Source organism: uncultured Flavobacterium sp. (assembly GCF_963974175.1).
Classification (GTDB): domain Bacteria; phylum Bacteroidota; class Bacteroidia; order Flavobacteriales; family Flavobacteriaceae; genus Flavobacterium.
The window spans coordinates 115,344-230,686 of record NZ_CAXBBR010000001.1 but is presented as its reverse complement, the minus strand read 5'-3'; the positions used below and the strand labels follow the sequence as shown (position 1 = coordinate 230,686).

Annotated in this window: 103 protein-coding genes and 4 tRNA genes (2 of these 107 cut by a window edge); 67 read left to right on the top strand and 40 right to left on the bottom strand. The window is 34.6% G+C overall.

What is annotated here, in order from left to right:
- Positions 1-456 carry the 3' portion of a Rieske (2Fe-2S) protein gene (locus AAC069_RS00990; protein WP_339918668.1) on the top strand. Its footprint begins 57 nt before the window's first position, so only the last 456 of its 513 coding nucleotides appear in the window; its start codon lies beyond the left edge, outside the window; its stop codon occupies positions 454-456.
- Between the two features lie 29 nt (positions 457-485).
- A complete protein-coding gene (locus tag AAC069_RS00985) occupies positions 486-734 on the top strand; it encodes a DUF6755 family protein (protein WP_339918667.1) in 249 nt (82 codons plus the stop codon).
- A gap of 224 nt (positions 735-958) precedes the next feature.
- Here AAC069_RS00985 and AAC069_RS00980 read toward each other — a convergent pair whose 3' ends face one another.
- From AAC069_RS00980 to lysS, 6 genes are all read right to left on the bottom strand, one after another.
- Entirely contained in the window at positions 959-1,390 is a 432-nt protein-coding gene (locus tag AAC069_RS00980; RefSeq protein WP_339918666.1) for a response regulator, read from the bottom strand.
- Positions 1,391-1,392: 2 nt separating this feature from the next.
- Positions 1,393-2,733, bottom strand: coding sequence for an ATP-binding protein (locus AAC069_RS00975; protein WP_339918665.1), 1,341 nt, complete (start codon positions 2,731-2,733; stop codon positions 1,393-1,395).
- A 578-nt stretch (positions 2,734-3,311) separates the two neighbouring features.
- Complete coding sequence (locus tag AAC069_RS00970; protein ID WP_339918664.1) at positions 3,312-3,968, bottom strand: hypothetical protein; 657 nt, start codon at positions 3,966-3,968, stop codon at positions 3,312-3,314.
- Positions 3,952-4,437 carry a sigma-70 family RNA polymerase sigma factor gene (locus AAC069_RS00965; RefSeq protein ID WP_339918663.1) on the bottom strand — a complete coding sequence of 162 codons (486 nt, stop codon included), beginning with the start codon at positions 4,435-4,437 and terminating at the stop codon, positions 3,952-3,954. Before AAC069_RS00965 ends, AAC069_RS00970 begins: the two co-directional genes overlap by 17 nt.
- A 297-nt stretch (positions 4,438-4,734) precedes the next feature.
- Positions 4,735-5,256 (bottom strand): hypothetical protein, encoded by a 522-nt coding sequence (locus AAC069_RS00960; RefSeq protein WP_339918662.1) that lies wholly within the window; start codon positions 5,254-5,256, stop codon positions 4,735-4,737.
- A 211-nt stretch (positions 5,257-5,467) separates the two neighbouring features.
- Complete coding sequence (gene lysS, locus AAC069_RS00955; protein ID WP_339918661.1) at positions 5,468-7,171, bottom strand: lysine--tRNA ligase; 1,704 nt, start codon at positions 7,169-7,171, stop codon at positions 5,468-5,470.
- Positions 7,172-7,529: 358 nt separating this feature from the next.
- Between lysS and AAC069_RS00950 the strand changes: the two genes are divergently transcribed.
- The 9 genes from AAC069_RS00950 (at position 7,530) to lipB (ending at position 14,202) form a co-directional block, all read left to right on the top strand.
- A complete protein-coding gene (locus tag AAC069_RS00950) occupies positions 7,530-8,078 on the top strand; it encodes an RNA polymerase sigma factor (RefSeq protein ID WP_339918660.1) in 549 nt (182 codons plus the stop codon).
- A gap of 20 nt (positions 8,079-8,098) precedes the next feature.
- Positions 8,099-8,365, top strand: coding sequence for a hypothetical protein (locus AAC069_RS00945; RefSeq protein ID WP_339918659.1), 267 nt, complete (start codon positions 8,099-8,101; stop codon positions 8,363-8,365).
- Between the two features lie 11 nt (positions 8,366-8,376).
- Positions 8,377-8,844: a hypothetical protein gene (locus AAC069_RS00940; RefSeq protein ID WP_339918658.1), complete on the top strand. Its 468-nt coding sequence runs from the start codon at positions 8,377-8,379 to the stop codon at positions 8,842-8,844.
- Between the two features lie 72 nt (positions 8,845-8,916).
- Positions 8,917-9,678 carry a YHYH protein gene (locus AAC069_RS00935; RefSeq protein ID WP_339918657.1) on the top strand — a complete coding sequence of 254 codons (762 nt, stop codon included), beginning with the start codon at positions 8,917-8,919 and terminating at the stop codon, positions 9,676-9,678.
- A gap of 136 nt (positions 9,679-9,814) precedes the next feature.
- On the top strand, positions 9,815-10,426 hold the full coding sequence (locus AAC069_RS00930; RefSeq protein ID WP_339918656.1) for a toxin-antitoxin system YwqK family antitoxin: 612 nt from the start codon (positions 9,815-9,817) through the stop codon (positions 10,424-10,426).
- The gene (locus AAC069_RS00925; RefSeq protein WP_339918655.1) at positions 10,407-11,066 is read left to right on the top strand and encodes an SCO family protein; all 660 of its coding nucleotides are present in this window, start codon (positions 10,407-10,409) and stop codon (positions 11,064-11,066) included. The genes AAC069_RS00930 and AAC069_RS00925 overlap by 20 nt, the downstream gene beginning before the upstream one ends.
- 22 nt (positions 11,067-11,088) lie before the next feature.
- Complete coding sequence (locus AAC069_RS00920) at positions 11,089-12,534, top strand: aryl-sulfate sulfotransferase (protein ID WP_339918654.1); 1,446 nt, start codon at positions 11,089-11,091, stop codon at positions 12,532-12,534.
- 84 nt (positions 12,535-12,618) lie between these two features.
- Entirely contained in the window at positions 12,619-13,347 is a 729-nt protein-coding gene (locus tag AAC069_RS00915; protein ID WP_339918653.1) for a hypothetical protein, read from the top strand.
- Between the two features lie 153 nt (positions 13,348-13,500).
- On the top strand, positions 13,501-14,202 hold the full coding sequence (lipB, locus tag AAC069_RS00910; RefSeq protein ID WP_339918652.1) for a lipoyl(octanoyl) transferase LipB: 702 nt from the start codon (positions 13,501-13,503) through the stop codon (positions 14,200-14,202).
- 384 nt (positions 14,203-14,586) lie between these two features.
- On the opposite strand, the gene AAC069_RS00905 is transcribed toward lipB, so the two are convergent.
- Positions 14,587-15,246, bottom strand: a complete 660-nt coding sequence (locus AAC069_RS00905) for a ribonuclease HII (RefSeq protein WP_339918651.1) — start codon at positions 15,244-15,246, stop codon at positions 14,587-14,589.
- A 457-nt stretch (positions 15,247-15,703) separates the two neighbouring features.
- Between AAC069_RS00905 and AAC069_RS00900 the strand changes: the two genes are divergently transcribed.
- The 9 genes from AAC069_RS00900 to AAC069_RS00860 all read left to right on the top strand — a co-directional run bounded on the left by AAC069_RS00900 (position 15,704) and on the right by AAC069_RS00860 (position 32,039).
- A complete protein-coding gene (locus tag AAC069_RS00900) occupies positions 15,704-18,838 on the top strand; it encodes a TonB-dependent receptor (RefSeq protein ID WP_339918650.1) in 3,135 nt (1,044 codons plus the stop codon).
- 10 nt (positions 18,839-18,848) lie between these two features.
- Positions 18,849-20,282 carry a RagB/SusD family nutrient uptake outer membrane protein gene (locus tag AAC069_RS00895; protein WP_339918649.1) on the top strand — a complete coding sequence of 478 codons (1,434 nt, stop codon included), beginning with the start codon at positions 18,849-18,851 and terminating at the stop codon, positions 20,280-20,282.
- A gap of 1,025 nt (positions 20,283-21,307) precedes the next feature.
- A complete protein-coding gene (locus AAC069_RS00890; RefSeq protein WP_339918648.1) occupies positions 21,308-24,451 on the top strand; it encodes a SusC/RagA family TonB-linked outer membrane protein in 3,144 nt (1,047 codons plus the stop codon).
- Between the two features lie 9 nt (positions 24,452-24,460).
- Positions 24,461-25,957: a RagB/SusD family nutrient uptake outer membrane protein gene (locus AAC069_RS00885; protein ID WP_339918647.1), complete on the top strand. Its 1,497-nt coding sequence runs from the start codon at positions 24,461-24,463 to the stop codon at positions 25,955-25,957.
- Between the two features lie 249 nt (positions 25,958-26,206).
- Positions 26,207-28,153, top strand: a complete 1,947-nt coding sequence (locus tag AAC069_RS00880; protein WP_339918646.1) for a putative porin — start codon at positions 26,207-26,209, stop codon at positions 28,151-28,153.
- Positions 28,154-28,394: 241 nt separating this feature from the next.
- On the top strand, positions 28,395-29,756 hold the full coding sequence (locus tag AAC069_RS00875) for a pyridoxal-phosphate dependent enzyme (RefSeq protein ID WP_339918645.1): 1,362 nt from the start codon (positions 28,395-28,397) through the stop codon (positions 29,754-29,756).
- Between the two features lie 144 nt (positions 29,757-29,900).
- Positions 29,901-30,383 (top strand): 3'-5' exonuclease, encoded by a 483-nt coding sequence (locus tag AAC069_RS00870; RefSeq protein ID WP_339918644.1) that lies wholly within the window; start codon positions 29,901-29,903, stop codon positions 30,381-30,383.
- Between the two features lie 74 nt (positions 30,384-30,457).
- On the top strand, positions 30,458-31,726 hold the full coding sequence (locus AAC069_RS00865; RefSeq protein WP_339918643.1) for a DUF2851 family protein: 1,269 nt from the start codon (positions 30,458-30,460) through the stop codon (positions 31,724-31,726).
- Positions 31,727-31,799: 73 nt separating this feature from the next.
- On the top strand, positions 31,800-32,039 hold the full coding sequence (locus AAC069_RS00860) for a PspC family transcriptional regulator (RefSeq protein WP_074721373.1): 240 nt from the start codon (positions 31,800-31,802) through the stop codon (positions 32,037-32,039).
- Positions 32,040-32,121: 82 nt separating this feature from the next.
- On the opposite strand, the gene AAC069_RS00855 is transcribed toward AAC069_RS00860, so the two are convergent.
- Entirely contained in the window at positions 32,122-33,573 is a 1,452-nt protein-coding gene (locus AAC069_RS00855; protein ID WP_091084251.1) for an amino acid permease, read from the bottom strand.
- 318 nt (positions 33,574-33,891) lie between these two features.
- Between AAC069_RS00855 and AAC069_RS00850 the strand changes: the two genes are divergently transcribed.
- The 20 genes from AAC069_RS00850 (at position 33,892) to AAC069_RS00755 (ending at position 52,204) form a co-directional block, all read left to right on the top strand.
- Positions 33,892-34,779 carry a helix-hairpin-helix domain-containing protein gene (locus AAC069_RS00850; RefSeq protein ID WP_339918642.1) on the top strand — a complete coding sequence of 296 codons (888 nt, stop codon included), beginning with the start codon at positions 33,892-33,894 and terminating at the stop codon, positions 34,777-34,779.
- Positions 34,780-34,963: 184 nt separating this feature from the next.
- A complete protein-coding gene (locus AAC069_RS00845) occupies positions 34,964-36,133 on the top strand; it encodes an acyl-CoA dehydrogenase family protein (RefSeq protein WP_339918641.1) in 1,170 nt (389 codons plus the stop codon).
- A gap of 255 nt (positions 36,134-36,388) precedes the next feature.
- A complete protein-coding gene (gene rpsU, locus AAC069_RS00840) occupies positions 36,389-36,583 on the top strand; it encodes a 30S ribosomal protein S21 (protein ID WP_007137807.1) in 195 nt (64 codons plus the stop codon).
- Between the two features lie 77 nt (positions 36,584-36,660).
- The gene (locus AAC069_RS00835) at positions 36,661-37,554 is read left to right on the top strand and encodes a tyrosine-type recombinase/integrase (RefSeq protein WP_339919012.1); all 894 of its coding nucleotides are present in this window, start codon (positions 36,661-36,663) and stop codon (positions 37,552-37,554) included.
- Between the two features lie 37 nt (positions 37,555-37,591).
- Positions 37,592-37,894: a ribosome-associated translation inhibitor RaiA gene (gene raiA, locus AAC069_RS00830; RefSeq protein ID WP_091084255.1), complete on the top strand. Its 303-nt coding sequence runs from the start codon at positions 37,592-37,594 to the stop codon at positions 37,892-37,894.
- Between the two features lie 91 nt (positions 37,895-37,985).
- Positions 37,986-38,059 (top strand) — tRNA-Thr (locus AAC069_RS00825).
- A gap of 47 nt (positions 38,060-38,106) precedes the next feature.
- Positions 38,107-38,187, top strand: a tRNA-Tyr gene (locus AAC069_RS00820).
- Between the two features lie 37 nt (positions 38,188-38,224).
- A tRNA-Thr gene (locus tag AAC069_RS00815) sits at positions 38,225-38,296 on the top strand.
- A 54-nt stretch (positions 38,297-38,350) separates the two neighbouring features.
- Positions 38,351-39,538: an elongation factor Tu gene (gene tuf, locus AAC069_RS00810; protein WP_091084256.1), complete on the top strand. Its 1,188-nt coding sequence runs from the start codon at positions 38,351-38,353 to the stop codon at positions 39,536-39,538.
- A gap of 56 nt (positions 39,539-39,594) precedes the next feature.
- Positions 39,595-39,665: transfer RNA gene (locus AAC069_RS00805), tRNA-Trp, on the top strand.
- Positions 39,666-39,682: 17 nt separating this feature from the next.
- Complete coding sequence (gene secE / locus AAC069_RS00800; protein WP_074722026.1) at positions 39,683-39,880, top strand: preprotein translocase subunit SecE; 198 nt, start codon at positions 39,683-39,685, stop codon at positions 39,878-39,880.
- Positions 39,881-39,888: 8 nt separating this feature from the next.
- Entirely contained in the window at positions 39,889-40,440 is a 552-nt protein-coding gene (gene nusG / locus AAC069_RS00795) for a transcription termination/antitermination protein NusG (RefSeq protein WP_074722024.1), read from the top strand.
- Between the two features lie 67 nt (positions 40,441-40,507).
- A complete protein-coding gene (rplK, locus tag AAC069_RS00790) occupies positions 40,508-40,945 on the top strand; it encodes a 50S ribosomal protein L11 (protein WP_091084259.1) in 438 nt (145 codons plus the stop codon).
- Positions 40,946-40,958: 13 nt separating this feature from the next.
- On the top strand, positions 40,959-41,648 hold the full coding sequence (gene rplA / locus AAC069_RS00785) for a 50S ribosomal protein L1 (RefSeq protein WP_091084262.1): 690 nt from the start codon (positions 40,959-40,961) through the stop codon (positions 41,646-41,648).
- A 22-nt stretch (positions 41,649-41,670) separates the two neighbouring features.
- Positions 41,671-42,177 carry a 50S ribosomal protein L10 gene (gene rplJ, locus AAC069_RS00780; RefSeq protein WP_339918640.1) on the top strand — a complete coding sequence of 169 codons (507 nt, stop codon included), beginning with the start codon at positions 41,671-41,673 and terminating at the stop codon, positions 42,175-42,177.
- A 91-nt stretch (positions 42,178-42,268) separates the two neighbouring features.
- The gene (gene rplL, locus AAC069_RS00775) at positions 42,269-42,637 is read left to right on the top strand and encodes a 50S ribosomal protein L7/L12 (protein WP_091084267.1); all 369 of its coding nucleotides are present in this window, start codon (positions 42,269-42,271) and stop codon (positions 42,635-42,637) included.
- Between the two features lie 273 nt (positions 42,638-42,910).
- Positions 42,911-46,723 carry a DNA-directed RNA polymerase subunit beta gene (gene rpoB, locus AAC069_RS00770; RefSeq protein WP_339918639.1) on the top strand — a complete coding sequence of 1,271 codons (3,813 nt, stop codon included), beginning with the start codon at positions 42,911-42,913 and terminating at the stop codon, positions 46,721-46,723.
- Positions 46,724-46,960: 237 nt separating this feature from the next.
- On the top strand, positions 46,961-51,277 hold the full coding sequence (gene rpoC, locus AAC069_RS00765) for a DNA-directed RNA polymerase subunit beta' (protein WP_339918638.1): 4,317 nt from the start codon (positions 46,961-46,963) through the stop codon (positions 51,275-51,277).
- Positions 51,278-51,286: 9 nt separating this feature from the next.
- Positions 51,287-51,598 (top strand): DUF3467 domain-containing protein, encoded by a 312-nt coding sequence (locus tag AAC069_RS00760; protein ID WP_091084277.1) that lies wholly within the window; start codon positions 51,287-51,289, stop codon positions 51,596-51,598.
- 252 nt (positions 51,599-51,850) lie between these two features.
- Entirely contained in the window at positions 51,851-52,204 is a 354-nt protein-coding gene (locus AAC069_RS00755) for a hypothetical protein (RefSeq protein WP_339918637.1), read from the top strand.
- 89 nt (positions 52,205-52,293) lie between these two features.
- On the opposite strand, the gene AAC069_RS00750 is transcribed toward AAC069_RS00755, so the two are convergent.
- Both AAC069_RS00750 and AAC069_RS00745 read right to left on the bottom strand, forming a co-directional pair.
- On the bottom strand, positions 52,294-53,883 hold the full coding sequence (locus AAC069_RS00750) for a peptide chain release factor 3 (protein ID WP_091084282.1): 1,590 nt from the start codon (positions 53,881-53,883) through the stop codon (positions 52,294-52,296).
- Between the two features lie 102 nt (positions 53,884-53,985).
- Entirely contained in the window at positions 53,986-55,431 is a 1,446-nt protein-coding gene (locus AAC069_RS00745) for an alpha-amylase (RefSeq protein ID WP_339918636.1), read from the bottom strand.
- 718 nt (positions 55,432-56,149) lie between these two features.
- Here AAC069_RS00745 and AAC069_RS00740 point away from each other — a divergent pair.
- The 5 genes from AAC069_RS00740 to AAC069_RS00720 all read left to right on the top strand — a co-directional run bounded on the left by AAC069_RS00740 (position 56,150) and on the right by AAC069_RS00720 (position 65,909).
- The gene (locus AAC069_RS00740) at positions 56,150-57,580 is read left to right on the top strand and encodes a peptidylprolyl isomerase (protein ID WP_339918635.1); all 1,431 of its coding nucleotides are present in this window, start codon (positions 56,150-56,152) and stop codon (positions 57,578-57,580) included.
- An 87-nt stretch (positions 57,581-57,667) separates the two neighbouring features.
- Positions 57,668-58,621, top strand: a complete 954-nt coding sequence (locus AAC069_RS00735; RefSeq protein ID WP_339918634.1) for a MoxR family ATPase — start codon at positions 57,668-57,670, stop codon at positions 58,619-58,621.
- Between the two features lie 344 nt (positions 58,622-58,965).
- Entirely contained in the window at positions 58,966-61,737 is a 2,772-nt protein-coding gene (locus tag AAC069_RS00730) for a bifunctional aconitate hydratase 2/2-methylisocitrate dehydratase (protein WP_339918633.1), read from the top strand.
- A gap of 129 nt (positions 61,738-61,866) precedes the next feature.
- Entirely contained in the window at positions 61,867-64,131 is a 2,265-nt protein-coding gene (locus AAC069_RS00725; protein ID WP_339918632.1) for an aconitate hydratase, read from the top strand.
- Between the two features lie 263 nt (positions 64,132-64,394).
- Entirely contained in the window at positions 64,395-65,909 is a 1,515-nt protein-coding gene (locus AAC069_RS00720) for a LysM peptidoglycan-binding domain-containing protein (protein ID WP_339918631.1), read from the top strand.
- A 92-nt stretch (positions 65,910-66,001) separates the two neighbouring features.
- Here the strand turns inward: AAC069_RS00720 and AAC069_RS00715 are convergent, their stop codons facing one another.
- From AAC069_RS00715 to AAC069_RS00700, 4 genes are all read right to left on the bottom strand, one after another.
- A complete protein-coding gene (locus AAC069_RS00715; protein WP_091084301.1) occupies positions 66,002-66,382 on the bottom strand; it encodes a PH domain-containing protein in 381 nt (126 codons plus the stop codon).
- 85 nt (positions 66,383-66,467) lie between these two features.
- Entirely contained in the window at positions 66,468-67,328 is an 861-nt protein-coding gene (locus tag AAC069_RS00710; protein WP_339918630.1) for an NAD(P)-dependent oxidoreductase, read from the bottom strand.
- A 299-nt stretch (positions 67,329-67,627) separates the two neighbouring features.
- On the bottom strand, positions 67,628-68,089 hold the full coding sequence (locus tag AAC069_RS00705) for a VOC family protein (RefSeq protein WP_339918629.1): 462 nt from the start codon (positions 68,087-68,089) through the stop codon (positions 67,628-67,630).
- 61 nt (positions 68,090-68,150) lie between these two features.
- A complete protein-coding gene (locus AAC069_RS00700) occupies positions 68,151-68,597 on the bottom strand; it encodes a hypothetical protein (RefSeq protein WP_339918628.1) in 447 nt (148 codons plus the stop codon).
- A gap of 399 nt (positions 68,598-68,996) precedes the next feature.
- On the opposite strand from AAC069_RS00700, the gene AAC069_RS00695 reads away from it, so the two are divergent.
- Both AAC069_RS00695 and AAC069_RS00690 read left to right on the top strand, forming a co-directional pair.
- Positions 68,997-69,224 carry a CDGSH iron-sulfur domain-containing protein gene (locus tag AAC069_RS00695; RefSeq protein ID WP_339918627.1) on the top strand — a complete coding sequence of 76 codons (228 nt, stop codon included), beginning with the start codon at positions 68,997-68,999 and terminating at the stop codon, positions 69,222-69,224.
- Between the two features lie 422 nt (positions 69,225-69,646).
- The gene (locus AAC069_RS00690; protein WP_339918626.1) at positions 69,647-71,053 is read left to right on the top strand and encodes an amino acid permease; all 1,407 of its coding nucleotides are present in this window, start codon (positions 69,647-69,649) and stop codon (positions 71,051-71,053) included.
- Between the two features lie 343 nt (positions 71,054-71,396).
- Here the strand turns inward: AAC069_RS00690 and AAC069_RS00685 are convergent, their stop codons facing one another.
- Both AAC069_RS00685 and AAC069_RS00680 read right to left on the bottom strand, forming a co-directional pair.
- Positions 71,397-72,845, bottom strand: a complete 1,449-nt coding sequence (locus tag AAC069_RS00685) for a glyceraldehyde-3-phosphate dehydrogenase (protein ID WP_091084313.1) — start codon at positions 72,843-72,845, stop codon at positions 71,397-71,399.
- Positions 72,846-73,004: 159 nt separating this feature from the next.
- The gene (locus AAC069_RS00680) at positions 73,005-74,405 is read right to left on the bottom strand and encodes a trypsin-like peptidase domain-containing protein (protein ID WP_339918625.1); all 1,401 of its coding nucleotides are present in this window, start codon (positions 74,403-74,405) and stop codon (positions 73,005-73,007) included.
- A 136-nt stretch (positions 74,406-74,541) separates the two neighbouring features.
- Here AAC069_RS00680 and dapF point away from each other — a divergent pair, with 136 nt between their 5' ends.
- The 5 genes from dapF (at position 74,542) to AAC069_RS00655 (ending at position 78,612) form a co-directional block, all read left to right on the top strand.
- On the top strand, positions 74,542-75,324 hold the full coding sequence (dapF, locus tag AAC069_RS00675) for a diaminopimelate epimerase (protein WP_339918624.1): 783 nt from the start codon (positions 74,542-74,544) through the stop codon (positions 75,322-75,324).
- Between the two features lie 41 nt (positions 75,325-75,365).
- Positions 75,366-75,899 carry a GNAT family protein gene (locus AAC069_RS00670; RefSeq protein ID WP_339918623.1) on the top strand — a complete coding sequence of 178 codons (534 nt, stop codon included), beginning with the start codon at positions 75,366-75,368 and terminating at the stop codon, positions 75,897-75,899.
- Between the two features lie 10 nt (positions 75,900-75,909).
- Positions 75,910-76,950, top strand: a complete 1,041-nt coding sequence (gene mltG / locus AAC069_RS00665) for an endolytic transglycosylase MltG (RefSeq protein ID WP_339918622.1) — start codon at positions 75,910-75,912, stop codon at positions 76,948-76,950.
- 41 nt (positions 76,951-76,991) lie between these two features.
- Positions 76,992-77,873 carry a DUF2279 domain-containing protein gene (locus tag AAC069_RS00660; RefSeq protein WP_339918621.1) on the top strand — a complete coding sequence of 294 codons (882 nt, stop codon included), beginning with the start codon at positions 76,992-76,994 and terminating at the stop codon, positions 77,871-77,873.
- Between the two features lie 97 nt (positions 77,874-77,970).
- Positions 77,971-78,612 carry a peptidoglycan-binding protein LysM gene (locus tag AAC069_RS00655; protein WP_091084329.1) on the top strand — a complete coding sequence of 214 codons (642 nt, stop codon included), beginning with the start codon at positions 77,971-77,973 and terminating at the stop codon, positions 78,610-78,612.
- A 67-nt stretch (positions 78,613-78,679) separates the two neighbouring features.
- On the opposite strand, the gene AAC069_RS00650 is transcribed toward AAC069_RS00655, so the two are convergent.
- The 15 genes from AAC069_RS00650 to dnaA form a co-directional block, all read right to left on the bottom strand.
- Positions 78,680-79,219 carry a hypothetical protein gene (locus AAC069_RS00650; protein WP_339918620.1) on the bottom strand — a complete coding sequence of 180 codons (540 nt, stop codon included), beginning with the start codon at positions 79,217-79,219 and terminating at the stop codon, positions 78,680-78,682.
- A 400-nt stretch (positions 79,220-79,619) separates the two neighbouring features.
- Positions 79,620-80,156 (bottom strand): hypothetical protein, encoded by a 537-nt coding sequence (locus tag AAC069_RS00645; protein ID WP_339918619.1) that lies wholly within the window; start codon positions 80,154-80,156, stop codon positions 79,620-79,622.
- A gap of 406 nt (positions 80,157-80,562) precedes the next feature.
- A complete protein-coding gene (locus tag AAC069_RS00640; RefSeq protein ID WP_339918618.1) occupies positions 80,563-81,087 on the bottom strand; it encodes a hypothetical protein in 525 nt (174 codons plus the stop codon).
- 427 nt (positions 81,088-81,514) lie between these two features.
- Complete coding sequence (gene scpA / locus AAC069_RS00635; protein WP_339918617.1) at positions 81,515-83,659, bottom strand: methylmalonyl-CoA mutase; 2,145 nt, start codon at positions 83,657-83,659, stop codon at positions 81,515-81,517.
- Positions 83,660-83,708: 49 nt separating this feature from the next.
- Positions 83,709-85,073 carry a methylmalonyl-CoA mutase subunit beta gene (locus AAC069_RS00630; RefSeq protein ID WP_339918616.1) on the bottom strand — a complete coding sequence of 455 codons (1,365 nt, stop codon included), beginning with the start codon at positions 85,071-85,073 and terminating at the stop codon, positions 83,709-83,711.
- A gap of 32 nt (positions 85,074-85,105) precedes the next feature.
- Positions 85,106-85,429 carry a septum formation initiator family protein gene (locus AAC069_RS00625; protein WP_091084349.1) on the bottom strand — a complete coding sequence of 108 codons (324 nt, stop codon included), beginning with the start codon at positions 85,427-85,429 and terminating at the stop codon, positions 85,106-85,108.
- Between the two features lie 128 nt (positions 85,430-85,557).
- A complete protein-coding gene (gene udk, locus AAC069_RS00620) occupies positions 85,558-86,166 on the bottom strand; it encodes a uridine kinase (RefSeq protein ID WP_091084353.1) in 609 nt (202 codons plus the stop codon).
- Positions 86,167-86,533: 367 nt separating this feature from the next.
- Positions 86,534-87,415 carry an SDR family oxidoreductase gene (locus tag AAC069_RS00615; protein ID WP_339918615.1) on the bottom strand — a complete coding sequence of 294 codons (882 nt, stop codon included), beginning with the start codon at positions 87,413-87,415 and terminating at the stop codon, positions 86,534-86,536.
- An 81-nt stretch (positions 87,416-87,496) separates the two neighbouring features.
- Positions 87,497-88,624, bottom strand: coding sequence for a methionine aminotransferase (locus tag AAC069_RS00610; RefSeq protein WP_339918614.1), 1,128 nt, complete (start codon positions 88,622-88,624; stop codon positions 87,497-87,499).
- 126 nt (positions 88,625-88,750) lie between these two features.
- Positions 88,751-89,245, bottom strand: a complete 495-nt coding sequence (locus AAC069_RS00605) for a nuclear transport factor 2 family protein (RefSeq protein WP_339918613.1) — start codon at positions 89,243-89,245, stop codon at positions 88,751-88,753.
- A 130-nt stretch (positions 89,246-89,375) separates the two neighbouring features.
- Positions 89,376-89,531 carry a hypothetical protein gene (locus tag AAC069_RS00600; RefSeq protein ID WP_339918612.1) on the bottom strand — a complete coding sequence of 52 codons (156 nt, stop codon included), beginning with the start codon at positions 89,529-89,531 and terminating at the stop codon, positions 89,376-89,378.
- Between the two features lie 15 nt (positions 89,532-89,546).
- Positions 89,547-89,684: a hypothetical protein gene (locus tag AAC069_RS00595; RefSeq protein ID WP_339918611.1), complete on the bottom strand. Its 138-nt coding sequence runs from the start codon at positions 89,682-89,684 to the stop codon at positions 89,547-89,549.
- Between the two features lie 283 nt (positions 89,685-89,967).
- Complete coding sequence (locus AAC069_RS00590) at positions 89,968-90,690, bottom strand: SAM-dependent methyltransferase (RefSeq protein ID WP_091084365.1); 723 nt, start codon at positions 90,688-90,690, stop codon at positions 89,968-89,970.
- Positions 90,691-90,794: 104 nt separating this feature from the next.
- Positions 90,795-91,262: a low molecular weight protein-tyrosine-phosphatase gene (locus tag AAC069_RS00585; RefSeq protein ID WP_339918610.1), complete on the bottom strand. Its 468-nt coding sequence runs from the start codon at positions 91,260-91,262 to the stop codon at positions 90,795-90,797.
- Positions 91,263-91,269: 7 nt separating this feature from the next.
- Positions 91,270-92,697, bottom strand: a complete 1,428-nt coding sequence (gene dnaA / locus AAC069_RS00580; protein ID WP_091084370.1) for a chromosomal replication initiator protein DnaA — start codon at positions 92,695-92,697, stop codon at positions 91,270-91,272.
- Between the two features lie 195 nt (positions 92,698-92,892).
- On the opposite strand from dnaA, the gene AAC069_RS00575 reads away from it, so the two are divergent.
- The gene (locus AAC069_RS00575) at positions 92,893-93,294 is read left to right on the top strand and encodes a thioesterase family protein (RefSeq protein WP_339918609.1); all 402 of its coding nucleotides are present in this window, start codon (positions 92,893-92,895) and stop codon (positions 93,292-93,294) included.
- A 20-nt stretch (positions 93,295-93,314) separates the two neighbouring features.
- On the opposite strand, the gene AAC069_RS00570 is transcribed toward AAC069_RS00575, so the two are convergent.
- The 3 genes from AAC069_RS00570 to ribD are packed head-to-tail and all read right to left on the bottom strand — an operon-like array spanning position 93,315 to position 95,596.
- A complete protein-coding gene (locus AAC069_RS00570; RefSeq protein ID WP_339918608.1) occupies positions 93,315-93,947 on the bottom strand; it encodes a YigZ family protein in 633 nt (210 codons plus the stop codon).
- Positions 93,948-93,957: 10 nt separating this feature from the next.
- A complete protein-coding gene (locus AAC069_RS00565) occupies positions 93,958-94,560 on the bottom strand; it encodes an HAD family phosphatase (protein WP_339918607.1) in 603 nt (200 codons plus the stop codon).
- Positions 94,553-95,596 (bottom strand): bifunctional diaminohydroxyphosphoribosylaminopyrimidine deaminase/5-amino-6-(5-phosphoribosylamino)uracil reductase RibD, encoded by a 1,044-nt coding sequence (gene ribD, locus AAC069_RS00560; protein WP_339918606.1) that lies wholly within the window; start codon positions 95,594-95,596, stop codon positions 94,553-94,555. Before ribD ends, AAC069_RS00565 begins: the two co-directional genes overlap by 8 nt.
- 120 nt (positions 95,597-95,716) lie before the next feature.
- On the opposite strand from ribD, the gene AAC069_RS00555 reads away from it, so the two are divergent.
- Both AAC069_RS00555 and prmC read left to right on the top strand, forming a co-directional pair.
- On the top strand, positions 95,717-96,202 hold the full coding sequence (locus AAC069_RS00555; protein WP_339918605.1) for a GNAT family N-acetyltransferase: 486 nt from the start codon (positions 95,717-95,719) through the stop codon (positions 96,200-96,202).
- A 44-nt stretch (positions 96,203-96,246) separates the two neighbouring features.
- Entirely contained in the window at positions 96,247-97,101 is an 855-nt protein-coding gene (gene prmC / locus AAC069_RS00550; RefSeq protein ID WP_339918604.1) for a peptide chain release factor N(5)-glutamine methyltransferase, read from the top strand.
- Positions 97,102-97,149: 48 nt separating this feature from the next.
- Here prmC and AAC069_RS00545 read toward each other — a convergent pair whose 3' ends face one another.
- Positions 97,150-98,394 carry an ABC transporter permease gene (locus tag AAC069_RS00545; RefSeq protein ID WP_339918603.1) on the bottom strand — a complete coding sequence of 415 codons (1,245 nt, stop codon included), beginning with the start codon at positions 98,392-98,394 and terminating at the stop codon, positions 97,150-97,152.
- A 177-nt stretch (positions 98,395-98,571) separates the two neighbouring features.
- Here AAC069_RS00545 and hisS point away from each other — a divergent pair, with 177 nt between their 5' ends.
- The 9 genes from hisS (at position 98,572) to AAC069_RS00500 (ending at position 107,545) form a co-directional block, all read left to right on the top strand.
- Positions 98,572-99,942, top strand: coding sequence for a histidine--tRNA ligase (gene hisS, locus AAC069_RS00540; RefSeq protein ID WP_339918602.1), 1,371 nt, complete (start codon positions 98,572-98,574; stop codon positions 99,940-99,942).
- Positions 99,943-100,265: 323 nt separating this feature from the next.
- Complete coding sequence (locus tag AAC069_RS00535) at positions 100,266-100,838, top strand: nucleotide exchange factor GrpE (RefSeq protein WP_339918601.1); 573 nt, start codon at positions 100,266-100,268, stop codon at positions 100,836-100,838.
- Positions 100,839-100,895: 57 nt separating this feature from the next.
- Entirely contained in the window at positions 100,896-102,020 is a 1,125-nt protein-coding gene (dnaJ, locus tag AAC069_RS00530) for a molecular chaperone DnaJ (protein WP_339918600.1), read from the top strand.
- A gap of 128 nt (positions 102,021-102,148) precedes the next feature.
- Entirely contained in the window at positions 102,149-103,072 is a 924-nt protein-coding gene (locus tag AAC069_RS00525; protein ID WP_339918599.1) for an ATP-binding cassette domain-containing protein, read from the top strand.
- Positions 103,073-103,140: 68 nt separating this feature from the next.
- Positions 103,141-104,457: an ABC transporter permease gene (locus AAC069_RS00520; protein WP_339918598.1), complete on the top strand. Its 1,317-nt coding sequence runs from the start codon at positions 103,141-103,143 to the stop codon at positions 104,455-104,457.
- A 73-nt stretch (positions 104,458-104,530) separates the two neighbouring features.
- Complete coding sequence (locus AAC069_RS00515) at positions 104,531-105,694, top strand: sigma-54 dependent transcriptional regulator (RefSeq protein ID WP_339918597.1); 1,164 nt, start codon at positions 104,531-104,533, stop codon at positions 105,692-105,694.
- Positions 105,695-105,766: 72 nt separating this feature from the next.
- Positions 105,767-106,417: a DEAD/DEAH box helicase gene (locus AAC069_RS00510; protein ID WP_339918596.1), complete on the top strand. Its 651-nt coding sequence runs from the start codon at positions 105,767-105,769 to the stop codon at positions 106,415-106,417.
- Between the two features lie 16 nt (positions 106,418-106,433).
- The gene (locus AAC069_RS00505; RefSeq protein ID WP_339918595.1) at positions 106,434-106,652 is read left to right on the top strand and encodes a DUF2007 domain-containing protein; all 219 of its coding nucleotides are present in this window, start codon (positions 106,434-106,436) and stop codon (positions 106,650-106,652) included.
- Between the two features lie 95 nt (positions 106,653-106,747).
- Complete coding sequence (locus AAC069_RS00500; RefSeq protein ID WP_339918594.1) at positions 106,748-107,545, top strand: Cof-type HAD-IIB family hydrolase; 798 nt, start codon at positions 106,748-106,750, stop codon at positions 107,543-107,545.
- Positions 107,546-107,550: 5 nt separating this feature from the next.
- Here the strand turns inward: AAC069_RS00500 and AAC069_RS00495 are convergent, their stop codons facing one another.
- Both AAC069_RS00495 and AAC069_RS00490 read right to left on the bottom strand, forming a co-directional pair.
- Positions 107,551-108,135 carry a hypothetical protein gene (locus tag AAC069_RS00495; RefSeq protein WP_339918593.1) on the bottom strand — a complete coding sequence of 195 codons (585 nt, stop codon included), beginning with the start codon at positions 108,133-108,135 and terminating at the stop codon, positions 107,551-107,553.
- Between the two features lie 7 nt (positions 108,136-108,142).
- On the bottom strand, positions 108,143-109,759 hold the full coding sequence (locus tag AAC069_RS00490; protein WP_339918592.1) for an ABC transporter substrate-binding protein: 1,617 nt from the start codon (positions 109,757-109,759) through the stop codon (positions 108,143-108,145).
- Between the two features lie 87 nt (positions 109,760-109,846).
- On the opposite strand from AAC069_RS00490, the gene mtaB reads away from it, so the two are divergent.
- Positions 109,847-111,175: a tRNA (N(6)-L-threonylcarbamoyladenosine(37)-C(2))-methylthiotransferase MtaB gene (mtaB, locus tag AAC069_RS00485; RefSeq protein WP_339918591.1), complete on the top strand. Its 1,329-nt coding sequence runs from the start codon at positions 109,847-109,849 to the stop codon at positions 111,173-111,175.
- A gap of 133 nt (positions 111,176-111,308) precedes the next feature.
- On the opposite strand, the gene AAC069_RS00480 is transcribed toward mtaB, so the two are convergent.
- Positions 111,309-112,025 carry a 3-ketoacyl-ACP reductase gene (locus AAC069_RS00480; protein WP_339918590.1) on the bottom strand — a complete coding sequence of 239 codons (717 nt, stop codon included), beginning with the start codon at positions 112,023-112,025 and terminating at the stop codon, positions 111,309-111,311.
- A gap of 185 nt (positions 112,026-112,210) precedes the next feature.
- Here AAC069_RS00480 and AAC069_RS00475 point away from each other — a divergent pair, with 185 nt between their 5' ends.
- Positions 112,211-113,074 (top strand): L,D-transpeptidase, encoded by an 864-nt coding sequence (locus AAC069_RS00475; RefSeq protein ID WP_339918589.1) that lies wholly within the window; start codon positions 112,211-112,213, stop codon positions 113,072-113,074.
- A gap of 15 nt (positions 113,075-113,089) precedes the next feature.
- Here the strand turns inward: AAC069_RS00475 and AAC069_RS00470 are convergent, their stop codons facing one another.
- Positions 113,090-113,926 (bottom strand): hypothetical protein, encoded by an 837-nt coding sequence (locus tag AAC069_RS00470; RefSeq protein WP_339918588.1) that lies wholly within the window; start codon positions 113,924-113,926, stop codon positions 113,090-113,092.
- A gap of 182 nt (positions 113,927-114,108) precedes the next feature.
- On the opposite strand from AAC069_RS00470, the gene AAC069_RS00465 reads away from it, so the two are divergent.
- On the top strand, positions 114,109-114,987 hold the full coding sequence (locus AAC069_RS00465; RefSeq protein ID WP_339918587.1) for a PPK2 family polyphosphate kinase: 879 nt from the start codon (positions 114,109-114,111) through the stop codon (positions 114,985-114,987).
- A 51-nt stretch (positions 114,988-115,038) separates the two neighbouring features.
- On the opposite strand, the gene AAC069_RS00460 is transcribed toward AAC069_RS00465, so the two are convergent.
- Positions 115,039-115,343 carry the 3' portion of a hypothetical protein gene (locus AAC069_RS00460; protein ID WP_339918586.1) on the bottom strand. It continues 265 nt past the right edge of the window, so only the last 305 of its 570 coding nucleotides appear in the window; the start codon falls outside the window, past its right edge; the stop codon is at positions 115,039-115,041.

Genomic DNA, 115,343 nt, shown 5'->3' with positions numbered 1-115,343 from the left:
CAGCAAGCCACGAATGTTAGCCGTCGTGATTTCGCAAAATTCCTGACTTTAGTTTCAGGAGGATTAATGGTTGGGAGTGGTTTGGTCGCTGCCAAAGCCTATTTACTTCCTAAAGAAGATATGGAGGGCGAACATTTTGTGTGCAAAAAAGGCGAGGTACCTTCAGGTGGAACACGCGCTTTTGTGATAGAAGGAAGTAAAATTCCATATATTCTGATTCATCTTGAAAGCGGAGAATTCAAAGCCTACGAGCAAAAATGTACGCATCTTTCTTGTTCCGTTTTTTACAAGCCAGGAACAGGAATTATACATTGTCCTTGTCATGAAGGATCTTTTGACGCTAAGACTGGAGACGTTATAGCAGGGCCACCACCACGAGCTTTACCTAAACTGGAAGTCTTTTTTAAGGACAATGATATTTATGTAAAAGCATCTGAAGAAGAAAAATTGAGTTAGGTATTCAAAATAACTAAATTATAGCTACTATGAGCAGTTTTAGAACAAGCCAAAACAAGGCCAATCCCAATAAGTTAAATATTATTCTTTCAACACTAATATTCATTCTTATTATGAATGTTACCATTCAAATCTGGTTGCTATATGCATCTTTGAATAACGCTTTAGATAACAATAAAGAGATTTTGATTCCAGCCTTTATCGCTTCGCTTATTTTGTTTTTAATTGGCTTTAGTTGGCTTTATTTTTTGCCGTCAGGGAATCGTGAGAATAAATAGTATTTGATAGAATCTTTTATAAAAAAAGGAACTCAACTGTGTTCCTTTTTTTATAAATATAATTGGTAAAGTAAAAAGCACTCTTTAAAATGACAAGTACTAGTTTGTTAGCATCCACCACTTGATTCATTCTTGATAACGATACGTTTCCAGCACCGATTAAAAATAAAATTGGAGAGTCTGTGTTTGTTTTACTAATAGGTTTTGGGCAATAAGGTTTATTGCTATAGCAATTCAGGAAAATGGTTGTTCATTATAGTATTAAGCAATTCTTGGGTTAATGGTTTTTTTGTGAATGAGGATATTTCAGGAATGCTCTCGGCTCTTAATTGATCAGCTGGATTTGTTGATGTGGTATGCATCACAATAATTATCTTGTCTTTTTCACTCACATCTGTTTTTTGATATTCTTCTATAAATTCCCATCCATCCATTACTGGCATATTGATATCCAGTACAATTAAAAGTGGGCGAGTAGTAGAATTTACATTAGTTACAAATTGCCCTGTACTAGTCAGGAATTCTAATGCTTTTTGACCATTTAATACAGGTTCAATTTCGTCTGCTATTCCAGCCTTGCTAATTCTAATAGTATTTAAACAGTTTACCATTTCATCATCATCAACTAATAAAATACAGCCTATTTTTTCTTTCATTCTTATGCTTTTTTTCGAATTGTAAAATTAAAAACGGTTCCTTCACCTAACTTTGAGTCTGCCCAAATAGCTCCACCGTGTAACCGAGCTATTTTTTCACAATGAGATAAGCCAATTCCTGTTCCCTCGTATTCATTTCGATCATGCAAACGTTTGAAAAGTACGAAAATTTTATCTTTGTCTTGTTCTTTAATTCCAATTCCATTGTCTTGGACAGAAAAAAACCAATGATCTACATCTTCCTTTGCTGAGATTTTGATTTCAGGAATGACATCTTTTTTTCTAAATTTCAATGCATTACTAATGAGGTTTTGAAACAATAGCCTTAATTCTAGTCGGTATCCAATTACTTTTGGCAAATGATCAACTGTTACTTTTGCATTAAGTTGCTTCAAAGTATGGCTTAGATCTGTAAGAACCTCATTTACGATTTCGTTGCAGTCAACTATAACTGATTCTTCCTCTGCGCCAATTCTTGAATACTCCATTATTCCTTTCACCAAAGTTTGCATACGCTTTGATGATTGTGAAATATATTTAATATACGTACTCATTTCCTCACTAATGTTTTCCTCACATTCATTTTGGAGAAGCTCGGTAAGAGAAACCAATGATAGTAGCGGTTCCTGAAGATCGTGGGTAGTAATATAGGTGAATTGCTCTAACCGCTCGTTTTGCTGGTGTAAAAGCTTGTTTTGGGCAACAATTTCAGTGTTGTGTTTTTTACGAGCGCGTAAGGTATGTAAAACGAAGTAGTAACCTAATAAAAGAGCCAGTATCGCAATGAATGTTGTAATTATTGAAGTTCTAAAGAATTTATATTGCAGATTTTTGGCTTTTGCCGTTCGTGTCTTTAGTAATTTTTTTTCGGCTGTTTTTATGCTTTGTAAAGCACCTTGAATGTTTTTAATTATATTGACGCCAGTTCCGTCGTTAATAAGTTTTTGTGCTTGCTTAGGGTCAGCATTGGATACAAGGGAAATTATGGTGTCAGAAAAGGCGATTTTTTTATTAAATTCTACTTCAAGCAGGGTAATTCGTGCTGTTTGTACAGGGTTGTCTCTAGTTAAGTTTTTTAGCTTTACAATGTCCTTAGGGATTTTGGATTTTCTGGCAATCACATTTTTTGCATAAATCTCGTTTCGGGTAATAAAGTACCCTAGGTTATTGGTCTCAAGTTGAATAGCATCTTCTGATAATAGATCGCACTGAGATAGCACATCGTTTGTGTGTTCTACCCATTCTGTAGCTTCTGTAATATTGTTATTGCTAATCACTGATAGGGTCAAAGAAGCTATTATCATTAGGAAAACAAATACAAATCCGGCTACAATTTTATTCATGAGTAATTAATTTTGTATGCTATATTATTTTTTTGAATGTTAGAAAACAAATTAGGTGTTATGATGTTAAAAATGTTTACTATTAATCTAATTTTTATTGCAGTATTTTATAAATTTAACTTTTTAATAGTAGAAAATCTAATGGGGACTAATAGTTTATCAATAAAATATTCATATAAACGACAAATAAATAAATTTAATCATAAGTCCTTATTTATTTTCGTTTAATAACAATCTGTTTATTGCGAATAGCTTAAAAGTATAGACGAATGGATTTGTACTTTATAATTTCTAGCTTAAAGATTTGTAGAAGTACGTGAATAGGCAATTTTAGAATGGGAAGTCTAAAACTAATTAGACTTCTCGCTTTAGTCCATAAAAAAAAGGAACTCAATTGAGTTCCTTTTTTTACAAGTAAAAATTAGGCGTTTTAGTAATAGACCGTAGTTTGTTAACGACCACTTCAGTGCGCCCTAAAGAAGATAAAGTTATAATCGTCTTGTTCCATTTTTTAGCGCTCAATTCTATTTTTATTTAGAATAATCTAGATTTTGATTCAGTTAAAGTAGACTGGTCAATTAATTTCTTAATTCATTCATGTCGGCAAGAATTCCATCTAGTTTTTTTAATATCCTGCCATAACCAAGCTTCAGGTCGAAATCTCCGATTTGTCCTCCAAAGTAGGCTAATAAACTGATAATAGTACCCCCCCCAATTATTAAAATTAATGGAAAACCAAAAACTAAATAGGTGCCTGGGAATTTTAGTAAAATGAAGTTTACAAATTTATTTCCAGGAATATCCCCCCCAATACTACCAAACCAAAATCCTGCAACCATGATTATGAAAACGTATGGATATAAAAAGCGAGACAGTTTAGTGTTTGTTGCAGTCATTTCTTTAACCCAATTGTCAAACGAAATCAGGTATTGGTAGCTGTTTTGGGTTTTGTCCAATGTATCTAAACGCTTGCTAAATTTTTGTGCAATAGTGACTATAACAAAAAATAACACGAACATTCCAATTCCCATATAAGGTATTTTGACAAGAAATGAAATTGGTAAAATAATAAATGCAAACGCCACGATTGCAATCCGATTTATTTTATACATTCTTCTAAATTTATCGACGATATCTATCGATTTTTGACTGTAGAGATTATTCAGTTTCGGCGCTAATAAAGCATCGCTTTTCAAAAAACCGTCTTTCCATATTGTTTCAATTGACTTTTCCATCTAATAATTTTTTTAATCGTTCTTTAATTCTTTTAATGCGCACCCCAATGTTGTTTGGGTTTGTTCCAATAATTTCTGCGATTTCCTGATATGACTTTTCTTCTAGATAAAGCATAATAACCGCCCTGTCTACTTCAGATAATTGTCTGATTGCCTGATAGAGCTGGTTAAGAGATTCATCTATAAAAGAACGACTGTCCTCGATTGCCTCGTCAGGCAAAGAATCAGAAACAAAATGATGTTTCTTTTTTTTCTTTAGTAAAGTCAAGCATACATTTAATGATATCCTGTAAACCCAGGTGGACCACTGCGATTGTTCTCGAAAACTGTCATGGCTTCTCCAAATTTGTAAACAGACCTCTTGATAGTAATCCTCAAAATCCTCTTGGGTATTCGTATAAGCCCTGCAAATCTTAATGATGATTCCTGAATAGGGTAAAATAAATGTGGTGTAAAAATCGCTACTCACTTTTGTTTTTTCTTAATTAGTGGCTAAAGTTGGGAATTATTACAGGCAAAAGAAGTTTTTTTAGAAAGTTTTTAAAAGTTCGGGCTTTTTTTTCAGGGGAATCGCTATTGTAGAAGAGAAGTAGACAGAAATTCATAATTTTAGTAGTTACGTAATTCTGGAAAAGGATAGAACCAACTCGATCTGTAAGCAAATAAAAAAACCGACTTGAAATTTTCAAGTCGGTTTTTTATTCCTTTAAGAATAATTAATATTTTATTATTTATACTCGACCTTTTAAGTACTGTGAATGAAGTATTAAAAATGCAATGCAAAACCGATGTTAAATTGTAAACTGTTATCGTAGTACTGTTTATGAGTAGCTAAATTGTAACGAATTCCTGGTTCGATACTTACATTTTTTCCTAAAAAAACGGCGTAACCGGCTTGTAGACCAACGTAGGTAGGATTAGCATCTGCCTGACCGATGCCAACACCGTTATAAGATATTTCAATTGGAATCATGCTTTTGAAATAGTATTTGGCTCCAATTTTATAGGCAATTGGCGTTTCTTGTCCTTTGATGCCATTATCGCCATATCCTAATCCAATTTTAAGAGCCAGATTATCTTTGATAAAATAACCTCCTTCGGCTCCAATATTATAAGAAGTAACGCCATCAGAAGAAGTGAAATACAAAGAGGTGGAACCCACGTTCGTACCAAAACCGGTATTTACTTCTACAAGCCATTTCCCTTTTGTAACTTGCCCCTCTTTGGCTTGCCCATTGGCAAATGAAAATGCAAATAAAGCAACCACAGCTAAAATGATTTTTTTCATATTTGTTTGTTTTTTATTGAAACAAAAGTAGAATTTAAATTTATTTAAGTAAGAAGTTTATGACTTATTTAACGATTTTAGAATTGTGATAAATTGATTTATTCTTCTAGGTTAAGGATTGAGTAGGTTGGTTAACTACTTTGTTACCAACGGGTCATAAAAAAAGGAACCCAATCTGAGTTCCTTAATTTCTATATTTTAAAAGTAAAAATTACTCTTTCAAGCGACAAGCCTTAGTTTCTCCATCTACAACTACTTCAGTCATTCCTAGAGAAGATAAATTTTTCATGGCTTTGTCCCATTTTTTACCGCTTAATTCTGATTTTATTTTCAATAACCCAAATTCCATTTGGTTTTCATTAGCCTGTAATAAAGAAACAATTAGTTTCTCATCGTCTTCCAGTTCTACTTGAACTTGTTTTTTCTCTGGTCTCATTTGTGGAAACAACAATACCTCTTGGATAGAAGCATTATTAGTCAAATACATAATCAAACGATCCATTCCTATTCCCATACCAGACGTAGGAGGCATTCCGTACTCTAATGCTCTAAGGAAATCTTCGTCAATTATTCCTGTCGCTTCATCATCTCCTTTTTCCGATAATCGCATTTGCTCTTCAAAACGGCTCCGTTGGTCAATTGGGTCATTCAGCTCAGAGTAAGCATTCGCTACTTCTTTACCACAAACCATTAACTCAAAACGTTCTGTCAATTCTGGATTGTCTCTGTGCTCTTTACACAAGGGTGACATTTCCTTTGGATAATCAGTAATGAATGTTGGCTGAATATAATTTCCTTCACATTTAGCGCCAAAAATCTCATCAATCAATTTCCCTTTACCCATCGTGGCATCCACATCAATTCCCATGCCTCTAGCTGCATCAAATAATTCTGCTTCACTTTTACCTGAAATATCAAAACCAGTAAAATGCTTAATAGAATCAGTCATCGTTACACGAGCATAAGGAGCTTTGAAGTTGATTTTGTGTTCTCCAAAAGTAGCCTCGCTTGTACCATTTACGGCAATAGCGCAATGCTCAAGAAGATCTTCGGCAAATTCCATCATCCAGTTGTAGTCTTTGTAAGCTACATATATTTCCATAGCGGTAAATTCTGGGTTGTGCGTTCTATCCATTCCTTCGTTACGGAAATTTTTAGAAAACTCATAAACCCCTTCAAAACCACCTACAATCAATCTTTTTAAATACAACTCATTGGCAATACGCATGTATAATGGCATGTCAAGAGAGTTGTGGTGTGTGATAAACGGACGCGCTGCAGCACCTCCAGGAATAGGTTGTAAAACAGGAGTTTCAACCTCAAGATACCCTCTATCATTAAAGAAAGAACGCATCGCATTGAACATTTTTGTTCTCTTGATAAACGTTTCTTTCACATGTTCATTCACCGTTAAATCTACATAACGCATTCTGTAACGCAATTCAGCATCATTAAAGGCATCGTGTACTTTTCCATCTTCATCTACCTTTGGTAATGGCAATGGACGCAAGGTTTTACTCAAGAAAGTAAATCCATCAACACGAATACATTGTGCACCTACTTTGGTAGTAAACAATTCTCCTTCGATACCAATAAAATCGCCTAAATCGGTTAATTTTTTGAATACTTGATTGTATAATGTTTTGTCGTCACCTTCACACAACACATCACGGTTCACGTACAATTGTATGCGCCCTTCGCTATCTTGCAATTCGGCAAAACAAGCTTTTCCTTGATCTCTCACACTCATCAAACGTCCGGCAACAATTACCTTCTTACCTTCTTCAAATTGCGATTTTATCTGCTTCGAAGTATGATTTACAGGAAAAAGATTAGCTGGATAAGGATTGATTCCTAAGTTGCGTAAGGCTTGAAGTTTTTCTCTTCGGATGTTTTCTTGTTCTGATAATGCCATTAGGTTATAATTTTTAAGAGTGCAAAGATAACAAATAGATTGCAGAATTCAGAATTCCCATTTTAGAATTTTTGAAGCGGTAATTTTTGATTTTTTCAAGAAGAGTCGTCCCGCTATTCGCTATATCTTTTTTGCCTCCCGATAGTTTCGGCAGGCAAAAAAGGATGTCGCTTCTATCGGGGCTATACTAGAAATAATTCGCTTATTAAGATAAGTTTCAAAAGTGAATTCAATTCCATGTATATTTGCTTGAATAGTGATGACAGTAAACAAGAAATGAAATTTGTACTATTTTATAATTTTAAATTAAACCTTTCACAGTAATACAGAGTCTTACTTTGAAAATATAATTGAATTTATGAATTCAAATCCGGAATCTTTTCCAGAACTCTACGCTCAGTTCAAATCACTCGTTTATAACGTAGCGCTGAGTTATGTTCAGAACAGAGAAGATGCCGAAGAAATATCTCAAGATGTTTTCGTTCAACTCTTTCAGTCCATTAACGATTTTAAACAAGAATCGACCTTAAAAACGTGGATTTACCGCATTACTATAAATAAAAGTTTGGATTTTTTGAAACATAAAAAAAGTCAAAAACGGTTCTTTATTTTCGGAAAACGTTCGGAAAACGAATATGAAATCCAAAATATTTCTACTTTTGAACACCCCGGTATTTTATTGGAAAACAAAGAAAAATCCAAAATACTATTCGAAGTAATTAATCGATTGAACGAGAATCAAAAAACAGCTTTTATCTTATCTAAAATAGACGGATTAAGTAATCCTGAAATTTCGACAATTATGGAGTTAAGTATCTCATCTGTAGAATCGCTTATTTTTAGAGCCAAAGAGAACCTCAAGAAAAAATTAGGAAATAAATTTGAAGAATACCACAAGAAAAAATAAGAAATAGAGTCTAATATAATATGGAAAAGGAAAATTGGATTAACGAAATTATCGATAGTACGGATCAAATCGTAAAAGTACTACCCAATGATGGTTTGTATGCTAAAATTCAGTCCCAAATGAATTTACAAAATCCAGTCGAAACCAAATGGGTTTGGCTCGCTGCTGCATCAATGTTGCTATTGGTAAGTATTAATATTAAGGTTGTCTTTAACGAATTAAAATCAGAGAAAAAAAATCAAGAAAAGGCTTTAGTTGCTTCAATTACTGATTCATACTCATTTTAGAAAAAAGAATTATGAACAAAATAAAAGTATTAAGTTTTTCCGTTATCGTACTTATCATTCTTAATCTAAGTATGATTGTTTTTTTTATGGTTATAAAACCAAGAGAGTTTAAGAATTTCAGAAATGGATCGAGAATAATAATTATCGAGAAACTCCATTTTGATGAGCCGCAAAAAAAACAATTTAGAGTATTAATTGAAAAGCATATTCAGAAAATTAAGATTTATGAAAGTAAAATCTTAAGCACAAAAGAAAATCTCTACTTACAACTAAGTCTTCCAGAAGTAGACTTAAAAACAAAAGACAGTTTGATTAGCGTATTAGGAGATCTGCAAAAACAAATTGAAATCGCACGTTTTGAGCATTTTAAAGGAATTAGAAAAATTTGCAATACGCCAGAACAAATAGAAGATTTCAAGCAATTAACCATTGAATTAGCAAAAAAAATTGGCGAGCCAAATCCCAACCCGAAAAAATAAATGTTTAACACCGCAAGAATTAAATAAAACTATCGTCAAAGAAGAAGTAAACATATTTAAAATACCCAAACTATGAAAAAATCAAGTACTTTTTTAATCCCCATTTCAGCAATCTTAATGATTTTTGCTTGTAGTAATTCAGATGACGATTCTTCTGTAATTGATCCGAGCACTGGCTCTACGACAGTACCAGAAGTTTATAAAAAGATTTATGGTGCCACTAGTATTACATCCGATGGAACTTATTTAACCATTAAAACTAATGGTCAACCGGATCATAAAAGTGTGTATTATCCAACTACTAATGCTAAATATGAAAATTTTAGCGGAACGACTTATGGCAATTACACATTCATAAAAAATCCTAACACGATTAGCTTAACCAATGCGTATACATTTAAAATACCGGTAAACCCTGTAGTTTCCGCAACACATGCCGCTACACCATTAGCCGCTATTGGCGTTTCTATAAACGGAGTGCCTTTTTTCAACCAATACGCAGGACCTAATCAGCCATTGACTAATGAGTTTCAATCTTTTGATAAATATTGGGGACATCCAACAGCAACAAGTATGTATCATTATCATGTAGAACCTCTTTATTTAACGGAAACGAAAGGAAAAGATGCCTTAATGGGTTTCTTATTAGATGGCTTCCCTGTTTATGGTCCTGAAGAAAATGGTGCTGCTGTAACCGGTCTAGATGTATACCACGGCCACACAGGAGCAACTGTTGACTATCCAAACGGAATTTACCATTACCACATCACCAATTCTGATCCTTACATCAACGGAAACGGATTTTACGGTACTGCGGGAACATTTTCTAATTAGTTTTTTGCTTATCGCTAAGTTGTTAAGATACTAAGATTTTATTTTATGTATTTGTGGTTAACAAAATTCAAAAACCTTTAAGAAAGGGTAACCAGAACAATAACAAAAAGGCGAAGCAAATCTGTATTTAAATACAATGAGTTTAAAAATCAATTCTTTTACAAAAACAATCTTCCCTTTGATTGCAACAGTATTTTTTATTAGTTGCAATCAAAGTCCAGAAGAGGCGCCTCAAAGACAAGCTCAAAAGACGCCTTCGGTTTATAAAACCGCGTCAGATACTGGTTTCAATTTCAAGCAAGACACCTTGTATTTTAAAACCGAAAAATATTCTGGAAAACAATATGAGCTCTATCCTAGTAAAGACACCGCATTTGTAAAATCCTATTTAGGCGGTATGCTTGAAGGTGTTCAAAAACTATGGTACGACAATAAAGTATTAGCCGAAGAACGATTGTATATCTCGAATAAAAAGGAAGGCGTACATCAAAACTGGTGGGAAAATGGAAAGCCTAGATACAAATACCATTTTTACAACGATGAGTTTCATGGCGAAGTGCTAGAATGGTACAAAACCGGACATTTATTCAAAAAATTTCACTACACTAACGGACACGAAGAAGGTAGCGAAAGATTATGGTACGAAGACGGTAGCGTACGTGCCAATTATGTGATTAAAAAAGGCAAGAAATACGGTTTAATCGGAATCAAATTATGTAAAAACCCTTATGAAAAAAGTATTAAATAACAACTGGACTTTATTACTTGGGATAGTAATTTTACTGTCCTCTTGTAGCAAGATAAAAGATGAAGATGAGGGACTTCCCTTTTTTAATTCCTATGAATTCACTCCAGAATGGATAAGCCTAGACAGTCCTGAGTATACTAATATCCATACTATTCCTGACTTTTCTTTTACGAATCAAAATGGCGAAACAATAACGAAAGAAACTGTTGACGACAAAATCTATGTTGCTAATTTCTTTTTTACCAGCTGTGGTAGCATCTGTCCAAAGATGACCGATAACATGGAAATTTTGCAAAACAAATTCAAAAATGATGACGCTGTTTTACTGTTATCTCATACTGTGGCTCCGGAGATTGACAAAGTTCCAATATTAAAAGAATACGCAAAAGAAAAAGGTTGTATTTCTGGGAAATGGCACTTGCTTACCGGTGATAAAGATGCGCTTTATTCGATAGCAAAAAAACAATATTTCGCTGGAGACTCTATTGGATACTTTGGTAAAGCGAATGATTTTTTACACACTGAAAATTTTATCTTAGTGGATAAAAAACAACGCATACGAGGAATTTATAATGGTACCCTTGCTATAGAAATGGACCGAATCATAGAAGACATTGTCACACTTAAAAAAGAGGATTAAATAAATTATATAGTTATCCATCATGATTCGAATTCATTTAAATAGCAGAAAATTAATAGGCGCTATTGCTTATTTATTTTCTATAGCTACATTGTTTTCTTGTAGTTCTTCAAACGAGGACACTGTTGAAGCAGTGATAACCCCAACAGTCACAAATACAGTAGGCTTGATACGCAACGATGCTGGATCATTGAATGATGGTTATGTGTTATTTGCCCCCATAGGAAGCACCACAACTTATTTAATTGACAAATGTGGTAAGCAAGTCAAGACATGGCCCAGTAATTACAAACCGGGACAGTCGTGTTATTTATTGCCAGATGGAAGTTTATTAAGACCTGGAAATACAAATAATACCACTTTTAACGCTGGTGGGAAAGGTGGGGTTATTGAAAAAATAGATTGGAATGGAAATGTGACTTGGACTTACACAATTTCGGATGCTTTAAAATGCCAGCATCACGATGTAAAAGCTTTGCCTAATGGAAATATTTTAATAATTGCTTGGGAATCCAAAACTAATGCTGAAGCCATTGCACAAGGTAGGAACCCAAATTTAGTGCCTACAACTGTTTGGAGTGAGCAAATACTAGAAATCAAACCTTCAGGAATATCTGGCGGTACAATTGTTTGGGAATGGCATTTATGGGATCATTTAGTTCAAGATTATGACGCATCAAAACCTAATTACGGTACCGTTGCTGCATCATCAAAATTGATTAATGTAAATTATAACGCAAGTGCTACAAATCAAGATTGGATTCATCTCAATTCAATAGACTACAATGCCGCTTTAGACCAAATCTTAGTGAGTTCACATTCTTTTAACGAAGTTTGGATTATTGATCACAGTACAACTACTGCTCAAGCCAAAAGTCACTCAGGAGGAAACTCGGGTAATGGTGGGGATTTAATTTATCGATGGGGAAATTCTTTGGCTTATAATACTGGAACCACAACACAATTATTTGGACAACATAATGCGTATTGGATTGAGTCGGGATTTCCTTTTGAGAATCAAATTATGATTTTCAACAATGGAAATGGAAGAAGTGGAGGGAATTATTCTACTATAGAAATTATAAAACTACCAGTGAATGGGTATAATTATATACAGACATTTCCTTATTTACCTGCTACAACATCATGGAATTACAATTACGGAAATCCAAATACTATTTATGCTCAAAATATTTCTGGCGCCCAACAGTTATCTAATGGGAACGTGCTTTTTTGCAATGGCCCAGCAGGGATTTTTACTGAAATAAATAGTAATGGTACCGACGTTTGGAAATACACCAGTCCAATCACTAGTACAGGAATTTTAAAACAAGGTGTAGTTGCTACTCAAAATAGTGTTTTTAGAAGCACTTTTTACCCCAAAACATACAGCGGATTCTTTGGGCGAACCCTGACATCCGGAAATATAATTGAAGACGTAAATTCAATTTCATCTTCTTGTAAATAAAATATTTTTTGTAAGAATATTTTGTTAAAATTTAATTTGTAAAATAAAACTGCAGTACTTTTAGGATCGCAAAAACCAAATTAAATGAAAAAGACGATTCTTTTATTGCTTACATTATCGTTATTAACTAGCTGTGAAGTTACAGAAACACTCCGCATTAATCCTGATAACAGCGGAACAATTGAATATGATAGCCATAGAAACGAAAACAGCTACATGCAAATTGCCAAAGAAGAGTATTCCAAAGAAACCATATTTCAAGATACTACATATGTATTTGATGAATACATTAATAAATACAATGCTAATTTTATTAAGTACACTCCAAAAGAGCAAGAACTATTCAATCTATTTAAAAACGTAAAAGTGCACATGAAAAAAAGCGCTTTTGATAAAGAATACAGAACAACAATTTCTCAAGATTTCAAAAAAGTAGAAGACGTTGCAGACCTCACAAAAACACAAGACTATGCGGATGACATTAGACACAATTATGCCTTAACTGCCGAAGAACATTATTATAATATCCGCTATACTTTAAATGGAAATCAGTTTAATAGAATTGTGACTATTACAGATGAAGCTCTCTTTAAAACAGAAAAAGAAAAATTGGAGATGTACAAAAAGCAGCTTGCAAACTTTAAGTTGGTACAGTCTTATGTCATAAAATATTATTTTCCACGAAAAATAAAAAGTGTTTCAAACAACGATGCGATAATTAGCTCCGATAAAAAATCATTAGAATTGCAATTCAGTATAGTTGACTTTCTACAAAACCCCGTTAATACAAATCTTGAGGTAGTGTTGGAATAAATTATTATTTTAAAAAAATCGTTAACCAAGAAAGTTTCTGACTTTGTGACTTCATGGCATAAAACGAGAATTAATAGTACCTTTGTATCTAACAAATAAGTGAACGAAAATAGATTGCTTTGCTTCGTGCTTCGCAACTCCTAACAATTTCAAATGAACAAAACAATCCAACTTCAAGATTTAGGAAATAAAGATTACAAAGAAACTTGGGAATACCAAGAAGAGTTGTTTAAAGGAATCGTTGATCTAAAAATTAGGAATAGGAGAGAGGAACTCGAATTAGAAACACCTAACTATTTTCTTTTTGTAGAGCACCCACATGTATATACCTTAGGCAAAAGCGGTGATTTATCTAATTTACTGTTGTCCGAAAAACAGCTCGAAGACAAAGGCGCCACTTTCTACAAGATAAATCGCGGAGGTGATATTACCTATCACGGGCCTGGACAAATTGTGGGGTATCCCATAATCGATTTAGATAATTTCTTTACTGATATTCATAAATACTTACGCTTTCTGGAAGAAGCCATTATTCTTACTTTACAGGAGTATGGTATAGAATGCGGACGAAGCGAAGGCGAAACAGGGGTTTGGTTAGGCGTAGGAACACCATTTGCTAGAAAAATATGTGCTTTGGGAGTTCGTGCTTCACGCTGGGTGACCATGCACGGATTTGCTTTAAACGTAAATGCTGATTTAGGTTACTTCGATAATATCATTCCATGTGGAATTCGCGGTAAAGCGGTAACATCATTAAATGTGGAATTAGGTGTTGAAAAAGTCAACGAGGAAGAAGTAAAAGAGATAATCTTAAAACATTTTACAGAATTGTTTGCTTGCGAAATTAAACGCTAGCCGCGAAGAATAAAATAATACTCAAAGTCCGTACAGTAATATTTTAGCTATGGCCTAATCATAAAGGTAAAAAGTAGATTGCCCTTACAGGACTTATATAGGTCAAAATAAATCAGAACAATGTAGAAATATATAAGATGAAGTTTGTTCTTAATGAACCTTAATTTCTTAATGATTCAATCTGCAATCAAAAATCAATAGCAATTTCAGTAACGAAAAATTAATTTCAATCTGAATTCGCTTATTTACGTATAAGTCTGCAATCAAAAAAAGTTGATCTACAAACATAATTCTTTTTTAAAATCAAGGAGCAATTATAAAAAACTATAAACCTCCAATATTCTATCGAGTCTCCCTCTCATTTGGAGAGGGCTGGGGAGAGTGTTAAATGTCCAGCTTCAATTGTTCTGGCAACAATCTAAAACTCATTCGGTGGTATTTAGTAACGCCATATTTTCTAATCGCTTCTCGGTGCTCTTTGGTTGGGTAGCCTTTGTTTTGTTTCCAGTTATACATTGGGAATTCTTCGTGAATCCTGTTCATATAATCATCTCGATATGTTTTTGCCAGTACTGATGCTGCGGCAATACTCATGAATTTCGCATCTCCTTTTACAATACTGCTACTTGGAATGGAGGTCAAAATCTCGATTTCTGCCGGAGTAAAAATTTTCCCACTACTATTTTTTATGCCTTTTTTTCGAATAAAAGGGCTGTTTCCGTCTACAATAATATATTCAGGTTGCGGATTGAGTTTTAAAACACATTCCTGCATTGCCTTTATGGAGGCATTCAAAATATTGATACCATCAATTTCTAAGGGTTCAAGATGCGTCACCGCAAAAGTAACGGCTTGGTCCTCTATAGTAGGACGTAATTTCTCTCGTGCTTTTTCCGATAATTGCTTACTGTCATTCAGAATTATATTTTCAAAATAGGCAGGAAGAATTACAGCGGCGGCGGTAACTGGCCCCGCAAGACAACCGCGACCGGCTTCGTCCGTTCCGGCTTCTAAAAGGAGTTTTGAATAATTAAGTTGGAGCATAGCGCAAATTTATAGAAAAATGATTCAACTGTACCTATAATAATTTTAATCTAATGGCATATCATTTTACTAATGTATTTGTCTTGTTTTGAGGTTAGCTGTAGTTTGTCTGAATTTAATGATCGTAGAATTGAGTTGCTGATTATATTTGAGCATATCAGGAGTTTACTAAATAGCATACCGTGATTGGTCTTCTTAGTGAGTAAAAATAAACCATTATTTTCTGATCGCTGTTGTACTTTTTTGGTAGTCAATTCTTCTTCGCTAAAGACACTTTTTTTGTAAAAGCTTTTACGTGGAAGTATGTTTAGGTTCTTTTAGCGATGGTAGTTTGAAAATGAGTTTTTTTTATTGTGTGTATACTATTGTTATTAAAATGTTAAACTTTATGCTTTGTTTACTTTTTTTTGTGATAAAAAAAGCTCAAGTTTGTAATAACTAATTCAAATACTTAAAAATGAGATCAAAATTCAAATGGATTATAACGTTATTAATAACGTTATCTATGCAGTTTTCTTTTGCACAAGAGAAAGTAATTAAAGGTGTAGTTTCAGATAGCTCTGGACCAATACCGGGTGTTAATGTTGTCGTTAAAGGCACAAAAGTGGGTATACAAACTGACTTTGACGGTAAGTTTTCAATCCAAGCAAAAACTGGAGATGTTCTAGTTTTTTCTTTCGTAGGCTTGGAAGATAAATCTGTGACTGTTGGGAGTTCAACTAGTCTAAATGTTAAATTACAAGCAATGGCTAAATCTCTTGATGAGGTTGTTGTTGTAGCTTATGGAAAGCAAACGGCTAAATCTATTGTTGGTTCTGTTGCTACAATAGACAGCGAGGTATTGCTTAAGCAACAAGCTACAAACGTAATGACCGCTTTACAAGGAAGTGTAGCAGGGGTTAATATTATCGCTGCTGGAGGAATGCCAGGTGAAAACCCTACAATTCGTATTCGTGGAACAGGTTCTATCAATGCTTCTTCAGATCCTTTAATTATTTTAGATGGTGCGCCGTTTAATGGTAATTTAAATTCAATTAGCTCTGATCAAATCGAATCGATGAGTGTTTTGAAAGATGCCTCTTCAACAGCTCTTTATGGGTCTAGAGGTGCTAATGGTGTTATCCTTATTACAACTAAAAGAGGGAAGTACAATACAGCTCCTAAAGTTAGTTTAACTTCTACACTCGGTTTCGCTGGGAATGCTGTTCCATTACATAAAATGGTTGGTTCTGACCGATACATGCAATTAAATTGGGAAGCATTAAAAAATACAAACCAATATGTTAGTCTTCAAACTCCGGCTGTTGCAGGTGCTAATGCCTCAACTGCTTTAGTTCCTAGATTAGGTTATAATCCTTATACTGCAGCTACTCCTGTTGATGCTAATGGAAATTTAACTACAACAAATAAAAAGTGGGATACAGACTGGGCTGATTTAATGTTGAATAATTCAGCGGTTAGAACTGAGCATACTTTATCTATTGCCGCAGGTGGTGAGGATACTAAGTATTATTTTACGACTAATTACTTGTCTCAAGAAGGTAATGTTGTTACCTCTAAATTTGATCGTGTAACAACTCGTTTAAGTGTTGATACTAAGGTTAACAGTTGGTTGAAGTCAGGTGTAACAATGTTTTTTTCTACATCAGATCAAAATTTTCCTTCACAAAGTGGATCAAGCTATCAAAGTGCAATTCAATTTGTTTATACAGTGCCTTCAATTTATCCAGCGTATAGAGTGGATGAGAGTGGTGATTTAATTTTGGATGGTAAGGGTCAAAGGATATTTGATTATGGAGCAACTCCTGGTCAAGCTTTGAACGGGAATCGTCCACAATTAAACAATGAGAATGCTTATGGATCATTGTACAATTATAAAATTGGATACAAAAGAGATAATTATACAGCTAATGCATTTTTAGAAGCGACTTTAGCTAAAGATTTGACTTTCAAAACAACTTTTGCATATGACAAATATTTGTATGATTCTTTTGTTTATGCTAGTAATGAAGTGGGTTATGCGTCTAACGTAAAAGGTAGAGTAACTCAAAATAGAGATGTTACTACAGGGATAAATATAATAAATGCTTTAAATTACAAGAAAGTATTTGGAGATCATGGTTTTGCTGTAGATTTAATTCAAGAAGCGTATCGATATAAATATGATGCTTTAGGTGCTCAAGGTGAAGGTTTTTTACCAGGAGTTCAGGTTTTAAATGGAGCAACAACACCTACTAGTGCTTCAGGATATATTGCTGAAGATAGAATTTCAAGTTATTTAGGACGTTTAAGCTATAACTTTAAAGAGAAATATTTTGTGGAAGGTTCTTTTAGAAGAGATGGTTCTTCAAGATTTAACCCAGATGTTAGATGGGGAAGTTTTTATGCAGTTGGTGGATCTTGGATAATTTCGGAAGAAAATTTCTTGAAAGATAGCAACGCTATTACTAGTTTGAAATTAAGAGGTTCTTATGGAGAATTAGGAAATAATCAGACACAAGATGCTAACGGAAATGCAACTTATTTCCCTTACCAACAATTATTCGAAACAGGATATAATGAAGGAGATAATACTGGTGTTGTTCTTGGTGGTGCTGTTGACCCTAATTTGTCTTGGGAGAAAACAGCTTCAAGTAATGTTGGTTTAGATTTTGGTTTCTTTAATAATAGAATTACGGGTTCTGTAGATTATTATGATAAAAAATCTATTGATTTACTATATAATAAACCTGTTGCAGGTTCTACTGGTAATACTGGAATACTAACTAATGTAGGATCGTTAAGAAATTACGGTTGGGAATTTGCGTTGAGTACAACTAATGTTCAGAATTCTAAATTTATGTGGACTACTGGTGTTAACTTGTCATTTGATAAAAATGAAGTTGCTGAGTTGACTCAAAAAAGTTTCATTAACGGAACTAAAAGATGGGAAGTTGGTAGATCTCTATATGAGTACTACATACAAGAATGGGCTGGTGTTGATCCAGTTGATGGATACGGAATGTGGTATAAAGATATTTTAGGTACTGATGGAAAACCAACAGGTGAAAAAGAAACTACTAAAAAATATGCTGAGGCTTCAAGAAATTATTCTGGGGCAACATCGTTACCAAAAGCTATTGGTGGGGTTACAAACTTCTTTAAATATAAAAACGTAGATTTAAATATTTTGTTTAACTTTAGTTATGGTGCTTCTGTTTATGATAGTACATATGCAAGTTTAATGGAAGGTTTTGAATCAAGTGGTAGAGCTGCACATCAGGATGTTGAGAATCGTTGGCAAAACCCTGGAGATGTAACTGATGTTCCTTTGTTATTGACTGCTAATAATGATTTTAATGCTACATCAACTAGATTTTTATTTAAAAACGATTACATAAGATTAAAAGCTTTAAATTTCGGTTATAATTTTTCTGCAAGTGCACTTGAACAATTTCATTTGTCTAAATTAAGATTGTATTTACAGGGAGATAATTTATGGACTTACCAATCACATAAAGGGATTGATCCAGAACAAAGTTTTGCTGGTACTACAAATAGTAGATCATACAATCAAAGAATTATGTCTTTTGGTGTTAATATAGAATTTTAAAAAAAAAAATATGAAAAATATAATTTCAAAAATATTCATCGCTTTTATGGCTTTGTTTATGATGGTGGGATGTAGTCAAGACTTTCTTGATGATCCAAAACCAACAGATGCTGTTTCACCCGATGTAGTTTTTACTTCTAGAACAGGAGTAGAAGCTTTTATATCCGGTATAATGAGAAGATTTAGAGGGCAATATACTCGTACTGATGCTGCAGGTCTTAACTCTATGTTCTTTGCAAGAACTATGAAAGGAAATGATTTGATTCAGGCGAATACTTGGTTTCGTGATGATTATGCAAATGATAACCGTGAGCCTACGTACACAAGAAGTAGTTTTTCATGGAACTATAGCTTTTATATGATCAATCAGGCTAATGCATTGATTAATGGTGTTGAAGGTAGTACTTTAGGGGATAGCGATAAAAAAGAATTGGCAGCATATGGTTATGCATTGCGCGGGTTTTTCTATCATCAATTAGTATTGGAATTTTGTCCTACTTATAGTGCTGACAAAAACTTCCCAGCACCTCCTATTTATACTGAATTGTCTTTGGCAGGAAAGCCTATGTCTACAGTTGATGAGGTTTATAAATTGATTGTTTCTGACTTAACTAAGGCGGTTAATGGATTAACTGCTAATCGTTTAGGTAAATCTTATATCAATAAAAATGTAGCTCAAGGTATTTTAGCTCAAGTTTACCAAGTTATGGGTAACTGGCAAGGTGCTGCTGATGCTGCAAAAGCTTCTTATGGTGGAAATCCAACAGCTGTTTTGAGTCCGTCAACTTATAGATCAGGATTTAATGACATTTCTAATCTTGAATGGATTTGGGGTAGTGCGCAAAGAACGGATCAATCTAATTATTATTGGAATGCACCAGCTTCAATGGCAGATCATACGACCGTTTCTTATTCAGCTACATATGTTAATAATGATTTTGTTAATTTATTTTCAGCAACAGATGTTAGAGCTTATTTTGTTAGAAAAAGTACAAGTATAACTAGTACTACTGACTACAGATACTGGACTACACGTAAATTTAAATTTACATTTGACAGCGATAATGCGATCATTAGAACGCCGGAAATGATTTTAATCGAAGCGGAAGCTAAAGCTAGATTAACAGGTAAAGAGAGTGAAGGTCATGATTTACTTTATGTTTTACAAAAAAACAGAGATGTTAATGCAGTTAAATCAACGAATACTGGTGCTGCATTGATTAATGAAATTTTAGTGGAAAGAAGAAAAGAACTTTACGCTGAAGTTGGAGTGGAATGGTTTGATGCTAAACGATTAAGAAGAGGTATTACACGTACTGGAAATCATAGAATTGGAGCGTCAGCTAGTTTAACTGCTGATGATAAGAAATTTTTCTTGAAAATTCCTCAATCAGAGATTGATGCTAATGATTTTATTGATGATTCAGTAAATGATAATCGATAGTTAGTATTTTTTATTTTAAAATTAAAACCGAGTAGGCATTTGTCTAACTCGGTTTTTTTTTTACAATAAGAATTTAGGTATATAACTAGTCTTGATTTTTTAAATTTATTTCTCGATTTTTTTAAAGTTTGATTACAATTAGACCTGCTTTTTTAGCAGGTTTTTTTATTTCGAAAGAAATATTTTTATCAATGTTATTTTACAGGATTACTTATTGTGTTCAAACTTTTTTTTGACCCGGCTTTTTTGATCTTTCCTTCTTTAAAGTATTTGGTTATAAATGAATGGATTGTTTCAGGAACCTATTTGTTTATTTCTACAAACGTCAAAGCGATATTATTTGTTTGTGTTAAACATAATTTTTTGTTTTGTGTTTAGCTATTTATTAGAATGATCCATATTTCTGAATCATGTATCTACTTTTGCGATACTGGTACCTGGGGTGAAACTCAAAGTGTCAACTTTTAATGGAGTTAAATTTTTCAAACTACTATTTTTCATACCCTTTTTCGAAAAAAGGGAATATTTCCATCCACAAGGCGATATTCGGATAGAAGATTTGGCTTCAAAACGTATTTAAGCATCGCTTTTATTTCTACATTCAAAATTTTGAGAGAGTCAGTTTCGGGTAGTGCAAGATCTCTTAAGGGAAAATTAATGGCTTGATGTTCAATAGTAGGAGCTGAATTTTCTTTTATTTTTGGAGATCATTGCTTAACGTAACTCAGAATTTTATTCTCAAAACGGATAGGGTAAATTATTGCAGTGGTAGAAATTAGTCCCGCTATACAAGAACGATCAGATCTATCTGTCCCGAATTCTAATTTTATTGTCGCAAAGAATAATCTTGCCATTTGGCAGTATTTCTGACAAAATAAGGCTAATAATCAGGTTAGAGTAAGAATATGACCTTTTATGGTAGAAATCTATAGTAATTTCTTTTTTAAGAAACATTAACAATAAAAATTTTTTTTTAATATTTAATTGTGATTTTTGCAGAATTAACTAACTCAAATATATTTAATATGAGATTAAAATTCAAATGGATTTTTACGCTATTGATTGCGTTATCTATGCAGTTTTGTTTTGCCCAAGAAAAAATCGTTTCAGGGGTGATTTCAGATGCAAATGGTCCTATTCCTGGAGCCAATGTTTTTAACAAGGCAATCAACAGGTCTACTCAAACTGATTTTAATGGAAAGTATTCTATTATTGCAAAATCAGGGCAAGTTCTAGAAGTTTCTTATGTGGGTATGAAAAACACATCGGCAACGGTAGGAGTTTCAAATACTTTAAATGTTAAAATGACTGCCGCGGCAGAGGAGATGGATGAAGTAGTAGTTGTAGCTTATGGTAAAGCTAAAAAAGCTTCTTATACTGGTTCTGCAACGACCATTAAAGGAGAGAGTTTAGATAACAGAGCAACAACAAACGTTCTTTCTGGAATTGAAGGTTCTGTTTCGGGAGTACAAATTCAAAGTGCTTCAGGTCAACCAGGTTCACAACCTTCAGTTAGAATTAGAGGTTTTAGTTCTATTAGTGGATCTAACACACCTCTTTATGTTGTTGATGGAGTGCCTTTTACAGGTGACATAAATAACATTAACTCAGCTGATGTTGAAAGTATGACGATATTAAAAGATGCTGCATCTACCTCTCTTTATGGGTCAAAAGCAGCAAATGGTGTTGTTATTATAACTACGAAAAAAGGAACATCTGCTAAAGATAAATTCACATTAAACATGAGTTCAGGTCTGAATACAAGATCTATTCCTGAATATGAAAGAGTTGATGCTTTTCAATACTATCCATTAATATGGGAAGCTATTAGAAACAGTAGACCAATGAGTACACTTGCTTTATTAGCAACTGCAAATGCTTTTGCTTCTACAAGGACTCCTATTGACTTAGTAAATAACCCATTTAATGTTACTAATGCAAATTTATTTGATGCAAACGGTCAATTAAATCCAGCGGCAAAACTATTGTATGCTAATGATTTAGATTGGGCAAAGCAATTACAGAGAGCAGGAGTTAGAAGAAATGTTGATTTCTCATACCAAGGAAAAACGGAAAGAAGTAATTATTTTGTGTCAATTGGAAATTTAAGTGAAGAAGCTTCAATTCTAAATTCTGATTTCAAGAGAACTACTGCTCGTGTTAACGTAAACACTAAATTAAAAGAATGGTTTAAAACTGGAGCTAACGTAGCAACTACCTATACTAATTCAAATCAGGCGGTTGACGGTGTAGCAAATACTTCATCTTTCAATAATCCTTTTCGTACTATTCGCTACATGGGGCCAATTTACCCTGTCTTGAGTCATAATTCGACTACTGGAGCAGTAATTTTAGATGCAACTGGTAACCCAGTATATTCACAACTACGTGGATCTGGTGCTTCAAATGGTAGGAACGTTGTTTATGAAACTTTAAATAATGAAAATAGAGATAAAAGTTTATCTTTTAATGGTCGTACTTATTTAGAATTAACACTTTTAAAAGATTTTAAATTCACTACAAACTTTGCATTTGATAATGCACATTTTAACAATAATGTTTTCTGGAATAAAGTGATTGGTGATGGAGCACCTGATGGATATGCATCACGTACTAACACTGTTACAACTGGAGTTACTTTTAATCAATTACTTGATTATACAAAAGTGCTAAACAACCATAACATTAGTGCTTTAGTAGGTCATGAAAGTTTTGACTATGAGTACAACTACATGTTTGGTTCTAAAAGAGGACAAGGTGTACCTAACAATAACGAATTCATAAACTACCTTACGGTTTCTGATTTAAATTCGTACACAAGAAATTATGCAACTGAATCGTACTTCTCTCGTTTAGGATATGATTATGACGGAAGATATATCTTATCTGCGTCTGTACGTAGAGATGGTTCTTCAAAATTTGCAGCTGCTAACAAATGGGGTAACTTCTGGTCAGTAGGTGCTGCATGGAATTTAGGGAAAGAATCATTTGTTGAAAATATTGGATGGATAAATGAACTGAAATTTAGAGCTTCATTTGGAGAAGTAGGTAATGATTCACATATCAGCTACGGTGGTTTGAATTATTACATAGGCGCTCCTACTTTTTCATTAGGGCTTAATAATGCTAGTGAAGTTGGAATTCTTACTAATGATCAAGGAGCTCCGAATCTTAAATGGGAGAAAAATACTCAAAAAGACATCGCTTTAGATTTTGCTTTTTTTGGTAATAGATTAAGAGGTTCTGTAGAATACTATAATAGAACAACAGATGGATTAATTTTTAACGTACCAGTTCCTGTTTCCTCAGGATTAGATTCTAAAGTTGAAAACATTGGGTCAATGTTCAATCAAGGAATTGAAATTTCTATTGATGGAATGATTGTTAAAACAAAAGACTTCTCTTGGAATATTAATGTTAATGCTTCTACTATTAAAAATGAGATCACTGCATTGCCACAAAAAGAAATTATTAGTGGTACTAAAAAATATACAGTAGGGAGTTCAATTTACGACTATTGGTTAAGAAGTTATGCTGGTGTAGATCCTGCAGATGGATATGCTTTATATAAAGTTGACCCATTGTTAACAACTCCAACTGATACTGATTCAAGAACAGTAAATGGAGTTAATGTTACAATAAATCAAAACAAAGCATTATACGAATACCAGGGATCTGCTTTACCTGATTTGTTTGGTAGTTTTACCAATACTTTCAAAGTAGGAGGATTCCAAATGGATGTATTATTTACTTACCAAATAGGTGGGCAAACGTACGATACTAACTATGCTGCATTAATGCATTCAGGTAATAATTATGGATCTGCTCTAAGTACAGACATCTTAAAAAGATGGAAAAAACCAGGTGATATTACTGATGTACCTTTATTAAACATATCTAGAAATACTCAAAACTCTGCAGCTTCAAATCGTTGGTTAGTTGATTCTGATTACCTTTCATTAAGACAAGTGTCATTATCTTACAACTTACCGAAAGAATTAATTTCGAAATTAAAAATTGATGCGGCTAAGTTCTATGTGAATGGTGAAAACTTAAAGTTATTCGCTAAAAGAGAAGGATTGGATCCACAAGCTAATTACAATGGAACTACTCAAAATAGATTCTCGCCTTCTAGAACTATTTCATTAGGAATCAATTTAAACTTTTAAAATAATATCATGAAAACATTTAAAATAAAATTTTTACTGGTGGTATTATCAATACTATCATTAAGCTCTTGTTCAGAAGATTTCTTGGTGAAAAAACCAACGGAATTTGTAGACTACACTTCAGCTACGTCTACGACTGCAAACCTATATTCTTTATTAAACGGAATCCATAGATCTCTTTATATTAGATATGAGGGGCAAAACGAAACTGGAATTGCAGGATGTATGCAACAAGTAGATATTGCTGGTGAAGATATTGTCTTCCCAATATCAAACGGTTGGTTTCTAACAGTTTATAACTGGACTGGTTTAAACAATGAAAACTCTCAAGATGTTGCTTTTCCATACAGAACTTTTTATAGAATTAACAGAAATGCTAATACAATATTAGAGAATGTTGATGTAGCAACTGGATCAGATGTTGATAAAAAAATAATAAAAGGTCAAGCATTATTATATCGTGCATTCGCTCATTTTCAATTGGTACAATTGTACGGAAAACGTTATGATGCAACTGCTAAACCAAACACACAATTAGGAATTCCAATTGCACTTAAAGTATCTAATGATCAATTACCTAGATCAACAGTGGAAGAGGTGTATACTCAAATAAATAAGGATATTGATGACGCTTTAGTTCTATTAGTAGGATATACTAAGCCAAACAATTCTCATTTAGATCTAAGAGTGGCTCAAGGTTTAAAAGCACGTGTTGCTTTAGTACAACAAAACTGGCCAGTAGCTTCTGCTAATGCAATACTTGCAAGAAGTGGAAAGTCTTTAATGACTAATGCTGCGTATGCTTCAGGTTTCAATTCATATACCAATTCAGAATGGATGTGGGGGAGTTTTGTAAATGAACTTCAATCTGAATCATTTGCTAATTTTGGAGCATATATGTCACGTAATTTCAGTTCTACTGTAATTCGTTCTTGCCCAAAAGCAATTTTTAATAAACTTTGGGATCAATTTCCTGCGACAGATGTACGTACTACAATTTTTAGCAAAACAGGTCAACACCCAAATATTACTTTGGTTTCAACTGCAGTAAAATTTCCTTATACTAGCCAAAAATTCCTTGCGGTAAGTACTGGAGATAGTAGATGTGATGTTCCTTACATGCGTATTGCTGAAATGTACCTTATAGAAGCTGAAGCAAAAGCGTGGATGGGTGATGCTACTGCGTCTCAAGCTTTATTTACTTTAATTTCTAATAGAAACCCTGCTTATGTAAAGTCTACAGCTACAGGTCAAACCTTAGTTAATGAAATCTATTTACATAGAAGGTTGGAATTATGGGGTGAAGGATTTAGATTTTACGATTTAAAAAGAACAAACTCAGCATTAAACAGAGTTGGACCTACAACAGTTCCTGCGACTACCTCTAACCATATTTCATCAGTTGCTTTAGAATTTAATATTCCTGCAGGTGACAAAAGATGGCAATGGTTGTTCCCAAGAGCAGAAATTAATGCTAACCCTGCAATTGTGCAAAATCCAAATTAATTTTTTGCATGTATAAAACAAAATAACATAAGGTTATTTGTATTTTGAATTTAGTAGAAGAATCTGCTCAGTATACTGAGCAGATTTTTTTTTGTTTTTAATTTTGTTAGGAATTGAACGGCTTGATTTAATCGAATGGTAATAATTAAAAACGGGAACGTTTTTAATGTGTTTTTTTATATGTTTTTATCATTTACCTTTGCTCGATTAACTGTTTAAAAATAATAGCCTAACTATATATCATTCCAAATGAGAATACTCTTTTTTTTATATTTTTTAGTATTGCCTACAATCCTATTTTCGCAAATAAACTCAAGAGAAGAAGATCCGAAAAAAAGCATTGCCGACAAACTCAGCGGTCCTAAAACAGCAGACAGTATTAAGGTCGCTACCATGGATCAATATCGATTTATTTCTATAGAACGCGATACTACTTACATTGATACTTCGTTGACGATCCAAAGAGAATATAGTTTTAATTATTTGCGAAAGGATAATTTTGGACTTTTGGCTTTCGCCAATGAGGGTCAAACCTATAACACGCTGCAATATAGTTTAACAGCGTTTTCTCCTTATCCTGAATTTGGTTTTAAAGCCAAGCATTTTAATTTCCTGGAAGCGAACCAAATAAGATATAGTTCTGTTGCCACTCCTGTTACCGAATTGTATTTCAAATCGGTGATGCAAAAAGGACAATCTCTCGATGCTTTTTTTACGATAAATACTTCGCCAAGACTTAATTTTTCGATTGCCTACAAAGGTTTGCGTTCTGAGGGGAATTATATTAATCAGTTGTCAAGTACGGGGAATTTTAGATTTACCACAAGTTATAACACGCTAAATAAACGGTATTTTGCGAATGCACATTTTACCTATCAGGATATCTTAAATGAGGAAAATGGCGGAATAACAACAATATCTGATTTTGAAAGTGGAGACGCGAATTATGATAACAGACAAAGACTTGAGGTTTATTTTAATGATGCAGAATCATTTCTAAAAGGCAAGAGGATATTCTTGGATCACTTTTTCAGAGTAAATCCTAAAAAAGGGGACAACAATTTATACGTTAGCCATCAATTTAATTACGAGAATAAATTTTTTGAATACAATCAAGCAACGGTACCTTCGACTGTAGGTTCACAAACGATTTATCGATTTGGAGATTCTTATGTAACTAGTGGGATTAATGACCAGACACATTATAATAAAATGTATAATAAAGTGGGCTTAATCTATGAAAACACAACACTTGGTAAGTTTCAGTTTTTTGCAGATGACTTCAGAAGCAATTATTACTACAGCCAAATATTGATAAGGGATGATCAAACTATTCCAGCTTCATTGATCAGAAACATTAACAGCGCGGGAGGACAGTATGAATATCAAAAGAAGAACTGGAATGGGAAGTTTTTATATTCAAGATCAGTAACGAATCAATCGTTATCTGATTTAGAGGCTAAATTAAATTATGATTTTAATGATGATTATCAATTCTCTTTTGGATATCAAAATTTGAATAAGTTGCCCAATGACAATTACAACTTATATCAAAGTAGCTATGTTAATTTCAACTGGTCTAATAATTTCAAAAATGAAAAAATAAATTCTGTCACTGCTAATGCGATTACTCCTTGGGTAGAAGCATCAGTACAGTTTATGACGTTAGATGATCATTTGTATTTTGAGAATATTGCCACAGATGAAAATCAGCAAATTGTGACTCCAAGTCAATATGGGAATACTATAAATTATGTTTCTGTTAAAGCAAGTAAAGAAATCAAATTTGGAAGATTTGCGCTTGACAATACACTTTTATATCAAAAAGTGAGTCAGCAGGATGCAATCCTAAATGTTCCTGAAATCGTGACCAGAAACACTATTTATTACACTAATCATCTGTTTAAAAAAGCCTTGTTTTTACAAACAGGGGTTACTTTGAATTATTTCACGAATTATCTTGCCAATGATTATAATCCAGTAATTGGGGAGTTTTTCATTCAAAATAAAAAAGAAATTGGGAATTATCCAACCCTTGACTTTTTTGTCAATGCTCGAATTCAAAGAACCAGGATTTATGTAAAAGCAGAGCATTTTAACTCTTCTCTTACAGGAAATAATTTCTACTCCGCTCCTAATAATCCGTATCGAGATTTCATGATTCGTTTTGGGCTAATTTGGAACTTCTTTAATTAATCGTTTTGATTTTCATGGAGTTTTATAGCATTTCTTATTCGTCGGAATACATTGCTTTCATTGGCTTGACCATAATTTAGTAAAGTATATTGCGTCAATTAAAATCACTGAACTTCTATTTGAATAAAAGTTCAGGAAGTAATGACGAACGCAATTTTGCAGAAGCAGGAATGTTTTCTAACAAAATACTATCTTTGCAAAAGTATTTATAACAAATTACAATCTTAAAAATTACAATTAAATGCAATACGCAGAAAATATACTAGGTACAATAGGGGATACACCATTAGTGAAGTTAAATAAAGTCACTGAAGGAATAGATGCATTAGTGCTTGCTAAAGTAGAAACTTTTAATCCCGGTAATTCTGTAAAAGACAGAATGGCGGTAAAAATGATTGCAGATGCTGAGGCTGACGGTAGGCTAAAACCAGGAGGAACTATTATTGAAGGGACTTCAGGAAATACAGGAATGGGACTTGCTTTAGTAGCTATTATCAAGGGGTATAAACTGATTTGTGTTATCTCTGATAAGCAATCAAAAGAGAAAATGGATATCCTTCGTGCCGTTGGGGCAAAAGTAGTGGTATGTCCTACGGATGTAGAACCTACTGATCCTCGTTCTTATTATTCTGTTTCTAAAAGATTGGCGACTGAAACGCCAAATTCTTGGTACGTAAATCAATACGACAACCCATCGAATGCTATTGCACATTACGAGCAAACTGGGCCTGAAATTTGGGAACAAACAGAAGGTAAAATTACTCATTTTGTATCAGGTGTTGGTACGGGAGGAACAATTTCAGGTGTTGGAAAATACCTTAAAGAAAAGAATCCTAATATCAAGATATGGGGAATTGATACCTATGGTTCAGTATTTAAAAAATACCATGAAACAGGGATTTTTGATGAAAACGAGATTTATTCTTATATAACAGAAGGAATTGGAGAAGATATATTGCCATTGAATGTAGATTTTTCTTTGATTGATGGTTTTACCAAAGTAACAGATAAAGATGCTGCAGTATACACTCGAAAAATTGCTCTTGAAGAAGGGATTTTCGTTGGGAATTCAGCTGGAGCTGCCATAAAAGGATTGCTGCAACTAAAGGAGCATTTCAAGCCGGAAGATGTAGTTGTTGTTTTGTTTCATGATTCAGGAAGTCGCTATGTAGGGAAGATGTTTAATGATGACTGGATGCGCGAACGTGGTTTTCTTGAAGAAGAAGTTACAAAGGCAGAGGATGTTATTAAAGATCATATTGACAAACCTTTAATTGTGGCTCGTACTGAAGAATTGGTTTCACATGCGATTGAAAGAATGCGTAAATATAAGATTTCACAAATACCAGTAATGGATATTACAGGATTTGTAGGGTCTCTTGATGAGTCTGACTTGTTTCAAAGTTATGTGCAAGATAAAAACTCAGCCGAAAGACCAATTCGGGAAATTATGGGGAATCCTTATCCGATCGTACAGCTGGGAACAACAATAGAAGAAGTTTCTAAATTGTTTACCAGAGATAATGCAGCAGTATTGATTGATTTAGGAAAAGGAAGACACCACATTATTACAAAATATGATATTATAGGTTCTATAAAATAGTTTTTAGCCCTGATAATTACAGTATACAAACCACGGTTTTGACGAAATTTATTCGTTAAATTCGTGGTTTTTTTTAATGATATATAGGTATTCAAATACCATATCGTAAATTCGAAGTTCTAACATCTAACCTCTAGCTTTAAAATGACTTTCACAGCAATAGATTTTGAAACAGCAACTGCATTTCACCCTTGTTCAGTTGGGATAGTAACAGTTGAGAATGGAGTCATAGTAGATGAATTTGTCAGTTTGATCAAGCCGCCAAACAATCTGTATTCTCCTTTTACCATTCAAGTACATGGAATTTATCCAAGGGATACGGTGAATGCCAAATCATTTTCACAGGTATTTCCTGAAATCCAAAAACGACTCCAGAATAGAGTTGTTGTGGCGCATAATGAAAGCTTCGACAGGAATGTTTTAGCCAAATCAATGGCGCTATATGGCTTAAATTATGAGGATTTAAATTTGTCACCTCGGTGGGAGTGCACCGTAAAAATATACAAAGCCAAAGGATTAAAGCCAACAAAGCTTAGTGATTGCTGTAGAACAATGAACATTCAATTGAATCATCATGAAGCTTTATCAGATGCTCGGGCTTGTGCTAAACTATATTTGTTGAGGTAGTTTTCAAAATTCAATTGGAAGTACAAGTTGTTCGTTTTTTCATTACTTTAGTCTCTTAAATACAAGGCTTTACGATGAAAGAAGATTTTCTCCATTACCTCTGGAAATTTAAGAAGTTCGATACCCTAAATTTGAAAACTTCAAATAATGAGGGAATCACGATTGTTAATGTAGGCCAGTATTTAGAATTGGCAGGTCCTGATTTTTTCAATGCTCAAATTACAATAGGGGATCAAATGTGGGCTGGAAACGTCGAGATTCACCTAAAATCTTCTGACTGGTATGTGCATCATCATGAAAGAGATGCGGCATACGAAAACGTAATTCTACATGTAGTTTGGGAACACGATACCGAAATTTACAGAAAAAACAATACTGAAATTCCTGTTTTGGAGCTTAAGAAATATGTCGACCAAGATACAATAGATAACTATCAGTCTTTGATGTCGCCAAAGGCTTGGATTTTCTGTGAAAAGCAGTTAGCGGATATCTCCCCTTTTGTTTTAAAAAACTGGCAGGAGCGTTTATTTTTTGAACGATTAGAGAGAAAGTCCAAACCTATTTTTGAGTTGTTACAGCAAACCAATAATGATTGGGAGGCGGTTTTATTTTGCCTGTTGGCAAAAAACTTCGGATTAAATGCAAACGGGGAAATCTTTCTGAAAGTAGCAAGTTCTATTCCATTTTCAATTATAAGAAAGGAAAGTTTTGAAGTCGAAAATTTAGAGAGCTTACTCTTTGGCAATGCAGGACTATTAGACGTTGATAAGGAGGATAATTATTTTAAAGATTTAAAATCGAGGTATTACTATTTATTGCACAAATACCAAATAGAAAAAAGCAGTTGTAATCGCGTTCAGTTTTTTAAACACCGTCCCGATAATTTCCCCACCATACGACTGTCACAATTGGCAAATTTGTATCATAGCAATCAGAATCTATTTTCGCAAATTAGCGAGATTACTTCGGTGAAGGCGATCTATGATGTTTTTCGGGTTTCGGCTTCTTCCTATTGGCAAGATCATTACCAATTTGATAAGGAAAGCCCAAAAAAGAAGAAAATGCTATCGAAGTCATTTATAGATTTGATTATCATAAATACCTTGATCCCAATTCAATTTGCTTATGCTAAAAGTAGAGGAGAAGAGATTGCCGAAGATTTAATTCAATTACTAAATGAAGTTGCGCCAGAGAAGAATGCTATTGTAGATAAATTTAGCTCATTCGGATTGAAGTCAGGAAGTGCTTTTGAAACGCAGTCACTGCTGCAGCTTAAGAATGAGTATTGTGCTAAAAGTAAATGTTTAGAATGTGCCATTGGGATGGAATTAATGAAGGGGTAGTGATTCTTATTTGCTTTAATTTCGAGAAATAATAAATTCGTACTTTTGTAAAATAGAATATAAAACTAATGCAATGGGACAAAGTGTACCTAGAATAATAAAACTTAAATATTTTTTTGAAAAGTATGGCTTCCATGTATCATCGCGGCTGGCAGATAGTTTAGGAATGAGAGTAACGAGCGTAAGGCTGTTCTTTATTTATATATCGTTTGTAACTGTAGGATTATGGTTTGGAGTTTATTTGACACTAGCCTTTTGGATTAGGCTAAAGGATTTGATTCGTGCTAAGAGAACTTCAGTATTTGACTTGTAATAAAACTTGAAATAGTTATAAAGAAAAAGGGATGATAAAGTGTTTAAATACTTTATCATCCCTTTTTTATATTAGAATAAATCTATTTATCCGGATTGTTTAATTTACTGTGCTTTTTACCGTAAACAAAATACAGAGCAACACCAATTGCCATCCAAAGAACTAATCGAATCCAACTTTCGTAAGGTAGAGAGTACATTAAGTACGTACAAACTAAAACCCCCGCAATCGGTACGTAAGGAACGAATGGGGTTTTGAAAGACCTAGGAGCATCTGGCATTTTTTTACGCATTACTAACACACCAATACATACTAATACAAAAGCAAGTAAAGTTCCAATACTTACCATGTGTCCTAGATCACTTACCGGTACAAAACCAGCAAATAAACTAACGAATACCATGAAGAAAAGGTTTGTTTTATAAGGAGTACGGAATTTTGAGTGAATTTGTCCAAATAAAGGAGGTAAAAGTCCATCTTTACTCATAGTGTAGAAAACACGGCTTTGTCCCATTAACATCACAAGCATTACAGAAGTATATCCCGCTAAGATAGCGACAATTAATCCTGTTTGAAGGAAAGAATATCCTGTTACTGCAAATGCTGTAGCAGCAGGTTTTGCATCACCAACAAATTTGTAGTAAGGTACTAGACCAGTCATAACGTGTGCAAACAACACATATAGTATTGTACAGATAACTAATGAACCTAAAATACCAATTGGCATCCCTTTTTGAGGGTTTTTTGCTTCTTGTGCAGCAGTTGAAACTGCATCAAAACCAATGAAGGCAAAGAAGACGGTTCCGGCTCCGGCAGCAATTCCAGACCAACCAAATTGACCTTTAATGCCAGTATTTTCAGGAATATATGGAGAGTAGTTTGCAGGGTCTATATAGTCCCAACCTAAAACAATAAACATAATTACAACAATAACTTTTAGTACCACTAATATATTATTTATAGAAGCAGACTCTTGAGTTCCTCTTATTAATAATAATGATAGTGCAGATACGATTAAGATAGCAGGTAGGTTGATGTAACCACCGTCTATAATAGTTCCATCACCCAATGTTAATGTTTCCCAGGGGGAGCATATAAATTTTGGATTTAGATGAACACCATATTTGTTTAATAATTCGAGTAAGTATCGCGACCAGCTGACTCCAACGGTTGCGGCTCCCAAAGCATATTCAAGAACTAAATCCCAACCAATAATCCAAGCCATGAATTCTCCCATAGTTGCATAAGAATACGTATACGCACTACCTGCAACAGGTATCATTGAAGCAAATTCAGCATAGCAAAGTCCCGCAAAGGCACATCCTATGGCTGCTAAAACAAATGAAAGTGTAACTGCCGGTCCAGCATGTTCAGCAGCAGCAATTCCAGTTAAGGAAAATAAGCCCGCTCCGATAATCGCACCAACTCCTAGAGCAACTAGGGATCTTGAAGATAAAGTTCTTTTTAATCCTTTCTCATCTTCTGACGCTTCATTTAATAAAACCGAAAGTGGTTTTGTTTTCCAAATTGACATATATTTATTAGTTTTAGTATTAATAGCGCTCAAATGTATTATTTATTTTATAAAAAATAAAAGTTATTGTATAAATTAATAGCGAAATAAATTTGTAACAAAGGTTTCGTTTACTTTTGTTTTTCAGTCTTGTAGAATCGTGAAATTTTAATTTGATTATTTGTACAGTAATTAAGCGCTGATATTTAGATTATTATTTTTTTTTGGGAAGGATATTTTAAAAATTATTTTCTAAATTTAGACTTTAAAAACAGCGAGTAGTTAATTTTTAAAAGCAATGAAAATGATCAAAATTCCTTTACATTTATTTCGGGCAAGATGTACTTAAGAGGCATTAAGAGTTATTTTGCGTTTTCCGCAGAACAGCGTACTGGTATTGTGATATTATTTACAATAATAATCATTTTGCAGTCAGTCTATTTTTTTGTGGATTTCAATACAACGCAACCAGTTTCATCTAATAAACAAAAATGGCTTGCCATGCAATCTAAGATTGATTCATTAAAAGAATTAAATCCAAAGTATATTGTAAAAACATATCCGTTTAACCCTAATTTTATAACCGATTACAAAGGATACAAACTCGGTATGTCTGTTCTTGAAATAGATCGGCTATTGGATTATAGAAAAGAAAATAAATATGTAAACTCTGCAAAAGAATTTCAAGCAGTTACCCAAGTTTCTGATTCTTTATTAAACGCTATAGCGCCTTATTTTAAATTTCCGGATTGGGTTAAAAACAAGATGAACAATAAGGGGTATGTTAAATATGAAAATAAGGCTTTCGCCAAAAAAGAAAAAGTAGCTTTAATAGATATTAATTTAGCAACACAAGAAGACCTTATAAAAATATATGGAATAGGAGAAGTAATTTCTCTACGTATTTTAAAATTAAAAGAAAGTCTTGGAGGATTTGTTTCTATGGAGCAAATGAATGATGTTTGGGGTCTATCTCCTGAAGTAGTAGAGAATCTTAATTCGCATTTCAAAGTGTACGCTTTACCTTTGTTGCATAAAATCGACATAAATAACGCGTCTTTAAAGGAGATTTCGCAATTCTCCTATTTTAGATATGCACTGGCAAAAGAAATTGTGACCTATAGGAGTATGAACGGGGACATTAAGAATGTTGAGGATTTAATAAAAATTAAGGGGTTTCCTGTTGAAAAAGCAAATATAATTGCCTTATATTTGGACTTTAATTAGAAGTTTGCAATTAGCTGGTTTGAATTTTTTAAAATTTACTGCAAAATCGTGGTTTTGTAGTATGTTTTTTTTTTCTTTAAACCATAGGTCTATCGTGTTACTCTAAAAGAAACTTAAAACTGAAATATAAAGCTGTTGCTTTTTATTTCAATCACGTCAATTTGTTAAAAATAATATTAGTTATATGAATTCAAGTTATTTCACAGAAGAACATCAATCGTTTAGAGAGAGTTTAAAAGATTTTTTACAAAAAGAAGTTGTGCCTCATATTGAAAAATGGGAGAAAACGGGTAAAATTGAGCGTTTCATATGGAAAAAGTTCGGAGAAATGGGCTTTTTCGGAATAAGGTATCCAGAGGTTTATGGAGGATTAAATTTAGATTTGTTTTATACCGTTATTTTTTTAGAAGAACTTCAAAAAATTAAATCAGCCGGTTTTGCAGCTGCTATGTGGGCACATTCTTATTTAGCCATGACGCATTTGAACGCAGAAGGAGATGAAAGAATCAAGCAAGATTATTTAGTTCCAAGTATTTCTGGTGACAAAATAGGTGCTTTGTGTATTACAGAACCTTTTGGAGGTAGTGATGTTGCAGGAATGCGTACTACTGCAGTAAAAAAGGGAGATAAGTATATTATTAATGGTTCTAAAACATTCATTACAAACGGTGTTTATGGAGATTATTATGTAGTTGCGGCAAAAACTAGTCCTGAGCTTGGAAATAAAGGGATAAGTATGTTTTTGATGGATAGTAACTTGAAAGGAGTTTCTGCTGTTAAACTTGACAAACTAGGTTGGAGAGCTTCAGATACTGGGGAAATTGCATTTGATAACGTAGAAATTCCTTTAGAGAATTTAATGGGAGAAGAAGGTAAAGGTTTTCCTTATATTATGCAGCATTTTGCTTTAGAACGTTTGATTATGGCTATAAATGCTCATGCAAGAGCTGAGTATGCAATTGAGTATACAATAGAATATATGTCGCAAAGAGAGGCTTTTGGGAGAACAATAGATAAGTTCCAGGCATTGAGACATACAATAGTAGAACATGCAACAGATGTTGAGCATTGTAAAGTGTTTAATTATGCTGCTGTAGCGCGATTAGATAAAGGTGAATATGTAGTGAAAGAGGCAACTATGGCCAAATTGAAATCTACAAAAGTGGCTGATGAAACAATCTATAGTTGTTTGCAAATGCTAGGAGGTTACGGTTATATGGAAGAATATCCTTTAGCACGTTTATTAAGAGACAGCCGTTTAGGACCAATAGGAGGCGGAACTTCTGAAATTCTTAAGGAGATATTGTCAAAAATGATAATTGATAATAAAAATTATAAGCCAGCGGTGGAGTAAAAGAGCTTTTAAAATAATATGAAGAGTCAATTTAGTTATTGGCTCTTTTTTTATGTGTGAAGGATAGCAGTGGAAATCCTTTTATGAAGCCTTGCGGAGTAAAAGATTGCAGCGGATAGCCTGACGGCAAACGAGGATTTATTTTGGAAATAAATAGTGTTTTGCCGGCACACCAAAAATAAATTAGTGATTGATGCCTGATAAGTCAAAATAATAACTACTTTTGCACACTTAACGAAAGGGGGTGTCAAAATTATGTTAATTATACCAATTAAAGACGGAGAAAATATAGATAGAGCATTAAAGCGCTATAAAAGAAAATTTGATAAAACAGGAACTGTTCGTCAGTTAAGAGCACGTACTGCTTTTATTAAGCCTTCTGTAAAAAATAGAATTAAAGTTCAGAAAGCAGCTTATATTCAAAACATGAAAGACAACTTAGAAAACTAAGTAATTTCTTTTTTACAATAAATGCCGTTAGTCATTAAAGTTTTATAACTTTGATGCTAACGGTTTTTTTATTTTATATGGTGACTACTATAGATGCGTTTCGGGATTATCTACAAAAGGAGAAAAAGTATTCTCCGCATACCGTAAGCGCTTATTTAAATGATATAATCACCTTCCAGGCGTTCAATGCCATTCATTTTGATCAAGAGGATATAGATCAGGTAAACTACAGTCAAATTAGAAACTGGATCGTATCACTTGTGGATGCGGGTATGTCGAATGTTTCCGTTAATAGAAAGATGGCTTCCTTAAAGGCTTTCTATAAGTTTCTATTAAAGATAAAGCAAATACAAATTAGTCCGCTGCTAAAGCATAAGGCGTTAAAAACAGCTAAGGTACTCCAGATTCCGTTTTCTGAGAAAGAAGTGTCGGAGGTGTTAAGGAGTATGGATAGTCCTGTGGGTTTTGAAGAGGTTAGAAATAAGTTAATAATAGACTTGTTTTACACGACCGGAATTAGGCGAACAGAACTGATTCATTTGAAAATTAGCGATATTAGTTTTGCTAACAGTACAATAAAGGTTCTTGGTAAGAGAAATAAGGAAAGAATTCTGCCTATTTTGCCTATTATATCAGAGCAGCTTACTTTGTATCTTGATGAGAGATCTCGTATAGAAAGCATTAAGGATTTTGATTGTCTTTTTATTGCAAAAAAAGGGTTAAAATTAAATGATTCCTTTGTGTATCGGTTAATAAATTCTTACTTTAGTCCAGTCTCCGAAAAGGTAAAAAAAAGTCCGCATATTTTACGACATACATTTGCGACTCATTTATTAAATAACGGAGCTGATTTAAATTCAGTGAAAGAATTGTTAGGACATTCCAGTTTGGCTTCTACACAAGTTTATACGCATAGTAGTTTGTCAGAGCTTAAGAAAGTATATGAAGAGGCGCATCCGAGGAATAAGTAACGATTCAAAAAGTGTTTAACCATTAAAAAAATTGATTATGAAGGTAAATGTTCACGCAGTTAACTTTGCTGTTGACGGAAAATTAGTAGGTTATGTTCAAGAGAGAATGGATAAGCTGGAGAAGTACTACGATAAGGTGGTTTCTGCAGATGTCTATTTAAAAGTTGAAAAGACAAGTGATAAGGAAAATAAGGTCGCTGAGGTGAAGATGAATGTCCCTGGTGATGATTTTATGGTAAAAAAACAATGCAAGACGTTTGAGGAGGCTATTGAGTTATCGGCTGAATCTTTGGAGAGATTGCTGGTAAAAAGGAAAGAAAAAATAAGAACATATATTTAATCGAAAATTTTTTTGAAAAAATGTTTTGATTGAGAGATAAAATCTATACATTTGCAGTCCGTTAGAAATAGCGGACTTTTTTATTGAATTTGCCAGCGTAGCTCAGTTGGCTAGAGCAGCTGATTTGTAATCAGCAGGTCGTGGGTTCGAGTCCCTCTGCCGGCTCAAAATGAAACTGAGGTTTTGATAAGTTGAAATGAAATAAAAAAAGAGGGGAGATACTCAAGCGGCCAACGAGGGCAGACTGTAAATCTGCTGTGTAAACTTCGCAGGTTCGAATCCTGCTCTCCCCACAATTTTAGATTCTTGAATCTAAAAGGAAAAAACTCTGCCGGTGTAGCTCAGGGGTAGAGTGCTTCCTTGGTAAGGAAGAGGTCTCGGGTTCAATTCCCGACATTGGCTCAAGTAAGTAAGAGATTGAAATTAAATATATAAATAGATTAAAAATTAAGTAAAATGGCAAAAGAAACCTTTAACCGTAACAAGCCCCACTTAAACATTGGTACAATTGGGCACGTGGATCACGGAAAAACTACATTAACTGCAGCGATAACTAAAGTGTTATCTGATGCAGGTTACTGTCAAGCAAAATCATTTGATCAAATTGATAATGCTCCAGAAGAAAAAGAAAGAGGTATTACAATTAATACATCACACGTTGAGTACGAAACTGCTAATCGTCATTACGCTCACGTTGACTGTCCAGGTCACGCGGATTACGTAAAGAACATGGTTACAGGTGCTGCTCAAATGGATGGTGCTATTCTTGTTGTAGCTGCAACTGACGGACCAATGCCACAAACACGTGAGCATATCCTTTTAGGACGTCAAGTTGGTATTCCTAGAATGGTTGTATTCATGAATAAAGTGGATATGGTTGATGATGAGGAATTGTTAGAACTTGTTGAAATGGAAATTAGAGACTTATTGTCTTTCTATGAATATGACGGAGATAATTGTCCAGTTGTTCAAGGTTCTGCTTTAGGAGGATTGAATAACGATCCAGCATGGGTACCAAAAATCATCGAATTGATGGCTGCGGTTGATGCTTGGATTGAAGAGCCAATTCGTGATACTGAAAAACCTTTCTTGATGCCAGTTGAGGATGTATTTACAATTACTGGTCGTGGAACTGTTGCTACAGGTCGTATCGAAACAGGTATTGCTAATACAGGAGATGCTGTTGAAATCATTGGTATGGGAGCTGAAAAATTGACTTCTACTATTACAGGAGTTGAGATGTTCCGTAAAATCCTTGATAGAGGTGAAGCTGGAGATAACGTAGGTTTATTGTTACGTGGTGTTGATAAAGAATCTATCAAAAGAGGAATGGTTATCATTAAGCCAGGATCAGTTAAACCACACGCTACTTTTAAAGCTGAGGTTTATATCTTGAAAAAAGAAGAAGGTGGTCGTCATACACCATTCCATAATAACTACCGTCCACAGTTCTACGTACGTACAACTGATGTAACAGGTGTTATTACTTTACCAGAAGGTGTAGAGATGGTTATGCCAGGAGATAACTTAACAATCAATGTTGCTTTGTTAAGCCCAATCGCTATGAATGTTGGATTACGTTTTGCTATCCGTGAAGGTGGTAGAACTGTAGGTGCAGGTCAGGTAACTGAGATTGTAGCATAATTCTATAAATAATTACAAAACCAGTAACGCTTTGTGCTGTTACTGGTTTTTCACAAACGGGCGTAGTTCAAGGGTAGAATAGCGGTCTCCAAAACCGTTGATGGGGGTTCGAATCCCTCCGCCCGTGCAAAAAAATATATCATAATGGCAAAAATAATTAATTACATATCAGAATCATTTGAGGAATTAAAGTCAAATATGACTTGGCCAGAGTGGCCTGAAGTGCAACGTCTAACGATTGTTGTTGCTATTTTCTCAGTATTATTCGCTTTGGCAACATGGGGAGTAGATGAGTTTTTTGCGAAAGCATTAGCTGGATTTTTTAATTGGATAAAAGCCTAATCTTTGTGATGACAGATAATAATCTAAAAAAGTGGTATGTTGTTCGTGCGGTAAGTGGGCAAGAGAATAAAGTGAAAGCTTACATAGAAAACGAAATCTCTAGGTTAGAGATGGGCGACTATGTTTCTCAAGTTTTAGTTCCGACGGAAAAAGTAGTAACTGTAAAAGATGGAAAGAAATTAATCAAGGATAAAGTTTATTTTCCTGGTTATGTCATGATAGAAGCAAATCTGATTGGTGAAATACCTCATATTATAAAAGGTATTACTAGTGTTATTGGTTTTTTAGGTGAAACTAAAGGTGGTGAGCCAGTTCCATTAAGACTTTCAGAAGTAAATAGAATGCTAGGTAAAGTAGATGAGTTGGCAGTAAATGCAGATACTCGTTCTATACCGTTCAATTTAGGTGAGACTATTAAGGTTATTGATGGGCCTTTCAACGGTTTCAACGGTACAGTTGAAAAAATTAATGAAGAGAAGCGTAAACTTGAAGTAATGGTGAAAATTTTCGGAAGAAAAACGCCGTTAGAATTAGGGTTTATGCAAGTTGAAAAAGTATAATATTTTGTTACATATAATATCCATTACAATCGCTTCCTAATGATTGTAGTGTTAAATTTTTTAAAAAATGGCTAAAGAAATTAGTAAAGTAGTTAAACTACAAGTTAAGGGAGGTGCTGCGAATCCATCGCCACCGGTTGGACCTGCTTTAGGAGCTGCTGGTGTAAACATCATGGAGTTCTGTAAGCAATTCAATGCTAGAACTCAGGATAAAGCCGGCAAAATATGCCCAGTACAAATTACTGTGTATAAAGACAAATCATTCGAATTTGTTGTTAAAACTCCGCCTGCAGCTGTTCAATTATTGGAAGCTGCGAAGCTAAAATCTGGTTCTGGTGAGCCTAATCGTAAAAAAGTAGCTAGTGTTACTTGGGAACAAATTAGAGCTATTGCTGAAGACAAAATGCCAGACTTAAATGCATTCACTATGGAGTCTGCAATGAGTATGGTTGCTGGAACAGCTAGATCTATGGGTATAACTGTATCAGGAGACGCTCCTTTTTAATTAAAAGAAAGACATGGCAAAATTGACAAAAAAGCAAAAAGAGGCTGCTTCAAAAATTGACAAAAACAGAATGTACTCTTTAAAAGATGCTGCGGCATTAATTAAAGTTGTTTCATCTGCAAAATTTGATGAGTCTGTTGATATCGCAGTACGTTTGGGTGTAGATCCAAGAAAAGCGAATCAAATGGTTAGAGGTGTGGTAACATTACCTCATGGAACTGGTAAAGATGTTAAAGTATTAGCATTGGTTACTCCAGACAAAGAAGCGGAAGCTAAAGAAGCTGGAGCAGACTATGTAGGTCTTGACGAGTATTTACAAAAAATTAAAGACGGTTGGACGGATGTTGATGTAATCATCACTATGCCAAGCGTTATGGGTAAATTAGGTCCATTAGGTCGTATTTTAGGACCTAGAGGTTTAATGCCAAACCCTAAAACAGGTACTGTAACTATGGATGTTGCAAAAGCTGTTGCAGAGGTTAAAGCTGGTAAAATCGATTTCAAAGTTGATAAAACTGGTATTGTACATGCAGGAATTGGTAAAGTTTCTTTTGGAGCTGAGCAAATTGTTGACAATGCACACGAAATTATTCAAACATTAATCAAACTTAAACCAACTGCTGCTAAAGGTGTGTATATCAAAAGTATCTACCTTACAAGCACTATGAGTCCTGCTATTGCATTAGACCCAAAAGCAGTATAATTGGTAGTTAATAATTTTTAGTATGACTAGAGAAGAAAAATCAATCGCGATTGAAGATTTAACTGCACAGTTAGCTGGTACAAATATTGTTTACGTAGCAGATATTTCTGGATTAAATGCAGATGCAACTTCAAAGTTGAGAAGAGCTTGTTATAAAGCAGGTATTAAATTAGAGGTTATAAAGAACACGTTGCTTGCAAAAGCAATGGAGGCTTCAGCTAATGATTATGGTGAGTTGCCGTCAGTATTGACTGGTAATAGTGCTATATTCATTTCAGAGGTAGCAAATGGGCCTGGTAAAATAATAAAAGATTTCCGCAAAAAATCGGCTAAGCCAGTTTTGAAAGGAGCTTATATTAACGCTGAGGTTTATATTGGAGATGATCAATTAGAAGCGTTAGCGACTATTAAATCTAAAGAAGAACTTATTGGTGAACTTATTGGATTACTTCAATCACCAGCACAAAGAGTTATTTCTGCACTTCAAAACCAATTCGCTAAAGAAGAGGTTGCTGAAACAGAAGCATAATAAGAAAAGAGTAAAGCTCGGTTTTTATTATTTACAATGCGCACAATAAACAAAATATAATTTTACAAATCATTTTAAAACGATAGAAAAAATGGCAGATTTGAAACAATTCGCAGAACAATTAGTTAATTTAACTGTAAAAGAAGTTAACGAATTAGCAACAATATTGAAAGATGAGTACGGAATCGAACCAGCTGCTGCAGCTGTAGTAGTTTCAGGTGGTGGTGAAGGTGCTGCTGAAGAAGTACAAACAGAATTTACAGTTGTATTGAAAGAAGCTGGTGCTTCTAAATTAGCAGTTGTGAAAATGGTAAAAGAACTTACAGGTTTAGGTTTGAAAGAAGCTAAAGATGTAGTTGATAGCGCTCCAAGTAACGTTAAAGAAGGTGTAACTAAAGATGAAGCTGAAGCTTTGAAAAAATCTTTAGAAGAAGCTGGAGCTGTTGTTGAGCTTAAATAGTTAAACACAGTTTAGGAATTAGGTTTAGGTCTTGGGTACACATCCAAAGACCTAAACCATTTTTCGTATATCAAAAGTCTGTCTTATTTATTGAATAATAAGTTGTGATAGCAAACCCATTTTATCCCATTACGAGGAAAAAAAATTGACAGATAATAAGAAAGTAGTTATCTTAAATTGATTTTTAAAGATGTAATGGTGTTAAAATTAAAGTATAATTAGAAATATTTATACCATTAAAAATTACTTTTATAATCAAAATTTTGTCCATTGATGATTACAAATCAGACCGAAAGATTGAATTTTGCCTCTACAAAAAATATTCCTGCATATCCAGATTTTCTTGATGTTCAGGTTAAATCTTTTCAAGATTTTTTTCAATTAGAAACTAAATCTGATGAAAGAGGCAATGAAGGACTTTATAATACCTTCATGGAAAATTTTCCAATTACAGATACAAGAAATAATTTTGTATTGGAATTCCTTGACTACTTCGTGGATCCACCACGTTACACAATTCAAGAATGTATTGAAAGAGGTTTAACACATAGTGTGCCTTTAAAAGCAAGATTGAAATTGTATTGTACAGATCCAGAGCACGAAGATTTTGAAACTATTGTTCAAGATGTTTATCTTGGTACAATTCCTTACATGACACCAAGCGGTACCTTTGTAATCAACGGAGCTGAACGTGTTGTTGTTTCTCAGTTACATAGATCTCCAGGGGTTTTCTTTGGACAGTCTTTTCATGCTAATGGAACAAAATTATATTCTGCCAGAGTAATTCCTTTTAAAGGTTCTTGGATAGAATTTTCTACAGATATTAATAGCGTAATGTACGCTTATATTGATAGAAAGAAAAAGTTACCTGTTACAACTTTATTCCGTGCAATTGGTTTCGAAAGAGATAAGGATATCCTTGAAATTTTCGACCTTGCTGAGGAAATTAAAGTTTCTAAAACAGGACTTAAAAAATATATCGGTAGAAAATTAGCTGCTCGTGTTTTAAATACATGGCATGAAGATTTTGTAGATGAAGATACTGGTGAAGTAGTTTCTATCGAACGTAACGAAATAATCCTTGATAGAGATACAATTATCGATAAAGATAATGTTGAAGAAATCATTGATTCTAACGTTAAATCTATTTTGTTACATAAGGAAGATGCTAATCAAGCTGATTATGCTATCATCCATAACACGTTACAAAAAGATCCAACAAACTCTGAAAAAGAAGCTGTTGAGCATATTTACAGACAACTGCGTAACGCAGAACCGCCTGATGAAGAAACTGCTCGTGGTATTATTGATAAATTATTCTTCTCTGATCAACGTTACAACTTAGGTGAGGTAGGTCGTTACAGAATGAATAAAAAACTTGGTCTTGATATCCCAATGGAAAAGCAAGTGCTTACCAAAGAAGATATTATTACCATTGTAAAATATTTGATCGAATTAATAAATGCGAAAGCAGATATTGATGATATTGATCACTTATCGAACCGTCGTGTAAGAACAGTTGGAGAACAATTGTCTCAACAATTCGGTGTTGGTTTAGCACGTATGGCTAGAACCATTAGAGAGCGTATGAACGTTAGAGATAACGAGGTGTTTACACCAATAGATTTGATTAATGCTAAAACATTATCGTCTGTTATCAACTCTTTCTTTGGAACAAACCAATTGTCTCAGTTTATGGATCAAACGAATCCACTTGCCGAGATAACGCACAAAAGAAGATTATCTGCGCTAGGACCAGGTGGACTTTCAAGAGAAAGGGCTGGATTTGAGGTGCGTGATGTTCACTATACGCACTACGGACGTTTATGTCCAATTGAAACACCAGAGGGACCAAACATTGGTTTGATTTCATCTCTTGGAGTTTATGCTAAAGTGAACGGAATGGGTTTCATTGAAACACCTTACCGTAAAGTAACTAATGGAGTTGTTGATTTAGTTTCAACACCAATCTACTTAAGCGCTGAAGAAGAAGAAGGAATGTTGATATCTCAAGCAAATATTGCGATGGATGATTCTGGGAAAATTCTTGCTGAAAACGTAATTGCACGTCAAGAAGGTGATTTCCCTGTAATTGACCCTACAAAGGTTGATTATGCGGATGTAGCTCCAAATCAAATTGCTTCAATTTCTGCATCTTTAATTCCTTTCTTGGAACATGATGATGCGAATAGAGCGTTGATGGGATCTAACATGATGCGTCAAGCCGTACCATTAATACGTCCTGAAGCACCAATCGTTGGAACTGGTTTAGAGCGTCAAGTAGCTTCGGATTCTAGAGTTTTAATTAACGCAGAAGGTGACGGAGTTATAGAATATGTAGATGCAAATATCATTACTATTAAATACGATCGTTCTGAAGAAGAAAGAATGGTTAGTTTTGATTCTGATGAGAAAACATATAATCTAATTAAATTTAGAAAAACCAATCAAGGGACAAGTATTAACCTTAAACCTATCGTAAGAAAAGGGGATAGAGTAGTTCTTGGACAAGTATTATCTGAAGGATATGCAACTCAAAATGGTGAACTAGCTTTAGGTCGTAACCTAAAAGTAGCGTTTATGCCATGGAAAGGGTATAACTTTGAGGATGCGATTGTTATTTCTGAAAAAGTTGTTCGTGACGATATTTTTACCTCTATTCACGTTGATGATTATTCATTAGAAGTTAGAGATACTAAATTAGGGAACGAAGAATTAACAAATGACATACCGAACGTTTCTGAAGAAGCTACTAAAGACTTAGATGAAAATGGTATGATTAGAATTGGAGCCGAGGTTAAACCTGGTGACATTCTTATTGGAAAAATTACTCCAAAAGGGGAATCAGATCCTACTCCAGAAGAGAAGTTGCTTCGTGCAATCTTCGGGGATAAAGCAGGTGATGTAAAAGATGCTTCGTTAAAAGCATCTCCATCTTTACATGGTGTAGTTCTTGACAAAAAACTGTTCGCAAGAGCAGTAAAAGACAAACGCAAACGTACACAAGACAAGGATGCTTTAGGAGCACTTGAAATGGAATACGAAGTGAAGTTTGTTGAATTGAAAGACAAGTTAGTAGAAAAACTTTTCTTGATCGTTAATGGGAAAACATCTCAGGGTGTAATGAATGATTTGGGTGAAGAAGTTTTACCAAAAGGTAAAAAATACACTCAAAAAATGCTTTATGCTGTTGAAGATTTTGCTCACTTAAGCAAAGGTCAATGGGTTGCGGATGACTCAACTAATAAAATGGTGAATGAATTAATTCATAACTATAAAATTAAGTTGAATGATTTACAAGGCGCATTAAGAAGAGAGAAGTTTACAATTTCTGTTGGGGATGAATTACCAGCTGGAATTTTGAAATTAGCTAAAGTATATATTGCCAAAAAACGTAAGTTGAAAGTTGGGGATAAAATGGCTGGACGTCACGGTAACAAAGGTATTGTTGCTCGTATCGTTCGTCATGAAGATATGCCTTTCCTTGAAGACGGAACGCCAGTTGATATTGTGTTGAACCCATTAGGTGTACCTTCACGTATGAACATTGGTCAAATTTATGAAACTGTTCTTGGTTGGGCTGGACAAAACTTGGGTAGAAAATATGCTACTCCAATCTTTGATGGTGCTTCTCTAGACCAAATCAATGAATTGACTGACGAAGCTGGAATACCACGTTTTGGACATACTTACCTTTATGATGGTGGAACTGGAGAGCGTTTTCATCAAGCAGCAACTGTTGGTGTAATCTATATGTTGAAATTAGGACATATGGTTGATGATAAGATGCACGCACGTTCAATCGGGCCATACTCATTAATTACGCAACAACCTCTTGGTGGTAAAGCACAATTTGGTGGACAACGTTTTGGAGAGATGGAAGTTTGGGCACTTGAGGCTTATGGAGCGTCAAGTACACTAAGAGAAATCTTGACTGTGAAGTCTGATGATGTAATTGGTAGAGCTAAAACTTACGAAGCAATCGTAAAAGGAGAATCTATGCCGGAGCCAGGATTACCTGAATCATTCAATGTATTGATGCATGAATTGAAAGGTCTTGGACTTGACATTAGATTAGAAGAATAAATAAAAGTTTGTAGTAATGCAGTTTTTAGGTAGTAATACCTGAAAACTGTTTACTCATTTATAAGAGTTTTTAGGATTTAGCCTCGTAAACCGTTCCGATTTTTTATATAAAATGAGTTTTGTATAATTAGCGCTTTAATAAAAGTTTAAAGTTTAGAGAAGTAATCCAGGTAGAAACGCAGTAAGCTGTGTACTATAATCAATTTTTTAATTGCAATTAAATCAATAGTAAAAACTATGATGAATAATAGAAATAATAATAACAATAAAGATAAGAATCCTGTAAAAAGATTCAATAAAATATCTATTGGTTTAGCTTCTCCAGAATCTATCTTGAAAGAGTCAAGAGGTGAAGTTTTAAAGCCAGAAACTATCAACTACCGTACGCACAAGCCTGAGCGTGACGGTCTTTTCTGTGAACGAATTTTCGGACCAGTAAAAGATTTTGAATGTGCTTGTGGTAAGTACAAAAGAATTCGCTACAAAGGAATCATTTGTGACCGTTGTGGTGTTGAAGTTACTGAGAAAAAAGTACGTAGAGACAGAGTAGGTCACATCAACCTTGTTGTGCCAATTGCTCATATCTGGTATTTCCGTTCTCTTCCTAATAAAATTGGATACATACTTGGTCTTCCTTCTAAGAAATTAGATATGATTATTTACTACGAGAGATACGTAGTAATCCAAGCTGGTATTGCAAAAAATGGTGAAGGTGAATCAGTACAAAGATTAGATTTCTTAACAGAAGAAGAATATTTGAATATCTTAGATACTCTTCCTGCAGATAATCAATATCTTGACGATTTTGATCCAAATAAATTTGTTGCCAAAATGGGAGCAGAGTGTATTATGGATTTATTGGCAAGAATTGATCTTGATGAATTGTCTTACCAATTAAGACATAATGCTAACAATGAAACGTCTAAACAACGTAAAACTGAAGCATTAAAAAGATTACAAGTTGTTGAATCTTTCCGTGAGTCTAACCTGAACCGTGAAAATCGTCCTGAGTGGATGATCATGAAAGTAGTTCCTGTTATTCCACCAGAATTACGTCCACTTGTGCCACTTGATGGAGGTCGTTTTGCTACTTCAGATTTAAATGATTTATACCGTCGTGTAATTATACGTAACAACCGTTTGAAAAGATTAATGGAGATTAAAGCTCCAGAAGTTATCTTAAGAAACGAAAAACGTATGTTGCAAGAATCTGTAGATTCATTATTTGACAATACACGTAAAGCTTCTGCTGTTAAAACAGAATCAAACAGACCATTAAAATCATTATCTGATTCCCTAAAAGGTAAGCAAGGACGTTTCCGTCAAAACTTACTTGGAAAACGTGTGGATTATTCTGCTCGTTCGGTAATTGTTGTTGGGCCTGAATTGAAATTGTTCGAATGTGGTATCCCTAAAGATATGGCAGCTGAATTATACAAACCTTTCGTTATCCGTAAATTGATAGAAAGAGGAATTGTAAAAACTGTAAAATCAGCTAAGAAAATAATAGACAAGAAAGAGCCTGTAGTTTGGGATATCCTTGAAAATGTAATTAAGGGACATCCAATATTACTGAATCGTGCTCCTACTTTGCACAGATTAGGTATACAAGCATTTCAACCAAAATTAATTGAAGGAAAAGCAATCCAATTGCACCCTTTAGTTTGTACTGCATTTAATGCGGATTTTGATGGGGATCAAATGGCGGTACATTTACCATTAGGACCAGAAGCTATTCTTGAAGCACAATTGTTAATGTTGGCTTCTCATAACATTCTGAATCCTGCAAATGGTGCGCCAATTACAGTACCTTCTCAGGATATGGTCTTGGGTCTATATTATATGACCAAAGAACGTTTGTCAACTCCAGAAAAGAAAATTTTAGGTCAAGATTTGACTTTCTATTCTGCAGAGGAAGTTAATATAGCTTTAAACGAAGGAAGATTAGAATTGAATGCTAGAGTGAGAATTAGAGCAAAAGACTTTAATGACGCTGGAGAATTAGTGTTTAAAATCATTCAAACTACTGCTGGTCGTGTCATCTTTAATGAAGTTGTACCAGAAGCGGCAGGATATATCAATGATGTATTGACTAAGAAAAACCTTAGAGACATTATCGGACATGTATTAAATTCAACTAGTGTACCTGAAACGGCTGCCTTCTTGGATAACATGAAAGATATGGGGTACAAATTTGCCTTTAAAGGTGGATTGTCATTCTCATTAGGGGATATTAGAATTCCAGATCAAAAACCAAAATTAATTGCAGATGCTAGAGAGCAAGTTGAAGGTATTTCTGTAAATTATAACATGGGTCTTATTACTAATAACGAACGTTACAACCAAGTTATTGATGTATGGACTTCTGCCAATGCTCAATTGACAGAATTAGCGATGAAAAACATTAGAGAAGACCAACAAGGTTTCAACTCGGTTTACATGATGCTTGATTCTGGAGCAAGGGGTTCCAAAGAACAAATTCGTCAGTTAACTGGTATGCGTGGTTTGATGGCTAAGCCTAAAAAATCGACTGCTGGTGGTGGTGAAATTATTGAAAATCCAATTCTTTCTAACTTTAAAGAAGGTCTTTCAATCCTTGAGTATTTTATTTCTACTCACGGTGCGCGTAAAGGTCTTGCGGATACTGCCTTGAAAACGGCGGATGCAGGATATTTAACAAGAAGACTACATGATGTTTCTCAAGATGTTATTGTTAATATCGAAGATTGTGGAACATTAAGAGGTGTTGAAGTATCAGCATTGAAAAAGAATGAAGAAATTGTTGAATCATTAGGAGAGAGAATCTTAGGACGTGTTGCATTGCAAGATGTAATAAATCCTTTAACTAATGAAGTTTTAGTTGAATCTGGACAACAAATCACTGAGGCTATAATGAAAACTATTGACGCTTCTCCAATCGAGAAAGTTGAAGTTCGTTCTCCTCTTGTATGTGAAGCGTTAAAAGGTATTTGTGCTAAATGTTACGGTAGAAACTTAGCTACTGGAAAAATGACACAAAGAGGTGAAGCAGTAGGAGTTATTGCAGCACAATCTATTGGTGAGCCAGGAACACAATTAACATTACGTACTTTCCACGTTGGAGGGGTAGCGGGTGGTATTTCTGAGGAATCAAGTATCATAACAAAATTCAAGGGTAAACTTGAAATTGAAGATTTAAAAACTGTTAAAGGTGAAGACGGAGAAGGAAATGCCGTTGATATCGTTGTTTCTCGTTCAACTGAGTTGAAATTAGTTGATGAGAAAACTGGAATTCTTTTAAACACACATAATATTCCTTACGGTTCAAGTATTTTTGTGAAAGATGGTCAGTCAGTTGAAAAAGGTGAGGTTATCTGTAAATGGGATCCATATAATGGAGTTATTGTTTCGGAATTCACTGGTAAAATTGCTTACGAAGATTTAGAGCAAGGTCAATCATTCATGGTTGAAATTGATGAGCAAACTGGTTTCCAAGAAAAAGTAATTTCTGAGTCAAGAGCTAAAAAATTAATTCCGACTTTATTAGTTTATGGTAAAGACGGTGAATTGATCCGTTCTTATAACTTACCTGTTGGAGCCCACTTGATGGTTGAAAACGGTGAGAAAATTAAAGCAGGTAAAGTATTGGTTAAAATTCCACGTCGTTCTTCTAAATCAGGAGATATTACAGGAGGTTTACCTAGAATTACTGAATTGCTTGAAGCTCGTAACCCTTCTAACCCAGCTGTAGTTTCAGAAATCGATGGTGTTGTTTCTTTTGGAAAAATTAAAAGAGGTAACCGTGAGATTATTATCGAATCTAAATTTGGTGATGTTAGAAAGTATCTAGTTAAACTTTCAAGTCAAATTCTTGTTCAAGAGAATGACTTCGTTAGAGCTGGTGTACCATTGTCTGATGGAGCAATTACTCCAGAAGATATTTTGAGAATTAAAGGGCCTGCTGCTGTTCAACAGTACTTGGTAAATGAAATTCAAGAAGTATACCGTCTACAAGGGGTGAAAATTAATGATAAGCACTTTGAGGTAGTAATACGTCAAATGATGCGTAAAGTTAGAGTTCAAGATCCAGGAGACACATTGTTCTTAGAAGATCAATTGATTCATACTAAAGATTTTATCCTTCAAAACGATAAATTATATGGTATGAAAGTAATTGAGGATGCTGGTGATTCATCTAACTTGAAAGAAGGCCAAATCGTTTCTCCACGTGAGTTACGTGATGAAAATTCATTACTGAAACGTAACGATAAAAATATTGTTGTAGCTCGTGATGTTATCACTGCAACTGGTACACCTGTTTTACAAGGTATTACAAGAGCATCGCTACAAACAAAATCATTTATCTCTGCGGCATCTTTCCAAGAGACTACTAAAGTATTGAACGAAGCTGCTGTTGCAGGTAAGATTGATTACTTAGAAGGATTGAAAGAAAATGTAATTGTAGGACATAGAATTCCTGCAGGAACAGGTATGAGAGAATATGATCATACAATTGTAGGTTCTAAAGAAGATTACAATGATATGATGGCAAACAAAGAGGAATATATTTATTAAAAGTAAGATATGAGTAATTCTAAACAACAGCAGGAGCAGATTAATATTGAATTGGATGAAAAAACAGCGGAAGGGATTTATTCTAACTTAGCCATAATCAACCATTCTTCATCAGAATTTGTTCTCGATTTTGTAAGTATCATGCCTGGTATTCCTAAGGCCAAAGTGAAATCAAGAATTGTCTTGACACCGCAACATGCCAAAAGATTATTAAAGGCAATTGGAGAGAATATTCACCGTTTTGAACAAGCCCATGGCGAAATTAAAGACACTGAACAACCTCCAATACCTCTAAATTTTGGTCCGGCGGGACAAGCATAATTGTATAGAAAAAGGCTCCAGAAATGGAGCCTTTTTTTTGTGCAATAGTTTCATAGCTTTTATACTGGAAACGATGGTGGTTTACTTGTTTTCATAATTATTGTACTGTAGTTGGTTGTAAATAGGTCTATTTCTGTTGCTAAACGAGTTTTATGGTTGTTTGTCGGAAATATTTTTGATAAGGGTATTGATACCGTAGTTTTGTAATAGAAATAAAGATATAAATTATCTTTTTCGCAAATAAAGCCCCTTATGAACAACTTTTCTAAACGTAACGACTCTAAAAAAACAGTAACCATTTTCTTTATGTTTATTTTTGTTTTAGTATCAAATGTTTCAGTATTTAGTCAAACTTCTAAAAACAGTACAGCTATATCTACTACAAATGATATTACGAGTAATGAAGTAAAAGAAGACAATAAGGCAACTTCAAATGTGGAATTTGTACTTTGGTTCATGGGTTCAAAACAAGATCCAAATAGTACTATTTCTACTGAAGGAATCAATACAAAGAAGCAAATTATGACTTCTGGGTTAGCACCTAATCGTTTGTTGATAAAAGCTTTTTTAAAGAAAGCAGTGAACTTTGAAAGCGCATTAGCTTAAGATACGATTTAAAATCAAATATTTATAACCGCAAAAAAAAACGCTAATTTTTACATTAGCGTTTTTTTATATTTAAAATCTAAAAGATATCATTCAAATTCTGATGTAAAAAATAATTTCACACTTGGATATTTGTTTTGCGTCATTTTAATCGTGAAATCTGAATCAGCAAGGAAAACTAGTTGACCATATTTGTCTTTTGCTAAGAACTTCTGTTTGATGCGTTTGAATTCTTTAAACTCATCATTTTTTGCATCATCTGGCTTTACCCAACACGCTTTATGTACTGGGAAATTTTCATAAGTACATTTTGCTCCATATTCATGTTCTAAACGGTATTGGATTACCTCATATTGAAGAGCTCCTACTGTTCCGATAATTTTTCTGTTATTCATTTCAAGGGTGAACAACTGCGCTACACCTTCATCCATCAACTGGTCAATCCCTTTATCAAGCTGTTTAGCTTTCATTGGGTCAGCATTATTGATGTATCTGAAATGTTCTGGAGAGAAACTTGGAATACCTTTAAAACTCATGATTTCTCCTTCTGTCAAAGTATCACCAATTTTAAAATTTCCTGTATCATGAAGTCCTACTATATCACCAGGATAAGAGATGTCAACGATCTCTTTCTTTTCAGCAAAAAAAGCATTCGGACTTGAAAATTTCAAATTCTTTTTTTGGCGTACGTGATAATATGGTTTGTTTCTTTCAAAAGTACCGGATACAATTTTTATAAATGCTAATCTGTCTCTGTGTTTAGGATCCATATTCGCATGGATTTTAAATACAAATCCGGTCATTTTTTCTTCTTTGGGGTCAACCAATCTTGTTTCAGACTCTTTTGGTCTTGGAGATGGCGCGATTTCAACAAAACAATCCAAAAGCTCGCGAACTCCAAAATTATTTAATGCAGAACCAAAAAACACAGGTTGTAATTTTCCGTCCAAATAATCTTGACGATCAAATTTTGGATAGACTTCATCGATCAATTCAAGCTCTTCACGTAAAGTATCGGCAGGTTTTTGTCCAATAATCTTTTCTAATTCTGGATTTTGTACATCTGAAAAAGCGATAGTTTCTTCAATATTTTTACGATTGTCTCCACTAAATAAGTTGATGTTCTGTTCCCATAAATTGTATATACCTTGGAAATCATAACCCATTCCTATTGGAAAACTAAGAGGTGTAACTGTTAATCCCAGTTTTTGCTCCACTTCGTCCATAAGGTCAAAAGCATCTTTTCCTTCACGGTCCATCTTATTGATGAATACGATAATTGGTATCTTACGCAATCTACAAACCGCGACTAATTTTTCTGTTTGTTCCTCGACACCTTTAGCAACATCAATTACCACTATGACACTGTCAACGGCAGTTAAAGTTCTAAATGTATCTTCGGCAAAATCCTTGTGCCCAGGAGTATCAAGAATATTTATTTTTTTCTCTTTGTAGTTAAATGCTAAAACGGAGGTAGAAACAGAAATTCCTCTCTGACGTTCAATCTCCATGAAATCACTCGTGGCTCCTTTTTTGATTTTATTATTTTTAACAGCACCCGCCTCTTGAATAGCACCACCAAATAGGAGTAGTTTTTCTGTAAGTGTCGTTTTACCTGCATCGGGGTGTGATATAATCCCGAAAGTTCTTCTTCTTTGTATTTCTTTTAAAAAGCTCATGTGTGATGTAAATAGTGTGCAAAAGTACTATTTATAAATGTGAATAAAAAAAATGAGGCTGTCTTTTAAAACAGCCTCATTTTTATTTGAATTATTTAGTGTTTACATATTAATTGACCAAACTGAATAGCCGTTTGGAGGGCACTGTATTTTCACCCATTTATCGCCTTGTGTTGTTGGGATCCATGTGGAATTGCCTGTGAAGTCTTTTATTTGTGCATTGGTCCAATTTGTAGGAACCCATCTTTCTTGCCATGAAGAAGAATTATTGATGTATACAACTAGTCCTGGATTTCCATTGTAGCCATTTCTTCTGGCGATGTATTCATCATTATCTGCATATAAAATAGAAGTTGTTCCTGTAGCTTTTTGATTGTGGATCCAAATCAAATTATTCATTTTTGTTTTGTCCAACCATTCTTCGTAATCTCTGTAAAAAATTGTTGGATAACCTTCATGAGTCAAAATGTATGCGTAAGCCAGTTGCTTATTATATATTTCATCTGTATCATGGTTGGTAACAAAAGTGACTGCTTTGTATGGATTTCTTTTCCACATCATATCGTCATTCAAAAGAGCTAAATTATTACCATCAAACGCATCATTCATTTTGTAATAGCAAGCGAAATCGAATACAGAACTGTTGGCATTATTTGCCCACCACTCTAATGTATTTACATTTGAATCCCAGTATTCGCCAACTGAAAAACCACCAACATTAGTATTCCAGTCTTTAACTACCCAAGGACCAAAACCTTTTACGTAGTCAAATCTCCAGCCGTCAAATTTCATAGTGTTTTTGTAGTACTTACCGACGCCATCTGTTCTCAGCCAAAGCCAGTTTTGGACGTTTGGTGTCACGTGTGCTAAGTCAGGAAATCCACCAAAAGCACCTTCGTCATTATTACCGTAGGCATTTTTATAAAAATCAGCACTTGTTCTAGGGAATTTTCCTGAAGCAACGCCCGTGAAATTTGTATAGGTTTGAGTTCCTGTAAAAGGATTACTTTCTAACTGTCCGCCGCTATTGTGATTTAGAACCATGTCAGCATAGACTTGAATATTTTCGGTATGCGCTTTTGTAATTAGACTAACTAATTCTGTTTTAGAACCAAAACGCGTTTCTGTAGTTCCATTTTGGTTGTAATTTCCAAAATCAAAATAATCAGTAGGATCGTATCCCATAGAGAAAGGGCCGTTTTGAGCTTTAGATACCGGAGGAAGCCAAATTGAACCGATACCGGCATTTGACCAAGCTGTTACTTTCGTACCTAATGTATTCCACCAGTTTCCGCCAGCGGGCACGTCCCAGTAAAAAGCTTGCATCATTACGCCACCGCCAGGATTAGCTACATATTTCCCTGTAGTCGACGTTGTCATGGATTTGCCGGTACTAAACGGATGGCCATCATGGTGGGTGACATCAATTACTTTGCTTAATGCTTTCGTTTCTGCAGTAGGGCCTTGTAATTCATCATTTGAATTACAGGAGTAGAAGCAGATAGTTAATGCGGCTAACACTGCAACTTTTAAATTTGGTTTTGTCATGATTTTGTAGGTTGGTTAATAAGTCTATTTGGGTATTGTATTTTAAATTCGGGATTAAACGGTTTTTGCGAAATAGCAAAAAATTAGGGTATTCGCTATTATACGTGTTATTGTTTTGTGATATTGGTTTTATTTAGGTGATTATTTGCGAATAATAATGTTGTTGTCGGGCTAATGTATATAAATTAATGGATGGTATGCTATTTAAACTTTTAATCCGTTAACGATAACGTTGTAGTGTTGATAAGTATTTGTATTTTATTAAAAATGAGAGGTTTGCGTTTTTGTTATTTAGGTTTTGTTTTTAATTTTCTCTCGTTTTTACGAATTATAAATTAATATAGCTGTAAGGATATTAAATTCCATCAGAGTTTAGATTTAAGCGTTTTGCAATCTCATGGGGCTGCTTTAATACCTTATTCCTAAATTTATAAGCCGTTTGATAGTAATGATAGATTGGGTTAACTCATAAGGATATAGCGTTGGTTTTAGAATGATTAAACTCCCTTATAATTTTTTGTTAATAGTAGTATGGAAACTTGTATTATGTAATTGAATTGTTATTTTTGTTCGTTTTAACTTTTGGAAATTGTTTGTAAGAACATTTTTATTTCCTGATAGTTAAAGTGTATATTTGGCGACGCGCCGCAGGGGCTATATAAAAGGGATTCAGTCCAATGAAAATTAGAATACTTTACTAAAATATAAAATTGATATAATGCCATTAAAAACAATACAAATGAAGTCCATAAATAGTAGAATTGCACTTATCTTTTTTCTTTTACTATTTTCAAGTACTATTAGCAGAGCTCAAGAAATTATTAGAGACAGTGTAGTTACGCCTGTTAAAAAGATTAAAACCAATCAACGACAAAAAATTGATGGTATTATTGCCACAGTAGGGGACTATATCATTTTGGATTCAGATATAGACAAGTCTTATTTGGAATTGTCAAGTCAGGGTAATTCGATAAAAGATATTACCAGATGTCAAATGTTAGGGAAGTTACTTGAGGATAAATTATACGCGCATCAGGCTATTCAAGATAGTGTAAAAGTGACAGATGCTGAAGTAAAAGGAATGATGGAAGAGCGACTGAGCTACATGGTAGGTCAAATCGGTTCTATTGAAAAAGTAATAAAGTATTACAAGAAGAATTCTGAAGAAGAATTTAGAAGTTATTTCTTTGATATTTTGAAAGAGAATAAACTTTCTTCAGAAATGCAAAAGAAAATCGTTGAAGAAGTAGAGATAACACCAGAAGAAGTTCGTAATTTTTTCAAATCAATTCCTAAGGATGAATTGCCTCTTTTTGGAGCAGAAATGGAAGTCGCTCAAATTGTAATCACGCCAAAAGTTTCAGATGCAGAGAAGCAAAAGGTAATTGACAAGTTGAACGGATTTAAAAAAGAAGTAGAAGAAGGATCTAGTTTTTCTACAAAAGCGGTTCTATATTCAAAAGATCCAAGTTCAAGCTCAAATGGAGGGTACTATAAAATGAATAGAAAAACGCCATTTGTAAAAGAATTTAAAGATGTTGCGTTTAGTCTTCAGGAAGGTGAAATATCTGCACCATTCGAAACTGATTTTGGTTTTCATATTATTTATGTAGAAAAAATTAAAGGACAAGAAATTGAATTGCGTCATATATTATTGACTCCTTCAGTTTCAGAAGAAGCTCTTACTGCAGCTAAAGAGAAAATCACTTTGATTAGAAGTAAAATTATTGATAAAAAAATCACTTTTGCTGAAGCGGCCAGAACAGAATCTGATCAAAAAGAAACTAGAGCAAATGGAGGGTCTTTAATTAACCCAAAGACACAAGATACTCGTTTTGAAATGACTAAAATGGATCCAAGTCTTTATAGTGAGGTTTCTAATTTAAAAGATGATAGTATTTCTCAGCCGATATTAAATGCTGATGAAAACGGAAAGAAAAGTTATAAGTTAGTAACGGTTACTAATAGAATCAATGAGCATGTTGCTGATTATGCTACAGATTATATTAAAATTAAGGATCTAGCATTAAAAGAAAAGCAAATCAAAGCAATTGGAAAATGGTTTGATGAAAAAATTAAAGAAACCTATATTAAAATCCTCGGAGAATATAGAGATTGTGATTTCACAAACAATTGGTTAAAAAAATAAATTTTATATTTTTCTAAAATAAATAAAAAGAGTTAGCTTTATGAATTCATAGAGTTAACTCTTTTTTAATTTAAATCCCCTTTGAAAATGTCTGACGTAGCAGCAATACATAATTTGGTTCAGAAACGTAATGAATTAAAAAACGAGATCGCAAAAATTATTGTGGGTCAGGATGCGGTGGTCGATCAGGTGTTACTTTGTGTTTTTTCGGGAGGACATGCGCTTCTTGTCGGGGTTCCGGGATTAGCTAAGACATTAATGGTAAATACGCTTGCTCAGGCTTTGGGACTTGACTTTAAGAGAATTCAGTTTACTCCTGATTTAATGCCTTCAGATATTTTGGGAAGTGAAATATTAGATGAAAACCGTCAATTTAAATTTATAAAAGGGCCGATTTTTTCCAACATCATTCTGGCAGATGAAATCAATCGTACGCCGCCTAAAACCCAAGCAGCTTTGCTAGAAGCAATGCAAGAGCGATCTGTTACTATAGCAGGTGAGAATTATAAGTTGGACTTGCCTTACTTTGTTTTGGCTACACAAAACCCAATTGAACAGGAGGGAACCTATCCTTTACCTGAAGCACAATTAGATCGTTTTATGTTTGCTATCAAACTCGAGTATCCTTCTTTTGCAGAAGAAGTTCAGGTAGTAAAACGCACAACTTCAGATAATAAAACTACCATTAGTCCATTGTTTACTGCACAGGAAATTATAGATTTTCAGCAATTGATCCGTAGAATTCCCGTAGCGGATAATGTCATTGAATATGCCGTGACTTTAGTTAGTAAAACACGTCCAGACAATCCGTTGTCTAATGAATTTGTTAAAAGTTATTTGGATTGGGGAGCAGGGCCAAGAGCTTCTCAGAATTTAATATTAGCTGCCAAAGCGAACGCTGCTTTTAATGGTAAGTTTTCACCAGATATTGAAGATGTAAAAGCTGTTGCAATAGGAATACTTCGTCATAGAATAATTAAGAACTATAAAGCAGATGCTGAAGGTATAACTGAAGAAACGATAATTGCTAAACTGCTTTAAAATGTAACTTTTTGGTTATTTTAAACTTGAATTTTGATGTGAACTATAACGTTTTCTTAGATGTCATGATTTTTGAGCTTTAGGAATAATAGGAATACAAATGATTAATTATGGATTAATCATTAAAATGTTAAAATTTTTATATTTCTCCAATTATACGCATTAAAAATTAGTATTTAGCAATAATAATTTTTAAAAAGGCCACTTCTATTAAATTTTTTTAATTCTCATCTTAAATTCGTTAATTTGCATTACGAAAAAACAAAAAAAATAGCTAGATATTATGGCTTTTGATTTTGAGATGATCAAAAAAATCAGCCTTTAACATTGAAAAGAATTCTATTATGAACATTTATAACGATTATCTACAGGAAATCGAAGAACGAAAAGGTCAGGGGCTTAACCCAAAGCCTATTGATGGTGCTGAATTGCTAATTGCAATCATTGCACAAATTAAAGATTCAGATAACGCAGATCGCGACGAATCTCTTAAATTTTTCACTTACAATGTTGTTCCAGGAACTACTCCAGCAGCAGCGGTAAAAGCTGTCTTCTTAAAGGAAATTATCCTAGGTGAGTCTGTAGTGAAAGAAATTACTCCTGCTTTTGGATTTGAGTTATTATCACATATGAAAGGTGGACCTTCGATTGAAGTGCTACTTGATTTAGCTTTAGGGAATGATGTTACTATTGCAAAAGATGCAGCAAAGGTTCTTAAAACTCAATTTTTCCTTTACGAGGCTGATACAGCTCGTTTAGAAGTAGCGTTCAAAAGCGGTAACGAAATTGCGAAAGAAATTTTAGAGAGCTATGCTAGAGCTGAATTTTTTACAAAACTTCCAGAAGTAGTAGAAGAGATTAAGGTAGTTACTTATATTGCCGGTGAGGGAGATATTTCAACAGATTTACTTTCTCCAGGTAACCAAGCGCACTCAAGATCAGATCGTGAACTTCATGGTAAATGTTTAATTTCTCCTGAGGCACAAGATGAGATTCAAGCATTACAAGCACAACACCCTGATAAAAGTGTAATGTTGATTGCTGAAAAAGGTACTATGGGAGTAGGTTCATCAAGAATGTCAGGTGTAAATAATGTGGCTCTTTGGACTGGTAAAAAAGCAAGCCCATATGTTCCCTTCATTAATATTGCACCGATTGTGGCAGGAACAAATGGTATTTCGCCAATTTTCCTTACTACTGTAGATGTTACTGGTGGAATTGGTTTAGATCTTAAAAACTGGGTAAAAGTACTTGATGAAAAAGGAAATCCTGTTCGTAATGAAAACGGTGATGTTGTTTTAGAAGAAGCGTATTCTGTTGCTACAGGGACTGTTCTTACGATCAATACAAAAACTAAGAAATTATATAATGGGGATAAAGAGCTGATAGATATTTCTAAAGCATTCACGCCTCAAAAAATGGAATTTATAAAAGCGGGAGGTTCATACGCTATTGTATTCGGTAAAAAGTTACAAACTTTTGCTTCGAAAACTTTAGGTATCGATATTGTTCCAGTATTTGCTCCTTCAAAAGAAGTTTCTGTCGAAGGACAAGGACTTACTGCAGTAGAAAAAATATTTAATAAAAATGCAGTTGGTACTACTCCAGGTAAAGTTTTACACGCAGGTTCAGACGTACGTGTAGAGGTAAACATTGTGGGTTCACAAGATACAACTGGTTTGATGACTTCTCAGGAATTAGAGTCGATGGCTGCTACTGTGATTTCACCAATTGTTGATGGTGCTTACCAATCAGGTTGTCATACTGCTTCAGTTTGGGATAATAAGTCTAAGGCGAATATTCCTAGATTAATGAAGTTTATGAATGACTTCGGTTTGATTACTGCTCGTGACCCAAAAGGAGAATACCTTGCAATGACGGATGTAATTCATAAAGTACTTAATGATATCACTGTTGATGAATGGGCGATCATTATTGGTGGTGACTCTCATACAAGGATGTCAAAAGGGGTTGCTTTTGGAGCGGACTCCGGAACAGTTGCTCTTGCATTGGCTACTGGTGAGGCTTCAATGCCAATTCCAGAGTCAGTAAAAGTTACATTCAAAGGAGATATGAAAACCTATATGGATTTCCGTGATGTAGTTCATGCTACTCAATCTCAAATGTTGAAACAATTTGGTGGAGAGAATGTATTCCAAGGTAGAATCATTGAGGTTCATTTAGGAACTTTGACTGCTGACCAAGCCTTCACGTTTACAGACTGGACTGCAGAGATGAAAGCTAAAGCTTCTATCTGTATTTCTGAAGATGAAACTTTGATCGAATCGTTAATGATCGCTAAGAGAAGAATTCAGATCATGATAGATAAAGGAATGGATAATGCTAAGCAAGTTCTTAAAGGATTGATATCTATTGCTGATAAGAGAATCGCAGATATTAGATCAGGTGAGAAGCCAGCTTTAACTCCGGATGCAAATGCTAAGTATTTTGCTGAAGTGGTTATTGATCTTGATTTGGTTGAGGAGCCAATGATTGCAGATCCAGATGTTAATAATGCAGATGTTTCTAAGAGATATACGCACGATACTATTAGACCGCTTTCTTTTTACGGAGGAGTGAAAAAAGTAGATCTTGGTTTTGTTGGATCTTGTATGGTTCACAAAGGGGACTTGAAAATTCTTTCTCAAATGCTTAAGAATATCGATGAGCAATATGGTAAAGTTGAGTTTAAAGCACCACTTGTAGTGGCGCCTCCAACTTACAATATTGTAGATGAATTGAAAGCTGAAGGAGATTGGGAAGTTTTACAAAAATATTCTGGTTTCGAATTTGATGATAATGCTCCAAAAGGAGTAGCTCGTACTGGATACGAAAACATCTTATATCTAGAGCGTCCAGGCTGTAACTTATGTATGGGTAACCAAGAAAAAGCAGAAAAAGGGGATACAGTAATGGCAACTTCTACTCGTCTTTTCCAAGGAAGAGTTGTAGAAGATTCTGAAGGTAAAAAAGGAGAATCTTTACTTTCCTCAACACCTGTTGTTGTATTGTCTACAATCTTAGGTAGAACTCCTACTATGGATGAGTATAAAGCTGCAGTAAAGGGTATTAATCTAACTCAATTTGCACCATCTCATAAATTGTTAGTGATGTAATCACTGAGATTAGTTAATTATATCTAAAAGCCTGAGTCTATGACTCAGGCTTTTTTTTTATTTTTATAGCTCCTCTATTTTTTGTACCTTGTGGTGTATAAAAAACAATAATAAAAAACAATTATATATATGGCGTTTGATATTGAAATGATAAAAAAAGTGTATGAGAACATGACAAGTCGTGTTGATGCTGCACGTGAGATTGTTGGTCACCCACTTACTTTGACAGAGAAAATTTTATACAATCACCTTTGGGATGGTAAACCATCTAAAGCTTTTGCTAGGGGAACTGATTATGTTGATTTCTCTCCAGACAGAGTTGCTTGTCAAGATGCGACGGCTCAAATGGCTTTGTTGCAATTTATGCATGCCGGAAAAGCTAAGGTAGCTGTTCCTACAACGGTACATTGTGATCACTTGATTCAAGCTAAGGTTGATGCTGTAACTGATTTGGCCAGAGCAAAAACACAAAGTAATGAGGTTTTTGATTTTCTTTCGTCAGTTTCTGATAAATACGGAATCGGTTTTTGGAAACCGGGAGCTGGGATTATTCACCAAGTAGTTCTTGAAAACTATGCTTTTCCTGGAGGAATGATGATCGGTACTGATTCACATACTGTAAATGCAGGTGGATTAGGAATGGTTGCTATTGGTGTAGGTGGAGCAGATGCCGTAGATGTTATGTCAGGAATGGCATGGGAATTAAAATTTCCAAAACTTATAGGTGTTAAATTAACAGGTAAGTTGTCAGGATGGACAGCTCCAAAAGATGTAATTCTTAAAGTTGCTGGAATTCTTACTGTAAAAGGGGGAACGGGTGCTATTGTTGAGTACTTCGGAGAAGGTGCGACTTCTATGTCTTGTACAGGAAAAGGAACTATATGTAATATGGGTGCTGAGATAGGAGCTACTACTTCTACTTTTGGTTATGACGATTCAATGGGGCGTTACTTGCGTTCTACTAACAGAGCAGATGTAGCTGATGCTGCAGATAAAGTTGCGGATTACTTAACAGGAGATCCTGAAGTTTATGCTAATCCAGAAAAGTATTTTGACCAAGTTATCGAAATTAACTTATCAGAATTAGAGCCACATTTAAACGGACCTTTCACGCCGGATTTAGCTACGCCAATTTCTAAAATGAAAGAAACAGCTATTAAAAATAACTGGCCTTTGAAAATTGAAGTAGCTTTGATTGGTTCTTGTACCAATTCTTCTTATGAAGATATTGCTCGTGCAGCTTCAATAGCTAAACAAGTTACAGATAAGAAATTAAAAATAAAGTCTAAATTCACGATTACTCCAGGGTCTGAAGTAGTTCGTTATACGATAGAACGTGACGGATTTATCGATATTTTTGATAAAATGGGAGCGACAGTTTTCGCAAATGCTTGTGGACCATGTATTGGTATGTGGGATAGAGAAGGTGCTGAAAAAGAAGAACGAAATACAATCGTTCACTCTTTCAATCGTAATTTCTCTAAGCGTGCTGATGGAAATCCAAATACAATGGCATTCGTAGGTTCGCCAGAATTGGTAACTGCTATGGCGATTGCAGGTGATTTAGGATTCAATCCATTGACAGATACGTTAATCAATGAAGATGGAGAGGAAGTGATGTTGGAGGCGCCAACAGGAGATGAATTGCCTAAAAATGGATTTGATGCAGAAGACCCAGGTTTTCAAGCTCCGGCTGCTGATGGTTCAGGTATTCAAGTGTCTGTTAGTGAAACTTCAGAACGTTTACAATTATTGGCTCCGTTTGCTCCATGGGACGGGAAAAATATTACAAATGCTAAATTGCTTATCAAAGCATTTGGAAAATGTACTACTGATCACATTTCTATGGCGGGACCATGGTTGCGTTTCCGTGGACATTTAGATAATATCTCAAATAATATGTTGATTGGTGCTATTAATGCGTTTAACCAAAAAACAAATACAGTTAAGAATCAATTGACTGGAGTTTATGATGCGGTTCCCGCGGTAGCTCGTGCTTATAAAGCAGCGGGTGTTCCTTCAATTGTGGTAGGAGATCATAACTACGGTGAAGGGTCTTCACGTGAGCACGCGGCAATGGAGCCACGCTTCTTAGGTGTGAAAGCAGTATTAGTGAAATCATTTGCACGTATCCACGAAACAAACCTTAAGAAACAAGGGTTGTTAGGATTGACATTTGCTAATGAAGCTGATTATGATAAAATCCAAGAGAACGATACTATTAACTTTACGGATTTAGTAGATTTCGCTCCAGGAAAACCATTAACAATAGAATTCGTTCATGAGGATGGAAGTAAAGATATTATCATAGCTAATCATACTTATAATGAAGGACAAATTGGTTGGTTCGTTGCAGGTTCAGCATTGAATTTAATTGCAGCTGGAAAAGCATAATTTTAAGTTTTGTAATATGTAAAAAACGCCCTGTGAAAATAGGGCGTTTTTTTATGTTTTCTAAGTTTGTTAAAATGATTATAAAGAGATGTTAAAATAGTAAGATATTTGTATTTATAGGTTAAATTCGCATTGTAGACATGCAATATCTTCGAGTATCAACGTTATTATAGTGCGATTTGTAATTTTTTGAAAATAAAATTGTATTATTGTTTTGTTATTCAAATAGATAGGAGTTGTAGGGTGGAATTTAAATGAAATTTATGCGGTTTTTTAACAGGGTCCTTTTAGTTGTTTTATTAAGTAGTGTAGGTGCTTTTTCACAAGAAAAGTATACGGAGCATACCGTTTCTAAGGGAGAAACTATTACTCAGATCGCAGCGCATTATAATATTAAGCCCAGTGCTATATACGAACTCAATCCTGATGCACGAAAAGGGATAAAATTCAAAGGAGTTTTATTAATCCCGGCAGCTGTCTCGAAAACCAAGAATACAGTATCAGAAATTGCCAAAACCTATCCTGAAAAAAAGCATACCGTCCTTCCCAAAGAAACACTTTACGGCATAGCAAAACAATACGGAGTTACCGTTGAAGATTTAAATAAAATTAATCCTACACTTCAGAAATCAGGATTAAAAAAGGGAGACAAAATTAGAATCCCAGGAACAGAATTAAATCAAAGTCCAGCCGTAGCCGTTGCGGAACCAATAAAAGAAATTCAAAAAAACACTATTCCGGAAAGAAAAGTAACTCAAAAAGAAGAAGCGAACTTTGCTGTGAAATCTAATGAGACAAAAGAAACTCCATCTGAAGGAGTTGTGCGTGAAATTGTAGCACAAGAAACAAAATATTCTATTGCAAGAGAATACGGAATTACGGTAGCGGATATAGATAAAGCAAATCCTATTCTTGAAACAGAAGCTTTAAAAATTGGTCAGAAGATCATAATTCCAGTAAAAGAGGAGAGCAAAGTGGTAGTAGCAGCTGTTCAAAAAGAAATTAACAAGGAATCTACAGCTACAGTGCAGCAGTCTCGCCCTGAAGCTAAAATTATAAAAACAGAACAAGTTGTCGTTGCTGATAAAGCGGTGTCGAAAACTGAAGTCCAGACAATAATTGAACCCGTTGCTAACGGTGTCGCTTTGGAAACAGAAGTGGTACGTGAAGTATTGGCAAAAGAAACAAAATATGGAATCGCTAAAGAATACGGGATTTCAGTAAAAGAGTTAGAAAGACAAAATCCGAAAATTGTTAAGGGACTTCCAGTAGGTTATAAATTAAACATACGAAGTAATAAAGCTGTTGAGGCGATTGCTTCAAATAGTAATTCTGGGTCAACTAATGAAATGGGGAATTCAGATTCAAAATACAATGTAAAATCTTTTCACGGAACTGATTTCTTAGATCAATTGGTTTCTACAGCTTCAGAAAATATCGGGACAAGATACCGCATGGGGGGAACCACAAAGGATGGTTTTGATTGTTCCGGATTAATGTGTACCACTTTTAGTAATTTTGATATTCAATTACCAAGAACTTCTATTGAACAATCACAATATGGAGTGAAGGTCGATAGTGAAGATGCTCAAAAAGGAGATCTAATTTTCTTTAAAACAAACGGTAGAAGACAAATCAACCATGTTGGTATGGTAGTCGAAGCAGTCGACGGTGATATCAAATTTATTCATGCTTCAGTAAGCGGAGGTGTAATGATCTCTTCGGTTAAAGAAAAATATTATAAAAAGAAAGTAACTCAAATTAATCGCGTACTATAATTAGAACAACGTTAGGTTTTGATAAAATTTAGAAAATAAAAACTCCCAGGATTTCCTGGGAGTTTTTTTATGGAAGCTAGGTTAGTTCGAATTTATTTTAAAACATGATGAGCTAGTACCTTTTGCACCTCGTATACATTAACGGATTTATTAAATTGCTTTTTTATGCTGGGTTGTAATTCACTCGAAACCCAAATTTTTAATTCGGCATCAAGGTCAAAAGTTCCTGCAGTCTCAATACTGAATCTTGAAATGCTTTTATAAGAGATGGATTTGTACTCCGTTTTGCTTCCAGTCAACCCTTGTTTATCGACCAATATTAAACGTTTGGTGGTAAATATAAAGGTATCGCGAATCAGTTTAAAACCTAATTCAATCTCTTCTCCGTCGATTAAAAGTTGCCCGTACTGTGTTGTTAATTGTTCTTGAGTTACCGCTCCTGCGTTACCAAGAAGTGCCGAAAATATTCCCATATTGTTTATTTATTTACTGTGATTGTTTTAAGTTTTATTTGTTGCCGTGAACTTCCCCGATTTTATTATCGAAGGAAAAAAGCTACTATTTATTTCTAAGGCTTGTTATTATTGCCATCACATCTTCATCACCGAAGCCCTCTTTTTGAGCTGCTTCATAGCTATCATACAATGGATGGATTAGTGGCGAATCTAAACCGGCTTCCTTGGCCAGTCTCAGATCTTTAACCAGGTGCTTGAGTGGAAAAGCTGCGGGATAATTGTCGTTTAAAATGGAGTTGGCTTTGATATTTGTTATACCATTACCACAAGCGCCTTCATTTATGATGGATAGCATGTCTTCTTTTCGTACGCCACTTTTTTCTGCAAAAATAATCGTTTCAGCTAGTCCCTGAAGGTTTAGCCCCAACAAGTAATTAATAGCTAATTTGGCTGAACTTGCTTTGCCAGGCCCGCCCACTGGAATAGAAACCTTTCCCAAAACATTAAAAACAGGTTTTGCAAGCAGGTAGTCTTCATCAGTGGCTCCCACCAAAATTACTAGGGTACCGTCCTGCGCAGGCTTGACACTTCCGGAAACAGGAGCGTCAATAAAATGCAGATGACGAGCGGCACAGATGGTAGCTAAATAGCGAGAAGTTTCAGGAGAAACGGTACTCATATTGATGATGAGTTTGTCAGGATTATCCTGAGATAGCAATCCGTTCTCACTTTCAAAAATTTCTTTGACAGCAGCATCATTGGATAACATGGTAATTACCATGTCGCAGGTTTGTAACATCTCTTGTGGACTGGCTCCAGAAGTTGCTCCTAACGCTATTAGTTCTTTTTCCTTGTCTTTGGTACGATTGAATACAACAACTTCAAATCCCGCTTTTAATAAGTTCTGTACCATCGGATTCCCCATGTTTCCAAGGCCAATCCATCCTATTTTTAGTGCTTCCATAATTTTAAATGCTAATTTTGACTTTTCTTTTTACTGTTTCTATAGTAACAGTGAAGCTGATAGTAGCTGCAGAAAAGGAATACTAATTTAAGGTTTATTTTTGGTATAAAAGACCTCAAATACGATTATAAGAAAGTGCTTTTTAAACATTATTTTAAAGCTGTCAGTAATGCAATAGCTCGGTTTATACTGTCGAAGAAAGGCATCCAAATTCTAAAATTTCAGAATTTGGATGCTTATAAAGTAATAGAAAATAGGGAAGAGTTATTTTCTTGCTATGTCATTCCATATTGTATTTGTTACTTGGTAAACATTTTGTTAAAACGTTTTTGCATTTCTTCAGGGGAGACATCTTCTTTATGGGTTGCAATCATCCATTTGTACCCATAAGGGTCCATCACATGGCCCACGCGGTCTCCATAAAACATGTCTTCAACTGGCATTACTGAAATGGCTCCTGCGTCTGTCGCTTTTTGAAAGGCATTGTCGGCATCTATTACATATAACGAAAAAGTCATGGGGTTGCCACCAATGGTTTCTGGACTTTTATTTCCCCAGTCTAAATTTTCGTCGGCCATCATTAGTAATGAACCTTCAATTTCAATTTCTGCGTGACCTATTTTTCCGTTCGGCATTAACAAGCGCGACTTCTCTATTGCATTGAACGCTTTTTTATAAAAAGCAATTGCATCGCTACAGTTTTTAACTGTTATGTAAGCGCTTAATGTTGGCATGCCCGGATATATGTGCGAAGTTTCCATAATTTTGTTTATAAGTGGTTACTCTTGAATATACACATGTTAAGAATTGAGGAGTAGTAACCTATGCCGTCAGCCTTTTTTGAATTTCTTTTTTCATCACCTTTTCTGTAATGGCAAATATTTCTTTTTTGTTTTTTCTGAATTTATTTACAAATGAGGCGATCTCATTGTCTAATTTTTCGTGTTCCTTTCTTATTTGATGCGAATCATATTTATAGGGAGCATCAATAAGTTCAGCTAGGTGTTTCAAATGAAGGGCAGTTTTATCTTGTAATTCATCGCAACATTTACTTTCGTCAGACAACTCTTTGGCAAGTTCTCGCATTTCATCCAAGTTTGCATTATGTGTGAGTCCCATGAAATATTTGTCAACAAGATGGTATAAAAATTTCAAGTCATCTTTGTAAAATTGTAAGTCAGAGTACAAGTGTTCTGTCAATATATACAATTGTTGCCACTGAGCTTCCCAGTTAAAATCATTTTTCGGTTTACGTTTTAAATTTTCCATACTATCAATTTATTAGTTAACTATTCCTTTGATGATTCAGCGTAATTTAAAAATATATCGCTAAAAATGAAGAAGTTATTTTAAATAGCGAATCAATATTTCTATGCCGAATTTTTTAATCGTAAATGACTTTTGTCTCTTGTTGAAGTGGGGGTTTTTCAAGCGAGAATTTTTATTTAAAAAGTATATTAAAAGTACGAAAAAATAAATAAACTGCCGTTAGGATGGCTTGTGTTTTTTTGACTGTGTAGACCAAAAGGGTTTGTTTCCTAGTATCATAGCAATGGTATAAAATAGAATTAAGATAAATTAGGGTTCGGAAGTCAAAAAAAAGTAAGGCAATGTGAAATGGTGAGCATATATTTTGCAATCTTTGAACTCAAAAAAATAAAGAGCACTATGAGCAAAACAAAACTAATAATCAATAGCAACGGATCTATTAAGATCGAAGGTGATTTCGAAATAATGGACTGCGACGGTAAAGTATATGGACTAGAAGGAAGAACGGCTTTGGGTCTTTGTCGTTGTGGATTGTCGTCTAATAAACCTTTTTGTGATGGTTCGCACCGTAGCAATTTTGATCATGAATCTAAGGCCTTTGATTTGCCGCCAATGAAAACGAAATAAACAATATTGTTTACTGTCTACACCATAAAAGAAGCTGCATTTTTCATTAATGCGGCTTTTTTTACTCAATTTTGTCATTCCGACAAAGGAAGAATCTCCGGTTGCTATTTAGTAGGTGGATGCAATGCAATTCCGTAATCGTTAGTTTAAACTGTATCATCTTATTTTGTCAATGAATACTATTTTTTGTACTGTTCCCTTTGCGTGAGGGATAGCAGTGAAAATCCTCCCGTTTTTCAGGGAGATTGTAACGAATAGCCCGACCTTGGCGCAACGGAGTGGAGGCATGGGCACGCCCAAATGATTTAAGTGGTAGCGCAGCCATTTTTGATTTGGGGTTTGACTGTTCTTATAGGTATAAAATATTGAGGTTTACAAAAAAAGTATACCTTTAGCCAACCAAAAAAACCAAAAACCATAATATGCAAGAAGATAACCAAGACGATTTTAAGAGAGAACTCGGATTACTAGACGGAACCATGCTGGTGGTGGGTTCCATGATTGGATCGGGAATATTTATAGTTAGTTCAGATATGGTGCGCCAATTGGGCTCGGCAGGATGGCTGATCGCGATGTGGGTGCTCACCGGAGTAATTACTGTGGTTGCGGCCGTGAGTTACGGGGAGTTGAGTTCTATGTTTCCAAAAGCGGGCGGACAGTATGTATATATTAAGGAAGCCTACGGAAAACTTGTTGGTTTTCTCTACGGCTGGAGTTTCTTTGCTGTGATACAAACCGGTACCATCGCTGCCGTGGGAGTTGCCTTCGCTAAGTTTACAGCCTATCTGTTTCCAGCTTTTAGTGATTCAAATATCTTATATGAAATAGGCGATTTCAAATTGAATGCCGCCCAGATTGTTTCCATCTTTACGATTGTTTTACTTAGTTATATCAATAGCCGTGGAGTGAAAAACTCTAAGATCCTTCAAACTGTTTTAACGGTGATTAAGATTTTATCGTTGGCTGGTCTAATTCTTTTTGGATTTTTTGCTGCTAAGGCTGAGGTTTGGGATGCTAACTGGACAAATGCTTGGGCTTCGTCGTCACTTGACGTAGCAAGCGGTTCATGGATGCCGATAAGCGGAGTGACCTTAATTTCTGCAATTTCAGCAGCTTTGGTGGGTTCAATGTTTTCGAGCGTTGCCTGGGAAGGAGTTACTTTTATTGCCGGGGAGATTAAAAATCCAAAACGCAATGTGGGATTGAGTTTGTTTTTAGGAACTTCAATAGTGTGTGTTATTTATGTTTTGGCGAATTTGATGTTTCTCGCTGTAGTGCCATTGCAAGAAATTGCTACTGCCCCGTCAGACCGTATTGGAGTCGTGGCTTCGCAGTATATTTTTGGAGCTATAGGTACGTTAATCATTGCAGTGATGATTATGATTTCGACTTTTGCCTGTAACAACGGACTAATTATGGCTGGTGCTAGGGTTTATTATACAATGGCGCAAGACGGTCTTTTCTTCAAGAAAGCGGCTCAGCTTAATAAAGCTAGTGTTCCTGCATGGTCTATTTGGGCACAGTGTTTTTGGGCTTCGGCTTTATGTTTGACAGGCAAGTATGGTGATTTACTTGACTTTGTGGTTATCATAGTTTTGATCTTTTATATACTTACAATTTTAGGGATATTTATTCTTCGCAGAAAAATGCCAGATGCTGAAAGACCGTATAGAGCTTTTGGATATCCGTTTTTACCGGCGCTTTACATTATTGTCGCCAGTGCAATCTGTATCGCCTTACTGTACACTAAAACAAGTACGAGCGGTTGGGGTGTTGTGATTATGCTAATTGGTATTCCAGTTTATTATTTGACAAAGGCTAAGGAGTAGTTTTTTGTTTTTCTAGACTTTAGATATTTGAGAATAAAAAATTAACAATAGTTTTCTAGAGATAAAAAAATCCGTCCCGTTTTACTAACGGGACGGATTTTCTATTTAGTGTAAGTTGGGATGCTGTGATTCTTATTTGATTCAGCGAAGAAGTTTTTTAAAACTTATAAGTTGTAATTTTTTTTCATTCAGTTATTGCGCTAAAAAAATCCCTCTCGTTATACTAACGGGAGGGATTTTCTATTTAATCCAGGTTGGGCTGCTGTAAATCTTAATCTAAAACTTGAACTAAAAACTTAAAACTAAAAATTGAAACGGCGTTCCCAAACCTGTAAACGGTATGCTAGTAGTACGTAAAACGTCTTACTTTAGCGATATATTTTGCTAATCTTATTACTTGGTGACTGTAGCCATATTCATTATCATACCAAATGTATAACACGATATTTTTACCGTCATTAGAAACGATTGTGGCATTACTATCATAAATTGAAGGTGCAGATGTACCAACGATATCTGAAGAAACCAATTCGTTATTTGTTGAATATTTAATTTGCTCTACCAATTCGCCTTCCAATGCATATTTTTTCATAATGGCATTGATTTCTTCAATTGAAGTCTCTTTTGATACTTCAAGATTCAAAACAACCAATGATCCGTTAGGAACAGGAACACGAATAGCGTTAGAGGTCAATTTACCTTCTAATGATGGTAACGCTTTAGCGACAGCAGTACCTGCTCCCGTTTCAGTAATTACCATATTCAAGGCTGCAGCTCTACCACGACGGTATTTTTTATGCATGTTGTCGACCAAATTTTGATCATTTGTATACGAGTGTATCGTCTCTAAGTGTCCTTTTACTACACCTAAAGTATCTTCAACTGCTTTTAGTATTGGAGTGATGGCATTTGTTGTACAAGAAGCGGCAGAGAAAATATCTAAATCGTCTGGATTGTATTCGTTTTGGTTTACTCCGTGAACGATATTTGGTACTCCTTTACCTGGAGCAGTCAATAATACTTTATGCGCTCCTTTTGAAACTAAATGTCTGCTTAACGCTTCTTTAGTTGTAAAAGCACCGGTATTATCGATTACCAAAGCTTGGTCAATGCCGTAAGCAGTATAATCAATTTCTTCAGGAGAATTTGCCGTAATAATATGAACCGTAGTACCGTTGATGATTAACGCATTATTTTTAACGTCAGCGGTTACCGAACCTTGAAAATCACCATGAATGGAGTCATAACGTAATAATGAAGCTCTTTTTTCAAGTGTCGAAGCGTCATTTTTATCTCTGGTTACAATGGCTCTCAATCTTAATTGATTTCCTTTTCCAGTTTTAGACATTAGCTCTCTGGCTAATAAACGTCCAATTCTACCAAAACCATATAAAACCACATCTTTTGGTTGAATTTCTTCAGATGATTTGGCTTCTTTTAATTTGTCCAATACAAAGTGTCTTGCATCTGGATATTTTTCGTCTTCTAACATGTACTCGTACGTCAGTTTACCAATATCTAATTTTGATGGTGGTAAATCCAACGATAAAACGACTTTGGCAATTTCTACCGAATCAAAGATGGTAATCGGTTTGCCTACGAATTCCCCGGCATACTGATGCAAATTGATAATGTCGCTTACGTTTTTGTCTAGCAATTGATTTTTAAACAAAACCATTTCTATTGATTTGTCATACCATAAATCGCTTACAATTTTAATTAATTCTACTCCCGCACGTCGTCTGTCGACCTGAAATGAAACTTCTTTTTGATACAAAGGTGTCTTGCTCATATTGAAAATTTGAAAAAAAATTTAGTAGTTATTTTATTAAATTTGGCGCAAAAATACCCATTTCAATCGATTTCGTAAACTATTTTAGTGTTTTTTTTTAATAAAAAAAGCCAGTGCGTTTTTACAGCCTGGCTTTCTTTACGTAGAAAGGGGGAGTTATTAGATTATGACTCTGAATATTTCCCCGTTTTTATTGATCATTTCGAGTCGCATGCTTTGATTTTCTTCTTTTGTATTTAAAAGTTTAGAAACCGTTTCGATATCTTTCGCTTTTACATTATCAATACTAAGAATAATACTGCCTTTTAATTCAGTGCTGTACTGAACTAAATTTTCATTAGAGATGGATTTAATTTTTACACCATAATTGATATTGAATTTCTTTTTATCAGCGGCATTAATGTTTTCCAATTCGATTCCTTTAAATTCGGTACTGAAGAATTCATTTTTACTCAGCATTACAGGAACGACGCTATTTTTTCCATTTCTGGTATAAGTAACCTGTATTTTATCATTGGGCCTTTTAGTATTAATATATCCCGAAAGATCTGCAAAAGTGGCAATCTTCTGATTATCCAGTTTTACGATAATATCTCCTTTTTGAAGTCCAGATCTTTCAGCGCCTGAGTTTTTTGTCACCGCACCAATATAAAACCCTTCGGTTTGGTTAATTCCAAGTTCTCTTGAAGCGGTGGCATTTAATTCTCCGCCTTCGACCCCTAGTATTGCTCTTTGAACGTTACCAAACTCCATAAGATCTTCGATAATTTTTCGGGCAATATTAGATGGAACGGCAAAAGAATAACCTACATAAGAACCAGTCATGGACGAAATCATAGTGTTGATTCCTATTAAGTCACCACGGGTGTTTACTAAAGCACCTCCACTATTTCCTGGATTTACCGCAGCATCTGTTTGAATGAAAGATTGAATTCCGCTGGTTCCAAGATCTCTGGCTTTAGCCGAAACGATACCGGCGGTTACCGTTGAAGTTAAATTATACGGATTCCCGACCGCCAGAACCCATTCTCCAACCTTTACAGAATCAGAATTTCCAAACGTAGTATACGGCAGTGTTTCATCTGCATCAATTTTTAGCAAGGCAATATCCATTTTCGAATCGGTACCGATGAGTTTTGCTTTGTATGATTTTTTGTTGTTTAGGGTGATTTCAATTTCTGAGGCGTCTTTAATTACGTGATTATTGGTCACGATATAGCCATCGGCAGAGATAATCACGCCGGAACCAGTTCCTACCTGTTCTTGTGTCTGTCCTCCTTTGTATCCGTAGTAATATTCCAACAAGGGGTTAGAAACGGTTTTATAGGATACATTTTTTACGTGAACGACCGTGTGGATTGTTTTTTCGGCTGCTTCGGTAAAGTCAATTACATCTGCAGATAACCCCACTTTTTTAGCATAGGAATCAGTTGACAGGGTAGTTATTGGGTTTTTATTTGAAGAAAAATAGCCATTAGTGTCAAATAATAATTTGTAAGCCCCTAATGTTACGGCGCCACTTAACAGAGATGCCAAAAATAGCTGCGAAAATCGATTCATAATAGAGTTAGTTTTACGTTATTTGTAATGTAAAAATAGCGTTAAATAAGGTCTTCAAAAAACAGTTTAACGCTCTTTAACAGTGATTAACATTTCATTAATAGTTCGTACTTTTGTGCAACACAATTAAAAGAAAATGCAAATAGAATTTTATAAATACCAAGGAACGGGAAACGATTTTGTGATGATTGATAATCGCTTAGGAACTTTTCCAAAAGAAGATACCAAGCTCGTAGCCCATTTATGCGACAGACGTTTTGGTATAGGAGGCGATGGTCTTATTTTATTAGAAAACGATCCTGAATCTGATTTTAAAATGGTGTATTATAATTCAGATGGAAGCCAAAGTACCATGTGCGGTAACGGAGGAAGATGTTTGGTGGCTTTCGCAAAAAAACTAAAAGTGATTGGAGACAGGACTACGTTTAATGCTGTAGATGGATTGCATCATGCATCAGTGAATAAAGATGGTATCGTGTCACTACAAATGATCGATGTTTTAAATATTAAAAAAGAATCAGATTATACCTTTCTAGATACGGGGTCTCCACATCACGTTCAGGTAGTAGATGATTTAGAAAATTATAATGTAAAAGAAAAAGGTGCTGCCATTCGATATGGTGAATTATACGGTAAACAAGGAAGTAATATCAATTTTGTAAAGAAAATAGATGCCAATACTTTTTCACTACGAACCTATGAACGAGGTGTTGAAGATGAAACATTGGCTTGCGGAACTGGTGCGACTGCTGTTGCGATAGCGATGAATGCAACTGGAAAAACTGATGCTACGTCTATAGATTTAAATGTGGAGGGCGGAAAGCTCGTTGTTTCTTTTGATAAAAAAGACGATAAATATATTAATGTATTCCTGAAAGGCCCCGCTGAGTTTGTCTTTGAGGGAACAATCGAGGTTTAAACTAACCTCTAATTTTTAATCTCTAACCTCCAACTTCAATAATGATAACCCTAAAAGGAGATAACATATACATTCGAGCGCTTGAACCAAATGATTTGGAATTCATTTATGCCATAGAAAACGAACAGATGATGTGGGAAGTAAGTAATACGAATACCCCATACAGTCGGTTTTTAGTGAAGCAGTATCTCGAGAATGCGCATCAGGACATTTATGAAGCTAAGCAATTGCGGTTAGCGATTTGTCAAGATGAGGACTTTCCTGCAGTGGGCTTAATTGATTTATTTGATTTTGATCCAAAAAACAACAGGGCAGGAGTAGGGATTGTAATACAGGGACTTGAGAACCGAAAGCAGAACATTGGTTCGGAAGCACTAGGATTGCTAATCCAATATGCGTTTCATAACCTTAATTTACATCAATTGTATGCAAATATTGGCACCGAAAATGAAGCAAGTAAAGCTCTTTTTACTAAATTTGGCTTCGAATGTATCGGTGTAAAAAAAGATTGGAATCTAGTGAGCGGAAGTTATAAAGATGAGGCATTTTTCCAATTAATTAATCAACAATTTTAAAATTTTAGCTTTGAATTTAAAAAAAATCATATCAATTGTATCTATAGTTGTAGTCTCAGGATTAATTATTTATGGATTTATTCTAGTAAGACAAATTTTTGCAGACAACACAAAGTTTACCGAAAAGGAAGTATTCATCCATGTTCCTACAGATTCTAATTACGAAGGAGTTAAAAAAATAGTAGCACCTTACGTAACTAATATGGATCGCTTCGAAATGGTGGCAAACAAAATGAGCTATCCTGAAAATGTGAAATCAGGACGTTTTTTATTCACAAAAGGAATGAATAGCTATGCTCTAGTAAAAGCAATGCGATCTAATGTTCCCGTAAAATTAGCGTTTAACAATCAAGAGCGCCTAGAAAATTTTGCTGGACGTGTAGGTTCTCAAATTGAAGCCGATAGTTTGTCGCTACTAACCTCTTTTAAAGATTCTATTTTTCTAAAGGAAAATGGTTTCACGCCAGAGAATGTTTTGGTTATGTTTATTCCTAACACGTATGAATTCTATTGGAACACAACATCCGAAAAATTCCGTGACAAAATGATCAAGGAATACCGTAATTTCTGGAATAAAGAGCGTGTTGCAAAAGCAGAGAAGCAAGGGCTAACGCCAGTTGAAGCAACAATTTTAGCTTCGATAGTCCATAAAGAATCCGTTAAAAAAGATGAGAGACCAAGAATTGCGGGAGTTTATCTAAATAGATTGAGACTAGGAATGCCACTTCAGGCTGACCCTACGGTAATTTATGCCTTAAAATTGAAATCAAATGACTTCAACCAAGTCATCAAAAGAGTTTTTTATAATGATTTAACAATGGCGTCTCCTTATAACACCTATATGAATATCGGACTTCCTCCAGGGCCGATAGCGATGCCAGACATAACTGCTTTAGAAGCCGTAATCAATCCTGAGAAGAATGATTTTATCTATTTCTGTGCAAGTGTTGAGCGTTTTGGTTATCATGAGTTTGCCGCTACGTTATCAGAGCACAATGTAAATGCTAAAAAATATTCGGATTGGATTAACGCCCAAGGGGTAAAAAGATAGTTTTGAAGAGTAAAAGCGATTGTTTTTTTTTACTTTTTTTAATGTTGTGGTTTCATCTTAGTTATGGACAAAATGGGCTTGATGGCTTCTTAAAACCTTCTGACGCCTTAAATACGAGCAGAAGAAATAAGGTAATCTTTACGGAAGCAATAGTTGCCTCAGGAGCCTTGATCGGTTTAAACCAACTTTGGTATGCCGATTATCCTAGGTCTAATTTTCATTTTATCAATGATAATGGGGAGTGGCTGCAGATGGATAAGGTAGGCCATATGTATTCTTCTTATCATTTGGGAAGATTTGGAGCAGAAATGCTGGAGTGGAGCGGAACGACCCAAAAAGAGCAATTGATCTACGGAGCAGGTTTAGGGTTTGCGTTTTTGACCGCTGTTGAGGTCTTAGACGGATTTTCTTCAGAATGGGGTGCTTCCTCAGGAGATATAATTGCGAATGCTTCAGGGACGGCTTTATACGTCTCACAGGAATTATTATGGAACGAGCAGCGCATTACACCAAAATTTTCTTTTCATACCACTCAATATGCTCAGTACAGACCCAATGTTTTAGGGAGTTCGTTTGTAGAACAAATTCTAAAGGATTACAATGGGCAAACCTATTGGCTGTCGGCTAACTTATATTCCTTTTCCAAAGGTTCAAAAATACCCAAATGGTTAAATTTAGCTATTGGTTATGGAGCAGATGGAATGATTACTGGAAATAGTGAGAATAGTGGGCTTTTTCCGACGCTAAAAACGGAGCGAACGAGACGTTTTTATTTGAGTTTGGACGTTGACCTGACGAAAATTGAAACAAAATCCCATTTTTTGAAGACAATTTTCTCTGTTTTGAACACTTTAAAAATCCCAGCGCCAACGATTGAATACTCACATCGCGAGGGTTTTAGAGGTCGGATATCGTATTTTTAGGTAAGTTTAACAGCTTGATTTACAGCTTTATGAATTTTATTGTATCTTTGCACGCAGAAATTTCTTAACGGGACAGCGTTTTGAAGAAAAACAATTTATGGTAAAGAAGTGGTATTTTTATACAAGTTTAACTGTTATTATAGCTTTTTTAAGCTCGGGTTTTAAACCTCTTGAGATTGAAGCAAATCAGTGGTTTCTAATAAAAAACACAGATGGAATAAGGTACTTATTTCCATCGCTACAGCAGGACGATTACACCAATATGAATATTCCTTTTACTGGAAATTTATTTATTGGATTCAAAGAAGCAATCGGATATAGAGAATCTGAAAATAAATACAAAAAAATCAATTCTCTCGGTTATTTAGGGAAATACCAGTTTGGTAACGAAACCTTAAAATCAGTAGGAATATACGATACTTCTTTATTTCTTAGAAGTCCTAAGATGCAAGAAAGAGCCTTTGTGGCCCTTTTATCAAAAAACAAGTGGATATTACAGGATATCATCGAGAGATACGATGGTAAGGTGGTAAATGGGATTTTGGTCACAGAATCCGGAATTTTAGCAGCTGCACATCTTGGTGGAGCAGGTTCTGTAAAGAGATACTTTAAAAACAATGGAAAAAAATATATTAAGGATGCTTACGGTACTTCAATACGAAGTTATATGGAAGCATTTGGAGGATATGATACTTCATTAATAGTTGCAAATGTAAATGCAGTTGCAAGTTTGAATTAATTTCCAAGACGATAAATAAAAAGAGGCAGCCAAAAATTTTGACTGCCTCTTTTTTTGTGATTTGTTTTTATCTTACTTTTAGAATGTCCCCGTTAGAACGAACAGTCATTCGCAGTGTTTGTTTTCCTTTTTGGATTTTAAGGTTGTATTGCTTTTTCAGGATATCGCCGTCTTCTTGTGTATACAAGTATTTGTCATTAACAATGGTCCAATCCGGATAGGTTCTATAAATGGAATAAATCACCTCATTAGGCAATCGTACATTTTTATAATTTTCTACAACACGAATTAATTTTCCATTTCCATTATATGTTGCTGCCAATGAACCGTCTTTAGTTTCCATAAGTAACAAATAATTTTCAGATCCTTGATAGTCGGTACCAATATCGTAGGCAATAAACTTCTCTTGCATTCTTCTGACATCTTTGTCAGGATGATTATCGGGAATATAGACTGAAAAATCAGCTCCAGCTCTTTTAATTACAACAGCTGGCAGTTCTTCCACTTTCATAAGGCCTTCTTCTCTTGCTTGTTTCATTGTTTTATCTTGGGCATAGGAAGAAATTGTCAAACCTAAAAACAACAAAGTAAAAATAAATGATTTCATAATATTTGGTTTTAAATTAGTATTTAATATAATGCATTTTACATTTTAAATTAAAATTATTAAATGTAAAATATTAATAATCAGTATTTTACATTTTGATATGCTTGCCGATCTTTATTTAAGATAAATCCTGCTTACCATAAAGTTAGTTCTTTTTGAGTCCTTTTTGTGTTAATGATTTCCATAGCTAATGTTAATAAAAGCGAAATTTTTGTTTGTTCTTTTAGTAGGACTTTATCGCTAATGAAGATATGAAGAATAAGGAATAGGCAAGCTTTTAAAATTTAACCATCCATAGATAGGGTATTTTTATACTGTTCTGGGAATTAAGTTTTTTGTATGAAAAAAAAGCTGCCCAAATTGTGTTGGGCAGCTACAAGTAAATCTGTTTTTATGGTGCTTATCTTTCAGCAAGAATTTGACCATCTGCATGAACAGTTAATTTACGGCTGTCTTTTCCGTTTTTAATTTTTAAATTATACTGTTTTTTTAAAACATCTCCGTCTTCTTGTGAATATAAATACTTGTCTTTCACAATTTCCCATCCAGGGTATGCTTTGTATACGGAGTATATAACAGGAGCAGGTAACTTTATGTCCTTATATTCTTCGACAACACGGATTAATTTTCCATTTTCATCATATGTAGCGGACAAAGACCCATCTTTTATTTCCATAAATACTAAGTATGTTTCGTAACCTTCGAAGTTTTTACCCAAATCATAGGCGATGAAATTATCTTCTAAGGCTCTTACTTTAGGATCTGCGTTTCTATCTGGTAGATAAATTGAAAAATCATCTCCTGCGCTTTTAATAACTACGGCAGGTAAATCTTCTACCTTCATAACTCCTTCTTTCGTAACTGTCTGTACTTTATCTTGAGAATAAGATGAAAAAGTTAAACTCAAAAATAACAAAGTAATAATAAATGTTTTCATGATAATTAGTTTTAAATTAATATTTAGTTTCGGTTAAATAATTAAAATTTAAGGACTTCTTATGTTTTTTACTTGTTATGGTATCATTAATTATTAGAGGTATTAATTAAAAATATAATTTTTTCATTGATTTTTGTTATTAATATATAGTAAAGTTAGTGTTTTAGTTGCGAATTTCACGTTAACGACTTCCTTATTGAGTGTTAATAAAAGCGTATAATATCGTATATTTTTATTAGGATAAATCTTCTTCTTAAAGTATAAAAAGATTCTTTTTTTTAATATTCAGGAATAGCGCATTTTACTTGTGTCGTGGTAGTCTTGCGGACTTGAAGTGATCTGAGTGTAGGTAAAAAAGAAACTGCCCAATATCTATTGGACAGTTAAAATGGTTATGTTTATTATTTTAGTTTTCAGCTATAAGTTCACCATCAGGATGAACCTTTAACTTGCGGCTTTCATTTCCTTTTTTAATTTTTATATTATATTGTTTCTTTAAGATATCTCCTTTTTCTTGAGAATATAAATATTTATCATTTACAATTTCCCATCCAGGGAATTTTTTGTAAATTTCGTAGATTAGTTTGCTTGGTAATACTACATCCTTGTAATTTTCTACAACACGAATTAGTTGGCCTTTCTCATTATAAGTGGCCGACAAGGTTCCTCCTTTTACTTCCATGTATACTAGATAGGTCTCGTATCCTTCATAGTTTTTTCCAAGATCGTAGGCAATGAAACTATCTTCTAGGGCTCTAACTTTAGGATCTGCATTTCTATCGGGCAGATATACCGAGAAATCATCTCCAGCACTTTTGATTACTACAGCAGGTAAATTTTCCATACTGATGTTTCCATTATTTTTTACTTGTGAGTATGACAGGCTTGTTAATCCTATAAATAATATTAAAATATACTTAAACGCTTTCATAGTAGTTGAATTTAAATTAGTAATGGCTCAATTTAGAATAAGTTTTAAGGTGTATATATTTCTTCCCCTTTTTAGTTTGTCAATTTATTCTAAATTAAAAAAAAATAATAATTTTGCGTTTTGGAGCTTTTTAAATGAAATTGTAATTATATATAAATTTACGAATCATATACTCAAGTATCAGTTAATGAGGTTGTTAAGTTTTTATAATTAACTTTGTATTTGTAGTACTGTTGATCGTTTTTCCTTATGTATTGAGGGCTTAAACTGATTTTTTGCTTTTACGGTTTAGAGGGTTTAACATTGATTTTCTTCCATGATATTTCTTTTTTCAATCGGTAATTCATGATGAAGGAATGGGTTTAAATAGAAAAACACCAACTTTTGGTTGGTGTTTTTCTATTTATTATAATGTATTTATTATCGATTACTCTCCTATAAGTATTTCTAAAATCTTTATAGCAGCATCGCTAATTTTTGTTCCAGGGCCAAAAACAGCAACCGCTCCCGCATCAAATAAAAATTGATAATCTTGCGAAGGAATTACTCCTCCTACAACCACCATAATATCTTCACGCCCGTATTTTTTTAATTCTTCAATTACTTGAGGTACTAGAGTTTTATGTCCTGCTGCTAATGAGGAAACGCCCAGAATATGAACATCATTTTCTATCGCCTGTTTAGCAGCTTCTGCTGGAGTTTGAAATAAAGGGCCAATATCCACATCAAAACCAACGTCAGCGTATCCCGTAGCAACCACTTTTGCCCCACGATCGTGACCGTCTTGCCCCATTTTTGCAATCATGATTCTAGGGCGACGCCCTTCTTGTTTTGCAAATTTGTCTGCTAGTTGTTTTGCTTTTTCAAAGCTTTTGTCGTCTTTTATTTCTTTGCTATACACGCCACTAAATGATTTGATTTGTGCTTTATATCGTCCAAAAACCGTTTCTAAGGCATCACTGATTTCACCTAATGTAGTTCGGTTTCTTGCTGCATCCACAGCTAATTCCAGTAAGTTTCCTTCTCCAGTTTTCGCACAAAGGATTAATTTATCCAATGATTTCTGTACTTTTTCACTGTCTCTGCTTGCTTTAATGCGGTCCAATTGCTCCAATTGCTGTTTGCGTACCATTTGGTTGTCCACATCTAAAATTAGCAAAGGATCTTCTTTCTCGAGGCGGTATTTATTTACACCTACAATAATATCCTGTCCGCTGTCGATACGTGCTTGTTTTCTTGCCGCCGCTTCTTCAATTCTAAGTTTCGGAATTCCCGATTCAATGGCTTTGGTCATTCCGCCAAGCTCTTCTACTTCTTCGATAAGCTTCCAGGCACTTTCAGCAATATCATTGGTTAAACTTTCTACATAAAAGCTTCCTGCCCAAGGATCTACTGTTTTAGTGATTTTTGTTTCTTCTTGTAAAAATATCTGTGTGTTTCTTGCAATTCGAGCTGAGAAGTCCGTCGGTAAAGCAATGGCTTCGTCTAATGCATTAGTATGCAAAGACTGGGTTCCTCCAAAAGCTGCTGCCGATGCTTCAATACAGGTACGGGCTACATTATTAAAAGGGTCTTGTTCTGTTAAACTCCAACCACTAGTTTGGCAGTGGGTTCTTAAAGCCAATGATTTATCATCTTTTGGATTAAACTGTTTTACCAGTTTAGCCCAAATCATTCTTCCAGCACGCATCTTGGCAATTTCCATAAAATGGTTCATCCCAATCGCCCAGAAAAAAGAAAGGCGCGGAGCGAACTCATCGATTTTCATTCCGGTTGATAATCCCGTTCTGATGTATTCTAGTCCATCGGCTAATGTGTATGCTAATTCAATATCGGCGGTTGCACCTGCTTCCTGCATGTGATATCCGGAAATTGATATCGAATTGAATTTTGGCATTTTCTTGCTCGTATATTCAAAGATATCGGCAATAATTTTCATCGAAGGAGTAGGCGGATAGATATAGGTATTACGTACCATAAATTCCTTTAAAATATCATTTTGTATTGTTCCTGAAAGTTGCTCTGGTTTTACCCCTTGCTCTTCGGCAGCAACAATATAGAAAGCCATAATGGGAAGAACGGCGCCGTTCATAGTCATTGAAACTGACATTTCATCTAAAGGAATCTGATCAAACAATACTTTCATATCCTCGACAGAGTCAATAGCAACTCCTGCTTTTCCTACATCACCCACAACGCGTTCATGATCTGAATCATAACCACGGTGCGTAGGTAAATCGAACGCGATGGATAAACCTTTTTGTCCTGCGGCAAGATTTCGTCTATAGAAAGCATTACTTTCTTCTGCTGTTGAAAATCCTGCATATTGGCGAATTGTCCAAGGACGACGCACATACATTGTGGTATAAGGCCCTCTTAAATTTGGCGCAAAGCCAGCACCAAAATCAAGATGCTCGAGGTTTTCAATATCTTTTTTTGAATAGGTGGGTTTGAGTTCAATGCCTTCAGCCGTAAAAAAGTCTGCAGTTGAAGCATCTTGTTCTTGCAACTCAGGTTCCTCTTTTGACTTTTGACTATCTAATTGAATATGTTGGAGGTCATTTCTTATCATTTGTGACACTAATTTATACGTATTGTTGACTGATTGCAGTTCTACACTATTATTCTAAATCCAGACGTTCTTGTTCTACTTTTTCGGCCAATCGTTTTTCGATTATTGGAGTAATCAAGGTTTTTCTTGGCTTCACTTTTACAAAAGGAAACAATTCTAAATCCTGTTTCATCTTGTCGTCTTTGTTTGGGTACTTATTTGTTCCTAGCAAGACTTCTTTTCCCGAGTCAAATAGTTCCTGTTCTTTATCAGCACTTTCCTGAATTTTTCTTTTGATAATACCTTCATTCAATTGTTTTAGAAAACCACCGTTGGCTTCGATATCTTTGAATAATGTCAATGCTTTTTCGGCTAATTGAATAGTTAATGTTTCGATATAATAACTTCCGTCCGCAGGGTTATTTACCTTGTCGAAATAGCTTTCGTTTTTTAGAACTAACAATTGGTTTCTGGCGATTCTATCTCCAAATTCATTGTCTTTATGATATAGTGAATCGTAAGGTAGATTAGCAATTGCATCTGCTCCTCCTATGATTGCCGACATACATTCGGTCGTAGTACGCAACATGTTTACGTTGTAATCATAAAGCGTTTTATTGCGTTTTGTAGGAGAAACTAAAAGATGGCATTCTAAATTATGGTTGTATTCTTTAGCTACTAAATTAAAAAGCAATCGCAATGCTCTTAGCTTTGCGATTTCAAAGAAATAATTGGTACCCACAGCAACCTCTATAACTATCGGCTGACTGATAACTGGAATTCTGTTGAAATATTCATTGACATGCGCTAAGGTATAAGCAAGCTGCTGTACCATGTTAGCTCCTGCATTTTGATATAAGGTAGCATCAACACTGATTATAGAGCTATTTGGAATCGCTGTAGAAAGTAAGTTCAGCGAATCAAAATTATTTTTATCGGTAGTCGTAAACCAATTCCCATCTCGTGCTAACTGTCCTATTGGATCTAGGTTGTAATACGCAATGGCCTTTTTTTGATGTATTATTACATCGATCTTTTTAACGAAATCGATTGAGAAAAATTTAAAATTGAAGTAAACAGCAACCTTTTCTAAAGGAAGTTTTTCCAAAAGTTTCGCTACATCGATAGTATCATTTTCTATGGTAAAACGAAGACTGTCTGCACCTCTGTTTAAAGTATCCAAAGCTCTTTCCACTGATTTTTCAATGTCGAAAACAAAAATGTTTTGACAAATTTTAAATTCAGATGCTTTCGTGTTCACGACAGCTGCTTTTGTATACTCATCTCGATGATAAAAAGGTTTCACCTTAATGTCTTCTGGAGAATTCCAGATCAAGGTTTCATTGTAATCTGCTCCCTTGAGTTCAAACTGGATTTTTTGTTTCCATTGTTTGGATGAAACGGGATCGAAATCTTCGAATAAATTAGTAGCCATTTTAATTTTGATTTTTAATAATTCAAGATTTATTATTTTTTTTCTATGCTGTCACCTTCAAATTCTATGATGTAAATATCCTCGCTGTCTTTTTTCATGTAGTACTTTTCGCGAGCGTATTTTTCTATTTGTTCTGGGTTCTTCAGTTGCTTGATTTGCTCTTCGTCTTTTTTAATTTCTTCCTGGTAATACTCTTTGTTGTCCTCCAGTTCGCTGACTTGATTGTCTAGAAATCTATGGTCGAAATACGAATAGTTATCCAGAAAAATCATCCAAGTTGAAAAAAACAACAGCACCCACACATATTTATTGCTTAAAAATTTAAACCAAGGTTTGTCTTTATGCGGATTTGTCATGTTTTATTTATTTAGCCCCGAGTACAGTGAAAATTTAATCGTATTGACTTGGATTGAAACAGAAATCACTTCCCGATAATAATCGGGATTGTTTCTTAAACTTGTAATGTGATAAAATTACAATAAAATTATAGAATTCTTTGATTTATTACGGCACGAACTACGTCAATTGCAACCGTATTGTATTTGTCATTAGGTATGATAATATCTGCAAATGCTTTAGTAGGCTCTATGAACTGCTGATGCATGGGCTTTAGGGTGTTTTGATACCTACTAAGAACCTCGTCCATATCACGTCCGCGTTCGGCAATGTCTCGTTTCATACGGCGAATCAGCCTTTCGTCAGAATCGGCATGAACATAAATTTTTACGTCAAACATATCGCGTAGCTCCGGATTCGCCAGTATTAAAATCCCCTCCACAATCATCACTTTTCTAGGATGAGTAGTAATGGTATCTTCTGTTCTGTTATGAGTTACAAAAGAATAGACCGGCTGCTGGACTGTTTTTTCTGCTTTTAGCTCTTTTAAATGGGCAACTAACAATTCGAAATCTATCGCGCGAGGATGGTCAAAATTAATTAAAGCACGCTCGTCAAAAGATAAGTTTTTGTTCTCTTTATAATAAGAATCCTGTGAAATAATCCCGACTTCTGCCTCGGGTAATTCATTCATAATCTGATGAACTACGGTAGTTTTTCCGCTTCCTGTTCCGCCTGCAATCCCTATAATGAGCATAAAATGGTTTTGTTATATATTGGTAGCGCAAAAATAGGAATTAAATCGGGAGTGGTTTTTGTTTTTTGCATAAAATATTGACCTTTAAATTAAGGAGCTATTCCGGCTATGCGTTTCAAGTTTTGCCCGCAAGCTGTTTTTTCGATGCCCTAAAAAGAGCTTCTTCTAGTCGCTTTTTTAGGTCAGGAAAAAAATAGTTTTTGGGCTGCAACGCTTTTCACTACTATCCGGGCTATTTGACCATCAGTAGTAATAAGACCATATTTACCAAATTAAAGTATTAGTGAGAAAAAGGAAGGGGTATTAAAAACAAAAAGAGAGAACCAAACAAATGGCTCTCTCTTTTTAAAAAGAATTCAGATCTTACTTATTTATTCTTCTTTGCTTTTATCATCATTTCCAGTTGGTCCCAAAGTTCCTCAGGAATAGCTTCCAACATATTAAATTGACCAGCACCTTTCAACCATTCGCCACCGTCGATAACAACAACTTCACCGTTTACATAAGCAGAGAAATCAGAAACCATATAAGCGGCTAAATTGGCTAATTCCTGGTGGTCTCCCACACGTTGTAACGGCACTTTTTTTGCCATGTCAAATTTTTCTGCAAGATCACCGGGCATCAATCTGTCCCAAGCTCCTTTGGTAGGGAAAGGTCCAGGTGCAATTGCGTTCGTGCGGATTCCGTATTTGGCCCATTCTACAGCAAGACTTCGGGTCATTGCAAGAACCCCCGCTTTTGCAGTAGCACTCGGTACAACATAAGCAGAACCAGTCCAAGCATAAGTAGTAACGATGTTTAAAACCGTTGAAGACGTTTGTTTGGTATCAATCCAGTGTTTACCAAAAGCGAGTGTACAATTTTTAGTTCCTTTTAAAACGATATCTATAACCGTATCAAAAGCGTTTGCAGATAATCTTTCTGTTGGGGAAATGAAATTTCCTGCTGCATTATTTAGCAAAACATCCACTTTTCCAAAAGCTTTCAATACGCTTTGCAACATGTTTTCTACTTCTTCGTAATGACGTACGTCACATTGTAGTGGCAAACAAGTTCCTCCGGTTGCTGCCTCTAGTTCTGAAGCAGTATTTTTTAGCTTGTCAATGTCTCTTGACGTAATAGCTACTTGTGCGCCCAGTTCTAGGAAATACTTTGTCATCGCTTTTCCTAAACCGCTACCACCACCAGTAACAACTATTACTTTTCCTTTTAGCGCATCGTCGCGCAACATTTTATCGGTATAACTCATAATTGGTTTTATTTTTTGGTATTGTAAATATAGAAAAATTTAAATAGTATGCACGCATATTAAAATCAAAAATTCATAGGCTTAGATTTTGCATAACCTTTTTGCCGCTTCTTCTAGAGTAGCATTGTCTTTTGCGAAACAAAAGCGGATTAAATGAAGGTCTTTTCCATTTTCATAGAAACTTGAAATAGGAATCGCAGCCACACCATATTCCGTGATTAATCGTTTACAAAAATCTACATCATTTTCATTAGAAATAGCGGCGTAGGAAGCTACCTGAAAATATGTACCTTCACATGGAAGGAGTTCGAATCTACTTGGTTTCAATAGTTTTCTGAAGTAATCCCTTTTCGTTTGATACAAACTTCCTATTTCGTCAACCGAAACCACATCTAGGTATTCGCTTATTGCGACTTGGCAAATACTGTTGACACTAAAAACTAAAAATTGATGTACTTTTTTAATTTCTTTCATTAAATGTTCTGGGGCGACAAGATATCCTACTTTCCAACCTGTGACATGAAATGATTTTCCAAACGAAGAAACCATAACGCAACGGTTTAGGAGATTGATGCGGGTGTGTGCCGAAATATGTTTTTCTTCAAAAGTGATATATTCATAGACTTCATCAGAGAGTACAATAATTTTCGGATATTTTTGTAGTAAGGATTCCAAATGTTCAAAATCGGTTTGGGTCAGAATCTTTCCAGTTGGATTATGTGGATTATTGATGATAATCATTTTAGTATTCGCGGAACAGGCTTTTTTGATAGTAGTCCAATTAGGAGTATAATCATCGTTTAGCGAAACGCGTACTGCTGTTGCATTGCATAGTAGAACAGGAGCTTCATAACAGTCATAGCTTGGATCTAGTATAATTACTTCGTCATCAGTTTGTACTAAAGCTTGAATAGTCGTAAAGATGGCTTGTGTAGCACCTGCGGTTACCAATATCTCTATTTCTGGTAGAATAATTCTTCGGTAGGAGCTTTTGACCAGAAGCGCTATGTTAGATAATAGAGGAGGGTAGCCTGCCATAGGAAGGTATTGATGCACATTCTCTTTTGCTAATCGAGCAACAATACTTGTCAACTGTTCATTAACAGGAAAGTTAGGGAATCCTTGTGAAAGATTTATGGCTCCATGTTCTGCAGCCATTTTGGACATTACAGTAAAAATACTCGTACCAATATTTGGAAGTTTTGACATACTTATCTTTTTTGTACTCTAAAAGTAAGCAAATGGTTTGAGTTAATATGCTGTTTCTTTAAGATTCAGAAGTGTTAGATAAAATAAAGAAAGACACTTCGTGTGGAGTGCCTTTCTTTGTTGTTTTTATTTTTTCGCTACAGGCATATCTGAATTTCCCATATCTCTGATGCAAATATATTTTCCGTCCTTTTTTTCAAAAAGACTCATAAAATGTCCGCTGTTGAGTTTTGTGCCTGTTGAGTCTGTTACCTTATATCCGCCAATTTCGACTATCATATTCCCATCATTTGAAGGATGGATTTCTTGAGTTTCGAAGGCGATTTTCGCACCTTTTGGAAAAGTAAGTAATTCGGTTTTCATGGATTCATGAATCGCTTTTTTTCCTTCTAAAGGCATTTTACCGTTTGAAAAGCTAATGGCATCCTCGGCATAATAATTTATTCCATCGGTAGTTCCATTATTGTAGGCTTCTGCAAAAGCATTTTCCATTGCTTGAATTTCAGTTTTGATTGCCTCTTTGTCAACCATGACTGCGGGAACTTCTTTCTTTTGATTACAGGCTACCATCAAAGACATGATAACTACTAATAATCCTCCTTTAAAAATACTGTTTTTCATAATTATATTTTTTTAAAATTTAACATAATTGATTAAGTTAAAGATTAAGGGCTAATAAAATTAATGATAAAATATTGATTATCAGTATTTAAAATAATTATTTTAATTTTTTAGTTTATTAAGGAGAGCTTTATTTTATCACGATAGTAGAAGCGGGATTTCTTCCCTTGTCATAAGCTTTCATAAAGGCCGCTTTAGATTCTTTCCAGTTGTATATGCTTTCTATAATAAATAGAGCAACCATAGTTAGTACTACTCCTATGAATAATTTTTTAGCTGCTTTCATTTTTATTGGTGTTAGCTACTTATTGTTAGAGGCATCATTCCAGCCTTTTAAAAAATCACTTTTGTTTTCTTTCCAGTTATAGATTGATTCAAATATAAAAATAGCTAGTGTGCCTAATACAAATACACGAACATCTCTTTTTGTTACTTTCATTTTAAATAGTTTTAAGAATTGTTAAAAGGATATAATTTTTGGAAGAGATAGTTTGATCTTTTCGTAATATAAAAATGGCACTGTTAATTATCACTTTGAGTAATTGTATCCGGACAAAAAGGCTTGTTTTGAATCTTCCCAATTATAGATTGATTCGAATACTAAAAAAGCTAGCATGCCTAATACAAATACACGAACATCTCTACTAGTTACTTTCATTTTAAATAGTTTAAAGGTTTAGAGATGCTAATATATAAAAATTATTCTTTTTGTAGTCTAAAAATTACATTTTATGGATAATAAAAATGGTTGGACGTTTATGCAAGTCGATTGTCTCTTTTTTCCAAGCCGAAATTCTCTTAGTTTTTATGTATTCGGTTGGTAATGTGATGTCTGTGGCAACACATAAATGGGTTTCTGGATGTAAAGTCTGTAATAAATCTTCTAGTAAGTTATTATTACGGTATGGTGTTTCAATGAAAATTTGAGACTGATTTTTTTCGAAAGAGGTTCTTTCTAGAGTTTTAAAACTAGCCCTTTTTTCATCTTTGTCAATGGGTAAATAACCGTGAAATGTAAAGCTTTGACCATTCATTCCTGAGGCCATCATAGCTAAAAGGATAGAAGAAGGTCCTACTAACGGAACCACTTGAATGCCTTTTTCGTGTGCCAGTTTAACAATTACAGCGCCAGGATCTGCTACGCCAGGACATCCCGCTTCACTCATTAGACCAACATTTTTACCTTCTAATAAAGGTTGGATGAAGTCTTGGTGCTCTTTCACTTCGGTACGTTTGTTCAAAACAAAAAGAATTAACTCTGATTGTTTTTTTTCGGGATGTACTTCTTTGATTGATTTACGAGCTGTTTTTTCATTCTCAACAATATAGTAATCAATGAAATCTATAGTTCTTTTTACGGTCTGCGGTAAAACATCCATCGGGTCACAATCTCCCATTGTTGTAGGGATTAAATATAGTTTTCCTAAAAGAGTAGCTGGTTTCATTATTGGTACGTTTATGTTTTTTAATCGAAGTTATTTGACAAAAATAGAGGATTAAATAGATAATCAAACCTTTCGACAAGTTTAAAAATCCAAAGAATACTAATTTAAGCGTGCTTAGCTATTAATTTGTCGGCGATGATATCACAAACTTCATCGAGCATACCATAGACAATCTCAAATCCGTTTGTCATTCCGAAATAAGGATCTGGAACGTCTACGTTTTCGTTTGGATACAATTCATTTAAGATGATTTGTACCTTGTCTTTGTGGGCTGGGTTTTCTGTAAGATTAATTACATCCGTATAATTAGAATTGTCCATTACATAGATATAATCATAAGTGTCAAAATCGGCAGCTTTAAATTGGCGTCCTCTTTGATTGGAAATGTCAAGGTTGTGTTTTTTTGCTGCCTCTATCGAACGTGCGTCTGGAGCATGACCTATATGCCATGATCCTGTTCCTGCAGAATCTACAGTGAATTTATTTTTGGGAAGTTTTGAGGCTAAAATACCTTCGGCCAGTGGTGATCGACAGATATTTCCCAAACACACCATTAAAATTTTTACAGACATGATGCGTTTATAGCGTTAATTTTTTATGGATATCTTCAACAAATTTCTTGAATTGTTTGTCGGTAGCCACAAGATTGTCAACTGTTTTACAAGCGTGTAATACAGTAGCGTGATCGCGATCCCCAATTTGAGAACCAATATTCGCTAAAGATGCTTTTGTAAATTTCTTCGCAAAAAACATAGCTAATTGTCTTGCTTGTACTACGTGTCTTTTTCTAGTTTTCGACTGTAAAGTTTCTAAATCCAATTGGAAATAGTCAGAAACTGTTTTCTGAATGTAATCTATAGAAATTTCGCGTTTTACATTCTTTACGAATTTTTCAACAACACTTTTTGCTAATTCAATTGTTACTTCTTTTTTGTTGAAAGAAGATTGAGCGATTAGAGAGATTATCGCTCCTTCAAGTTCTCTAACATTCGATTTGATATTCCGGGCAACGTATTCTATGATTTCTTCTGGAATTTCAACACCATCACGATACAAGATATTTTTCAAGATAGAAATTCTAGTCTCGTAATCTGGCTGATGCAATTCTGCAGACAATCCCCATTTGAAACGAGATAATAAGCGTTGCTCGATATCTTGCATGTCAACAGGTGCCTTATCAGAAGTAAGAATCACTTGTTTTCCATTTTGATGTAAGTAATTGAAGATGTGGAAAAATACATCCTGTGTTCCAGATTTCCCGGAAAGGAATTGCACATCGTCAATAATTAAAACATCAATCAGCTGATAGAAGTGTATAAAATCATTTCGGTTGTTTTTCTTTACCGAATCAATATATTGTTGGGTGAAAATTTCAGCTGAAATGTATAAAACTGTTTTTTCTGGATATTTATCTTTAATTTCTACACCTATCGCGTGTGCTAAGTGTGTTTTACCTAATCCTACACCACCAAAAATCAATAATGGGTTGAATGAAGTTCCTCCTGGTTTATTGGCAACAGCCATACCTGCTGAACGAGCTAATCTGTTTGAGTCTCCTTCAAGAAAGTTATCAAAACTATAGTTTGCATTCAGTTGTGATTCAATTTTTAAATTTCTGATTCCAGGGATTACAAATGGATTTTTTAATTCCGGGTCCAGATTTTTAAAAGGAGCATCAATATTTTGAGGTTTCATAGGTGCGCGGTTTGCACTTGGCAATTGTTCCGTAAACGGTTGTTTGTTGCCATATGTGTTTTCCATCTTAATTTTATAAAGTAACTTCGCGTTTTTACCAAGTTCTTTAGTTAAGGCTACTTTTAATAATTTTACATAGTGTTCTTCTAACCATTCGTAGAAAAATTTACTTGGTACTTGAATATATAATGCGTTATCGGTAAGTTCAACTGATTTAATTGGTTCAAACCAAGTTTTGAATGCTTGATCCTGAATGTTGTCTTTTATAAAAGACAAACAGTTTTCCCATACTGATTGAGCAGTTTTGTTCATAAATTCTAGGTAAATTATTTTATTTAGTAATCGTTGTCTTATTAAATAATGCTTAAAAAAGCACTATTTTTCGGGGTAACAAATATGTGAACAAATTTCTGTAAAAAAAAATATTTAGGGGTTGATTATGTAATAATATTGTTGTAAGTAGTATTTAGATGGTAAAATTTTAAAGCAAAATAAATAAATTATAGTATGAAAGAACACGAATTTAATGTAAGGGTAAGGTATGCTGAAACGGATCAGATGGGGGTTGTTTATCATGGAAATTATGCTCAGTATTTTGAGATGGGACGCGTGGAATGGCTTAGAAACCTTGGGATTTCTTACAAATGGATGGAAGATAACGGTATTATGCTTCCGGTGGTTTCCTTGAATATAAATTATAAAAAACCAGCCCGATACGATGACCTTTTGAGGGTAAAAACTATTTTTAAAAGTCAGACTTCCGTTAAGATTGAGTTTGATTATGAAATTTACAATGAGCAAGGGGAGTTGTTAACAATTGCCAACTCAATATTGGTTTTTGTTAATATGAAAACGGCGCGTCCGACTGTTCCTCCTGAGTATGTTACTGAGAAGCTTTTGAAAATGTAAAAATTAAGGGTAAAAAATAATTATTCTTTAATTTTAATATCTATTTCAAACAGTGAATTAAAAATGTCGAAAATCATTTCGGCATTTTTTTTTCGCGTTTTCACCTCGATTTTCCCAATCGGCAATCCTGTTTCATCGTTTATCTCCATTTCTTGAGTTACGATTTCTAGCTGTTTTTCTTTAATTACTCGCATGACTTTATTCATGTTTTTATAATCAAATGAAACCTGATAATGGATATCGATCGTTTTTTCAATAATTTCACAACTTTCAAGCGTGAGTTGAGCAGTTGCTTTGTAAGCGGATATTAATCCGCCAACGCCTAGTTTAACGCCTCCAAAAATCCGGGCTACTACTACGAGTGTGTTTGTAAGAGAAAATGACTGAATTTGGCCATAAATAGGCATACCGGCGCTATTGCTCGGTTCTCCGTCATCATTGGCTCGATAAGAAAGGGTGTCGGTGCCTATTTGGTAGGCGTAACAAAAATGACCTGCATTTGGATGTTTTTTTCTTAAACCATCAATGATGGTTTTTACCTCGTCTTCTGATTGGATAGGAAAGGCGGAACCAAAAAATTTACTGTTCTTTTCTTTATGTAGTATTTCCTCCGACTCAAATTCGATGGTATTGTAAGTGTCTTTTATTTCCAAGTGGGATTTTCTAAATTATATTTTTATTGAATAAGTCTACCACATCTTCTTTACCTACCTGTAAATTCCAAACTTGAAATCCCAGTGATAGCGCTGCGTCTGTGTTTTCTTTTTTATCATCGATGAATAAAGTGCGTTTTGCTTGCAAATCATGTTCGTTTAAAACATAGTTGTAAATTTCAAGATTTGGCTTTCTCATGGCTATTTCAAATGAGAAATGTACTTTTTCAAAGCACTTGTAAAAATCACCGTAAAAAGAGGCACCACTATTTTGTTCGAATGTTTCGATGTGGATAGCATCAGTATTGCTAAGTAAAAACAAGCGGTATTTTTTAGAAAGCATTTGTAGAAACTCCAATCGATACAAAGGGAAATCTAATAAAATGGCATTCCATGCCTTTAAAATCTCCCCTGTACTAGCATTAGGAATGTGTTTTTGAATACCACCAATAAATTTTTCTTGGGATATTTTACCAGTTTCAAATTGAATATTTAACTGGTCTAAATCCTCATTCCATTGCGTAAGTCCTAGATTTTTTAGTCCATCAACGGTGGCTTGTTTGTCTAAATTAATAAAGACATCCCCAAAATCAAAAATAATTGCATTAATCATGGTTTCTCAATATTATGAGTTCATCTTGACCGATTAAGTGTTTTTCCAAATAAGATCCGCTTAGTGTCGGAGCCTTCGTGCCTTCTTTAAAGAGGATGTTACCTTTAAAAACTCGTGCTTCATCCCAGAGATTAGCGTCAATGAAAGTTTGCAATGTTTGTCGGCCTCCTTCTATGATCACCGATTGAATTTGATACTTGTATATCGCATCTGCCACTTGGCTTGCTATATTTTTTTCAAAATCAACGGTATCAAAGATAAGGTTTTCTTTGTTGATATTAGTTGCTGCTTTTGAGAAAACAATTGTTTTTGTTTGATTGTCAAATACTTGGCTATTTTCTGCTATGCGATTTTTTTGGTCCAAAATGATTCGAACAGGATTGTTTCCCATCCAATCTCTCACATCTAATTTCGGATTGTCATCGATGACTGTTTGTGTGCCCACTAGAATAGCCTGTTCTTCACTTCTCCATTTATGAACTAATTGTCTCGAATAGCGATTTGTAATCCAAACTGGTTTTTGTTCTGATTTTACTTTTGGAGAAATGAAACCGTCTTGACTTTCTGCCCATTTTAAAATAATATAAGGTCTTTTCTTTTGATGAAAAGTAAAAAATCGCTTGTTCAACTCATGGCATTCGTTCTCAAGAATACCAACGGTCACCTTTATTCCGGCTTCAATTAATTTTTTTATTCCGTTTCCAGCTACTTTTTCATTTGGGTCAACCGTTCCGATAACTACCTGTGGGATTTCATTTTTTATGATTAAATCAGAACAGGGCGGTGTTTTTCCAAAATGACTGCAAGGTTCTAAACTTACATAAATGGTGGCTTTTTTTAATAGGGATTTGTCTTTTACTGAATTGATGGCATTTACTTCGGCATGAGGTTCACCCGCTTTTTTATGCCAACCTTCCCCTATGATAGTATCCTCATAAACAATAACACTGCCCACCATTGGATTAGGATAGGTGGTTCCTAAGCCGTTTTTGGCTAATTGGATGCATCGCTCGATGTATTTTTCATGTATCTTCACGATGCAAAAGTAGTTATTTTTGAGGTTAGCGTATAATCTTTGGGATTAGTTTTAAAACTTCTGAAAATAACAATAAACAATTTCTATTTTTGTGTTTTTATAAACAAGCATTTATACATAATGGAAAATTTGGTTATTAGAAAGATCGAAAAAAAGGATAATGAAGCCGTTGCTCAGTTAATAAGAGCGGTTTTTGACGAATTGAATATCCCAAAAGTAGGAACGGCCTATGCTGATCCGTATTTAGATTTAATGTTTGAGGAATACAATAAGCCCAAATCGGTTTATTATGTTGTCGAAAATAATGGGAAAATAGTAGGTTCGGCAGGAGTTGCTCCTCTTGAAAATGAAGCTGAGACGATTTGTGAATTACAGAAAATGTATTTTCTGCCTGAAACACGTGGTCAGGGGATAGGAAGTCAGGTTATGGCTGTATGTCTGCAAAGCGCTAAAGAATTTGGTTTCGAAAATTGTTATTTAGAAACTATGCCTTTTATGCATGATGCTCAAAAATTATACAAAAAAGTAGGTTTCGAATATATCGATGCTCCTATGGGAAGTACGGGACATGTCTCTTGTCCGGTTTGGATGCTGAAGAAATTATAAGTTATGAATTATGAGTTTTTCATTCATAAAGCAATAAAAACACAATGAAAATTAAAGAATACAGAAGCCAATTTATTCACGAACTACTTCCGATTTATGATGAAGGCGAAGCAGAGAGTTTTTTTTACCTGATACTAGAGGAAGAGCGTCAGTTAAAAAGAATTGATTTAGCTCTGGATCCCGAGTTGGTTTTTGGGGAAGAGGAAATAATTCTTTGGAATTCAATCCTAGAGCAATTAAAGTTGGAGATTCCCATTCAGTATTTACTGGGGAAAACTAGTTTTTTTGGTTTGGATTTTGAGGTAAATGAAAATGTATTGATTCCGAGACCTGAAACCGAAGAACTGGTGGAATGGATTATTAACGGGAATTCAAAGACTGAACGATTTAAAGATTTAAAAATTCTTGATATTGGAACAGGAAGCGGTTGTATTGCTATTTCATTGGCTAAAAACATGCCGAATGCAAGAGTGTACGCAATTGATGTTTCTGAAAAGGCTTTGGCTACAGCCAAAAGGAATGCTATTCTAAACCAAGTCGATGTAAAATTCATAACTCAGAATATTCTAGAGACAGAGGATTTAAAGGAACAATTTGATATCATTGTTTCTAATCCTCCTTATGTTCGAAATTTAGAGAAGCAGGAAATAAAGAAAAATGTTTTGGACAATGAGCCTCATTTAGCTCTTTTTGTGGAAGATGATGATGCCTTAATTTTTTATAAAAAAATTGCAGCATTAGCACAGAAAAACCTTTCGGGCGAGGGGAGTTTATTCTTCGAGATTAATCAATATTTAGGTAAAGACATGTTGACATTGCTTGAGAAAATGAATTTCAAAAACATTGAATTACGAAAAGATATTTATGGCAATGACAGAATGATTCGAGGTACAATTTAATATTTTTAGCAATGTACAAATCAAAAAAAGACCTAGTTTACCATAGAATTACTCGTATCGCAAGGCTTCAATTGGGTCTAGATAAGCAGCTCTAATCGCAGGGTACAAGCCGGAAACGATGGCAACCATAAAGCTAGTTAAGAAAGCAGCCATGATGGCTACCCAAGGAATAACGAATACAAAACTTAAAGCCGTCGCGATTCCAAAACCGATTAAGATTCCTAAAATTATTCCCACTATTCCGCCTAGTTGACCAATAAGTAAGGTCTCAATAAAAAACTGAATGGCGACGGTAGATCTTTTGGCTCCCAATGCTTTTCTAACGCCTATTTCCCGAGTTCTTTCGGTAACGGAAACAATCATGATGTTCATTAAGGCTATAGAAGATCCTAAAACGGTAATAATTCCGATCAGCCATGAGGCTAGTCCAAGGTATTTTGTGATACCAAGGATTCTATTGATAAGATCGTCACTACGTACAACTCCAAAGTTATTGTCTCTTACGGGGCTTAACTTTCGAACATTACGCATGGTAATAATGGCATGGTCTATGGCTTGATCCAATAATTCTTTATTGGAAACCATGATGCTCATGGTGTAATTAATGTTTGGTGCTGTAAATAAGGATCGAGCGACTTGTATTGGGATTAAAACTCTTAAATCTTGTTTGTTCCCAAAAGTGGAACCTTTCTCTTTTAAGATGCCAATTACTTTAAACCTTGCGCCACGTATCGAAATAGTTTTTCCAATAGGGTTTGTGTCTTTAAGTAATCCTTTACCAAAATCTGAACCTACGATACAAACATAGTTGTTGTTGTCTATATCAAAACCCGTAAAATTTCTTCCCAAGCTTGTTTCTAAACCGGAGTTGGTCATAAAATATTCGTCAACACCAACAACCGCAATTTCAGGATCTGTTTTTGTCGCTTCGTATTTTACCTCTGCAGTAGAAGTTGCCGTAAAGGATAGGGAAGTTTCTGTAAAGGGATAATCGTATTTGTTTTTAAAATCGACTGCTTCTGGGTACGAGATTATAGGGTTTATAATTTCGCGTTCGTCACCGCCTCGTCTTTGGGTATTGTTTTCGTATTGCTTGACGTTAAAAGTATTAGCTCCCATGGATGCAAAATCAGAAGAGATAGTGTTCTCCAAGGCAGAAACCACAGTCAGAATACCTACTAAAGCTGTAATTCCTATAGCGATAATTAATACGGTGAGCGAGGTACGCAATATTTGGGTCCTAATAGAGCCAAAAGCAATTCGTACGTTTTCTTTGAATAAATTTAACATCATGGTAGTTTGACACGAAAATACAATTTTTGTTACAAGTTTGTTTTGGAAGGAGTATTATTTATTTTAAAAATAAGATATTTGCAACCTGAATTTACGAATTGGGAGTTTACGAATTGGAAATTTTTTGCCAATTGATAGAAACCCGAATCCTAAATAGTAAAACCTAAATTAAAAATAATGGCATCAAAACCGAGCATCCCTAAAGGAACAAGAGATTTTTCACCTGCTGAGGTGGCAAAACGTCAATATATTATCCAAATCATTAAGAATAATTTTGAGAAATTTGGTTTTCAACCGATAGAAACACCATCATTTGAAAATTCAGAAACCTTAATGGGGAAATATGGAGAAGAAGGAGATCGTTTGATTTTCAAGATTCTAAATTCTGGGGATTTTTTGGCGAAAGCTAATGCTAAGCATTTAGAAGATAAAGACAGTACAAAGTTGACATCGAGTATTTCAGAGAAAGCCTTGCGTTATGATTTGACGGTTCCCTTTGCTCGTTATGTAGTGCAACATCAGAATGATATTGAATTTCCGTTTAAAAGATACCAAATTCAACCAGTTTGGCGTGCAGACAGACCTCAGAAAGGACGCTTTAGAGAGTTTTTTCAATGTGATGCTGATGTAGTTGGTTCAAAGTCTTTGTGGCAAGAAGTAGAATTAGTACAACTTTACGACACTGTATTTTCTGAATTAGGTTTGAAAGGAGTGACCGTTAAAATTAACAATAGAAAAATATTATCTGGAATAGCTGAAGTTATTGGTGCTTCTGATAAATTGATTGACTTTACTGTTGCGCTTGATAAACTAGATAAGATAGGCGAGGATGGTGTCAAAAAGGAAATGATAGAAAAGGGAATTGGAGCAGAAGCGATAGGAAAAGTGCAGCCTCTCTTTAATTTCACAGGAACTATTGCAGAGAAAATTGAAAAACTAGGTCTGCTTTTAGCTTCTTCAGAAGAAGGAATGAAAGGAGTTGAAGAATTGCGTTTCATTTGTGAAAATGTAATGAAATTAGGATTAGCTTCGGCAATATTAGACCTTGATGTTACACTTGCTCGTGGATTGAATTATTACACTGGGGCAATATTTGAAGTGGCGCCTCCTAAAGAAGTCGCTATGGGTTCCATCGGTGGTGGAGGTCGTTATGATGATTTGACCGGAATTTTCGGATTGAAAAATATGAGCGGAGTTGGGATTTCTTTTGGATTGGACCGCATCTATTTAGTTGTGGAAGAGTTGAGTCTTTTCCCAGAAACCGTTACTGCAACGTCAAAGGCGTTGTTTATTAATTACGGTGACGCCGAAGCATTTTATGCTTTGCAGGCGATACAAAAGTTAAGAGCTGCAGGTATAAAAGTGGAATTGTATCCTGATAACGCAAAAATGGCAAAACAGTTTCAACATGCTGACAAGAGAAATATTCCTTTTGCAGTGATTATAGGAGAGCAAGAGATCGCTTCAAATTCTTTTTCGTTAAAGAACTTAGTAAGTGGAGAACAGGTTTCTCTTGATTTTGAAGGTTTGAAAAACGCGTTATTGTAAATTAAATTTTACGCATAAAAAAAAGCTTTGTTAGTTAACAAAGCTTTTTTTAATATAAGGTATTCTTGAATTAATAATATTTTAGAAACCAACCTTAAATTTGTTTTTAACAGATTAAAAATTTAATCTAGATCAGAACCGGTAACAAACTTATAGAAACTAAAACGTAATAGTCTTAAAATTTTATTAAAATTTAAATTAATATCAAAAAGATAGACTAGAATGTTCTCCATCATAAATAGCTGCTATTAAAAAAAAGAATGACAATTTGACATTTAGTGAGAATTGGCAGTACTTTTGCAATTCAAAGAAAAGTGAAAAAAATGAAGTTTAAGAATATTTTTAAAAATACAGGTAATATGACTACTGAAAATACAGAAATCGATAAAGAGATGGATGATGTAACATTAGATAACAATGCGAGTGAAGAACAAATTGTTGCTGATGAGTTAAGTGTTGAAGAGCAATTGACGCAAGACTTAGCGAAAGAAAAAGATAAATATTTACGATTATTTGCAGAATTTGAAAATTACAAAAGACGAACTTCAAAAGAACGTCTTGAATTGTATAAGACAGCAAATCAAGAGGTTCTTTTAGCTATGTTGCCTGTTTTAGATGATTTTGACAGAGCGATGGTCGAAATACTTAAATCGGATGACCAATTACTTTTAAAAGGGGTAGAGCTTATTCATGAAAAACTGAAAAGCACGCTAGTTTCAAAAGGATTAGAACAAGTAGAAGTTAAAGCTGGTGATGCATTTGATGCTGATTTTGCTGAAGCAATTACTCAAATTCCTGCTCCTAAGATGAAAGGGAAAATTGTTGATGTTCTTGAAAAAGGATATAAATTAGGAGATAAAATTATTCGATTTCCTAAAGTTGTTATAGGGCAGTAATGTAGACAGGTTTAGACGCAATTAATCGCGTTCTTACTTTCACAAGAAAAAATAAAGATGAAAAAAGATTTTTACGAGATATTAGGCATTTCAAAAGGTGCTGATGCAGCAGCGATAAAGAAAGCTTACAGAAAAAAAGCATTAGAACATCACCCTGACAAAAACCCTGGAGACAAATCGGCAGAAGAAAAGTTCAAAGTAGCTGCTGAAGCTTATGAAATATTAAGCGATCCGAACAAAAAAGCAAAATACGATCAGTACGGTCATCAAGCTTTTGATGGTTCTGGAGGTTTTGGCGGTGGTGGAGGTCATGCTGGAATGAATATGGATGATATCTTCAGCCAATTTGGTGATATTTTCGGTAGCGCCTTTGGTGGTGGTGGCGGATTTGGTGGCGGAGGCGGAGGTCAACGCAGAACTAAAGGAAGCAACCTACGAATCAAAGTAAAATTAACATTAGAGGAAATTGCCAATGGTGTTGAGAAAAAAGTAAAAGTAAAACGTAAAGTTCAGGCGCCAGGTGTGTCTTATAAAACATGTTCTACCTGTAATGGGCAAGGACAAGTAATGCGTGTTACTAATACGATTCTAGGAAGAATGCAATCAGCATCTACCTGTCCTACTTGTGGTGGATCAGGTCAGATTCTAGATAAAAAACCTTCAGAAGCAGATTCTCAAGGGATGATTGTTGAAGATGAAACGGTTTCTATAAAAATACCTGCGGGAGTTGTTGATGGAATGCAGTTAAAAGTTTCTAACAAAGGAAACGATGCGCCAGGAAACAGTGTTCCAGGAGATTTAATTGTAGCTATCGAAGAGTTAGAACATGAATTTTTGAAGCGTGAAGGAGAGAACTTGCATTATGATTTATATATCAGTTTTCCTGAAGCGGTTCTTGGAGTTTCCAAAGATATCGAAGCTATAAATGGAAAAGTTAGAATCAAATTAGAAGAAGGAATTCAATCTGGTAAGATTCTTAGACTTAAAGGAAAAGGTATTCCAAATATAAATGGCTACGCAAGTGGTGATTTATTAGTACATGTAAATGTATGGACACCTAAAACGATAAGTAAAGAGCAAAAGTTATTTTTCGAAAATAATATTAGTGATGATCATTTCATTCCTAATCCTGAAAAATCCGACAAATCATTTTTCGAGAAAGTAAAAGATATGTTTTCTTAATTTTTATAAAGGTTAAAAATTAAATATAAGTTTCCCATCCTTGTGAAAATAAGGGTGGGTTTTTTTATGTAACAATTATATCTATTTCGATACTAATTATTTACTTTTACACAAATTCAAATTTCAGCATGAGTACTCTACTTGAAGTCAATAAAGTCGTAAAGCAATATGGTGATTATGTGGCGCTTAACGAAGTTTCATTAACAGTTCCTAAAGGCAGTATTTATGGGCTTTTAGGTCCAAATGGTGCAGGAAAAACATCTTTAATCCGAATCATAAATCAAATTACGTTGCCTGATAGCGGTGAGATCATCCTTGACGGTGAAAAACTCCAGCCCAAACACGTTCAATACATAGGCTATCTTCCAGAAGAAAGAGGGTTGTATACGAGTATGAAAGTAGGTGAGCAATGTTTGTATTTGGCACAAATGAAAGGGCTGTCAAAAGCAGAAGCCAAGAAACAATTAGAGTATTGGTTTGATAGATTAGGAATTCAAGGGTGGTGGAATAAAAAAATTCAAGAACTTTCTAAAGGAATGGCTCAAAAAATTCAGTTTGTCGTTTGTGTGTTGCACAAACCTAAATTGTTGATTTTTGACGAACCTTTTTCTGGTTTCGATCCTGTAAATGCTAATGTGATTAAAGACGAAATTTTGGCATTGCGAGAAGAGGGCGCTACGATTATATTTTCTACACACCGCATGGAAAGTGTAGAAGAACTATGTGATCATATAGCCTTGATTCATAAATCAAATAAATTGATCGAAGGAAAGTTAGACGATGTAAAGAGACAATTCAAAACCAATAGTTTTGAGGTAGGTATTGTATCTGATAATGTTGAAGGTTTAATGTATGATATCACTCAGAAATTTACTGTGTCTCCGGCTAATTTTAAATCTCTTGGCAAAGAATTGAAACTTGAAATCCAATTGGGAAATGCTATGCCAAATGAATTGCTACAGGTCTTGACACAAAGAGGACAAGTGACTCATTTTGTCGAAAAAATTCCAAGTGTAAATGATATCTTTATTCAAACAGTAAGCGAAAAGTAAATAATTTTTAATGTTATGATTTTAGAGTTCTGAAATCTAAAATCGTTAATCATAAATCATAAATCTAAATGAGTATTATTTCATTAATCATAAAAAGAGAGTTTATTGCCAAAGTGCGTAATAAATCTTTTATAGTTATGACCTTTTTAAGTCCGCTGCTATTTGTGGGTATTGCCGCATTTGTGGGGTATTTAAGTTCGATGAAAGCAGAAACGAAACGAATTGCGATTCATGATGAATCGGGTTTGTTTGTCAAAGAGTTTATAGCGCAAAACAATCCGAAAAGTGAATATAAATACCTTGATTTATCTTTAATTGATTCGAAATTCTTAAAAGATAGTATCACTAATGAAAATTATGAGGGTTTGTTGTTGATCCCTAATACCGCTAATGCTGCCGACTTAGAAAATAAAATTCAATTTATATCTAACAGTAGTCCGAGCATATCGTTTATTGAAAAGGTTCAGGATATCGTTGCCAACAAAATCACTAAAACCAATCTAGTAAAAGCTAATTTGGATACTTTGGCGATTAGAAATGCCCAGTCAAAGGTCAACATAAGCTTGGCAAAGGCTTCAGGTGAGCAAAGTGTAAAAGGGCTTAATGAAATAAAAATTGCTATTGGAGGTGGATTTGGATACCTGATTATGATGTTTATTATCATTTATGGTAATATGGTGATGCGAAGTGTGATAGAAGAAAAAACAAATCGTATTATCGAGATAATTATCTCATCGGTAAAGCCATTTCAGTTGATGATTGGTAAAATTATCGGAACCTCACTAGCAGGAATCCTTCAGTTTTTTATATGGGCTGTAATAGGACTTTCGCTGATGTTTGCCGCTTCGGTGTTTTTTGGGGTTAATGTTGGTCCAACAGCAAGGGTATCACCGGAATTGATGGATCAGGCACAGCATGAATTGTCTGGTACCGCACAAATGTATATCAAAGAGTTGTGGAACTTGCCAATTGCGAGTATATTGATCGGTTTTGTAGTTTATTTCATTGGCGGATACTTTCTATACAGTTCTTTTTATGCTGCAATTGGAGCCGCTGTTGATAATCAAACCGATTCACAACAATTTCTACTACCTATCATTATGCCTTTAATGCTGAGTGTTTATGTAGGTTTTTTTAGTGTAATAAATGATCCGCACGGTACTTTAGCAGTAGTTTTTTCTATGATTCCGCTCACATCGCCTATTGTTATGTTAATGCGAATTCCGTTTGGCGTACCTTTGTGGCAAATTGCCATTTCCGTAACCCTGTTATTTGCAACCTTCTTTTCAGTAGTTTGGTTTGCAGCAAAAATATATCGTGTTGGAATTTTGATGTATGGAAAGAAACCTACATGGAAAGAATTATACAAATGGCTTAAATATTAAAGTTTATTTGGTTTTTCATTGCTTCGTTTAGACGAAACTTCAAAAAGCTAAATACTAATAATTAAAATAGATTATGAGTAAAATATTAATCATAGAAGACGAAGCAGCGATTCGAAGAGTACTTACAAAAATACTCTCTGAAGAGAACGATAGCTATCAGGTTGAAGATGCAGAAGATGGTGTTGCTGGTTATGAAAAAATAAAAAATAACGATTACGATCTTGTTTTGTGCGATATAAAAATGCCGAAAATGGATGGTGTCGAATTGCTTGAAGCTGTAAAAAAAATAAAACCAGAAATTCCCATTGTTATGATCTCTGGTCATGGTGATATGGAAACTGCTATTAATACGATGCGACTTGGGGCCTTTGATTATATTTCAAAACCACCTGATTTAAACCGATTGTTGAATACGGTAAGAAACGCATTAGATAAAAAACAACTCGTAGTTGAGAATAAGATTTTAAGAAAAAAGGTCAGTAAGAATTACGAAATGATAGGGGATAGTGAAGCAATTGATCACATAAAAGTGATGATTGATAAAGTAGCCCAAACAGATGCTCGTGTGCTTATAACGGGGCCAAACGGAACTGGTAAAGAATTAGTTGCTCATCAGTTGCATGAAAAAAGCGAACGTGCTAACTTTCCTTTAATCGAAGTGAATTGTGCTGCGATTCCTTCTGAATTGATAGAAAGCGAATTATTTGGACACGTAAAAGGGGCTTTTACATCAGCGGTAAAAGATCGCGCTGGTAAATTTGAAGCTGCCGATAAAGGAACTATTTTCTTGGATGAAATTGGAGACATGAGTCTTTCGGCTCAAGCCAAAGTATTACGTGCATTACAAGAAAGTGTAATTACAAGAGTAGGAGCAGATAAAGATATTAAAGTGGATGTTCGTGTAATGGCGGCTACCAATAAAGATCTGAAAACGGAGATTGCCGAAGGTCGCTTCCGTGAAGATTTATATCATAGACTAGCTGTAATATTGATCAAAGTACCCTCATTGAATGAAAGGCGCGATGACATTCCGATGCTGATTTCTCATTTTTCAGATAAAATTGCTTCTGAGCAAGGAAATGCAGTGAAGAAATTTTCTGGTGATGCTGTCAAACTATTGCAAGAATACGATTGGACCGGAAATATTCGTGAATTACGTAATGTAGTAGAGCGTTTGATTATCCTTGGAGGAAGTGAGATTTCTGAAAATGATGTGAAGCTGTTTGCCAGTAAATAAAAATAAATTAATGATTAAAAGACAGAAATTGGAATTCAATTTTACTGTTTTTTACTCTTTCAATAATACCAAATGAAATTAAAAAAAATAAACGAAAAGTTACGAGAAGGATTAGTTGATAACGGTTTAACCGAAGCAAACAAGTTACAAAAAGAAACTTTTTCTACTTTAAAAAGTGGTGCTGACTGTATTATTATCGCACCAAAAGGAAGTGGAAAATCAACTACTATTGTGATCAATGTGATCCAACAGTTAGTTTGCGAGGGTGAACAATCACCTCGAGCTTTGATTATTGTAGAAGACAAAGCTAAGGTGTTAGAAATGGAAGCCATCTTCGAAAAATTCGAAAGATATACTGATTTGGTAGTTTACGGAGTGCACGATAGAGGCGATATGGAATATGACAAAAATTATATTTCAGGTGGAGTTGATGTATTGATAGGGACGCCAATTAAGCTGAACGAAATGTTTACGACTGCTGGTTTTAATGTGAACAGATTGAAAATGTTTATTATTGATGACGCAGATCCTATTTTGAAATTACGTCATGAAACTAAACTGATGCGTATGTCAAATAGTATCAATAAAACACAACGCATTATCTTCGCAGACAGACTATCGGATAGGATAGAAAGTCTTGCTGATAAAATGATGGTGGAGCCTTATCTATTTGAAATTGAAGAAGGCGAAGAAGTGGATGACGAAGAAGAGGATACAAAATAATATAAAATAAATTACCATGGGATTAATGAAAGTGTTTTCAGGAAGTGAAATATTAGCACTAGCTTTAAAAGAAAAAATTGAAGCAGCAGGTGTGGATACAGTGATGAAAGATAATATTCAATCGGCTAGATTAGCCGGTTTTGGAAGTTCAGGTTCGGCTGTTGAGGTTTTCATACAGGAAACTGATTTTGCAAAAGCAACTCCGGTTATTGAAGAATTTAGATTAAGTATTTAATAAACAATCGATGATTTATTAAAGAAAACCCTGGATGTCAATTATGATATCAGGGTTTTCTTTTTTATGAATTGTCTCGTAATAAGATAAAAGAGATGAAATATAAGATGCTGGTGATAGACATGGATGATACCTTGTTGACAGACGACCATAAAATTTCGGAAGAAAATAAGGAAATGCTTTTTAAAGCGCAGGAAAAAGGAGTGTATGTTATTTTGGCATCGGGGAGACCAACGCCAGCAATGACTGCTTACGCGAAAGAATTGAAAATGGACAATTCTTATATGATTTCGTATAATGGCGCCGTAATTACAGATTTGAAGGAAGATAAAGTAATTTTTGAACAAACCTTGACGCAGGAACAAATACATGAATTGTATGAGTATAGCATAAAAAGCAAAACCCATATCATTACGTATCTTGATGGTAAAGTAGTGAGTGAGACGAATTCAGAGTATATAGATATAGAGCTAAATATTACAGGTTTATTGCACAATAAAGTATTGGATTTCAAGACTGCTGTTAATTCATCGGCTGTGAAATGTATTTTATTAGAAGAGCCAAGTTATCTGAAAGAAGTAGAAAAAGACTTAAAACTAGCCATGCCTCATTTGAGCGTGAGTATGTCAAAACCTTTTTTCCTTGAAGTGGCACAAAATGGCATTGACAAAGCTGCAAGTATAAAAATATTGGCGGAGAAATTGGGTATTCATCAAAGCGAAATCATCGCTGTTGGGAATGCAGGGAATGATTTGACAATGATAGAATATGCTGGACTAGGAGTTTGGGTTGATAACGTTACCCCTGAATTAAGAGACAGAGCAAATGTTATCGTCGCGTCAAATAATGATCATGGTGTTGCCGAGGTAGTGCGCAGATTTATTTTGAATTAAGGATTTTATTTCTTTTTCTTAGGTGGTTTGCAACTTTTACAAAAATCTGGATAGTTCTCAATTTGCTTTAAGACTTCTGTATGCAGTACAGTAAGTTTCGCTGCTTCAAGACCCAAATTAGTGTTTTTAGCTGCCATAGCATGCTCTTCGGTGTACTTCTTTTGTATTTGGTCGTATATAACTTTTAAAAAGCTGACATCAGAAAAAGTTCCTTTCTGCTCGTAGATTTCTTTGCGTAATTTACGAGCATAGAGTTCAGATAGATCAAACTCATAGCGAGCAAAATCCAGCAGTTTGTTAGCGGTAATTGTATCTGGAGCAATTAGAGACCCTGCGTCCTTTTGGAAAGAGCAATTTACTTTGGAGTTGAAATTTTTGGTAAACATAAACTCTACATTGTTCATCATAAATGCAAAACCAAGACTTGAAGCGGTGTGGATGCTAGTGATATTAACGTCACTTCCAATTTGTGTAGCTTCTGATTGAAAATCTGATAATTGTAGTTGGTAGATACCGTCCCATTCAATACTGTTTTGAGCATTTGTGGTTAGCACCTGAATAAGAAGAAAGAATATAATAGCTTTTTTCATTCGTTTGTTACGATTTAGGAATGTTCTTTTTTACTTTTTTTAAACTCAATAAATTCAAAGGATTAATCCCTAAGCCAGTAACTTCTTTTCTGGAGAATCGGGCTACTTTGTCATAAAACAAAGGAATTATTGGTGCTTGTTCAATAATGATTTTGTCCATTTTTTGATACAAGACAAAACGTTTTTCATCATCCGTTTCCTTGAAAGCTTGTTCGTATAAACGATCAAATTCGTCATTTTTAAAATGGGTGTAATTTGGTCCGTTTGGAGAGAAATTGTTACTGTAAAATAACGATAGATAATTCTCTGCATCGGGATAATCAGCAATCCAGCTCGCTCTAAAAAAAGAAACTTTTCCGGTAGAAATAGCTTGACGCAATGTAGAAGGAGGACTGATGTCTACTTGAACGTCTAATCCTATTTTTTGCCACTCTCTTTGCAAAAATTCTCCAATATCAACATAAGAAGCATTCGTGCTTAATTGAATTACAGGATTTTTATCACCTGTAGCTTTCTTGTACTCATTTACTAATTTTTTTGCTTTTTCGATATCGTAGGTATATCCTTTAGCATTATTAAAGCTGGGTAAACCTGCGGGAATAATTCCGTTTACGGCTGGCGTTCCCATATTATTTCGCAAATAGGTAATCATTTTTTGACGATCAAAACCGTAATTCATGGCTTGGCGAATGCGTAAGTCTAATACAGCTTTGTCGTCGCCGTCCATTCTGAATCCAAGGTACTCGGTATTAAGGTAAGGCCCAGTAATCAGGTTGATCTCGTTTTTATATTTGGGCTGTAGTTCTCCTTTTTGAGTTAGAATATCATCTTTATAAGAAGGGTCAAGACCTGAAGTGAAATCTAATTTTCCTTGTATGAATTGTAAAAAACCACTTTGCTTGTCTGGTAAAAAAGTAATAGCAACGGCTTCTAGATAAGGCAGCGAATTCCCTTTTTCGTCTTTTTTATAAAATAAAGGGTTTTTTCGTAAGACCAGCTTTACGTTTTCTTCCCATAATTTCATTTGGAAAGGGCCAGTTCCTATTGGGTGCGAACGAAAATCACTACCATAATGAGAAACAACTTCTTTAGGTACTACTGAGGCATATTTCATGGTCATCAAACCCAAGAAAGCAGGAAAAGGTTTGATGAGTTTAATTTCAAAAACGCTGTCATTTTGTGCTTTGAAGCTTTCTACGTTTTGTAAAACCCAACCACCGGGAGAAGCTACTTTTTCGTCTAATAATCGGTTTAAGCTGTATTCAAAATCGGAGGCTTTTACTGTTCTGGTACTGTCTTTACCAAATAAGATGTGTTTTTGGAAATAGATGTCGCTTCGCAACGTAAAAGTATAGGTTTTCGCATCGGGCGAAATAGCCCAAGATTTGGCAATATCGGGTTGGATATTTAATTTTTCGTCCAGTTGTAGTAAACCATTGAAAATGTGATTACAAGCCCAAATATTCGATTGTACTTTTGAGAAAGCAGGGTCAAGAGAAGTGATATTAGAACTTTCATTGTAACGAAAAACAAGATGATCTTTATTTTCTGTACTGTCTTTTCCACAGGAAACAAATGTTAATACAATACAAAGCGTTGATATATAGTGAATTATTGATTTCATTTTAAAGAATATTGTACGTAAATTTGCAAACTCTTTTTACAAAGATGTAAATATAATAAGTTACTACTAAAAACGTAGTTTATCCCTATGGAAAACAGAAAAAAAGTTGCCTTTTATACGCTTGGTTGCAAACTGAATTTTTCGGAAACTTCTACGATTGCTAGAAGCTTTGAAGACGAAGGTTTTGATCGTGTAGATTTTGAAGAAGTTGCTGATATGTATGTAATCAATACGTGCTCCGTTACTGAAAATGCCGATAAGCAGTTTAAGCAAGTGGTTAAGAAAGCAATGAAACTTAATGATAAAGCTTTTGTAGCCGCTGTGGGCTGTTATGCGCAGTTGAAACCAGAAGAATTAGCTGCAGTTGATGGTGTGGATTTGGTTCTTGGAGCTACCGAAAAATTTAAAATTACCGATTATATCAATGATTTGTCCAAAAATGATTTTGGAGAGGTACATTCTTGCGAGATAGCTGATGCTGATTTCTATGTGGGAAGTTACTCGATCGGTGACAGAACCCGTGCTTTCTTGAAAGTGCAAGATGGTTGTGATTACAAATGTACCTATTGTACGATTCCGCTTGCGAGAGGAATTTCTAGAAGTGACGAATTAAACAATGTTTTGAAAAATGCTTACGAAATTTCGCAGCAAAATATCAAAGAAATTGTTCTTACTGGAGTAAATATTGGCGATTACGGAAAAGGGGAATTTGGAAATAAAAAGCACGAACATACCTTCTTAGAACTAGTTCAGGAATTAGATAAAGTAGAAGGAATAGAGCGTTTGCGAATTTCATCCATCGAACCTAATTTATTGAAAAATGAAACCATCGAATTTGTTTCGAAAAGCAGAACTTTTGTACCGCATTTTCATATTCCGTTGCAGTCTGGAAGTAATGATATTTTGAAATTAATGAAGCGTCGTTACCAACGCGAAATATATACGGAAAGAGTAAATAAAATTAGAGAAGTGATGCCTCATGCCTGTATTGGTGTGGACGTCATTGTTGGCTTTCCTGGTGAAACAGATGAACATTTCTTAGAAACTTATCGTTACTTGAATGAAATGGATATTTCTTATTTACATGTTTTCAAGTATTCTGAACGTGATAACACAGAAGCTGCAGAAATGGGTGGAGTTGTACCTGAAAATGTACGTGTGAAAAGAAGTAAAATGATGCGTGGATTATCAGTAAAAAAACGCCGTTCTTTCTATGAAAGTCAATTGGGAAGTACTCGAACAGTTCTTTTTGAAAGTGAAAATAAAGAGGGTTACATTCATGGTTTTACAGAAAACTATGTAAAAGTTAAAACACCTTGGAATCCAGAATTAGTGAATACCTTGCATGAAATCAATTTGACTACAATTGACACTGATGGCAGTGTTCGAATGGAATTTGTAGCGGTTGAGGTGTAGGCAATTTAAAATAATTCATAGTTTAAATTATTAAACCATTAAGAGATTTAGAAAATTAAGGTAAAACTTAATGAACTTAATCTCTTAATGGTTTTTTTTCAGCAGTGATATGTCTTTCGACTTTCCTCTAATATTATGGGTTTGTTGACCAAATCCCTGCGTCTTTAATAAATACGCGGCGGTTTAATTTTAATTGCGCAATGATTAATTCAGCTACATCTTCAGCTTGCATTACATTTTCAGGGTTACCGTCAGTTAGTTTTAAATCTTTGGCCATTTCAGTAGCCACCGTACTTGGCGTTAAGGCAGTAACGCGAATGTTGTGTTTGCGAACTTCCTGCATTAAGGATTCGGTTAGTCCTAATACAGCAAATTTAGAGGCGCTGTATGCACTTGTTAATGCATTTCCTTTCAATCCTGCAGTCGAGGAAATGTTTATGATATCTCCAGTTTGTCGTTCGATCATATTAGGTAATACCGCGCGGGTAGTATAATAGGTTCCCATTAAGTTGACCTGAATGATACGCTCCCATGCTTTAGGTTCCAATTCTAAAAATTTACCAAAAGCTGCAATTCCTGCATTATTGATTAATATGTCAATCGTTTTAAATTTACCCAAGGCTTCTGCTACTGCAGTATCTACTGAACAAATATCAGAAACATCAGCAGTAAGTGTCAATGATTTTACGCCTAAGTTATTTACTGCCGTTGCTACCTCGTCTAAATCAGATTGGGTACGAGAAACTAAAATTACATTCACGCCTTCCTTCGCCAATGCTATAGCAATCGCTTTACCAATTCCTTTTCCAGCACCTGTAATTAGCGCATTTTTATTTTTTAAGTCTGTCATTATGTTCAAATTTTAGTTTGTTATTAGCAAAGTTAAGGCATTCCATTTTTTTAATGGCAGTACAGAAAGTAAAATAAAAGTTAATTTCCACAGGTCGTAAATATTTAAATTTGATAAATTATTCAAATAATTATGTAACACTTTAGTTCCTGAAATAGGTCAATTTTGTAGTATAAATAATCACTATGAAAAAATTAGCCCTTCTTTTTAATATAAGTATCATAATTCTTTTTGCTTCATGCAAACAACAAGCTGATGTCGAAAGTGTCGAAAGCGAACCAGTTATCAAGCGACAAGAACCGAAAAATGTTTCTTTTCATTTCGAAAATACAAAACAATGGTTATCGGCAAATAGCGCCGATAATAAAATGCTACGTATCGCGTATGCGGTTAACCGAACCGATGCTACCAATTTGAAGCAAATGGATTCTATTTTAATTCCGGGGGATATGAGCGGCGATATTGAATTCTATCTTCCTTTTCCAATGACTGTTTCGTATTTAAAAGACATAAAAAAAGTTATCTTTTTTTCGTATGCTACACAAACATTTGCTGCTTATGAAAAAGGGCAATTGGTTTATACGGGACCTACTAATATGGGGAGTGAAAAACATAAAACCCCAGAAGGTTTGTTTTTTACGAATTGGAAAGCAGAGGAAACTACAAGTACATTTGATGATGAGTGGGAATTACGTTGGAATTTTAACGTAGAAAATAAATTAGGTGTGGGATGGCATCAATACAGCTTACCCGGTTACCCAGCTTCTCATTCTTGTTTGAGACTTCAGGAGACGGATGCCAAGTATTTATACGATTGGGCTGATGAGTGGCAATTAGCCGATTCAGAAACAGTTAAAGTAAAAGGGACTCCTGTAATCGTTTTTGGTAGTTATGATTTTGCTGCGCCTAGACCATGGCTACAATTAGCTACTGACCCAAAAGCATTAGCTATTTCAGAAAATCAAATTGAGGAAGAAACAATGCCTTTCTTGAGTGATATTCTAAAAGAACAAAAGAATAGAGATGCAGTTCAGTCTGCGAAGAAATAGAAATAGTTTTCTTTTTTACTTGAGGTCTATACTTAGTTTGTAAATAGTACTTTCTAAGACATCCGTGTCTTTGTCCTCACAAAGTAGAAACTGGATTTGGTTCTTGGTTTTTGAAAATAAGGTTAGCCCTTCAAATTTATTTGTGGGGCTAATTTTTTGTGTAAAATCTATTTTCATTGTATCTAAATCTATACAACCAATAATGCTTCCTAGGATTTCTCCATCGTCATACGTAGAGGAAGTGTTTTCGGCTGTGGCCAAGAAATAAATTTTATCGTCTACGAGAATTGCATCGGTAAAGCTACTGCGAACGCCCTTTATTTTGGGCAGCTTGTACTCGTTCGAAATTAGGCTGAATTCTTCGTTTAATTTTTTGGCGTGCAATGTATATATGACATTCTTATTATTGCTTTCATTGGCACGGTTAAAGAAATACCAGTTTTCGCCATCATAAATAGCGCCTTCTAAATTAAAATCTTCTGGTTTGATATTCCCAAAACTCTGCATGACTGCATACAAATCAACCAAATTATTAGTTGTGGCTTTTTTTCTCGTTTTTAAATCGAATTCGATCATCGCATTCCTTCTTGCCGTGGATCCAGAACCAAAGATATAAAGCGTGTCTTGAAAATGTGTGATGGATTCAAAGTCGGGTTTGTCCTTTTTAGGAATATTATCACTAGGGTTTTGTAAGAGTGGGTATTTATTCAGACTAGTATCGGTGATGTTGTATTCGTATAAAAAGCCACTGTTGTCTCCTATTAAGTAAAGAGAATTGCCTTGAAAAAAAAGCCCTGATGCAGAACCAATACCGATAATCGTTGTGAATAATTCTAATGTAAATTTTTTCATAATTTGTTGTTGAAAACGTAAAGCCCTAGCCCAGATAAAAGAGAAAATCCTATTGTGCCAGTCCCGAAGCTTCGGGGCGGCACAATAGATTGTAGCGAATAGCTGGAAAAAGCTCCAAAAAATCATCAAGATTAATCCTGATTATTTGTTATATTTGAGAAAGTAAAGATAAAAAAATCCCTATGAAATCGATTAATCCCGAAGATTTTAAAGTAGTTAACAAGATAGAATTGTCAAAACTTCCTACTAATTTAGATATTGGTGCCAGCGATGATACAAAAGAAGATAAATTAGATGATGTTCGCGAAAAGTTGAGTGACTTGCAGGACACGATGTATGCCCACAATCGATATGGAGTTTTGATTTGTTTGCAGGGGATGGATACTTCTGGTAAAGACAGCTTGATTCGGGAAGTTTTTAAGGAATTTAACTCACGCGGAGTTGTTGTACATAGTTTTAAGACACCTAATTCGACCGAACTGGAGCATGATTATTTATGGCGTCATTATTTAGCGTTACCAGAAAAAGGAAAATTTGCTGTTTTTAACAGAACGCATTATGAGAATGTATTAGTTACTCGGGTACATCCTGAATATATTCTAAATGAAAATATACCGGGGATTGAAGACGTTTCGTCGATTACACCTTCTTTTTGGGAAAACAGAATGGAACAAATCAGGAATTTTGAGAAACACATTACTCAAAACGGAACCATCGTTTTGAAATTCTTTTTGCATATGAGTAAAGAAGAGCAGAGGCAACGTTTATTGCGTCGATTAGAAGAGAAAAAGCACAATTGGAAGTTCTCAGTAGGAGATTTAAAAGAAAGAGAACGTTGGGATGATTATATGCATTATTACGAAGAGGCGATAAACAATACTTCTTCAGCGTATGCTCCTTGGTACGTAGTTCCAGCCGATGATAAGGACATGTGCCGCTATATTATAGGTAAAATTATTTGGGAAGAAATGCAGAAACATACTGACATTCAAATGCCTGAGATGGATGAGAAAATTCAGGGCAACATCGAATTGTACAAGGAGATGTTGGCAAAAGAATAAAAAAAAATGCTCTGAAATTCAGAGCATTTTTTTTACTAATTCAAAATTGTATTATAGTTGAAAACCATAAGCTAGACGTACACCAACTTGTCCAACACCTTTTCCTATAGTTTCATTATTGTTCATTTTTCTAAAATCAGAATAGTGCTCGTAACGCAATGAAACGTCAATGTATTTTGTTGCGTAACCAATACTTGGCGCTAAGATTAAAGAAGTTTGGTTGTAATCGTTAGTTACCGCAAATGCAGCACCAGCTTCTCCCATTACATAAAATTCGTCATTCCAAACGAATGCTTTAAAACCTGCTTTAGCTGGAATGAATCCTAAATCTTTTCCAGTAGCTTCACCTGGAAATG

Bases quoted from the DNA above. Each gene is read 5' to 3' on its own strand.
- AAC069_RS00930 (WP_339918656.1), top strand. From the start codon at position 9,815: ATGAGTTTAAAAATCAATTCTTTTACAAAAACAATCTTCCCTTTGATT.
- AAC069_RS00605 (WP_339918613.1), bottom strand. From the start codon at position 89,245: ATGAAAAACAGTATTTTTAAAGGAGGATTATTAGTAGTTATCATGTCT.
- AAC069_RS00745 (WP_339918636.1), bottom strand. From the start codon at position 55,431: ATGACAAAACCAAATTTAAAAGTTGCAGTGTTAGCCGCATTAACTATC.
- AAC069_RS00545 (WP_339918603.1), bottom strand. From the start codon at position 98,394: ATGATGTTAAATTTATTCAAAGAAAACGTACGAATTGCTTTTGGCTCT.
- AAC069_RS00730 (WP_339918633.1), top strand. From the start codon at position 58,966: ATGAACATTTATAACGATTATCTACAGGAAATCGAAGAACGAAAAGGT.
- nusG (WP_074722024.1), top strand. From the start codon at position 39,889: ATGACAGATAATAATCTAAAAAAGTGGTATGTTGTTCGTGCGGTAAGT.
- hisS (WP_339918602.1), top strand. From the start codon at position 98,572: ATGGCATCAAAACCGAGCATCCCTAAAGGAACAAGAGATTTTTCACCT.
- AAC069_RS00970 (WP_339918664.1), bottom strand. From the start codon at position 3,968: ATGGAAAAGTCAATTGAAACAATATGGAAAGACGGTTTTTTGAAAAGC.
- AAC069_RS00950 (WP_339918660.1), top strand. From the start codon at position 7,530: ATGAATTCAAATCCGGAATCTTTTCCAGAACTCTACGCTCAGTTCAAA.
- dnaJ (WP_339918600.1), top strand. From the start codon at position 100,896: ATGAAAAAAGATTTTTACGAGATATTAGGCATTTCAAAAGGTGCTGAT.
- rplJ (WP_339918640.1), top strand. From the start codon at position 41,671: ATGACTAGAGAAGAAAAATCAATCGCGATTGAAGATTTAACTGCACAG.
- lysS (WP_339918661.1), bottom strand. From the start codon at position 7,171: ATGGCATTATCAGAACAAGAAAACATCCGAAGAGAAAAACTTCAAGCC.
- AAC069_RS00985 (WP_339918667.1), top strand. From the start codon at position 486: ATGAGCAGTTTTAGAACAAGCCAAAACAAGGCCAATCCCAATAAGTTA.
- AAC069_RS00680 (WP_339918625.1), bottom strand. From the start codon at position 74,405: ATGAATCGATTTTCGCAGCTATTTTTGGCATCTCTGTTAAGTGGCGCC.
- AAC069_RS00915 (WP_339918653.1), top strand. From the start codon at position 12,619: ATGAAAAAGACGATTCTTTTATTGCTTACATTATCGTTATTAACTAGC.
- AAC069_RS00565 (WP_339918607.1), bottom strand. From the start codon at position 94,560: ATGATTAATGCAATTATTTTTGATTTTGGGGATGTCTTTATTAATTTA.
- AAC069_RS00630 (WP_339918616.1), bottom strand. From the start codon at position 85,073: ATGGCTACTAATTTATTCGAAGATTTCGATCCCGTTTCATCCAAACAA.
- AAC069_RS00720 (WP_339918631.1), top strand. From the start codon at position 64,395: ATGCGGTTTTTTAACAGGGTCCTTTTAGTTGTTTTATTAAGTAGTGTA.
- AAC069_RS00515 (WP_339918597.1), top strand. From the start codon at position 104,531: ATGAGTAAAATATTAATCATAGAAGACGAAGCAGCGATTCGAAGAGTA.
- rpoB (WP_339918639.1), top strand. From the start codon at position 42,911: ATGATTACAAATCAGACCGAAAGATTGAATTTTGCCTCTACAAAAAAT.
- AAC069_RS00700 (WP_339918628.1), bottom strand. From the start codon at position 68,597: ATGGAAAATTTAAAACGTAAACCGAAAAATGATTTTAACTGGGAAGCT.
- dnaA (WP_091084370.1), bottom strand. From the start codon at position 92,697: ATGAACAAAACTGCTCAATCAGTATGGGAAAACTGTTTGTCTTTTATA.
- rplK (WP_091084259.1), top strand. From the start codon at position 40,508: ATGGCTAAAGAAATTAGTAAAGTAGTTAAACTACAAGTTAAGGGAGGT.
- AAC069_RS00895 (WP_339918649.1), top strand. From the start codon at position 18,849: ATGAAAAATATAATTTCAAAAATATTCATCGCTTTTATGGCTTTGTTT.
- secE (WP_074722026.1), top strand. From the start codon at position 39,683: ATGGCAAAAATAATTAATTACATATCAGAATCATTTGAGGAATTAAAG.
- AAC069_RS00855 (WP_091084251.1), bottom strand. From the start codon at position 33,573: ATGTCAATTTGGAAAACAAAACCACTTTCGGTTTTATTAAATGAAGCG.
- AAC069_RS00695 (WP_339918627.1), top strand. From the start codon at position 68,997: ATGAGCAAAACAAAACTAATAATCAATAGCAACGGATCTATTAAGATC.
- AAC069_RS00960 (WP_339918662.1), bottom strand. From the start codon at position 5,256: ATGAAAAAAATCATTTTAGCTGTGGTTGCTTTATTTGCATTTTCATTT.
- AAC069_RS00925 (WP_339918655.1), top strand. From the start codon at position 10,407: ATGAAAAAAGTATTAAATAACAACTGGACTTTATTACTTGGGATAGTA.
- rpoC (WP_339918638.1), top strand. From the start codon at position 46,961: ATGATGAATAATAGAAATAATAATAACAATAAAGATAAGAATCCTGTA.
- AAC069_RS00475 (WP_339918589.1), top strand. From the start codon at position 112,211: ATGAAAAAATTAGCCCTTCTTTTTAATATAAGTATCATAATTCTTTTT.
- AAC069_RS00520 (WP_339918598.1), top strand. From the start codon at position 103,141: ATGAGTATTATTTCATTAATCATAAAAAGAGAGTTTATTGCCAAAGTG.
- AAC069_RS00870 (WP_339918644.1), top strand. From the start codon at position 29,901: ATGACTTTCACAGCAATAGATTTTGAAACAGCAACTGCATTTCACCCT.
- AAC069_RS00885 (WP_339918647.1), top strand. From the start codon at position 24,461: ATGAAAACATTTAAAATAAAATTTTTACTGGTGGTATTATCAATACTA.
- AAC069_RS00505 (WP_339918595.1), top strand. From the start codon at position 106,434: ATGGGATTAATGAAAGTGTTTTCAGGAAGTGAAATATTAGCACTAGCT.
- AAC069_RS00595 (WP_339918611.1), bottom strand. From the start codon at position 89,684: ATGAAAGTAACAAAAAGAGATGTTCGTGTATTTGTATTAGGCACACTA.
- AAC069_RS00860 (WP_074721373.1), top strand. From the start codon at position 31,800: ATGGGACAAAGTGTACCTAGAATAATAAAACTTAAATATTTTTTTGAA.
- AAC069_RS00735 (WP_339918634.1), top strand. From the start codon at position 57,668: ATGTCTGACGTAGCAGCAATACATAATTTGGTTCAGAAACGTAATGAA.
- AAC069_RS00555 (WP_339918605.1), top strand. From the start codon at position 95,717: ATGGAAAATTTGGTTATTAGAAAGATCGAAAAAAAGGATAATGAAGCC.
- AAC069_RS00935 (WP_339918657.1), top strand. From the start codon at position 8,917: ATGAAAAAATCAAGTACTTTTTTAATCCCCATTTCAGCAATCTTAATG.
- AAC069_RS00495 (WP_339918593.1), bottom strand. From the start codon at position 108,135: ATGAAAAAAGCTATTATATTCTTTCTTCTTATTCAGGTGCTAACCACA.
- AAC069_RS00850 (WP_339918642.1), top strand. From the start codon at position 33,892: ATGTACTTAAGAGGCATTAAGAGTTATTTTGCGTTTTCCGCAGAACAG.
- AAC069_RS00705 (WP_339918629.1), bottom strand. From the start codon at position 68,089: ATGGAAACTTCGCACATATATCCGGGCATGCCAACATTAAGCGCTTAC.
- AAC069_RS00920 (WP_339918654.1), top strand. From the start codon at position 11,089: ATGATTCGAATTCATTTAAATAGCAGAAAATTAATAGGCGCTATTGCT.
- AAC069_RS00645 (WP_339918619.1), bottom strand. From the start codon at position 80,156: ATGAAAACATTTATTATTACTTTGTTATTTTTGAGTTTAACTTTTTCA.
- AAC069_RS00625 (WP_091084349.1), bottom strand. From the start codon at position 85,429: ATGACAAATCCGCATAAAGACAAACCTTGGTTTAAATTTTTAAGCAAT.
- AAC069_RS00690 (WP_339918626.1), top strand. From the start codon at position 69,647: ATGCAAGAAGATAACCAAGACGATTTTAAGAGAGAACTCGGATTACTA.
- AAC069_RS00610 (WP_339918614.1), bottom strand. From the start codon at position 88,624: ATGTCAAAACTTCCAAATATTGGTACGAGTATTTTTACTGTAATGTCC.
- AAC069_RS00655 (WP_091084329.1), top strand. From the start codon at position 77,971: ATGGTAAAGAAGTGGTATTTTTATACAAGTTTAACTGTTATTATAGCT.
- udk (WP_091084353.1), bottom strand. From the start codon at position 86,166: ATGCTCATTATAGGGATTGCAGGCGGAACAGGAAGCGGAAAAACTACC.
- AAC069_RS00600 (WP_339918612.1), bottom strand. From the start codon at position 89,531: ATGAAAGCAGCTAAAAAATTATTCATAGGAGTAGTACTAACTATGGTT.
- rplA (WP_091084262.1), top strand. From the start codon at position 40,959: ATGGCAAAATTGACAAAAAAGCAAAAAGAGGCTGCTTCAAAAATTGAC.
- raiA (WP_091084255.1), top strand. From the start codon at position 37,592: ATGAAGGTAAATGTTCACGCAGTTAACTTTGCTGTTGACGGAAAATTA.
- lipB (WP_339918652.1), top strand. From the start codon at position 13,501: ATGAACAAAACAATCCAACTTCAAGATTTAGGAAATAAAGATTACAAA.
- tuf (WP_091084256.1), top strand. From the start codon at position 38,351: ATGGCAAAAGAAACCTTTAACCGTAACAAGCCCCACTTAAACATTGGT.
- AAC069_RS00945 (WP_339918659.1), top strand. From the start codon at position 8,099: ATGGAAAAGGAAAATTGGATTAACGAAATTATCGATAGTACGGATCAA.
- AAC069_RS00975 (WP_339918665.1), bottom strand. From the start codon at position 2,733: ATGAATAAAATTGTAGCCGGATTTGTATTTGTTTTCCTAATGATAATA.
- AAC069_RS00750 (WP_091084282.1), bottom strand. From the start codon at position 53,883: ATGAGCTTTTTAAAAGAAATACAAAGAAGAAGAACTTTCGGGATTATA.
- AAC069_RS00710 (WP_339918630.1), bottom strand. From the start codon at position 67,328: ATGGAAGCACTAAAAATAGGATGGATTGGCCTTGGAAACATGGGGAAT.
- AAC069_RS00465 (WP_339918587.1), top strand. From the start codon at position 114,109: ATGAAATCGATTAATCCCGAAGATTTTAAAGTAGTTAACAAGATAGAA.
- AAC069_RS00535 (WP_339918601.1), top strand. From the start codon at position 100,266: ATGAAGTTTAAGAATATTTTTAAAAATACAGGTAATATGACTACTGAA.
- AAC069_RS00470 (WP_339918588.1), bottom strand. From the start codon at position 113,926: ATGAAAAAATTTACATTAGAATTATTCACAACGATTATCGGTATTGGT.
- mtaB (WP_339918591.1), top strand. From the start codon at position 109,847: ATGGAAAACAGAAAAAAAGTTGCCTTTTATACGCTTGGTTGCAAACTG.
- rpsU (WP_007137807.1), top strand. From the start codon at position 36,389: ATGTTAATTATACCAATTAAAGACGGAGAAAATATAGATAGAGCATTA.
- AAC069_RS00650 (WP_339918620.1), bottom strand. From the start codon at position 79,219: ATGAAATCATTTATTTTTACTTTGTTGTTTTTAGGTTTGACAATTTCT.
- AAC069_RS00615 (WP_339918615.1), bottom strand. From the start codon at position 87,415: ATGAGTTATACCGATAAAATGTTGCGCGACGATGCGCTAAAAGGAAAA.
- AAC069_RS00685 (WP_091084313.1), bottom strand. From the start codon at position 72,845: ATGAGCAAGACACCTTTGTATCAAAAAGAAGTTTCATTTCAGGTCGAC.
- AAC069_RS00670 (WP_339918623.1), top strand. From the start codon at position 75,366: ATGATAACCCTAAAAGGAGATAACATATACATTCGAGCGCTTGAACCA.
- AAC069_RS00510 (WP_339918596.1), top strand. From the start codon at position 105,767: ATGAAATTAAAAAAAATAAACGAAAAGTTACGAGAAGGATTAGTTGAT.
- AAC069_RS00660 (WP_339918621.1), top strand. From the start codon at position 76,992: ATGTTGTGGTTTCATCTTAGTTATGGACAAAATGGGCTTGATGGCTTC.
- AAC069_RS00585 (WP_339918610.1), bottom strand. From the start codon at position 91,262: ATGTCTGTAAAAATTTTAATGGTGTGTTTGGGAAATATCTGTCGATCA.
- AAC069_RS00980 (WP_339918666.1), bottom strand. From the start codon at position 1,390: ATGAAAGAAAAAATAGGCTGTATTTTATTAGTTGATGATGATGAAATG.
- AAC069_RS00755 (WP_339918637.1), top strand. From the start codon at position 51,851: ATGAACAACTTTTCTAAACGTAACGACTCTAAAAAAACAGTAACCATT.
- AAC069_RS00725 (WP_339918632.1), top strand. From the start codon at position 61,867: ATGGCGTTTGATATTGAAATGATAAAAAAAGTGTATGAGAACATGACA.
- AAC069_RS00905 (WP_339918651.1), bottom strand. From the start codon at position 15,246: ATGCTCCAACTTAATTATTCAAAACTCCTTTTAGAAGCCGGAACGGAC.
- AAC069_RS00490 (WP_339918592.1), bottom strand. From the start codon at position 109,759: ATGAAATCAATAATTCACTATATATCAACGCTTTGTATTGTATTAACA.
- AAC069_RS00715 (WP_091084301.1), bottom strand. From the start codon at position 66,382: ATGGGAATATTTTCGGCACTTCTTGGTAACGCAGGAGCGGTAACTCAA.
- AAC069_RS00500 (WP_339918594.1), top strand. From the start codon at position 106,748: ATGAAATATAAGATGCTGGTGATAGACATGGATGATACCTTGTTGACA.
- AAC069_RS00865 (WP_339918643.1), top strand. From the start codon at position 30,458: ATGAAAGAAGATTTTCTCCATTACCTCTGGAAATTTAAGAAGTTCGAT.
- AAC069_RS00835 (WP_339919012.1), top strand. From the start codon at position 36,661: ATGGTGACTACTATAGATGCGTTTCGGGATTATCTACAAAAGGAGAAA.
- AAC069_RS00590 (WP_091084365.1), bottom strand. From the start codon at position 90,690: ATGAAACCAGCTACTCTTTTAGGAAAACTATATTTAATCCCTACAACA.
- AAC069_RS00760 (WP_091084277.1), top strand. From the start codon at position 51,287: ATGAGTAATTCTAAACAACAGCAGGAGCAGATTAATATTGAATTGGAT.
- AAC069_RS00640 (WP_339918618.1), bottom strand. From the start codon at position 81,087: ATGAAAGCGTTTAAGTATATTTTAATATTATTTATAGGATTAACAAGC.
- AAC069_RS00740 (WP_339918635.1), top strand. From the start codon at position 56,150: ATGCCATTAAAAACAATACAAATGAAGTCCATAAATAGTAGAATTGCA.
- dapF (WP_339918624.1), top strand. From the start codon at position 74,542: ATGCAAATAGAATTTTATAAATACCAAGGAACGGGAAACGATTTTGTG.
- prmC (WP_339918604.1), top strand. From the start codon at position 96,247: ATGAAAATTAAAGAATACAGAAGCCAATTTATTCACGAACTACTTCCG.
- AAC069_RS00880 (WP_339918646.1), top strand. From the start codon at position 26,207: ATGAGAATACTCTTTTTTTTATATTTTTTAGTATTGCCTACAATCCTA.
- AAC069_RS00875 (WP_339918645.1), top strand. From the start codon at position 28,395: ATGCAATACGCAGAAAATATACTAGGTACAATAGGGGATACACCATTA.
- rplL (WP_091084267.1), top strand. From the start codon at position 42,269: ATGGCAGATTTGAAACAATTCGCAGAACAATTAGTTAATTTAACTGTA.
- AAC069_RS00940 (WP_339918658.1), top strand. From the start codon at position 8,377: ATGAACAAAATAAAAGTATTAAGTTTTTCCGTTATCGTACTTATCATT.
- AAC069_RS00900 (WP_339918650.1), top strand. From the start codon at position 15,704: ATGAGATCAAAATTCAAATGGATTATAACGTTATTAATAACGTTATCT.
- AAC069_RS00525 (WP_339918599.1), top strand. From the start codon at position 102,149: ATGAGTACTCTACTTGAAGTCAATAAAGTCGTAAAGCAATATGGTGAT.
- scpA (WP_339918617.1), bottom strand. From the start codon at position 83,659: ATGATAAGAAATGACCTCCAACATATTCAATTAGATAGTCAAAAGTCA.
- AAC069_RS00845 (WP_339918641.1), top strand. From the start codon at position 34,964: ATGAATTCAAGTTATTTCACAGAAGAACATCAATCGTTTAGAGAGAGT.
- AAC069_RS00890 (WP_339918648.1), top strand. From the start codon at position 21,308: ATGAGATTAAAATTCAAATGGATTTTTACGCTATTGATTGCGTTATCT.
- AAC069_RS00575 (WP_339918609.1), top strand. From the start codon at position 92,893: ATGAAAGAACACGAATTTAATGTAAGGGTAAGGTATGCTGAAACGGAT.
- AAC069_RS00480 (WP_339918590.1), bottom strand. From the start codon at position 112,025: ATGACAGACTTAAAAAATAAAAATGCGCTAATTACAGGTGCTGGAAAA.